This window comes from Streptosporangium saharense (assembly GCF_014203715.1).
Lineage (GTDB): Bacteria > Actinomycetota > Actinomycetes > Streptosporangiales > Streptosporangiaceae > Streptosporangium > Streptosporangium saharense.
Window position 1 is genome coordinate 1,372,831 of record NZ_JACHJP010000002.1, and the last position, 112,357, is coordinate 1,485,187.

General features: G+C 70.9%; 110 protein-coding genes, 1 pseudogene and 1 riboswitch (2 of these 112 running past the window's edge). Of the genes and pseudogenes, 53 read left to right on the plus strand and 58 right to left on the minus strand.

What is annotated here, in order from left to right:
• Positions 1 to 141 carry the 3' portion of a hypothetical protein gene (locus tag FHS44_RS15090; RefSeq protein ID WP_184714790.1) on the plus strand. The gene continues 333 nt to the left of window position 1, outside the view, so the window shows 141 of its 474 coding nt (coding positions 334-474); the start codon falls outside the window, past its left edge; the stop codon is at positions 139 to 141.
• A gap of 6 nt (positions 142 to 147) precedes the next feature.
• Here the strand turns inward: FHS44_RS15090 and FHS44_RS15095 are convergent, their stop codons facing one another.
• From FHS44_RS15095 to FHS44_RS15125, 7 genes are all read right to left on the minus strand, one after another.
• Positions 148 to 1,275: a hypothetical protein gene (locus tag FHS44_RS15095; RefSeq protein WP_184714792.1), complete on the minus strand. Its 1,128-nt coding sequence runs from the start codon at positions 1,273 to 1,275 to the stop codon at positions 148 to 150.
• 125 nt (positions 1,276 to 1,400) lie between these two features.
• Positions 1,401 to 2,069 (minus strand): endonuclease/exonuclease/phosphatase family protein, encoded by a 669-nt coding sequence (locus FHS44_RS15100; protein WP_184714794.1) that lies wholly within the window; start codon positions 2,067 to 2,069, stop codon positions 1,401 to 1,403.
• 26 nt (positions 2,070 to 2,095) lie between these two features.
• Entirely contained in the window at positions 2,096 to 3,040 is a 945-nt protein-coding gene (locus tag FHS44_RS15105) for an ROK family glucokinase (protein ID WP_184714796.1), read from the minus strand.
• A gap of 22 nt (positions 3,041 to 3,062) precedes the next feature.
• Positions 3,063 to 3,533: a DUF5304 family protein gene (locus FHS44_RS15110; RefSeq protein ID WP_184714798.1), complete on the minus strand. Its 471-nt coding sequence runs from the start codon at positions 3,531 to 3,533 to the stop codon at positions 3,063 to 3,065.
• A complete protein-coding gene (locus FHS44_RS15115; protein WP_184714800.1) occupies positions 3,526 to 4,695 on the minus strand; it encodes an ArsA family ATPase in 1,170 nt (389 codons plus the stop codon). The genes FHS44_RS15110 and FHS44_RS15115 overlap by 8 nt, the downstream gene beginning before the upstream one ends.
• A gap of 16 nt (positions 4,696 to 4,711) precedes the next feature.
• Positions 4,712 to 5,149: an SRPBCC family protein gene (locus tag FHS44_RS15120; protein ID WP_184714802.1), complete on the minus strand. Its 438-nt coding sequence runs from the start codon at positions 5,147 to 5,149 to the stop codon at positions 4,712 to 4,714.
• Positions 5,150 to 5,202: 53 nt separating this feature from the next.
• Positions 5,203 to 5,970, minus strand: coding sequence for a metallophosphoesterase family protein (locus FHS44_RS15125; protein WP_184714804.1), 768 nt, complete (start codon positions 5,968 to 5,970; stop codon positions 5,203 to 5,205).
• A 176-nt stretch (positions 5,971 to 6,146) separates the two neighbouring features.
• Between FHS44_RS15125 and FHS44_RS15130 the strand changes: the two genes are divergently transcribed.
• The 5 genes from FHS44_RS15130 (at position 6,147) to FHS44_RS15150 (ending at position 11,244) form a co-directional block, all read left to right on the plus strand.
• Positions 6,147 to 7,961, plus strand: a complete 1,815-nt coding sequence (locus tag FHS44_RS15130) for an AMP-dependent synthetase/ligase (protein WP_184714806.1) — start codon at positions 6,147 to 6,149, stop codon at positions 7,959 to 7,961.
• A gap of 159 nt (positions 7,962 to 8,120) precedes the next feature.
• Positions 8,121 to 8,531 (plus strand): TOBE domain-containing protein, encoded by a 411-nt coding sequence (locus tag FHS44_RS15135; RefSeq protein ID WP_184714808.1) that lies wholly within the window; start codon positions 8,121 to 8,123, stop codon positions 8,529 to 8,531.
• A gap of 10 nt (positions 8,532 to 8,541) precedes the next feature.
• Positions 8,542 to 9,366 (plus strand): molybdate ABC transporter substrate-binding protein, encoded by an 825-nt coding sequence (modA, locus tag FHS44_RS15140; protein ID WP_246435422.1) that lies wholly within the window; start codon positions 8,542 to 8,544, stop codon positions 9,364 to 9,366.
• 4 nt (positions 9,367 to 9,370) lie between these two features.
• Complete coding sequence (locus FHS44_RS15145) at positions 9,371 to 10,183, plus strand: ABC transporter permease (RefSeq protein ID WP_312863663.1); 813 nt, start codon at positions 9,371 to 9,373, stop codon at positions 10,181 to 10,183.
• 29 nt (positions 10,184 to 10,212) lie between these two features.
• Complete coding sequence (locus tag FHS44_RS15150; protein ID WP_184715374.1) at positions 10,213 to 11,244, plus strand: ABC transporter ATP-binding protein; 1,032 nt, start codon at positions 10,213 to 10,215, stop codon at positions 11,242 to 11,244.
• A gap of 6 nt (positions 11,245 to 11,250) precedes the next feature.
• On the opposite strand, the gene FHS44_RS15155 is transcribed toward FHS44_RS15150, so the two are convergent.
• The 8 genes from FHS44_RS15155 to FHS44_RS15190 form a co-directional block, all read right to left on the minus strand.
• Entirely contained in the window at positions 11,251 to 12,369 is a 1,119-nt protein-coding gene (locus FHS44_RS15155; protein ID WP_184714810.1) for a glycosyltransferase family 4 protein, read from the minus strand.
• Entirely contained in the window at positions 12,366 to 13,643 is a 1,278-nt protein-coding gene (locus FHS44_RS15160; RefSeq protein WP_184714812.1) for a M48 family metallopeptidase, read from the minus strand. The genes FHS44_RS15155 and FHS44_RS15160 overlap by 4 nt, the downstream gene beginning before the upstream one ends.
• Entirely contained in the window at positions 13,640 to 14,422 is a 783-nt protein-coding gene (locus tag FHS44_RS15165) for a gluzincin family metallopeptidase (RefSeq protein ID WP_184714814.1), read from the minus strand. The genes FHS44_RS15160 and FHS44_RS15165 overlap by 4 nt, the downstream gene beginning before the upstream one ends.
• A 91-nt stretch (positions 14,423 to 14,513) precedes the next feature.
• On the minus strand, positions 14,514 to 15,026 hold the full coding sequence (locus FHS44_RS15170; RefSeq protein ID WP_312863664.1) for a C40 family peptidase: 513 nt from the start codon (positions 15,024 to 15,026) through the stop codon (positions 14,514 to 14,516).
• Between the two features lie 103 nt (positions 15,027 to 15,129).
• A riboswitch (cyclic di-AMP (ydaO/yuaA leader) is annotated at positions 15,130 to 15,288 on the minus strand.
• 422 nt (positions 15,289 to 15,710) lie between these two features.
• Positions 15,711 to 16,658, minus strand: a complete 948-nt coding sequence (locus FHS44_RS15175) for a C40 family peptidase (RefSeq protein WP_246435423.1) — start codon at positions 16,656 to 16,658, stop codon at positions 15,711 to 15,713.
• Positions 16,659 to 16,798: 140 nt separating this feature from the next.
• Positions 16,799 to 18,121 carry an NYN domain-containing protein gene (locus tag FHS44_RS15180; RefSeq protein ID WP_184714818.1) on the minus strand — a complete coding sequence of 441 codons (1,323 nt, stop codon included), beginning with the start codon at positions 18,119 to 18,121 and terminating at the stop codon, positions 16,799 to 16,801.
• Between the two features lie 203 nt (positions 18,122 to 18,324).
• Positions 18,325 to 19,002 (minus strand): response regulator, encoded by a 678-nt coding sequence (locus FHS44_RS15185; RefSeq protein WP_184714820.1) that lies wholly within the window; start codon positions 19,000 to 19,002, stop codon positions 18,325 to 18,327.
• Between the two features lie 37 nt (positions 19,003 to 19,039).
• A complete protein-coding gene (locus tag FHS44_RS15190; protein WP_184714822.1) occupies positions 19,040 to 20,242 on the minus strand; it encodes a sensor histidine kinase in 1,203 nt (400 codons plus the stop codon).
• Positions 20,243 to 20,351: 109 nt separating this feature from the next.
• On the opposite strand from FHS44_RS15190, the gene FHS44_RS15195 reads away from it, so the two are divergent.
• From FHS44_RS15195 to FHS44_RS15205, 3 genes are all read left to right on the plus strand, one after another.
• Complete coding sequence (locus FHS44_RS15195) at positions 20,352 to 20,558, plus strand: hypothetical protein (protein ID WP_184714824.1); 207 nt, start codon at positions 20,352 to 20,354, stop codon at positions 20,556 to 20,558.
• A 123-nt stretch (positions 20,559 to 20,681) separates the two neighbouring features.
• The gene (locus FHS44_RS15200) at positions 20,682 to 22,406 is read left to right on the plus strand and encodes a DEDD exonuclease domain-containing protein (protein ID WP_184714826.1); all 1,725 of its coding nucleotides are present in this window, start codon (positions 20,682 to 20,684) and stop codon (positions 22,404 to 22,406) included.
• Positions 22,407 to 22,446: 40 nt separating this feature from the next.
• Entirely contained in the window at positions 22,447 to 22,734 is a 288-nt protein-coding gene (locus tag FHS44_RS15205; protein ID WP_184714828.1) for an Lrp/AsnC family transcriptional regulator, read from the plus strand.
• A gap of 1 nt (position 22,735) precedes the next feature.
• Here the strand turns inward: FHS44_RS15205 and FHS44_RS15210 are convergent, their stop codons facing one another.
• The 3 genes from FHS44_RS15210 to FHS44_RS15220 all read right to left on the minus strand — a co-directional run bounded on the left by FHS44_RS15210 (position 22,736) and on the right by FHS44_RS15220 (position 25,135).
• Positions 22,736 to 23,563 carry a sensor histidine kinase gene (locus tag FHS44_RS15210; RefSeq protein ID WP_184714830.1) on the minus strand — a complete coding sequence of 276 codons (828 nt, stop codon included), beginning with the start codon at positions 23,561 to 23,563 and terminating at the stop codon, positions 22,736 to 22,738.
• A gap of 85 nt (positions 23,564 to 23,648) precedes the next feature.
• The gene (trpD, locus tag FHS44_RS15215) at positions 23,649 to 24,695 is read right to left on the minus strand and encodes an anthranilate phosphoribosyltransferase (protein WP_184714832.1); all 1,047 of its coding nucleotides are present in this window, start codon (positions 24,693 to 24,695) and stop codon (positions 23,649 to 23,651) included.
• Between the two features lie 23 nt (positions 24,696 to 24,718).
• Positions 24,719 to 25,135, minus strand: a complete 417-nt coding sequence (locus FHS44_RS15220) for a response regulator (protein WP_184714834.1) — start codon at positions 25,133 to 25,135, stop codon at positions 24,719 to 24,721.
• A 177-nt stretch (positions 25,136 to 25,312) separates the two neighbouring features.
• Between FHS44_RS15220 and ctaE the strand changes: the two genes are divergently transcribed.
• From ctaE to qcrB, 4 genes are read left to right on the plus strand one after another with little or no spacing between them, the layout of a single operon-like run.
• A complete protein-coding gene (gene ctaE, locus FHS44_RS15225; protein ID WP_184714835.1) occupies positions 25,313 to 25,930 on the plus strand; it encodes an aa3-type cytochrome oxidase subunit III in 618 nt (205 codons plus the stop codon).
• 16 nt (positions 25,931 to 25,946) lie between these two features.
• Complete coding sequence (qcrC, locus tag FHS44_RS15230; RefSeq protein ID WP_184714838.1) at positions 25,947 to 26,759, plus strand: cytochrome bc1 complex diheme cytochrome c subunit; 813 nt, start codon at positions 25,947 to 25,949, stop codon at positions 26,757 to 26,759.
• On the plus strand, positions 26,756 to 27,865 hold the full coding sequence (gene qcrA / locus FHS44_RS15235; RefSeq protein WP_184714840.1) for a cytochrome bc1 complex Rieske iron-sulfur subunit: 1,110 nt from the start codon (positions 26,756 to 26,758) through the stop codon (positions 27,863 to 27,865). The genes qcrC and qcrA overlap by 4 nt, the downstream gene beginning before the upstream one ends.
• Positions 27,862 to 29,508 carry a cytochrome bc1 complex cytochrome b subunit gene (qcrB, locus tag FHS44_RS15240; RefSeq protein WP_184714842.1) on the plus strand — a complete coding sequence of 549 codons (1,647 nt, stop codon included), beginning with the start codon at positions 27,862 to 27,864 and terminating at the stop codon, positions 29,506 to 29,508. The genes qcrA and qcrB overlap by 4 nt, the downstream gene beginning before the upstream one ends.
• Positions 29,509 to 29,714: 206 nt before the next feature.
• On the opposite strand, the gene FHS44_RS15245 is transcribed toward qcrB, so the two are convergent.
• The 4 genes from FHS44_RS15245 to ctaC all read right to left on the minus strand — a co-directional run bounded on the left by FHS44_RS15245 (position 29,715) and on the right by ctaC (position 33,978).
• Positions 29,715 to 30,911 carry a L,D-transpeptidase gene (locus tag FHS44_RS15245; protein WP_184714844.1) on the minus strand — a complete coding sequence of 399 codons (1,197 nt, stop codon included), beginning with the start codon at positions 30,909 to 30,911 and terminating at the stop codon, positions 29,715 to 29,717.
• A gap of 168 nt (positions 30,912 to 31,079) precedes the next feature.
• Complete coding sequence (locus FHS44_RS15250) at positions 31,080 to 31,475, minus strand: cytochrome c oxidase subunit 4 (RefSeq protein WP_184714847.1); 396 nt, start codon at positions 31,473 to 31,475, stop codon at positions 31,080 to 31,082.
• Entirely contained in the window at positions 31,472 to 33,136 is a 1,665-nt protein-coding gene (gene ctaD / locus FHS44_RS15255) for an aa3-type cytochrome oxidase subunit I (RefSeq protein ID WP_184714849.1), read from the minus strand. The genes FHS44_RS15250 and ctaD overlap by 4 nt, the downstream gene beginning before the upstream one ends.
• Positions 33,133 to 33,978, minus strand: a complete 846-nt coding sequence (gene ctaC, locus FHS44_RS15260) for an aa3-type cytochrome oxidase subunit II (protein ID WP_446697301.1) — start codon at positions 33,976 to 33,978, stop codon at positions 33,133 to 33,135. The genes ctaD and ctaC overlap by 4 nt, the downstream gene beginning before the upstream one ends.
• A gap of 132 nt (positions 33,979 to 34,110) precedes the next feature.
• On the opposite strand from ctaC, the gene FHS44_RS15265 reads away from it, so the two are divergent.
• Both FHS44_RS15265 and FHS44_RS15270 read left to right on the plus strand, forming a co-directional pair.
• Positions 34,111 to 35,247: a cysteine desulfurase family protein gene (locus tag FHS44_RS15265; RefSeq protein WP_184714852.1), complete on the plus strand. Its 1,137-nt coding sequence runs from the start codon at positions 34,111 to 34,113 to the stop codon at positions 35,245 to 35,247.
• Between the two features lie 28 nt (positions 35,248 to 35,275).
• Entirely contained in the window at positions 35,276 to 35,545 is a 270-nt protein-coding gene (locus FHS44_RS15270) for a sulfurtransferase TusA family protein (protein WP_184714854.1), read from the plus strand.
• A gap of 48 nt (positions 35,546 to 35,593) precedes the next feature.
• On the opposite strand, the gene FHS44_RS15275 is transcribed toward FHS44_RS15270, so the two are convergent.
• Both FHS44_RS15275 and erpA read right to left on the minus strand, forming a co-directional pair.
• Positions 35,594 to 36,580: a carbohydrate kinase family protein gene (locus tag FHS44_RS15275; RefSeq protein ID WP_184714856.1), complete on the minus strand. Its 987-nt coding sequence runs from the start codon at positions 36,578 to 36,580 to the stop codon at positions 35,594 to 35,596.
• Positions 36,581 to 36,742: 162 nt separating this feature from the next.
• Entirely contained in the window at positions 36,743 to 37,096 is a 354-nt protein-coding gene (erpA, locus tag FHS44_RS15280) for an iron-sulfur cluster insertion protein ErpA (protein WP_184714858.1), read from the minus strand.
• A gap of 194 nt (positions 37,097 to 37,290) precedes the next feature.
• Between erpA and nadA the strand changes: the two genes are divergently transcribed.
• On the plus strand, positions 37,291 to 38,445 hold the full coding sequence (gene nadA, locus FHS44_RS15285; RefSeq protein WP_312863665.1) for a quinolinate synthase NadA: 1,155 nt from the start codon (positions 37,291 to 37,293) through the stop codon (positions 38,443 to 38,445).
• A 26-nt stretch (positions 38,446 to 38,471) separates the two neighbouring features.
• Here the strand turns inward: nadA and FHS44_RS15290 are convergent, their stop codons facing one another.
• The 7 genes from FHS44_RS15290 to FHS44_RS15320 form a co-directional block, all read right to left on the minus strand.
• Complete coding sequence (locus FHS44_RS15290) at positions 38,472 to 39,197, minus strand: SIMPL domain-containing protein (protein WP_184714862.1); 726 nt, start codon at positions 39,195 to 39,197, stop codon at positions 38,472 to 38,474.
• Positions 39,198 to 39,281: 84 nt separating this feature from the next.
• The gene (locus FHS44_RS15295; RefSeq protein ID WP_184714864.1) at positions 39,282 to 41,492 is read right to left on the minus strand and encodes a serine/threonine protein kinase; all 2,211 of its coding nucleotides are present in this window, start codon (positions 41,490 to 41,492) and stop codon (positions 39,282 to 39,284) included.
• Between the two features lie 82 nt (positions 41,493 to 41,574).
• Entirely contained in the window at positions 41,575 to 42,999 is a 1,425-nt protein-coding gene (locus tag FHS44_RS15300; protein ID WP_184714866.1) for an alpha/beta fold hydrolase, read from the minus strand.
• A gap of 21 nt (positions 43,000 to 43,020) precedes the next feature.
• Positions 43,021 to 43,590, minus strand: a complete 570-nt coding sequence (gene pspAB / locus FHS44_RS15305) for a PspA-associated protein PspAB (protein WP_184714868.1) — start codon at positions 43,588 to 43,590, stop codon at positions 43,021 to 43,023.
• 3 nt (positions 43,591 to 43,593) lie between these two features.
• Entirely contained in the window at positions 43,594 to 44,505 is a 912-nt protein-coding gene (gene htpX / locus FHS44_RS15310) for a zinc metalloprotease HtpX (protein WP_184714870.1), read from the minus strand.
• A 9-nt stretch (positions 44,506 to 44,514) separates the two neighbouring features.
• On the minus strand, positions 44,515 to 44,793 hold the full coding sequence (gene pspAA / locus FHS44_RS15315; protein WP_184714872.1) for a PspA-associated protein PspAA: 279 nt from the start codon (positions 44,791 to 44,793) through the stop codon (positions 44,515 to 44,517).
• Complete coding sequence (locus tag FHS44_RS15320) at positions 44,790 to 45,620, minus strand: PspA/IM30 family protein (RefSeq protein WP_221460702.1); 831 nt, start codon at positions 45,618 to 45,620, stop codon at positions 44,790 to 44,792. The genes pspAA and FHS44_RS15320 overlap by 4 nt, the downstream gene beginning before the upstream one ends.
• Before the next feature lie 146 nt (positions 45,621 to 45,766).
• Here FHS44_RS15320 and FHS44_RS15325 point away from each other — a divergent pair, with 146 nt between their 5' ends.
• On the plus strand, positions 45,767 to 46,375 hold the full coding sequence (locus FHS44_RS15325; protein WP_184714876.1) for a DUF3043 domain-containing protein: 609 nt from the start codon (positions 45,767 to 45,769) through the stop codon (positions 46,373 to 46,375).
• 47 nt (positions 46,376 to 46,422) lie between these two features.
• On the opposite strand, the gene FHS44_RS15330 is transcribed toward FHS44_RS15325, so the two are convergent.
• Positions 46,423 to 47,499, minus strand: a complete 1,077-nt coding sequence (locus FHS44_RS15330; RefSeq protein WP_184714878.1) for an SMI1/KNR4 family protein — start codon at positions 47,497 to 47,499, stop codon at positions 46,423 to 46,425.
• Positions 47,500 to 47,554: 55 nt separating this feature from the next.
• Between FHS44_RS15330 and FHS44_RS15335 the strand changes: the two genes are divergently transcribed.
• Positions 47,555 to 48,553: an aldo/keto reductase family protein gene (locus FHS44_RS15335; RefSeq protein ID WP_184714880.1), complete on the plus strand. Its 999-nt coding sequence runs from the start codon at positions 47,555 to 47,557 to the stop codon at positions 48,551 to 48,553.
• Between the two features lie 50 nt (positions 48,554 to 48,603).
• Here the strand turns inward: FHS44_RS15335 and FHS44_RS15340 are convergent, their stop codons facing one another.
• Positions 48,604 to 48,810: a hypothetical protein gene (locus tag FHS44_RS15340; RefSeq protein WP_184714882.1), complete on the minus strand. Its 207-nt coding sequence runs from the start codon at positions 48,808 to 48,810 to the stop codon at positions 48,604 to 48,606.
• A 112-nt stretch (positions 48,811 to 48,922) separates the two neighbouring features.
• On the opposite strand from FHS44_RS15340, the gene FHS44_RS15345 reads away from it, so the two are divergent.
• Positions 48,923 to 49,957, plus strand: a complete 1,035-nt coding sequence (locus tag FHS44_RS15345) for a bifunctional adenosylcobinamide kinase/adenosylcobinamide-phosphate guanylyltransferase (RefSeq protein WP_312863666.1) — start codon at positions 48,923 to 48,925, stop codon at positions 49,955 to 49,957.
• A gap of 18 nt (positions 49,958 to 49,975) precedes the next feature.
• Positions 49,976 to 50,755, plus strand: a complete 780-nt coding sequence (locus FHS44_RS15350; protein WP_312863667.1) for an adenosylcobinamide-GDP ribazoletransferase — start codon at positions 49,976 to 49,978, stop codon at positions 50,753 to 50,755.
• 3 nt (positions 50,756 to 50,758) lie between these two features.
• Here FHS44_RS15350 and FHS44_RS15355 read toward each other — a convergent pair whose 3' ends face one another.
• From FHS44_RS15355 to FHS44_RS15365, 3 genes are read right to left on the minus strand one after another with little or no spacing between them, the layout of a single operon-like run.
• On the minus strand, positions 50,759 to 51,682 hold the full coding sequence (locus FHS44_RS15355; protein ID WP_184714886.1) for a CPBP family intramembrane glutamic endopeptidase: 924 nt from the start codon (positions 51,680 to 51,682) through the stop codon (positions 50,759 to 50,761).
• Positions 51,683 to 51,728: 46 nt separating this feature from the next.
• Complete coding sequence (locus FHS44_RS15360) at positions 51,729 to 52,706, minus strand: DUF1648 domain-containing protein (protein WP_184714888.1); 978 nt, start codon at positions 52,704 to 52,706, stop codon at positions 51,729 to 51,731.
• Positions 52,707 to 52,747: 41 nt separating this feature from the next.
• Positions 52,748 to 53,095, minus strand: a complete 348-nt coding sequence (locus tag FHS44_RS15365; protein ID WP_184714890.1) for a GntR family transcriptional regulator — start codon at positions 53,093 to 53,095, stop codon at positions 52,748 to 52,750.
• Positions 53,096 to 53,222: 127 nt separating this feature from the next.
• Here FHS44_RS15365 and FHS44_RS15370 point away from each other — a divergent pair, with 127 nt between their 5' ends.
• The 9 genes from FHS44_RS15370 (at position 53,223) to FHS44_RS15410 (ending at position 63,095) form a co-directional block, all read left to right on the plus strand.
• Positions 53,223 to 54,716: a leucyl aminopeptidase gene (locus FHS44_RS15370; RefSeq protein ID WP_184714892.1), complete on the plus strand. Its 1,494-nt coding sequence runs from the start codon at positions 53,223 to 53,225 to the stop codon at positions 54,714 to 54,716.
• Between the two features lie 210 nt (positions 54,717 to 54,926).
• Positions 54,927 to 56,306 carry a dihydrolipoyl dehydrogenase gene (gene lpdA, locus FHS44_RS15375; RefSeq protein ID WP_184714894.1) on the plus strand — a complete coding sequence of 460 codons (1,380 nt, stop codon included), beginning with the start codon at positions 54,927 to 54,929 and terminating at the stop codon, positions 56,304 to 56,306.
• A 36-nt stretch (positions 56,307 to 56,342) separates the two neighbouring features.
• On the plus strand, positions 56,343 to 57,824 hold the full coding sequence (gene sucB / locus FHS44_RS15380) for a 2-oxoglutarate dehydrogenase, E2 component, dihydrolipoamide succinyltransferase (RefSeq protein WP_184714896.1): 1,482 nt from the start codon (positions 56,343 to 56,345) through the stop codon (positions 57,822 to 57,824).
• Positions 57,825 to 57,959: 135 nt separating this feature from the next.
• Positions 57,960 to 58,856, plus strand: a complete 897-nt coding sequence (locus FHS44_RS15385; RefSeq protein WP_184714898.1) for a TIGR01777 family oxidoreductase — start codon at positions 57,960 to 57,962, stop codon at positions 58,854 to 58,856.
• A 37-nt stretch (positions 58,857 to 58,893) separates the two neighbouring features.
• Complete coding sequence (locus FHS44_RS15390) at positions 58,894 to 59,631, plus strand: Type 1 glutamine amidotransferase-like domain-containing protein (protein ID WP_184714900.1); 738 nt, start codon at positions 58,894 to 58,896, stop codon at positions 59,629 to 59,631.
• Between the two features lie 28 nt (positions 59,632 to 59,659).
• Entirely contained in the window at positions 59,660 to 60,337 is a 678-nt protein-coding gene (gene lipB / locus FHS44_RS15395) for a lipoyl(octanoyl) transferase LipB (protein ID WP_184714902.1), read from the plus strand.
• Between the two features lie 244 nt (positions 60,338 to 60,581).
• On the plus strand, positions 60,582 to 61,511 hold the full coding sequence (gene lipA / locus FHS44_RS15400) for a lipoyl synthase (RefSeq protein WP_376771593.1): 930 nt from the start codon (positions 60,582 to 60,584) through the stop codon (positions 61,509 to 61,511).
• Positions 61,512 to 61,617: 106 nt separating this feature from the next.
• Complete coding sequence (locus FHS44_RS15405) at positions 61,618 to 62,298, plus strand: DUF4191 domain-containing protein (protein ID WP_184714904.1); 681 nt, start codon at positions 61,618 to 61,620, stop codon at positions 62,296 to 62,298.
• Positions 62,298 to 63,095 carry a class I SAM-dependent methyltransferase gene (locus FHS44_RS15410; protein WP_184714906.1) on the plus strand — a complete coding sequence of 266 codons (798 nt, stop codon included), beginning with the start codon at positions 62,298 to 62,300 and terminating at the stop codon, positions 63,093 to 63,095. The genes FHS44_RS15405 and FHS44_RS15410 overlap by 1 nt, the downstream gene beginning before the upstream one ends.
• Position 63,096: 1 nt before the next feature.
• On the opposite strand, the gene FHS44_RS15415 is transcribed toward FHS44_RS15410, so the two are convergent.
• Positions 63,097 to 63,561 carry an RDD family protein gene (locus FHS44_RS15415; protein ID WP_184714909.1) on the minus strand — a complete coding sequence of 155 codons (465 nt, stop codon included), beginning with the start codon at positions 63,559 to 63,561 and terminating at the stop codon, positions 63,097 to 63,099.
• Positions 63,562 to 63,632: 71 nt separating this feature from the next.
• On the opposite strand from FHS44_RS15415, the gene FHS44_RS15420 reads away from it, so the two are divergent.
• The 5 genes from FHS44_RS15420 to FHS44_RS15440 all read left to right on the plus strand — a co-directional run bounded on the left by FHS44_RS15420 (position 63,633) and on the right by FHS44_RS15440 (position 70,908).
• Positions 63,633 to 64,661 carry a hypothetical protein gene (locus FHS44_RS15420; RefSeq protein ID WP_184714911.1) on the plus strand — a complete coding sequence of 343 codons (1,029 nt, stop codon included), beginning with the start codon at positions 63,633 to 63,635 and terminating at the stop codon, positions 64,659 to 64,661.
• A gap of 158 nt (positions 64,662 to 64,819) precedes the next feature.
• Positions 64,820 to 66,244 carry a type I glutamate--ammonia ligase gene (glnA, locus tag FHS44_RS15425; protein ID WP_184714913.1) on the plus strand — a complete coding sequence of 475 codons (1,425 nt, stop codon included), beginning with the start codon at positions 64,820 to 64,822 and terminating at the stop codon, positions 66,242 to 66,244.
• Between the two features lie 236 nt (positions 66,245 to 66,480).
• Positions 66,481 to 66,987, plus strand: coding sequence for a Pycsar system effector family protein (locus FHS44_RS15430; RefSeq protein WP_184714915.1), 507 nt, complete (start codon positions 66,481 to 66,483; stop codon positions 66,985 to 66,987).
• A gap of 251 nt (positions 66,988 to 67,238) precedes the next feature.
• A complete protein-coding gene (locus tag FHS44_RS15435; RefSeq protein ID WP_281401402.1) occupies positions 67,239 to 70,292 on the plus strand; it encodes an AfsR/SARP family transcriptional regulator in 3,054 nt (1,017 codons plus the stop codon).
• Between the two features lie 79 nt (positions 70,293 to 70,371).
• A complete protein-coding gene (locus FHS44_RS15440) occupies positions 70,372 to 70,908 on the plus strand; it encodes a C40 family peptidase (RefSeq protein ID WP_312863668.1) in 537 nt (178 codons plus the stop codon).
• 3 nt (positions 70,909 to 70,911) lie between these two features.
• On the opposite strand, the gene FHS44_RS15445 is transcribed toward FHS44_RS15440, so the two are convergent.
• The 8 genes and pseudogenes from FHS44_RS15445 to glnA2 all read right to left on the minus strand — a co-directional run bounded on the left by FHS44_RS15445 (position 70,912) and on the right by glnA2 (position 81,003).
• Positions 70,912 to 71,796 carry a TIGR03620 family F420-dependent LLM class oxidoreductase gene (locus FHS44_RS15445; RefSeq protein WP_184714919.1) on the minus strand — a complete coding sequence of 295 codons (885 nt, stop codon included), beginning with the start codon at positions 71,794 to 71,796 and terminating at the stop codon, positions 70,912 to 70,914.
• A gap of 73 nt (positions 71,797 to 71,869) precedes the next feature.
• Positions 71,870 to 72,961 (minus strand): hypothetical protein, encoded by a 1,092-nt coding sequence (locus FHS44_RS15450; RefSeq protein ID WP_184714921.1) that lies wholly within the window; start codon positions 72,959 to 72,961, stop codon positions 71,870 to 71,872.
• A gap of 54 nt (positions 72,962 to 73,015) precedes the next feature.
• Positions 73,016 to 74,209 carry an RNA-guided endonuclease InsQ/TnpB family protein gene (locus tag FHS44_RS15455; protein WP_184714923.1) on the minus strand — a complete coding sequence of 398 codons (1,194 nt, stop codon included), beginning with the start codon at positions 74,207 to 74,209 and terminating at the stop codon, positions 73,016 to 73,018.
• Positions 74,210 to 74,587 (minus strand): annotated as a pseudogene (gene tnpA, locus FHS44_RS15460) (IS200/IS605 family transposase).
• Positions 74,588 to 74,649: 62 nt separating this feature from the next.
• A complete protein-coding gene (locus FHS44_RS15465; RefSeq protein ID WP_184714926.1) occupies positions 74,650 to 77,637 on the minus strand; it encodes a bifunctional [glutamine synthetase] adenylyltransferase/[glutamine synthetase]-adenylyl-L-tyrosine phosphorylase in 2,988 nt (995 codons plus the stop codon).
• An 82-nt stretch (positions 77,638 to 77,719) separates the two neighbouring features.
• A complete protein-coding gene (locus FHS44_RS15470) occupies positions 77,720 to 78,433 on the minus strand; it encodes a type 1 glutamine amidotransferase (RefSeq protein ID WP_184714928.1) in 714 nt (237 codons plus the stop codon).
• 78 nt (positions 78,434 to 78,511) lie between these two features.
• Positions 78,512 to 79,237 (minus strand): hotdog fold domain-containing protein, encoded by a 726-nt coding sequence (locus FHS44_RS15475; RefSeq protein WP_184714930.1) that lies wholly within the window; start codon positions 79,235 to 79,237, stop codon positions 78,512 to 78,514.
• A 404-nt stretch (positions 79,238 to 79,641) separates the two neighbouring features.
• Positions 79,642 to 81,003: a gamma-glutamylpolyamine synthetase GlnA2 gene (gene glnA2, locus FHS44_RS15480; RefSeq protein WP_184714932.1), complete on the minus strand. Its 1,362-nt coding sequence runs from the start codon at positions 81,001 to 81,003 to the stop codon at positions 79,642 to 79,644.
• A 394-nt stretch (positions 81,004 to 81,397) separates the two neighbouring features.
• On the opposite strand from glnA2, the gene FHS44_RS15485 reads away from it, so the two are divergent.
• The 3 genes from FHS44_RS15485 to FHS44_RS15495 are packed head-to-tail and all read left to right on the plus strand — an operon-like array spanning position 81,398 to position 83,900.
• A complete protein-coding gene (locus tag FHS44_RS15485) occupies positions 81,398 to 82,219 on the plus strand; it encodes an isoprenoid biosynthesis enzyme family protein (RefSeq protein WP_184714934.1) in 822 nt (273 codons plus the stop codon).
• A gap of 35 nt (positions 82,220 to 82,254) precedes the next feature.
• Entirely contained in the window at positions 82,255 to 82,785 is a 531-nt protein-coding gene (locus FHS44_RS15490; RefSeq protein ID WP_184714936.1) for an EF-hand domain-containing protein, read from the plus strand.
• Positions 82,785 to 83,900 (plus strand): terpene synthase family protein, encoded by a 1,116-nt coding sequence (locus FHS44_RS15495; protein WP_184714938.1) that lies wholly within the window; start codon positions 82,785 to 82,787, stop codon positions 83,898 to 83,900. Before FHS44_RS15490 ends, FHS44_RS15495 begins: the two co-directional genes overlap by 1 nt.
• Before the next feature lie 13 nt (positions 83,901 to 83,913).
• Here the strand turns inward: FHS44_RS15495 and FHS44_RS41760 are convergent, their stop codons facing one another.
• A complete protein-coding gene (locus tag FHS44_RS41760) occupies positions 83,914 to 84,891 on the minus strand; it encodes an ArsR/SmtB family transcription factor (protein WP_184714940.1) in 978 nt (325 codons plus the stop codon).
• Between the two features lie 47 nt (positions 84,892 to 84,938).
• On the opposite strand from FHS44_RS41760, the gene FHS44_RS15505 reads away from it, so the two are divergent.
• The 7 genes from FHS44_RS15505 (at position 84,939) to FHS44_RS15535 (ending at position 93,979) form a co-directional block, all read left to right on the plus strand.
• A complete protein-coding gene (locus FHS44_RS15505) occupies positions 84,939 to 86,180 on the plus strand; it encodes an MDR family MFS transporter (RefSeq protein WP_184714942.1) in 1,242 nt (413 codons plus the stop codon).
• A 74-nt stretch (positions 86,181 to 86,254) separates the two neighbouring features.
• Positions 86,255 to 87,718, plus strand: coding sequence for a BTAD domain-containing putative transcriptional regulator (locus tag FHS44_RS15510; RefSeq protein ID WP_184714944.1), 1,464 nt, complete (start codon positions 86,255 to 86,257; stop codon positions 87,716 to 87,718).
• Between the two features lie 68 nt (positions 87,719 to 87,786).
• On the plus strand, positions 87,787 to 89,775 hold the full coding sequence (locus tag FHS44_RS15515) for a sensor histidine kinase (protein WP_246435425.1): 1,989 nt from the start codon (positions 87,787 to 87,789) through the stop codon (positions 89,773 to 89,775).
• 66 nt (positions 89,776 to 89,841) lie between these two features.
• Positions 89,842 to 90,738 (plus strand): WD40 repeat domain-containing protein, encoded by an 897-nt coding sequence (locus tag FHS44_RS15520; protein WP_184714948.1) that lies wholly within the window; start codon positions 89,842 to 89,844, stop codon positions 90,736 to 90,738.
• A gap of 44 nt (positions 90,739 to 90,782) precedes the next feature.
• Entirely contained in the window at positions 90,783 to 92,567 is a 1,785-nt protein-coding gene (locus FHS44_RS15525) for an NAD+ synthase (RefSeq protein WP_184714950.1), read from the plus strand.
• Positions 92,568 to 92,764: 197 nt separating this feature from the next.
• Positions 92,765 to 92,980, plus strand: coding sequence for a DUF1918 domain-containing protein (locus FHS44_RS15530; protein ID WP_184714952.1), 216 nt, complete (start codon positions 92,765 to 92,767; stop codon positions 92,978 to 92,980).
• 156 nt (positions 92,981 to 93,136) lie between these two features.
• The gene (locus tag FHS44_RS15535; protein WP_184714954.1) at positions 93,137 to 93,979 is read left to right on the plus strand and encodes an alpha/beta fold hydrolase; all 843 of its coding nucleotides are present in this window, start codon (positions 93,137 to 93,139) and stop codon (positions 93,977 to 93,979) included.
• A gap of 3 nt (positions 93,980 to 93,982) precedes the next feature.
• Here FHS44_RS15535 and FHS44_RS15540 read toward each other — a convergent pair whose 3' ends face one another.
• The 3 genes from FHS44_RS15540 to FHS44_RS15550 form a co-directional block, all read right to left on the minus strand.
• The gene (locus FHS44_RS15540; RefSeq protein WP_184714956.1) at positions 93,983 to 94,597 is read right to left on the minus strand and encodes a TetR/AcrR family transcriptional regulator; all 615 of its coding nucleotides are present in this window, start codon (positions 94,595 to 94,597) and stop codon (positions 93,983 to 93,985) included.
• 16 nt (positions 94,598 to 94,613) lie between these two features.
• Complete coding sequence (locus tag FHS44_RS15545; RefSeq protein ID WP_184714958.1) at positions 94,614 to 96,176, minus strand: MFS transporter; 1,563 nt, start codon at positions 96,174 to 96,176, stop codon at positions 94,614 to 94,616.
• Between the two features lie 105 nt (positions 96,177 to 96,281).
• Entirely contained in the window at positions 96,282 to 97,496 is a 1,215-nt protein-coding gene (locus FHS44_RS15550; RefSeq protein WP_184714960.1) for an MFS transporter, read from the minus strand.
• A 210-nt stretch (positions 97,497 to 97,706) separates the two neighbouring features.
• On the opposite strand from FHS44_RS15550, the gene panB reads away from it, so the two are divergent.
• Positions 97,707 to 98,540, plus strand: a complete 834-nt coding sequence (gene panB / locus FHS44_RS15555; protein WP_376771594.1) for a 3-methyl-2-oxobutanoate hydroxymethyltransferase — start codon at positions 97,707 to 97,709, stop codon at positions 98,538 to 98,540.
• Between the two features lie 36 nt (positions 98,541 to 98,576).
• On the opposite strand, the gene FHS44_RS15560 is transcribed toward panB, so the two are convergent.
• From FHS44_RS15560 to FHS44_RS15570, 3 genes are all read right to left on the minus strand, one after another.
• The gene (locus FHS44_RS15560) at positions 98,577 to 99,434 is read right to left on the minus strand and encodes a haloalkane dehalogenase (RefSeq protein WP_221460704.1); all 858 of its coding nucleotides are present in this window, start codon (positions 99,432 to 99,434) and stop codon (positions 98,577 to 98,579) included.
• Positions 99,431 to 100,045, minus strand: coding sequence for a TetR family transcriptional regulator C-terminal domain-containing protein (locus FHS44_RS15565; protein WP_184714964.1), 615 nt, complete (start codon positions 100,043 to 100,045; stop codon positions 99,431 to 99,433). Before FHS44_RS15565 ends, FHS44_RS15560 begins: the two co-directional genes overlap by 4 nt.
• A 75-nt stretch (positions 100,046 to 100,120) precedes the next feature.
• Positions 100,121 to 101,293 (minus strand): trans-sulfuration enzyme family protein, encoded by a 1,173-nt coding sequence (locus tag FHS44_RS15570; protein WP_184714966.1) that lies wholly within the window; start codon positions 101,291 to 101,293, stop codon positions 100,121 to 100,123.
• A gap of 123 nt (positions 101,294 to 101,416) precedes the next feature.
• Here FHS44_RS15570 and FHS44_RS15575 point away from each other — a divergent pair, with 123 nt between their 5' ends.
• From FHS44_RS15575 to FHS44_RS15590, 4 genes are read left to right on the plus strand one after another with little or no spacing between them, the layout of a single operon-like run.
• Positions 101,417 to 102,337 carry an ABC transporter ATP-binding protein gene (locus tag FHS44_RS15575; RefSeq protein ID WP_184714967.1) on the plus strand — a complete coding sequence of 307 codons (921 nt, stop codon included), beginning with the start codon at positions 101,417 to 101,419 and terminating at the stop codon, positions 102,335 to 102,337.
• Positions 102,334 to 103,110: an ABC transporter permease gene (locus FHS44_RS15580; protein WP_184714969.1), complete on the plus strand. Its 777-nt coding sequence runs from the start codon at positions 102,334 to 102,336 to the stop codon at positions 103,108 to 103,110. Before FHS44_RS15575 ends, FHS44_RS15580 begins: the two co-directional genes overlap by 4 nt.
• A gap of 16 nt (positions 103,111 to 103,126) precedes the next feature.
• Positions 103,127 to 104,227 (plus strand): sensor histidine kinase, encoded by a 1,101-nt coding sequence (locus FHS44_RS15585; RefSeq protein ID WP_184714971.1) that lies wholly within the window; start codon positions 103,127 to 103,129, stop codon positions 104,225 to 104,227.
• Positions 104,224 to 104,829, plus strand: coding sequence for a response regulator transcription factor (locus tag FHS44_RS15590; RefSeq protein ID WP_184714973.1), 606 nt, complete (start codon positions 104,224 to 104,226; stop codon positions 104,827 to 104,829). The genes FHS44_RS15585 and FHS44_RS15590 overlap by 4 nt, the downstream gene beginning before the upstream one ends.
• A gap of 1 nt (position 104,830) precedes the next feature.
• On the opposite strand, the gene npdG is transcribed toward FHS44_RS15590, so the two are convergent.
• Positions 104,831 to 105,496 (minus strand): NADPH-dependent F420 reductase, encoded by a 666-nt coding sequence (npdG, locus tag FHS44_RS15595; protein ID WP_184714974.1) that lies wholly within the window; start codon positions 105,494 to 105,496, stop codon positions 104,831 to 104,833.
• 116 nt (positions 105,497 to 105,612) lie between these two features.
• On the opposite strand from npdG, the gene FHS44_RS15600 reads away from it, so the two are divergent.
• Positions 105,613 to 106,194: a hypothetical protein gene (locus tag FHS44_RS15600; RefSeq protein ID WP_184714976.1), complete on the plus strand. Its 582-nt coding sequence runs from the start codon at positions 105,613 to 105,615 to the stop codon at positions 106,192 to 106,194.
• Here the strand turns inward: FHS44_RS15600 and FHS44_RS15605 are convergent.
• A complete protein-coding gene (locus tag FHS44_RS15605) occupies positions 106,166 to 107,179 on the minus strand; it encodes a LysR family transcriptional regulator (protein ID WP_184714978.1) in 1,014 nt (337 codons plus the stop codon). The two genes, FHS44_RS15600 and FHS44_RS15605, sit on opposite strands and share 29 nt — an antisense overlap.
• A 103-nt stretch (positions 107,180 to 107,282) precedes the next feature.
• On the opposite strand from FHS44_RS15605, the gene FHS44_RS15610 reads away from it, so the two are divergent.
• Both FHS44_RS15610 and FHS44_RS15615 read left to right on the plus strand, forming a co-directional pair.
• Complete coding sequence (locus FHS44_RS15610) at positions 107,283 to 107,546, plus strand: CBU_0592 family membrane protein (RefSeq protein WP_312863669.1); 264 nt, start codon at positions 107,283 to 107,285, stop codon at positions 107,544 to 107,546.
• Positions 107,543 to 108,205, plus strand: a complete 663-nt coding sequence (locus tag FHS44_RS15615; RefSeq protein WP_184714980.1) for a cyclase family protein — start codon at positions 107,543 to 107,545, stop codon at positions 108,203 to 108,205. The genes FHS44_RS15610 and FHS44_RS15615 overlap by 4 nt, the downstream gene beginning before the upstream one ends.
• Before the next feature lie 7 nt (positions 108,206 to 108,212).
• Here the strand turns inward: FHS44_RS15615 and FHS44_RS15620 are convergent, their stop codons facing one another.
• Positions 108,213 to 108,392 carry a hypothetical protein gene (locus FHS44_RS15620; protein ID WP_184714982.1) on the minus strand — a complete coding sequence of 60 codons (180 nt, stop codon included), beginning with the start codon at positions 108,390 to 108,392 and terminating at the stop codon, positions 108,213 to 108,215.
• Positions 108,393 to 108,437: 45 nt separating this feature from the next.
• On the opposite strand from FHS44_RS15620, the gene map reads away from it, so the two are divergent.
• Entirely contained in the window at positions 108,438 to 109,286 is an 849-nt protein-coding gene (map, locus tag FHS44_RS15625; protein WP_184714984.1) for a type I methionyl aminopeptidase, read from the plus strand.
• Here the strand turns inward: map and FHS44_RS15630 are convergent.
• From FHS44_RS15630 to FHS44_RS15640, 3 genes are all read right to left on the minus strand, one after another.
• Positions 109,283 to 109,681 (minus strand): sensor histidine kinase, encoded by a 399-nt coding sequence (locus FHS44_RS15630; protein ID WP_184714986.1) that lies wholly within the window; start codon positions 109,679 to 109,681, stop codon positions 109,283 to 109,285. The two genes, map and FHS44_RS15630, sit on opposite strands and share 4 nt — an antisense overlap.
• A 229-nt stretch (positions 109,682 to 109,910) precedes the next feature.
• Positions 109,911 to 111,950: a bifunctional copper resistance protein CopD/cytochrome c oxidase assembly protein gene (locus FHS44_RS15635; RefSeq protein ID WP_312863670.1), complete on the minus strand. Its 2,040-nt coding sequence runs from the start codon at positions 111,948 to 111,950 to the stop codon at positions 109,911 to 109,913.
• A protein-coding gene (locus FHS44_RS15640) for a copper resistance CopC family protein (RefSeq protein ID WP_184714988.1) crosses the window boundary here: on the minus strand, positions 111,947 to 112,357 show its 3' portion. Its footprint extends 177 nt past the window's final position; 411 of the gene's 588 nt are visible here — the last part of the coding sequence; its start codon lies off the right edge, out of view — the gene reads right to left on this strand; the stop codon is at positions 111,947 to 111,949. The genes FHS44_RS15635 and FHS44_RS15640 overlap by 4 nt, the downstream gene beginning before the upstream one ends.

Here is a 112,357-nt window from a genome sequence, read left to right on the forward strand (position 1 = left end):
AGCGCGGCGCTGAGCTGGCGGCTCCAGGGGTGGATGCTGTTCACCGCCGTCGCGGCCTTCATCGGCGGCTTCGTGGCGCTGGTGGTGCGGATGGGTGACGGCCCGCCCACCGACGGCTGGGACGACGGCGCCGTCGTCTGAGCGCTTCTATGGTTCGGTACGGCCCGCCGCGCCGAACCGCTCGACCACGTCGGTGTAGCGGCCCGAGGCGTCGACCACGTGACCGACGGTCCACACCGTCCCGGTGGACGCCAGATAGGTCACCGACTGCAGCCTGATCGTCCTCGGGGCCGCGCTGTCGGCCCCGCGCACCGCCTTGACGGCGTGGCCGTCGTAGGTGAGCAGGAACGCCTCCCCCGGCCGTTCCATGTCCACGCCGGAGATCCAGAACCGGCCCTTCCTGTCGCCGGTCACCCCGTACAGGCGCACGTCGTCGCCGGGGGCCTTCACCCGCGACCAGCGCTTGCCGTTCCACGACAGGATCAGCGGGTTGACCTCGCCCGAGCTCTGGTAGACGCCGCCGACGGCCAGCGCCCGCTTCGGCGAGTCGAAGTAGACGTCACGCAGGTAGCCGCCGGGCACCGCGGGGACGGAGATCTGCTTCCAGCGGTTCCCGCTCAGCCGCGCGACCAGCGGCCCCGTGCCGGTGTCGCCGACCGCGAGCCCGTCGCCCTTGCCCGACAGCGCGACGCCGTACAGCGTGCCCTTGCCCTTGAGCTGGGTGAGCTTCCACTTGGCGCCGTTCTGGGTGAGGATCAGCGGCTGCTCACCCCTGCGGCCGACCGCGGCCATCCGGCCCGGCACTGCGGCGACCCCGGCCAGCCAGTCGCCCACGTGCAGCTTGTCGACAACCACCCGGTCGAAGGTGGACCCGCTGCCCACCGCGAGGTACGGCAGGCCGTCGTGCCCCTCGCCGACCGCCCACACCTGGGTGGGTGAGGCCGCGGCCACCGAGCGCAGCAGCCCGGCGCCCGTCGGGTCGTTGCGGATGCCGACCTCGGCCCAGGCGCTGCCGTTCCAGTGGGTGATCGCGCCCCGGCTCTGCCAGATGTCCCACACGCTCTCCTGGCCGACCGCCCAGATGTCGGAGGCGGAGACGCCGACCACGTCGGACAGCGATCCGTCCGTGCTCAGGCGCGCGCTCGTCGGCGCCTGCCACGCCTCCGCTGCAGAGACGGGACGGGGATCGGCGTGAGCGGCGGGCGGCAGAAAGGCCGTCAGGAGCAGTCCTCCCGCGCACAGCGCCAGCGCACGCCGCGGAAGGCGACGGGTCATGCCCAAATGGTACGGCGCGCGGCGCGGCCCGTGTGCGTGCCCGCTTCAGTTGCCCTCCCGATGGGGATCTCCGGGAAAAGCGCCTACCCCGGCCTTCCTGGCCCTTGGCATCGTTCAGCCGCATCTCAGCCGCGTCGTCCGGGGAGCGCGAGTTCGGCGACCACCGGGAGATGGTCGGTCGCCAGCCGCAGGTCATCGGGGTCGGCCCCGATCTCGCCGCAGGACAGCACCCGTGCCTCCGGCGCCGCGAAGATCGCGTCGATGCGCGCCCTCGGCCCCCGCGCGGGGAAGGTGCGGCCGTCGCCGCGCGGCGCGAGCGGATAACAGTCGCGCAGTCGTTCCGTGACGAGCCGCCAGGCCGGTTCGCCCGCCTCCTCGTTGATGTCCCCGGCCAGCACGGGCAGCGCGTCGAAGCGCTCGGCGACCTTCCCGAGCAGGGCGAGCGCCTGGCGCGCGTGGAAGAGCCTGGCGGACGGCTCCAGGTCGAGGTGGACCGAGCCGACCGCCACCCGGTGCCCGCCGTACTCGACGACGGCGATGGCGACCGCGCGCTGTTCGAGGCCGGGGAAGAACCGCAGCAGCCGCCCCCGCCCGTGCAGCGGCCGTACGGCGGGGCCCGTCAGCACCGCCACCCCGCCCAGGCGGCGGCCGGCGACGACGGACATGCCTCCCGAGGCGGCCAGCCGTACGCGCCGGTCGCGCCAGCGCCAGAACCTGGGCGCTTCCTGCACGCACAGCACGTCGGCGCGCAGGGCGGTGATCACCCGGCCGAGCGCGGCCTGGTCGTCCTTCATGGAACGGACGTTGTAGGTGGCGATCCTCAGCGGATCCTGGCCAGGTCCGCGGCTCCGACCAGTCCGGCGGAGGCGCCCAGCTCCGCCAGGCGGATCTCGGGGAGCGGGCGGTGCCCCCGGCCCGTCACGTTGGCGGCGAAGGCCGCGCGGACCTGGTCGATCCACAGGTCGGCGGCGGTCGAGACGCCCCCGCCCAGGACGAAGCAGCCGGGGTCGAGGATCGCGGTCAGGTCGCACAATCCCTGGGCGAGCCAGTCGGCCATCGAGGAGAAGGCGGCGAGCGCGGCCTCGTCGCCCCGCCTGGCCGCCTCGGTGACGGTCTTGCCCTCGATGCCCTCCGGCGTGCCGCCCGCGAGCTCCAGCAGGATGGTGGCGCGGCCCGGGTCGGCCTCGGCGATCTTTTTCGCCTCGGCGACCAGGGCGTTTCCGCTGGCGTACTGCTCCCAGCAGCCGAGGTTGCCGCAGCCGCACAGCCGCCCCTCGGGGACGACCTGCATGTGGCCCAGCTCGGCGCCCATGCCCCAGCGGCCACGGAAGAGCGCGCCGTCCAGGACGATGCCGCCGCCGATGCCGGTGCCGACCGTGACGCACACCAGGTGGCTCTCGCCGCGTCCCGCGCCGAACCTGGCCTCGCCCCACGCCATGGCGTTGGCGTCGTTCTCCACCACGACGGGCAGGCCGACCAGGGCGGAGACCTTCTTCTGCAGCGGCTCCTCCCGCCAGGCCAGGTTGGGCGAGAAGCGCACCACGGAGCATGTCTCGTCGACGAAACCGGCGGCACCAAGCCCGACGGCCTCGATCTCCCGGCCCTCGGACAGCTCGGCGACCGCCTCGGCGATGCTCTCCGCGACCCGCTCGGGGTCGGTCGCCGGAGTCGGCCGCAGAAGATGCTCGACGATGTGGCCGTCCTCGTCCACGACGCCTGCCGCGATCTTGGTGCCGCCGATGTCAACGCCGATGGTCAGCGCCATTACCCGTCCTCTCTCCCCGGACTCATCCCAGGTCGATGTGCTCCACAGGGGTCTGTCCCTGGTCCCGCTCCCGCGCCCGCTGCCCGGGGGCGGGCCGGTTAAGCCCGTCGACCGCGGACCTGAACGCGGCGAACAGCTCACTGCCCGCCTGCACGAGGTGGTCGGCGACCGCGCCGCCCGCCTCACGCTGCGCGGCCATCGCCCGGCAGACGGGGCAGGCCCGGCAGATGTACTCGTCGTGCTCGGAGACCGCCTCCCCCCACACGTCCCGGCTGCTGCTCCCGCCACCGGTGAAACTCCCGGTGAAGGCGCCGCCGAGCCCGCCCAGGCCGCCGATCGTGGTCTTGACCAGGCCTTTTCTCAGCTCCCTGGTCGCCTTCTGCTGGAGCGTGTCGAAGAGTTTGAACGCCTCCTCGGCCGCGCTGCCCAGCGGGTCCCTTCCGTCGCCCGTGGCGCCGGTGCCCGTCGTCGTGTTGTCGGTCTTCTCAGTCATCAGGCCCTCCCGTCTCGAACCGTACCCGGAGAAGGCCGTCGCGGAGCACCGCCGCCTTGACGGCCCTGCGCGCCAGGGCCGCCGGCAGCGCCAGGACCCTGCGGTGCGAGCCCGCGTCGACGATCAGTTCGTCGCCCTTGCGGGCCACGTTCACCTGGCTCCTGTCGGCGAGCGGCAGCGCGAGGATCAGCTCGCCCTCGGGGGTGATCCGCAGCGGCGGGTCCCCCTGCGGCGGGGCGAACGGGTCGGCCTGGCCGTACATGACCTCGGCGACCTTGGCCAGTGCGGCGGGGCCGACGGGTTCGGCGTCGAGGTAGGGCACCGTGTGCACGGGAAGCGGGGCGAAGGACTCGGCGACCTCGGCCAGCCGCGCCGCCTGGGCCTGGACCCACCCGCTGCGCCACGCGTCGGCGCCTTCCCCGGGGAAGACCCGATTGGCGATCACCCCGTCCACGCGGTAGCCGTACAGGCTGAGGGAGGTGAGCGTACGGCGGGCCTCGGCGAGCACGACGGCCTCGGGGGTGAGCACGAGGCGGACGCTGGCCGAAGGGCCGGTGAGCAGTTCGCGGACCTCAAGCAGGCCGCGGTGCAGGCGCTCACCCGCCCCGATCACGTGGTCGTCGGGGACGCTGACCTGGGCCACCCTGCGCACCAGCGGCGCGACCGTGCGCAGCAGCCGCCTGCCCGCGGGCAGCAGCCGGTTGACGTGCCAGTCGAGGGCCTCGGGCAGGGCGAGCAGCCTGAGCGTCTCGGCGGTCGGCGCGCAGTCGACGACGACCACGTCCCACGTCCCGGCACGGGCGTGCTCGCGCAACTGGAGCAGCGCCAGGATCTCCTCGGCGCCGGGCAGCACCGTGATCTCCTCGGCGGTGATCTCGTCGAGGCCGAGTTCGGCAAACAGTCCCCTGGCGTAGTCGCGCAGCTCGCCCCACTGGCGTTCGAGCGCCCGCTGGGTGTCCACCTGGTGCAGGTAGAGCCCGGACACGACCTCGGCAGGCTCGCCCCCGGCCTCCACGCCGAGGGCGTCGGCGAGCGAGTGGGCGGTGTCGGTCGAGACCACGATGGTCTTCAGACCCTCCCTGGCCGCCCTGACGGCGGTCGCCGCCGCCGCGGTCGTCTTGCCGACCCCGCCCTTGCCGGTGAACAGCAGGATCCTGGTCACGAACCCTCCCCCTGGGTCAGGAACCTTCGACGCGCTTCTTCAACCCTCTCAGGGCGGTGTCGATGATGACCTTCTCCGCCTTACGCCTGATCATGCCGATCATCGGAACCTTGAGATCGACAGCCAGCTCGTAGGTCACCTCGGTGCCGCCACGCGTCTCTGTCAGGCGGTAACTCCCGGTGAGCCCAGAGATCATCCTGCCCGCCTCGGAGACACTCCAATCGACGGACTCGTCCCCGTTCCAGGTGTAGGCGAGGGTGTACTCGTCACTGATCACCCCGGCGTCGAGGACGAACCTGACGGTCTCCGGCAGGCCGTCGTCCCCGGTGGTCAGGACACGTGCCGCCTTCACCTGCCCGGCCCACTCCGGATACGCGGGGAAGTCGGCGATCACCTTCAGGATGGTCGGGCGGTCTGCGGCGATGACGGTGTTCGAGGTGGTGCGGTCAGCCATGGGTTCACCGTACTCTTTCGACCGTTCCGCGACGATCTCCCACGCACCGCCCATCACCACTCAAGGGCGAAGGGCACTCCCCTGCCACGGAAGTGGCCGACGTTGAGGCACTCGGTCCTGCCGACGCGCGTGCGGGCCGCGAGCGGCTGGTGCACGTGGCCGAAGAGCGCGTAGCGCGGCTGGGTGCGCCTGATCGCCTCAAGGGTGGCCTCGCTGCCCCGCTCGAACCGCCGGGCCACCACGTCGTAGAGCAGCTCGGGGATCGCCGGGGGGATGTGGCAGCACAGCACGTCCACCTCGCCGACCGCCTCGACCTTGCGGGCGAACTCCTCGTCGTCGATCTCGTTCGGCGTCCGGTACGGCGTGCGCAGCCCCCCGCCGACGAAGCCGAAGCGCAGGCCGCCGATCTCGACGCTCTGCCCGTCGAGCACGTGGTGGCCCCGCCTGACGTAGTCGCCCCAGTAACGCGGCACGTCCACGTTGCCGTGGGTGATGTAGGCGGGGGTCGGCATCGCGGCGAAGATCTCGGCGTACTGCTGGCGCACCAGGCGCTCGATGTGGTCGGCCGGGTCTCCGTCGAGGGAGGCCCACAGCTCGGCCGCCATCAGCCTGGCCTCGTCGAAGCGGCGGGCCAGCCGCAGCCGGACGAGCCTCGTGGCCGTCTCGGCGCCGAACAGCGCGGGGAAGATGCCCTGGGAGTGGTCGGCGTAGTCGATGAACAGCAGCAGATCGCCCAGGCAGACCAGCGCGTCGGCGCCGTCCGCCGCGCGGGCCAGGGCGTCGGCCCTTCCGTGCACATCGCTGACGACATGGACCCGCATGCCGTCATCCTAGAACGCCCGTCCGGCGCCTTCCGCGACACGGACGTTCTGTCATTGGTCAGGAGGTCTCACGCGGCAGGGCTGATACCGTGAGATCGCCCCCGGGAACGCCTGGTGACCAATCCACCGCGACGACCTCCAGGCGTCCGCCGACCGCGCGTCTTCTGGAGTCACCCGTGCGTGAGTACAGCGTCCCCGTTCTCGTGGATGTCCCCGCCTCCGCCAGCCTGACCGACACGGTCTTCCTGCGTGGCGAGCGGGAGCCGGGCCGGGTCTCGCTGCGCCGCAAGTCAGGCGACGACTGGGTCGCCGTGACCGCTGGCGAGTTCCGCGACCAGGTCGTCGCGGTGGCCAAGGGGCTGATCGCCGCGGGGGTCGAGCCCGGTGACCGGGTGGCCCTGATGTCGCGGACCCGCTACGAGTGGACCGTGATCGACTACGCGATCTGGGCGGCGGGGGCCGTCGGCGTGCCGATCTACGAGAGCTCCTCGGCCGACCAGGTCGGGTGGATCCTCTCCGACAGCGGCGCTCGGGCGGTCTTCGTCGAGCTGGACGCGCACGAGGAGACGGTGCGCGAGGCCCGCGAGAACACGGCCGTGCCGGGGCTCGACCACGTGTGGAACATCGAGGCCGGCGCCCTGGACAAGCTGACCGAGACCGGCGCCGGGATCGACGACGAGACCGTCGAGGAGCGCAGGAGCGGGCGCGGCGGGAGCGACCTGGCCACCATCGTCTACACCTCGGGCACGACGGGCCGTCCGAAGGGCTGCTCGCTGACCCACGACAACCTGCTGTTCACCGCCAGGAACGTCGCGGCGGGCCCGCTGGAGCCGCTGTTCACCTCCGACAGCGCGGCGCTGCTCTTCCTGCCGCTCGCGCACGTCTTCGCCCGAATGATCCAGCTCGTGCTGCTGGAGACCGGCACGGTCCTGGCGCACACCCCCAACATGAAGAACGTCGCCCCCGACCTGCAGAGCTTCAGGCCGACGTTCCTGCTCGGCGTACCCAGGGTGTTCGAGAAGGTCTACAACGCCGCCGAGCTGAAGGCCACCGTCGAGGGCAAGGGAAAGATCTTCCACGCCGCCGCCGCGACGGCCATCGCCTGGAGCCGCGCCGAGTCGGCGGGCGGTGCCGGGCTCGGGCTCAAGCTCAGGCGCGCCCTGTTCGACAAGCTGGTGTACGGCAAGCTGCGCGCGGCGACCGGGGGCAGGCTCTCGGCGGCCGTCTCCGGCGGTTCGGCGCTGGGTGAGCGCCTGTCGCACTTCTTCAGGGGCGTCGGCATCGAGGTCTACGAGGGCTGGGGCCTGACCGAGACCTCCGCGCCCTCCTCGGTCAACCAGCCGGGCGCCAACAAGATCGGCACGGTCGGCAAGCCGTTCCCCGGCGTCACGATCGGCATCGCCGACGACGGCGAGATCCTGGTCAAAGGCCGCCACGTCTTCACCGGCTACTGGAACGACGAGAAGGCGACCGCGGAGGTCCTCGACACCGACGGCTGGTTCCACACCGGCGACGTCGGCGAGCTCGACCGGGACGGCTACCTGCGCATCACCGGGCGCAAGAAGGAGATCATCGTCACCGCGGCGGGCAAGAACGTCTCCCCGGGGCCGATGGAGGACCGCATCCGCGCCCACCCCCTGGTCAGCCAGGCCATGGTGGTCGGCGACGGCAGGCCGTTCGTCGCGGCGCTGGTGACCCTCGACCCCGAGGCGCTGGAGCGGTGGCAGAAGACCAACGGAAAGGCCGGGGCGAGCGTCGCCGACCTCAGCCGGGACCCGGCGATCCAGGCCGAGGTGCAGAAGGCCGTGAACGACGCCAACAGGACGGTCTCCAAGGCCGAGCAGATCAAGAAGTTCACCGTGCTCGACATCGACCTCACCGAGGAGAGCGGGCACATCACCCCCTCGCTGAAGGTCAAGCGCGCCCTGGTCGCCCGTGACTTCGCCGACCAGATCGAGGCCCTGTACGGCAACGCCGCGCACACCCCCTGACCGTGCCGTCCCCGCCGCGGCGACCGTCCGGGTCGCCGCGGCTTTCGTGTTTCCGCACTCTTGGTGTCGCGGATGCGACGATGCCACGGCGGGCGGTCACGCGTCTGCCATGGAACCCGGCTCTTGTGCCTGGAATATGCGAAGGTATGGTGATTGTTCGTGACGACGTTTCGGATCAGCGAAGCCGCCACGCTGCTCGGGGTCAGCCCCGACACCGTCCGCAGGTGGGTCGACGCGGGCAGGCTCATCGCCCGCCGCGACGACAACGGCCACCGGACGGTTGAAGGGGCCGACCTGGCGGCCTTCGCCCGCTCGCAGATCGAGACGGGCGGCGGCACGGGGCACTCCTCGGCGCGTAACCGCCTGCGCGGGATCGTGACCGAGGTGATCAAGGACTCGGTGATGGCCCAGGTGGAGATCGCAGCGGGGCCGTACCGGGTGGTTTCGCTGATGAGCCGCCAGGCCGCCGACGAGCTGGGCCTGGAGGCGGGGGTGGTGGCGGTCGCCGTGATCAAGTCCACCAACGTCGTCGTGGAGATCGCCGACCCCGCTCGCGCGGTGAGTCAGTAAGGAGTCCTCGTTGCCCAAGCGGTTGCCCAGACGACTGTTCACCCGCCTTTCCCGGCTGACCGTGGTCCCGCTCGTGCTCGCGGCGACCCTGTCCGGCTGCGGCTCCGGCGCCCAGGACGCCTCCCCCAGCGGGACGTCCTCGGACCCCTCCGCGGGCGGTGGGGCGACGACGCTGACCGTGTTCGCCGCGGCGTCGCTGACCGGCACGTTCACCGAGCTGGGCAAGACCTTCGAGGCCGCGAACCCGGGCACCACGGTGCGGTTCAACTTCGGTTCGAGCGCCACGCTGGCCCAGCAGATCGTCCAGGGCGCCCCCGCCGACGTCTTCGCCGCGGCCAGTCCCGCCACGATGAAGACCGTCACCGACGCCTCCCTGGCCGCGGCCCCGACCACGTTCGCGCGCAACACGCTGCAGATCGCCGTGCCCGCGGACAACCCTGCCAAGGTTGACGACCTCGCGGACCTCGCCAACCCCAAGATCAAGGTCGCCCTGTGCGCCGCCCAGGTGCCGTGCGGCGCCGCGGCCGTCAAGGCGCTCGACGCCGCGGGCCTGAAGGTCACCCCGGTCACCCTGGAGCAGGACGTCAAGGCGACCCTGACGAAGGTCGAGCTCGGCGAGGTGGACGCCGCCCTGGTCTACAGGACCGACGTGATCGCCTCCGGGGGCAAGGTCAAGGGCATCGACTTCCCCGAGGCGGGCAAGGCGATCAACGACTACCCCGTCGCGACGCTGACCAAGGCGCCCGCCCCCGACCTCGCCAGGAAGTTCGTCGACCTGGTGCTGTCGCCCCGGGGCAGGGACGTGCTGACCAAGGCGGGCTTCGACGCCCCCTGATCCCGTGATCCGCTCCCGGCGACGGCCACACAGGAGCCAGGGCCGCCCGCCCTGGCTCCTGCTGCTGCCCGCCACGCTGGGAATCGCCTTCCTGGTCCTGCCGCTGGCCGGGCTGCTGGTGCGCGCGCCCTGGCCGACCATGGCCGAGCGGCTGGCCGAGCCCCAGGTGCTGCAGGCGCTGCGCCTGTCCCTGGTGACCGCGACCCTGGCCACGCTCGCCTGCCTGCTGCTCGGCGTGCCGCTGGCCTGGCTGCTCGCCCGCGTCACCTTCCCCGGGCGGCGCCTGCTGCGCGCCCTGATCACCGTCCCCCTGGTGCTGCCGCCCGTGGTCGGCGGGGTCGCGCTGCTGCTGGTGCTGGGACGGCGCGGCCTCATCGGTCAGTGGCTCGACGAGACGCTCGGCGTCACCCTGCCCTTCACCACCGCCGGGGTCGTGGTCGCCGAGGCGTTCGTGGCAATGCCGTTCCTGGTCATCAGTGTCGAGGGGGCGCTGCGCGCCGCCGACACCCGCCTTGAGGAGGCCGCCGCCACACTCGGCGCCTCCCGCATGACCGTCTTCCGCAGGGTGACGCTGCCGCTGGTCGCCCCGGGCGTGCTGGCGGGAGCCGTACTGTGCTGGGCCCGCGCGCTCGGCGAGTTCGGAGCGACGATCACCTTCGCCGGGAACTTCCCCGGGCAGACCCAGACCATGCCGCTGGCGGTCTACCTGGCGCTGGAGACCGAACCCGAGGCGGCCGTCGTGCTCAGCCTCGTCCTGCTGGCCGTCTCCGTGGCCATCCTGGCGAGCCTGCGCGACCGGTGGACGGGCACGGCGTGAGCGCGCGTGAGCGGTGGCCGGACGGCCCCATGACCCTGCGGGCCCGCGTCGTCGTCACCAGGCCCTCCTTCCACCTCGACCTCGACCTCACCGTCGCCCCCGGCGAGGTCGTCGCGCTGCTCGGCCCCAACGGCGCGGGCAAGACGACCGCGCTGCGGGCGCTGGCCGGGCTGACCCCCGTGGACGACGGCCACATCACCCTGGACGGGCGGCCCCTGCACACGCTGGCGGCCGAGGACCGCCCGGTCGGCATGGTCTTCCAGGACTACCTGCTCTTCCCCCACCTGTCGGCGCTGGAGAACGTCGCCTTCGGGCCGCGCTGCCGGGGGGTGGGCAGGGCGCGGGCGCGCCGTACGGCACTGGAGTGGTTGCGGCGGGTCGGGCTTGAGGAGTACGCGGCGGTCAGGCCGGGACGGCTCTCCGGCGGGCAGGCCCAGCGGGTGGCGCTGGCCCGCGCCCTGGCCGCCGAGCCGCGCCTGCTGCTGCTGGACGAGCCGCTGGCCGCCCTCGACGCCCACACCCGGCTGGAGATCCGCTCCCGGCTCCGCCGTCACCTGGCCGACTTCGACGGCGCTACCGTCCTGGTCACCCACGACCCGCTGGACGCCATGGTCCTGGCCGACCGGCTTGTCGTCGTCGAGAACGGCACGGTCGTGCAGGAGGGCGCCCCGGCCGAGGTCGCCCGCCGTCCGCGCACCGACTACGTCGCCCGCCTGGTCGGCCTCAACCTCCACCGGGGTGCCGGGGCCGGGTCTCAGGTCGCCGTCGGCGAGGTGAGCTTCAGCGTGGCCGATCCCGTCGAGGGCCCGGCGTTCGTGGCGTTCTCCCCCTCGGCGGTCGCCCTGTACCGCACCCGCCCCGACGGGAGCCCGCGCAACCTGTGGCAGGCCGTGATCGAGGGCATGGAACGCCACGGCGACAACGTCCGCGTCCACCTCGAAGGGCCGCTGCCCGTCGCCGCCGACGTCACCCCCGCCGCGGTCGCCGAACTCGGCCTGACCCCCGGCCAGCCGATCTGGGTCTCGGTCAAGGCGACGGAGACCCACGCCTACCCGGCCTGAGCACCGTCACGGTTCGGCGTCGAGCAGGCGGGCGAAGCGGCCGGTGACGTGGCTCCAGTCCCACTCCCGCTCGGCCCAGGCCCGCCCACGCTCCCCCATCTCCCCGGCCCGCTCCGGATCCTCAAGCAGCCGCACCAGGGCCCCGGCGACCTCCTCGGGGCGGGTACCGTCGACGACCAGGCCCGTCTCGCCGTCGAGCACCGCGTCGGGGGCGCCGCCCGAGGAACCCGCGACCACGGGCAGCCCGGTGGCCGAGGCCTCCAGATAGACGATGCCGAGCCCCTCCACGTCAAGCCCTCCCAGTCTCGTACGGCACGGCATCGCGAAGACGTCTCCCGCGTCGAGATAGGCGGGCAGCGAGGCCCACGGCACCGGCCCCGTGAGCCTGACCGAGCCGCCGAAGGGCCTGGCCAGGCGTTCGAGGGTGCCCCGGTAGGGGCCGCCGCCGACGATCAGCAGGACGGCCCCGGGGACCACGCCGAGCACCCTGGGCCAGGCCCGCAGCAGGACGTCCTGTCCCTTGCGCGGCACCAGCCTGGACAGGCAGACCACGACGGGACGCCCCTGGAGGCCGAGTTCGGCGCGGACCTCCTCTCCCCCGGCGCCGGGGCGGAACAGGGAGGTGTCCACGCCGGGTGCGAGCCGTACCAGACGGTCGGGGGGGATCACCCGGGCCAGGCGGCGCCGGGTGTACTCGCCCAGGTAGGTGACCGCGTCGGCGTGCGCGCCGATCCTGGCCAGCAGCCCCCTGGCGAGCGGGACCCCGGCCCAGGCGGCCTCGTGGCCGTGGGTGAGCATGACGATCCGCCGCGCCCCGGCCGCGCGCATCCTGGGCGCGAGCAGGCCGAGCGGCGCCGCCGCCCCGAAGACCACGGTCTCGCACTTGAACTCGGCGACCAGCCGCGCGGCCCTGCGGCCGACCGCCCGGGTGGGCAGCATCAGGGAGGTGGGGTGGCGCACGACGGGGTACGGCTGCCGCGCGTCGAAGGCCGCCGAGCCCGGCCAGCGGGGGGCGTAGACCACCACGCTCTCCGGGGGGCGCCCGGCGGCCAGGCCGTGCACGAACGACTGGATGCCGCCCGCCCTGGGCGGGAAGTCGTTGGTGACGATCAGCGTGCGGGTCACGGTTCCCCGGCGCCGTTCAGCAGGGCCCAGGAGCGGGCCATGGCGATGCGCTGCGGTGTCGTGGGATGAGACGCATAAAGCAGATATTCGATGATATTTGGGGACAAATCAGAGATGTTGGTGACGGCGAGCCGCTTCTGCATGGCGACGAACGTCGCGGGCTGCCTTGTCAGGTCCAGCGCGTGCGCGTCGGCACGGGCCTCGATGTGCCTGCTGACCACGTTCTGCGCAGGGCCCGACAGCACGGTCGCCAGGCTCAGCAGCCCCATCAGCAGCCCGACCGCCCGGGGATCGGCCGCCGAGGAGACGCCGGTGCGGCGCCGTACCGGACCGGCTGAGGTGATCAGGTAGAGCAGGCAGGCCCCGCAGGCGGCGCCGAGCGCTCCGACGAGCGTGCCGTACAGCACGTCGCCCGCCTTGGCGTGGCCCAGCTCGTGCGCGACGACCAGCTCGACCTCGTCGGCGGGAGCGCGCAGCAGCGTGTCGTAGACCACGATCCTGCGGGTCGCGCCGAACCCCGAGACGTAGGCGTTGAGCGCGGTCGTGCGCCGGGAGGCGTCGGCCACGAGCACGTCCTCGACCGGGACGCCGTCCTTGGCCGCCATGGCGAGCAGGTCGGAGCGCAGCGCCCCCGCAGGCATGGGCTTGAAGTCGTTGAACAGGGGCTCGATCACCACCGGGTAGGCGAAGGAAGCCAGCACCGTCAGCGCGAACGCCCCGACCGCCGCGGGCAGCCACCAGCGCCGGTAACGACGGGCAAGCGCGATCACGGCGACCACCATGATGGCCGTCAGCACGGCGCCGATCGCGGTGTTCTTGATCCGGTCGGCCGACCACGACCCCCAGGTCTGGGTGGACAGGCCGTACTCGCGCAGGTAGGTCTCCGACCACATGCCCAGCGGCCAGCGCAGGGCCGCCACGACCGCCGAGATCGCCAGCACCCCGAGCAGCGCCCGCAGCCACCACGGCCCCCGCAGGCGGCCGAGCAGCCGCGCGCCGAGCGGGGTCGCGACCAGCACCCCGGCCACGACCAGCGTCAGCCCCAGCGACAGGTAGGACGGCAGGCTCACCGCCGCGTCGAACGCCTCGGCCCTGGCGATCTGCTCCGGGCTGAAGTCACGGGCCGGATCCGGCGCGACGTACGGCGCCGCCTCGGGCAGCGCCCGCCACGGCGTGGTGAACGCGACGACGGCCAGTGTGACCGCCCCGAGGACGGCCAGGGCGATCCCCGCCCCCCGCTCCCGTTTGGGCGTCTCCCGCGCACTCCGCGTCATCCGAGTTCCCTCCGGAGATGGTCGCGCCACGCGGCGGTGAACTCCGCTCGCGACAGGCCCAGCGTGCTGTCCACATCGCTACCGTAAAGCCTCACCAGTCCCTTCTCGCCGAAGCGCTCCGCGACGTACCGGCACGCGAGCCAGGCCTCCTCGTAGGCCTGCGCGAGTCTGGGTGAGCCGGGGGCGAAGTCGGCGAGGCCGGGCAGTTCCGTGGGCAGACGGCCGGCGCGCACCTCGGCGGCGAGTTCCGCGGCCACCGTCCGGGTGGGAATCCCCGCGTCCCGGTAGCCCACGTAGTCGGCGAACCCCTCGGAGAGCCACATCGGGACCCGGCCGCCCCTGGTCGCCCCCGTCGCCAGATGGGTCAGCTCGTGGGTGATCACCACGTCCCTGCCGGTCCCGCTGAGCCTGGCGTATCCCGTGGGCACCACGACCACCCGGTCCACGGTCGCCAGCGCGGCCAATCCGCCGGTCCGCCCCGCTCCCGCCAGGAGCGCGGCCTCCTCGTCGGTCGCGGGAACCACGACCACCGCCCTGACGGGCCCCCAGACCTCGGCGATCGTACGGCAGGCGCGGTCGGCCCTGGCCGCGAGATCACGGAGTTCGGCGGGCGGGACGCGGTGTCCGACGACGAGCGAGCGCTCTCCCCTGACCACCTCGGCGGCGCCCGGCCACAGGTCGCGGGCCGTCTCCGGCGTGGGCCTCGCCCCGCCGAGCCCGGCGCCCGCCAGCGCGAGCATCCCGGCGAGCACGGCGCGGCGCCCCTTCGGGACGGACATGTCAGCCGATGCTAGCCGACGTTCGGCGGTTTCCCGGGTACGCGACGGCCCCGCCCGTCCGGAGAAGGATGGGCGGGGCCGTCCGCCGCTGTCAGGCGCCGGGACGAACCGCTCCGGCGAAGGCGGACCTGTAGTACCCCTTCAGCGTCACGATCCTGACCGTCTTGCCACTGCTCGGCGAGTGGATCATCTTGCCGTGGCCGACGTACATGCCGACGTGGCCCTTGCCGTAGAAGAACATCAGGTCACCGAGGCGCAGCTTGCTCCACGGCACCTTCTTCCTGACCGCGCGGTACTGGCTGCCCGTCACCCGGGGGAGGGAGATGCCGGCCTTGCGCCACGCGTACTGGACCAGGCCCGAGCAGTCGAACGCGCCGGGACCGGAGGCACCCCACCGGTACGGATCGCCGATCTGCTTCCTGGCCGTCGTCACGGCCGTCCTGGCCTTGGTCCGCTGCCGTGCGGCCCGGCTCATCGCGACCTTCGCCGTGCGCTTGACGCGAGCCTTCTTCGCGACCTTCGCCGTGCTCTTGGCCGTGCTCTTCGCCTGGACCGCGACCGCGGTCTCCGTTGTCGCCTGCGCTGTCGCCGGACCCAGTGCCACCGCTCCGGTTGAGGCGGTCAGCGTGAGGACGAATCCGCCCAGGTAAAGGCGGAAAAAGCGCGACAAACGGGGGTTTTGCAGGGTGGTAGACAGGATTTCTCCTTGGGACTTCCACTGATGCCTACCGGGTTAGCTGACGGGTTCGGGCTGGGAAGACGCCCTACGACGAAGAACACGTCGATTCACCCCTGGCCACACGTCGAGGGCCGATGGTTCCCCGGCTCCGTGCCTCCTGGCTGCACGAACTCGGCGGGCCGCCGCGGTGTGGGACCAAGCCCTTGGGGGAGCGGCGACCAACTGGATATCTATACGGACACCGGCCTTCGGGACCGGCATTCGACGCGGCGGCATGGCTTGCTCACCGCGACCGCCAGAAGGTACCCCGATTACCAAGTCCCGGCAAAGACCCCACCAAATCCCAAGGCCCCCGGGAAAGGGTTTCACGTTTACGAAATGCCTGCTTGTGTGGCATCACGATCTTATAAATATGACCCTTGTCACATTTATAATGATCTTCGGGAAAGACGTGGCTTATGTCACATAAATCACATCACCAAACAGCTTTCCCGGTCTACGCTCCGGGGGCCGTACGGCTTGCTTCCCCCTCAGAACGCCCGGAAACGACGAACGGCCCGCACGCGGACAGCGTGCGGGCCGACAGGCCAAATGCTCTCAGAGGCCCCGTCAGGGACGGACGGCCCCAACCAGGCGGCCGCCGTACGAGGAGAGGGGAACGACCTTGACGACGTCCCCGGTCTGGGGAGCGTGGACGATCTTGCCGTCGCCCGCGTAGAGGCCGACGTGTCCCAGTCCCTGGCTGAAGAGGATGTCCCCGGGCTGCAGGTCGCTCAGCGAGACCTTGCGGTTGGAACCCCAGCTCCACTGCTCCCAGGTGGTGCGCGGCAGGCTCACGCCCCCGGTGCGCCAGGAGGCCTGCACCAGCCCCGAGCAGTCCCAGCCGTCGGGGCCCGTGCCGCCGTACCGGTACGGCTTGCCGATCTGGGCGAAGGCGAAGGACAGGGCGGCCCTGGCGTTGCCCGAGGCGGGGCCGTTGTACTGGATCCCGGCGCTGTTGGGGTCGCCGGGCCTGAAGGTGCCGAGGTCGCGCAGCGTCTTCGTCTGGATCTTGATCAGCTTCTCGACCTTCTCCTTCTCCTCGGCCAGTTCGTCACGCGTCTCGTCCGCGTCGGCCAGCGCCTGCTTGGCCTGGTCACGGTTGTCGCGCAGCGTCTTGGTGGCCTCGTCGAAGGCGTTCAGGGCCTCGGCCCTTGAGGCGGAGATCTGGTCGGCCGTGGCCAGGCCGCTCAGCACCTGGTTGGGGTTGACCTCACCGACCAGGTTCGGCCAGCCGACGACCCCGCCCTGGTAGGTGGTGACGGCCATGGTCACGAGGTCCTTGCGCAGACCCGCGACCTTCGCGGTCTGCTTCGTCAGGTCCTCGTTGAGGCCCTCGTACTTCTTGCGGGCCTTCTTCCACTTCTCGCCCGCCTGGTTGTACTTCTCGACGAGCTGGTCGGCCTGCTCGTTGAGCTTGGCCAGCTTCCGCTTGGTCTGCTCGATCGTCGGCTTCGGCGCGGCCGTCGCGCTCCCCATTGGAGCCAGGAGCAACGCCAGGGCCAGTCCCGCAGCCATCGGCACACGCACGAACCCACCCGGCATACCCGCCACGGCCACGACGCCGCCTCCCCACGCAAAGACCTGGGGCGAAATAGTACAGAATCGGTAAGGTCCAGCTCACCTTTTTGGCGGTTTTGTTCTTTACCGGGAGACGATCAGGCCCGCCCGAGCCTGCGCAGGAGAAGCACCGCGGGGACGGGCCGCGCGCCCATCCGCCGGACCGACTCGGCGACCTCGCGGTCGGAGGAGACGACCGCGACGGCCCGCCCGACGGGTTCGGCCCGCACGAGCTGGCGGATCAGGTCGTCGGCGATCTGCCCGGGGGCGCTGAACATCACCCGGACACCACGCGGCGCCGAGACCGGCACCGGGCCGTTCAGCTCGGCGCCGTCGAAGACACAGGTCAGCTCGGTGCGGGTCTGCGCGTACAGCGCGCCGAGCCCGGTCAGCAGCCGGTTGCGCTGGTCGGCCAGGGTCAGCGAGCCGTACCCCGTCTTGGTCACGTTGTAGCCGTCCACGATCAGGTGGATCTGCGGCAGCGCGAGCAGCTGGTCGAGCAGGACGGGATCGTCGTCGGCCAGGGCCCGCGCGGGCACCGCCTGCACCCCGTGCCTGCCCGGCGCGACCGAGGAGACGGAGTCGGCGGGCCGGTGGATGCTCGACGGCAGCGCCAGCTCCCTGCGCAGCCCCGCGGCGGCGTCCTGCAGGGCGTCGAGCAGCATGCGGACCTTGGTGTCCTCGACGCTGCGGCCCTCACGGGCGGCCCTGCGCGTGGCCTCAAGCTGCCGCTCGGCGTCGGCCACCCGCTCCCGCAGGCGGCGCAGCTCGCTCTCCCCCGCGCTTCCCGCGGCGGTCGCGGCGGCCTTGGCCTCCTGCGCGGCCTCCTCCATCTCGGCGGCCTGCGCCTCGGCGGCCTTGGCGCGCTCCCTGGCGTCGTGCAGCCTGCGGCGCAGGTCGGAGATCTCGGACCTGGCTCCCTTGAGCTGCTCGCGCAGCCGGTCGGCCTCCTCCTTCGCCGCGGCCTTCTGCGCGGCGAGCTGCTCACGCAGCCGGGTGAGCGCCTGCTCCTGCGCCGACCCCTCGGCCACGGCTGCCGACCGCTCCAGGTCGTCGCGGGCGGTCTCGACCATGTCCACCCAGCCGGGCGGCCTGGTCAGGTAGGCGGCGGCGGCCACCAGAACGGGCTCGGCCGCGGGCGGCACGACGCCCTCCGCGAGGCTCTCGACCAGCTCGGGCCAGCTCGCGGCCAGCGTCTCGGCGACCAGCTCGCGGAACTTCTTGTCGGTCTCCAGCTGGGCGGCGATCGGCGCGCCCCCCAGTTTGGCCCGTTTTCTCGGGTCGAACCTGGCGATTCCCCGCAGCGGCGCGGGCACCGTCGCCTGCGGCATCGACCCGAGGATCTGGGATGCCAGCTCCACGACGTGTAAGCGGACCTGCTCGGGCAGTGGACGAGACAGGCCCTCTCCGGCTGAACTCATCACGGCCCCTACTCGGATCGGTCTTCACGTCAAGGGTACGGCTACCGCACCCGGACACCGACCTGACCGACGGTCACCGCCCCCCTTCCCAGGTGAACGTGACGTCGCGAAGGGACGTCCGGCGGGAGAACGGGGGGTGTCCGGCCAGGTACCCCGGACATGCCCGCGACAGCGGCTCCCATACCCCTTCCCCGCCCGTCGGCTCAGATCAGATGGCCCGCGTCGTGGACGGTCAGCGCGATCTGGACCCGGTTGTTCAGCTCCAGCTTCGTCAGCACCCGGGAGACGTGCGCCTTGACCGTCGCCACGCTCATGTAGAGTTCGGCGGCGATCTCCGCGTTGGATCTCCCCCTGCCGACGGCGAGCGCGACGTCACGCTCCCGGTCGCTGAGTACGGCCAGCAGCGCCCGCGCCTGTTCCCCGCGCGTGCCGGCGCCACCGTCGGAGACGTGTGCGATGAGCTGGCGGGTGACGGCGGGCGACAGGATCGGCTCTCCCGCGCCGACCTTGCGGATCGCGGTGACCAGGTCGGCCGGAGGGGTGTCCTTCAGCAGGAACCCGGCCGCTCCCGCCCGCAGGGCCCGCAGCACCTGGGCGTCGGCGTGGAAGGTGGTCAGGACGACCACCTCGGGAGGGGCGCAGGTGGCGCGCAGCCGCTCGGTCGCGGTCAGTCCGTCGACCCTGGGCATGCGGATGTCCATCAGCACCACGTCCGGCCGGTGTCTGGCCACCAGCTCCGGCACCTCGAACCCGTCGCCCCCCTCGCCGACGACGAGCAGGTCGGGCGCGCCGCCGAGGATCATCGAAAGGCCGGCGCGGACCAGGGCGTCGTCGTCCACGATCAGCACGCGGATCACCGGTCCCGCGGACGAGGGAGTCATGTCCGCCACGTTAGCCACCCTTCCCATGCCGTACGGCTCACGCGGCCCACGGCAGCCACGCGTTGAGCCGGAAGCGGCCCTGGTCGTCGACCCCGTAGGCCAGGCGTCCGCCCACGAGCTCGGCCCGCTCGGTGAGCCCGATCAGGCCCGTCCCGCTGCCCGGGATGGCCTGCCCCGCGGTCGTCGGGTTGCCGATCTCGACGGTGAGCCCGTCGCCGGGCCCTCCCCTGACGGTAACGTCCACCCGGGCGGCCGTGGCGTGCTTGCGGGCGTTGGTCAGCCCCTCCTGGGTGATCCGGTAGACGTTCCTGCCGAGCGCGGCCGGTGCCCTGCCCGGTTCGGCCACCCGCATGTCGAGCGTCACCTCCATGCCCGCGGTCCTGGACTCCTCGACGAGGCCCTCCAGGTCGGCGAGGGTCGGCTGGGGCCGGTCGGGGGTGGTCTCCTCGCCGCCGAGCCGCAGCACGCCGATGACCTCCCGCAGGTCCTGCAGCGCCTGGTGCGCCCCGGTCCTGATCACCCCGGCCGTCCTGACCAGGTCGTCGCGGGGGATGTCGGGGCGGTACTCCAGGGCTCCGGCGTGCACGCTGAGCAGCGAGAGGCGGTGGGCGAGCACGTCGTGCATCTCCCTGGCGATGCGCTCGCGCTCCAGGTGCCTGGCCCGCTCGACCCGCAGCTCGGCCTCGACCTCCGCCCGTTCCGCGCGCTCGCGCAGCGAGAGCACGAGCTGGCGCCTCGCCCTGACGAACATGCCCCACATGACCAGCAGCAGGTAGGACAGCACGGAGAACGCCATGGCCCCCCAGAAGGAGACCTCGGGGTCGGGCCGCCACCACAGCTGGGGCGCGAGCACGGCGATGTGCAGCCCCGTGACCACGGCGACCGTCCTGAAGGGGCGGTGCACGGCGACCGTGAAGAGCGCCACGGCGACGGCACCGGCCGCGGTGCCCGAGGCGAGGGCCGCGGGCACCATGACGAGGGCCAGGCCGACCGGCCAGCGGCGGCGCAGCCACAGCAGCGCGCACGCCGCGGCCCCGATCACCTGGTCGGCGAGGACGACGGCGGGCGGCAGGGAGCTGACGGGATGCATGGCCAGCGCCGCGGCCAGCCCCATCAGCGCGGCCACGACGAAGACGACGATGTCCACGCCCCAGTCGCGGGCCGAGCGCCGCGTCGGCGACCGCTCACCCACGAGATCGCCGTGCAGGACCGCGGGCAGCAGCCACCGATACTCCGTCACGCTGTCCGAGGGTAGGACCCGCCGGGAACCGTCCGGTACCGACCAAAGTCGATGTCCGGGCGACTTTCGGCCGACGCGTCCCGCCCGGCTCCCCCGTCACCATCGAGGCATGAGAGCGACCCTGTGGATCCTCGGGAGCGTCTGCGTCGTCCAGGCCGTCGGCGGCGCGCTCAGCGCCCTGTGGGGCCGGGGGCGCGGGTGGTTCCTGGTGCACCACGTGGGCCCGCTGGAGGGCTACGAGATCTTCGCCTGCATCGTGCTCGGCGTGCTCGGACTGGCGCTGTGGGCGGCGGGCGCCGCCGTACGGAAAGAGTGATCTCTTCTGTTTCCCAGGGGTGAGACGGGGGTTACGTGAGGGTTGCCGGGACACCACGGGGGAACGACGGCAGGCGGACCCCGGAGCGGTAAATGTCGGTCGATGCTCCTATGGTCGTGAGCCGTGGAGTACGCCGTGCAGGGGACGCTTGACGAACTGGGCACGCCGCTCGACCAGATCACGTTCGTCGTGTTCGATCTGGAGACCACGGGGGTCTCCGCCGACGAGCACGCCATCACGGAGATAGGCGCGGTCAAGGTGCGCGGCGGCGAGGTGCTCGGCGAGTTCGGCACGCTGGTCGACCCGGGCTCACCGATCCCGCCCTTCATCTCGGTGCTCACCGGCATCACCGACGCCATGGTCACCGCGGCGCCGAGGATCGACTCGGTGCTGCCCTCCTTCCTGGAGTTCGCCCGGGGCAGCACGCTCGTCGCGCACAACGCGGGCTTCGACCTGTCGTTCGTCAGGGCGGCCTGCGCGGCCCTCGGCTACCCGGCCCCGGGAAATCCCGTGGTCGACACCGTCGTGCTGGCCCGCAGGCTGCTGACCCGCGACGAGGTCCCCAACTACAAGCTCGCCACGCTGGCCAAGGTCTTCAGCAGGACCGAGCCGTGTCACCGCGCGCTCGCCGACGCCAGGGCCACCGTGGACGTGCTGCACGCCCTGATCGAGCGGGCGGGCTCCTTCGGGGTGCACACGCTTGAGGAGCTGAAGGGCTTCGTGCGGGCGCCGACGCCCGAGCAGCGCCGCAAGCGCCACCTGGCCAACGGGGTGCCCGGCGAGCCGGGGGTCTACGTGTTCGAGGACGACCGGGGTGAGCCCCTCTACGTCGGCAAGAGCACCAACCTGCGCAACCGCGTCCGCAGTTACTTCACCGCGGCCGAGACCCGGCCCAGGATCCGCGAGATGGTCGCCATCGCCGAGCGGATCAGGACGATCGTCTGCTCCACCCCCCTTGAGGCCGAGGTCAGGGAGCTCAGGATGATCGGCTCCGCCAAGCCGCGCTACAACCGCAGGTCGCGCTTCCCCGAGCGGATGGTCTGGCTCAAGCTCACCGACGAGCCCTTCCCCCGCCTGTCCGTCGTGCGCGAGGTCAGGGACGACGGGGCCGGATACCTCGGCCCGTTCGGCAGCACCCGCGCCGCCGAGGACGCCCGCGCCGCGCTGCACGAGACGATCCCGCTGCGCCGGTGCACCGAGCGGATCACCCCGCGCACCGGCCGCCCCGCGTGCGCGCTCGCCGGGATCGGCCGCTGCGGCGCCCCCTGCGAGGGCCGCCAGAGCGTCGAGGAGTACGGCCTGCACGCCGCCGCGGCCCGCAGGGCCATGGAGCTCGACGCCTCTGAGGTCTTCTCCGCGATCGAGGCCAGGATGGAGCGCCTGTCCCGCGAGCAACGTTACGAGGAGGCCGCCGCCGACCGCGACCGTCTCGCCACCTACGTCCGGGTCTCGGCGCGCATGCAACGCCTGCGCGGGCTGACCTCGCTGCCGGAGCTGGTCGCCGCCGCCCCGCTGACGAACGGCGACTGGGAGATCCACGTGGTCAGGTACGGCAGGTTGGTCTCGGCCGGGGTGATGCCCAGGGGCGCCCACCCGACGCCGTTCGTGGACGCGCTGGTGGCCACCGCGGAGACCGTGGTGCCCGGTCCCGGCCCGGTTCCCGCCGCCAGCGCCGAGGAGACCGAGTGCGTGCTGCGCTGGCTTGAGACCCCCGGGGTGCGCCTCGTGCAGGTCGAGGGCGGCTGGAGCCTGCCGATCGGCGGCGCCGGGCGGTTCAGGGCCCGCATCGAGCTGGCCTACCGCTCCCGCGAGCGGTACGGGGACCGCGAGGGCCGTTCCCGGCGCTGATAGCGTCGAAGGAAGCAGTCCCCAACGAGGAGGAGAGTCAGTGGTCACCGCGATCGTGCACATCAACGCCGAGGTCGACCGGATCCCCGAGGTGGCCCAGACGATCGCCGAGCTCGACGGGGTCAGCGAGGTCTACTCCATAACCGGCGAGTACGACCTGCTGGCGATCGTCCGCGTCCCCGCCTACGAGCAGGTCGCCGAGGTCATCCCCGGCAAGCTGAACAAGGTGGCCGGGGTGCTGCGCACCGAGACGCACATCGCCTTCCGCACCTACTCCCGGCACGATCTTGAGGCCGCCTTCTCCATCGGCCTCGGCGAGTCCGACTAGCTCACGTCGGCAGGCGGGTCCCCGGGCGGGGCTCGCCCGTCGTCGGCAGGCGGGCCCGCACCTCGAACCCCCCGCCGGGCAGCGGCCTGGCGTCCAGGGTGCCACCGAACATCGTGGCGCGCTCGCGCATACCGAGCAGCCCCGTCCCGGTGACGGCCCCGACGGGCGCGGGTACGGCCCTGCCGTCGTCGCGGACGAGCACGTCGAGGAAGCCGGGGCGCCAGCGCAGTGTGACGTGGGCCGAGTTGGCCCCCGCGTGCTTGAGCGTGTTGCCCAGCGCCTCCTGGACGATCCGGTAGGCCGCCAGCTCCAGGGTCAGGCCGATCTCCATGGGAAGGCCGTCCTCGACCACCTCGACCCGCAGCCCTGCCGTACGGACCTGGGTGAGCAGGTCGCACAGGTCGGACAGCCGGGGCTGGGGGTGCCTGGTCGCCACGGGGGCGCCCTCGACGGTCAGCAGGCTCAGGATGCGCTGCAGCTCGACCAGCGCCTGACGGCCCGACTCCTCGGCGACACGCAGCGTCTCGCGGGCCCGCCCCGGGTCCTTCTCCATGATCATCCGGCCCGCGCCGACGCCGAGCGTCATCATGCTGACCCCGTGGGCGACCACGTCGTGCAGCTCCCCTGCGATGCGGGCGCGTTCCCGCATCGCCGCGGCGCGGCCCAGCGCCTCCCGCTGCCCGGCCAGCCGGGTGCGCTCGGCTGCCAGGCTCAGCAGCAGCAGGCGCCGCTCACGCGCGAGCCTCGCGGCGGCCAGCGAGAGGCAGACGACCGCGAGGACGAGCAGCCCGAACGCCACTCGCCAGGCCGGAAGGTCAACACGCCACATGGGCGCAATCTAGGACGGCCACGGCGGGGGGTGCATCCCCTCACGGGAGGATCTTGCGTCCGCCCGCGAGGGGAGGACGCGCGGGTCAGGAGTTCTTCAGTCCCTGGCTGATCTCGACCCAGCGGTCGAGGAGGGTCGCCGCGGCGCCGGAGTCGACGACCTGCCCGGCCCTGGCGTAGGCGGCGGCCATCGAGGCGTCCAGGTCGTCCCCGGCGGCGTCGTGGGCGACCAGCGCGGCGGCCGCGTTGAGCAGCACCGCGTCGCGGACGGGCCCGGTCTTGCCGCTGAGCAGGTCGCGTACGGCCTGCGCGTTGAAGACCACGTCCCCGCCGCGCAGCGCGTCCGGCTCCGACCTGGGGATGCCGAGCACGGCCGGGTCGAAGACGGTCTTCCTCGCGGTGCCGTCACGCACGACCCAGACGGTCGAGGTCGTCGCGGTGGTCAGCTCGTCGAGCCCGTCGTCGCCGCGGAAGACCAGGGCGGAGACGCCGCGCTCGGCGAACACGCCCGCGACCACGGGGAGCATGACCGGGTCGAAGATGCCGATGGCCTGGGCCTGCGGCCTGGCGGGGTTGGTCAGCGGACCGAGGAAGTTGAAGACCGTCGGGATGCCCAGCTCCTTGCGGGCGGGTCCGACGAAGCGCAGCGCCGGGTGGTAGTAGGGCGCGAAGCAGAAGGCGATGCCCGCCTCGACGGCGACCCTGGCGGTGTCCTCGGGGGCCAGGTCGAGCACGACCCCCAGGTGCTCCAGCACGTCGGCGGCCCCGCAGAGGGAGGAGGCGGCCCGGTTGCCGTGCTTGACCACCCTGGCGCCCGCGGCGGCGGCCACGATCGCGGCCATCGTGGAGACGTTGACGGTGTGGGCGCGGTCGCCACCGGTGCCGACGACGTCGACGACGGGCCCCTCGACCGACAGCGGGGTCGCCCGCTCCAGCATGGTGCGCGTCAGCCCGGTCAGCTCGGCGACCGTCACCCCCTTGGCCCGCAGCGCCACGGCGAAGCCCGCGATCTGCACGGGGGTCGCAGAACCGGACATGATCTCGTTCATCGCCCAGGCGGTCTCGTCCGCGGTGAGGTGCTCACCCGCGAGCAGGGCGGACAACAGCGCGGGCCAGGTGGTGCGCGCGTCCATGTGGGGTCTCCAGAGGGTTCGGTCTACCGGGAGGTCAGGCGGGTCGACAGGCGGCGGCGCATCAGGTCGGCGACGGTCTCGGCGAGCACGACCGGGTCGATCGGCTGCGGCACGACGGCCTCCGCGCGGGACCACTCGGCCAGCCACCGGTCGTCACGGCGGGCGATCAGCAGGCAGATCGGCGGGCAGTCGTACACCTCGTCCTTGGCCTGCCTGGCGACCCCCATGCCGCCTGCGGGCTGGGTCTCGGCGTCGAGCACGGCGACGTCGATCTCCCCCGAGTCGAAGTGCTGGACGACCTTCGCGTGGGTGGCGCACTCCACGATCTCCACGAGGGGCACGTCGGCGGCGGGGCGCCGGCCGATCGCCTGCCGCACCTTCTCGCGGGTGCTCGCGTCGTCGCTGTAGACGAGGACCCTCAGCTTGTCGTCGGTGCTCACGGTGGCGCTCACTATCCCTTGTCGATGTATGGTCACCTGGGATGGTACCGGGCTGCTCGCCCGGAGACCCAGGCCGGACGCGTCCATGAGTTAATTGCGTCGTAAGCCCGGTTTGAGGGGACACGGAGACCCCCTAGTGGGGGGTCGTGCGGCGACCCGACCAGGAGAGCCGCAATAATGCTGCCCGTGGCGACAGCATCCGCAATATCTACGACGACGACAGCGCACTCGTCCCGCAGGCCAGACCTGGTCAGCGTCGGGACGATCGTCTGGCTGTCCTCTGAGCTCATGTTCTTCGCGGCGCTGTTCGCGATGTACTTCACCATCCGGTCGGTCAGTCTCGGTCAGGGTCTCCCCTGGCCGGAGGCTCACCTGAACGTCCAGTTCTCGCTGGTCAACACGATCATTCTGGTCCTGTCGAGTGTGACCTGTCAGCTGGGCGTGTGGGCGGCTGAGAAGGGCCAGGTCGCCAAGCTGCGCTTCTGGTACATCGTCAGCTTCCTGATGGGTGCCGTGTTCGTCGGTGGCCAGCTGTACGAGTACAGCCAGCTGGTCCACGAGGGGCACACCCTGTCGCACTCCGCGTACGACTCGGTGTTCTACCTGACCACGGGCTTCCACGGCCTGCACGTGACCGGTGGACTGATCGCGTTCCTGTTCATGCTGGGACGTACGTACGCCGCGAAGCGCTTCACCCGTGAGCAGGCGACCAGCGCCATCGTCGTGTCCTACTACTGGCACTTTGTCGATGTGGTCTGGATTGGCCTTTTCGTGACCATCTACGGCATTCATTAAGGAATCGGGGATCTCTGTGAATAGGATCACCGCTGGGCGGCGGCATCCCCTCGCGAGATACGCCGTCCTGCTTCTTGCCCTTGGGCTGCTCGGGGGGTTCTACACCCTGGCGGCCCCGACGAGTGAGCGGGCTGACGCGGCCATCGCGTCCGGCAGGGCCGACGACGTCGCCGAGGGCAAGAAACTCTTCGAGCAGAGCTGCTCCAGCTGCCACGGCCTCAACGCCGAGGGCACCAAGAACGGCCCGACGCTCGTCGGCGTCGGCGCCGCCGCCGTGGACTTCCAGGTCAGCAGTGGCCGCATGCCCCTGGCCAACCCCGGCGCCCAGGCCCCGCGCAAGCCGACGGCCCCCTGGGTCAACGAGGACACCATCCGGCAGCTCTCCGCCTACATCCAGTCGCTGGGCGGCGGCCCGACCGTCCCCACCGACGAGCAGGTGGACCCGGCCAAGGGCGACAAGTCGAAGGGTGGCGAGCTGTTCCGCGCGAACTGCATCCAGTGCCACAACTTCGTCGGCGCCGGTGGCGCCCTGACCCAGGGCAAGTACGCCCCGCCGCTGAACGAGGCCACCCCGAAGCAGATCTACGAGGCCATGATCACCGGCCCGCAGGCGATGCCGGTGTTCAACGACAGCATCATCACCCCCGACCAGAAGCGGGACATGATCGCCTACATCGTGGGCGTGCGTGAGGAGCCCAACCCGGGCGGCGCCGGCCTCGGCCGCATCGGTCCGGTGACCGAGGGCATCGTGGCCTGGATCGTGGGCATCAGCCTGCTCGTCCTCGCCGCCATCTGGATCACCGCCAAGAAGCGACAGGCCCACCAATGACAGACAACAACCACGACATCGAACAGTCCGAGGGGCGCGTGCCACACCGCGTCATCGGCACCCCGTCGCCCGCGACGAGCACCTCGCTGCTGGGCAGGGAGGAGCACGCCGGAACCGACGTCGACGTCCCCGGCGTGAACCTGCAGAACGAGCAGACCGCCAGGAAGGGTGAGCGGGCCGCGGCCCTGTGCTTCCTCATCACCTTCCTGGCCGCGGTCGCCTTCGTCGTCTCCTACGTGGTCTTCCAGGTGGGCGACGTGGAGTCCACCCAGACCTCGACCCTGGCGCTCGGCGGCTCGCTGACCCTGGCGCTGCTGTCGCTCGCGGCGGGCGTCGTGTTCTGGGTCCGCATGGTCATGCCGAAGTACAACCTGATCCAGGAGCGCCACGAGATGGCGTCCTCTCCCGCGGTCAGGGACGAGGTCGGCAGGACCTTCCTGCAGGGCGCCGCCGAGAGCGGCGTCACCAAGCGGCCGCTGCTGCGCCGTACGCTCCTGCTGGCCGCCGCCCCGCTGGGCGTGCTGCCGCTGGTGCTGCTGCGCGACCTCGGGCCGCGCTACACCAACTTCCCGCAGAAGCTGCGGCACACCGTCTGGGGCGAGAAGACCAAGGACGGCAAGGACCGCAGGCTCGTCGTCGAGGGAACCGGCGCGCCGATCCGCGCTGCCGACTTCAACTCCCCCGGCGGCATCCTCTCGGTCGTGCCCGAGGGTTACGAGCACGACCTCAACGCCCTGGCCAAGGCGACGCTGATCCTGATCAAGTTCCGCCCGGAGGAGATCAAGTCCGGGACGAACAAGAACTGGACGCACGACGGCATCGTGGCGTACTCCAAGATCTGCACGCACGTCGGCTGCCCCGCGGCCCTCTACGAGCAGACCACGCACCACATCCTGTGCCCGTGCCACCAGTCCACCTTCGACGCCGCCGACGGCGCCAAGGTGATCTTCGGCCCGGCCGCCAGGCCGCTGCCCCAGTTGCCCATCGCGGTGGACAACGAGGGCTACCTGGTCGCCACGGCTGACTTCGCCGTCCCGCCAGGACCGAGTTTCTGGGAGCGCGGCGACGCCGAGGCCGAGGTCCGTGCGAAGGGAGGCCACGCATGAGCACCGGAACGGTTCCGAAGCCCATCGCGGGCGCGAGCGGTTTCCTCGACGACAGGCTGGGCGCGGGGAACTTCCTCAAGCGCAACCTGCGCAAGGTGTTCCCCGACCACTGGTCGTTCCTGCTGGGTGAGATCGCGCTCTACTCGTTCATCATCCTGCTGCTGACCGGTACCTTCCTGACGTTCTTCTTCAAACCCTCCATGGCGCACGTCGTCTACGACGGCTCCTACGAGCCGCTCAGGGACGTCACGATGTCGGAGGCGTACGCCTCCTCGCTGCACATCAGCTTCGACGTGCGCGGTGGTCTGCTGATGCGGCAGATGCACCACTGGGCCGCCCTGCTGTTCGTCGCCGGCATGATGGTGCACGCGCTCCGGGTGTTCTTCACCGGTGCGTACCGCAAGCCGCGCGAGCTGAACTGGCTCATCGGCGTGCTGCTGCTGACGCTGGCGCTCGCCGAGGGTCTGACCGGCTACTCCCTGCCCGACGACCTGCTCTCCGGCGCCGGTCTTCGTATCACCGAGGGTGTGGCGATCTCGCTGCCGCTGGTCGGCACCTGGATCACCTTCTTCCTCTTCGGCGGCGAGTATCCCGGCGAGGACGTGATCTCCCGGTTCTACTCGCTGCACATCCTGCTCATCCCCGGCATCCTGCTCGCGCTCATCTCCGCCCACATGGTCCTCATGTGGGTGCAGAAGCACACCCAGATGCCGGGCAAGGGCCGTACGAACGAGAACGTGGTGGGCGCGCCGTTCTACCCGGCCTTCATGGCCAAGGCGGGCGCGTACTTCATGTTCACGTTCGGGGTGATCGCACTGCTGGGCACCTTCGCCCAGATCAACCCGATCTGGCTGTTCGGTCCCTACACGCCGGCCGACATCTCGGCGGGTTCCCAGCCCGACTTCTACATGGGCTTCCTCGAAGGCGCACTGCGTCTGATGCCCTCGTGGGAGATCAACTTCCTGGGCTTCACGCTGCCGATGAGCGTGCTGATCCCGGCGCTGGTCCCGATGGGCATCATCATGACCGGCCTGGCCCTGTATCCCTTCCTGGAGCAGTGGGTCACCGGGGACCGCAGCGAGCACCACGTCGCCGACCGTCCCCGCAACAACCCGCACCGCACCTCGATCGGCATCTCGGCCATCACGTTCTACGGTGTGCTGTGGCTGCTGGGCGCCAACGACGAGATCTCCTCGGTCTTCCACGTCTCGCTGAACTGGACGACCTACATCGGCCGGGGCCTGATCTTCCTCGGTCCGCTGGTGGCCTACATCGTCACCTACCGGATCTGCCTGGGCCTGCAGCGCAGCGACGCGGCGGTGATCGGCCACGGCGTGGAGTCGGGTGTCATCAAGCGCCTGCCCCACGGTGAGTACATCGAGGTCCACGTTCCCGCCGAGGCCTCCATCGAGGCGCACATGCGGGGCAAGACCGCGGTTCCGATGATCGCCGGGACCGACACCGACAAGGACGGCATCCCGCCCAAGGGGATGCGCGGTCCGCTCGGCAGGCTCCGCGCCAAGATGAGCAAGGCCTACGGCGGCGAGAAGATCCCGCTGGACGACGGCCACGGTCACGGCGACGAGCACGACGAGCACGCGCAGGTCGGCCCGGGCGGGGACGACAGGTCCCTGACCCACTAGGCCGCCAAGGCGTCGCCACACGACGGGGCCCGGACACCGACTCGGTGTCCGGGCCCCGCTGTCTGTCTCCGGCTCTCCCACGGTGACCCCCAGGAGGCTCCTGTACGGCTCGCGGAGCCCCGGAAAACGGTCTGCCGCAATTCCCCACACCCACGGGCCCGGAAAGGCGCACAGGGCCTCTCAGCGGCCCCGAGGCGCGCGGGCCGTCACAGGGAGTCGGCGGTGAAGTACTTGACGCTGCTCCACTTCAGCCACTGCTTCCAATCCTCCTGCCAGTGGCCCCACCCGTTGGTCGGCTCCAGCTGGCGAGGACTGCCGGTGATGATGATCGGGTCACCGATGAGGGTGTTGTTGATGAACCAGGCGGCGTTGTCCGGGCTGACGTTGACGCAGCCGTGGCTGACGTTGGAGTACCCCTGGGAGCCCACCGACCACGGCGCGCTGTGCACGTACTCGCCGCTGTTGGAGATGCGGACCGTGTTGTAGACCGTCATCTGGTAGTAGCCGGGAGAGCCGGGCCCGATGCCCGGGGAGGTCATGACCGTGACGGGCTCCCTGGACATGGCCAGGTGCACACCGCTGGTCGTGTAGTACTTCCAGGCGCCGCCCTGGCCCGCGCTCATGGGGATCTGCCGGACGACCTTGCCGTTGCGCCTGACGGTCAGGTGGTGGGTGAGGGTGCTGCCCTTGGTGATCTGGGAGCGGCCGATCCGGAAACGGATGCTCTGGTTCTGCTTGCCGTACACGCCCCTGCCGCCTCTGACGCCCTCAAGATTGGCGTCCACGCGGACCGTCGTGTTGGCGGGCCAGAAGGTCTTGGGGCGGAAGTGCACGGTCTTGTCGTCGAACCAGTGCCAGGCCCCGACGACCGGCTTCGAGGCGCTGATCGCCAGGTTGCGCTCGACCTCGACGCGGTCGGTGATCGGCTGGTCGAAGGTGATCATGACGGGCATGCCGACCCCGACCGTCAGGCCGGTCAGGTCCTTGTCGGGGAGGAACTCCTTGATCGCGAAGGTCTTCTCCGCCCTGACGGTGGAGAAGGAGGTGCGGGTCTCGGTGGTCTTGCCAGCCGGGTTCACCGCGACCGCGGTGACCTCGTAGGTCGTCCCCGGCAGCGCGGTGTCCTGGCTGTGCCACTGGGACCCGTCCGCGCTCAGCACGCCCGTCAGGGTGTTCCTGGGGCCCTTCACGGTGACGCTCTTCAGCGTCCCGCCGTTGGCGGCCACCAGGACCGTCGCGTGGGTCGGCACGTTGCCCGCCTTGTCGAGCGGGACCACGCTGACCGCCGCGTCCGCGTGCGGCGCCGACCCTGCCGGCCCCAGCGCGGCGGTGGTGGAACCGTCCGAGCATGAGGTCACCAGCAGCAGGGCCAGCAGCCCGGCCCCCGGAATCGAAACACGCATCGTCTGTCCCACGTGCCCCACGTGTACTCCCCTGTTCAGGACCGGTCCGGTGATCCTGTTATTACCCGTAGTAAGCGGAGCGCCACATATGGCAGGGGGTATGGGTCCCCAATAAACACCAAAAAACGGACCACGGAAGTTCCGTGGCCCGTTTCTGGGAGCCGGGGCTCAGTGCGAGAAGTGACCCCGGTAGTACTCGAAGACGAACCCGATCATGCTCATGATGACCGCGAAGACGCCGATCAGGAACAGCCACCAGCCGATGACCAGGCCGACCGCGGTGAGCGAGACGGCCAGGCAGACGAACAGCGGCCACCAGCTGTGCGGGCTGAAGAAGCCGAGCTCCCCCGCGCCGTCGCTGATCTCGCCCTGCTTGTTGTCCTCAGGCTGCTCGCCGATGCGGCGGGCGGTGTACATGAGGTAGTAGCCGATCATGAAGGCGAAGCCGACCGAGATCGCCATCGCCGTCGTGCCGACCGGTTCCCTTGACCAGAACCAGTAGACGACGTCCACGGCGGCGAAGAAGATGCCGCAGAGGATGAACAGCCAGCCCTGGACCTTCATCGGTTCTCCTCCAGCTCAGGCGAGGCCGAGGTGATGTGCGGATACTTCAGGTCGAACGCGGGGCGCTCGGACCTGATGCGCGGCAGCGAGGTGAAGTTGTGCCGCGGCGGCGGGCACGAGGTCGCCCACTCCAGCGAGTTGCCGTAGCCCCACGGGTCGTCGACCGTGACCTTGGGAGCGGACTTGTGGGTCCGCCACACGTTGTACAGGAACGGCAGCGTCGAGGCGCCCAGCAGGAACGCGCCGACCGAGGAGATCATGTTCAGGTCGGTGAAGCCGTCGGCCGGGCTGTAGTCGGCGTAGCGGCGCGGGAAGCCCGCGGCGCCCAGCCAGTGCTGCACCAGGAAGGTGGTGTGGAAGCCGATGAACAGCGTCCAGAAGTGCACCTTGCCCAGCGTGTCGTTGAGCATCTTGCCGGTGAACTTGGGCCACCAGAAGTAGAAGCCCGCGAACATCGCGAAGACCACGGTGCCGAAGACGACGTAGTGGAAGTGGGCCACCACGAAGTAGGAGTCCGACACCTGGAAGTCCAGCGGCGGCGAGGCCAGGATGACGCCGGTCAGGCCACCGAAGAGGAAGGTCACCAGGAAGCCGATCGAGAACAGCATCGGCGACTCGAACGACAGGTGTCCCCGCCACATCGTGCCGATCCAGTTGAAGAACTTCACACCGGTCGGGACCGCGATGAGGAAGGTCATGAACGAGAAGAACGGCAGCAGCACCTGGCCGGTCGGGAACATGTGGTGCGCCCACACGGTGATCGACAGACCGGCGATGGCGATGGTCGCGCCGACCAGGCCGATGTAGCCGAACAGCGGCTTGCGGCTGAAGACCGGCAGGACCTCCGTCACGATGCCGAAGAACGGCAGCGCGATGATGTACACCTCGGGATGGCCGAAGAACCAGAACAGGTGCTGCCACAGCATGGCACCACCGGTCGCCGAGTCGAAGATGTGCGCCCCGAGCTTGCGGTCGGCCTCCAGGGCCAGCAGCGCGGCGGCCAGCACCGGGAAGGCCATCAGCACCAGGATCGAGGTGAGCAGGACGTTCCAGGTGAACATCGGCATGCGGAACATCGTCATGCCGGGCGCGCGCATGCACACGATCGTGGTGATGAAGTTCACCGAGCCGAGGATCGTGCCCAGACCGCTGATGGTCAGGCCGACGATCCACAGGTCACCGCCGATGCCGGGCGAGTGGATCGCGTCCGACAGCGGGGCGTAGGCGAACCAGCCGAAGCTTGCCGCGCCGCCCGGGGTGATGAAGCCCGACAGGGCGATGGTGCTGCCGAACAGGAACAGCCAGTAGCTCACCATGTTCAGACGCGGGAAGGCGACGTCCGGCGCGCCGATCTGCAGCGGCATGAGCTCGTTGGCGAAACCGGCGAACAACGGCGTCGCGAACATCAGCAGCATGACCGTGCCGTGCATGGTGAACAGCTGGTTGAACTGCTCGTTGCTGGTGAGCTGCAGGCCCGGCTGCGCCAGCTCGGCCCGCATGATCAGCGCCATCACGCCGCCGATCAGGAAGAACACGAACGAGGTGATGAGGTAGAGGTGCCCGATGATCTTGTGATCGGTGGACGACATCCACTTCGCGATGACCGAGCCCTTGCGGGTCGCCACCGGGGTTAGGGCGATGGGCTCGTTAAGTGCGGTCACTGGGCACCCGCCTGACTAGCGATGTACTTGTCGAACTCGTCCGGGGTGACGAGCTTCACGGAGAAGAGCATCCGGCTGTGGTCGGTACCGCACAGCTCGGCGCAACGGCCCGCGAACACACCGGACTTGTTCAGGGTCTCGACCTCGAACTTGTTCTCCACCCCGGGGATGACGTCACGCTTGAAGTGGAAGGCCGGCACCCAGAACGAGTGGATGACGTCGGGCGAGACGAGGTCGAACTCCACAGTCTTGCCCGCCGGGAGGACCAGCTGCGGTCCCTCGCGGTAGTCACCGACCGGCGTGCCGACCACCGCGGCCTTCTGGCCGTTGTAGTCGGTGGTGAAGCGCCAGCTCCACTGGAAACCCTCGACCTTGACCTTCACGTCGGCCTTGCCGGAAACCGCGTTGACGTAGTTCTGGTCCCGCGCGGTGAAGTAGAAGAAGACGCCGACCATGATGATCGGCACAACCGTGTAGAGGATCTCGATCGGGAGGTTGTAGCGCACCTGCGGCGGCAGGCTCTCCTTGGAGTTCTTCCTCTTGCGGTGGAAGGCCACGGACCACAGGATCAGGCCCCACACGACCACACCGGTGGCGAGAGCCGCGATCCAGGATCCGTTCCATAGATTCTGGATGGTGTCGGCCTGCTTGGTGATGCCCTCGGTCATACCGCCACGAGACCATTCCCCAGCGGTGTTCTCAGCACTGCACGCCGTCACGGACACCAGCAGCAGCGCCAGAGCGGCAGCGCATGGCACCCGGCGGCGGACCAACGGACGCCGTGCGGAACGGCGGGTCGGACTCACGGATCGCCTACCCCACAGATGAAGCCCAGAAGTCACTCCTGGGCGGTCGTTTGTTCATGTTCACAACTTGTTGTTCACAGCTTTACGCTGGGGGACACATTAGCGCGGACCACCCCCGCCCCCCCGCGCAGCCCCCGATTGCGCCGCACGTGGTGCGACGATTGGGGCGTGGCGTACTTCGACGCGGCCTCGACAGAGCCGCTGCACCCTCAGGCACGTGAAGCTCTGATCGCGGCGCTCGACGTCGGCTGGGCCGACCCGGCGAGACTGTACGGCCCCGCCCGCCGGGCAAGGATGTTACTGGAACAGGCGCGCACAGAGGTCGCCGAAGCTCTCGGAGCCCGTCCCGACGAGGTTTCCTTCACCTCCTCGGGGACCCAGGCCGTGCATCTGGGCGTGCTGGGAGCCCTGCACGGGCGGCGCAGGGTCGGGCGCCGCCTGGTGACCTCGGCGGTCGAGCACTCCAGCGTGCTGCACGCCGCCGGGGTCCACGAGCGTGACGGGGGAAGCGTCGAGACGGTCGGCGTCGGCCTCACGGGCGCGGTCGATCCGGCCGCCTTCCGCGCGGCCGTCCTGGCGGAGGGTACGGCGCTGGCCTGCCTGCAGAGCGCCAACCACGAGGTTGGCACGCTCCAGCCGGTCGTGGAGGCCGCGGCGGCGTGCGCGGAGGCGGGGGTGCCGCTGCTGGTCGACGCCGCGCAGACCGCGGGCAGGATGCCGCTGCCGGGCGGCTGGTCGGTGCTCACGGCCAGCGCGCACAAGTGGGGCGGCCCGGCCGGGGTCGGGGTGCTGGCGGTCCGCAAGGGCACCCGCTGGCGCAGCCCGCTGCCCGAGGACGACCGCGAGCGGCGCAGGGTCCCCGGGTTCGAGAACGTGCCCGCGATCGTGGCCTCGGCCGCCGCGCTGCGCGCCATGGTCGCCGACTCGGCCAGGGAGTCGGCACGGCTGGCCGCGCTGGTCGACCGGATCAGGAGTGAGGTGCCCCGGCTCGTCCCGGACGTCGAGGTGATCGGCGACCCGGTCTCCCGGGCACCACATATCATCACCTTTTCCTGTCTTTACGTCGAAGGTGAAGCGTTACTGACAGAATTGGACAAGGCAGGGTTCGCCGTATCGTCCGGCAGTTCCTGCACGGCCAGTACGCTTCGTCCGTCGCATGTTTTGGAGGCCATGGGCGTGCTTACGCACGGGAACGTACGGGTATCGCTGCCCCAGGGCGCGTCCGCGACGGATGTCGACCGTTTCCTCACCGTCCTGCCGGACGCGGTGAGGAAGATTCGTGAGGACGCGGGAGTCAGGTCGTGACCGAGAGATGCGGGGGGTGAGGCGCTCCATGGTGTCCACACAGGCGGCCGAGGCAGAGGCGGGTCAGCCTCCGGCACTGACCATCGACGCGCTGGGCAAGAAGTGCCCGATCCCCATCATCATGCTCGCCGAGCAGATCAACTACGTGCCGCGCAACGCCATCGTCTCGGTCCTGGCCGACGACCCCGCCGCGTTCACCGACATCCCGGCCTGGTGCAGGCTGAAGTCCCACCACCACGTGGCGAGCTACGAGCTTCCCGACGGGGGCTGGGCCATCCACGTGCGCCGCAACTACTGACGGCCGATCACCTGGCCCCTCCCGGCGCGGGAGGGGCCGGTGCGCGTCTCAGGCGTGGTGGCACCGTACGAAACGGCCCGCTTCCTCGGCGGCCTCGGTGCCGTAGGCGGCGGCGAAGCGCTCAACGAAGGCCCGCTGACCGAGCTCGTACTCCTGGCCGCCGACCCGCTCAAGGACGTGGGTGGCGGTGAGGTTGCCGAGCTGGCCGCAGCGCTCAAGCGGCAGCTCCCAGGCCAGGCCCGCCAGGAAGCCGGCCCTGAAGGCGTCGCCGACGCCGGTCGGGTCGGCCTTTCCGTTCTCCGGGGCGGGTGAGACGTGCAGGGACGGCTCGCCCCTGCGGTCGATCACGACGCCCTTGGGGCCGAGCGTGGTGACACGGACGCCGACCCGCTCCAGGATCTCCTCGCCCGACCAGCCGGTCTTCTGCTCGATCAGGCCGCGCTCGTAGTCGTTGCCGAACAGGTAGGCCGCGCCGTCCACGAGCTTCCTGATGTCCTCACCGGGCATCCGCGCGAGCTGCTGCGAGGGGTCGGCGGCGAAGGGGATGCCCCGGTCGCGGGCCTCGTCGGTGTGCCTGAGCATCGCGTCGGGGTCGTTGGGGCTGACCAGGACGAGGTCCAGGCCGCCGAGCCGCTCGGCGATCGGGCCCAGCTCGATCAGCCTGGCCTCGGCCATCGCGCCGGTGTAGAAGGAGGCGATCTGGTTGTGGTCGTCATCGGTCGTGCACAGGAACCGGGCCGTGTGGTGGACCTCGGAGGTGTGCACGGAGTCACAGTCGACGCCGTGCCGTTCGAGCCAGGAGCGGTAGTCGGCGAAGTCCGTGCCGACCGCGCCGACCAGGACGGGCCGAAGGCCAAGGCTGCCCATGCCGAAGGCGATGTTGGCCGCGCAGCCTCCGCGGCGGACCTGAAGGTCGTCCACGAGGAACGACAGGGAGACCCGGTCGAGCTGGTCGGCGATGAGCTGGTCGCCGAAACGCCCCGGGAAGGTCATCAGATGGTCGGTCGCGATTGAGCCGGTGACGGCGATGCGCACGGGGTCATTCTCCTCGTTGTCAGCATCTTCTGGATGGACGGGGTTTGGAGCCCCGCAAGAATACGTGACCATGCGGACGCACGGCGGCCCCGCGAGGTGAGAGATCTCACCCCGCGGGGCCGCCGTGCATCAGTTGTCGCGGGACCGCCCGCGTATGTCTGACTAGTTGAACGAGTCGCCGCAGGCACAGGAGCCGGTGGCGTTCGGGTTGTCGATCGTGAAGCCCTGCTTCTCGATCGTGTCGACGAAGTCGATGGTCGCCCCACCGAGGTACGGCGCGCTCATCCGGTCGGTGACAACGCTGACACCGTTGAAGTCCGAGACGACGTCGCCGTCCATGGAACGGTCGTCGAAGAAGAGCTGGTAGCGCAGGCCCGAGCAGCCACCGGGCTGCACGGCGACGCGCAGCTTGAGCCCTTCCTCACCCTGCTGCTCCAGCAGGTTCTTGACCTTGGCCGCCGCCGCGTCACTCAGGACCAGGCCCTGCGTCGTGGTCTCGCTGCTCTCAACCGACATGTGGTGACTCCCGCGTCTGCGTCAGCCGCCCGGCCGGGTCGGCTGTCTGTGTGTGACGTCCTTCTTAGACGCTACCAACACGTGCCGACCGCTACACATTCCTGGGCCGACCGCCCCCGCCCCCACCCCGGAATAAAACCCCGGGGAGCGTGTGTCATCATTAGTCGTCAGTTCGACGATAAGGGGGTGTGGTCGTGACGACCACCGAGACCGGCCTTCCGCTTTTCGTCCTCGGCAGGGGGACAGACCCGCACAGCGAGCGCGGTGTCGACTGTCCCGGGGAGCTGCCGACCGCCTCGGACCCGGCGCTCGTCGAGCGCGCCAGACGGGCGAAGGCGGCGCTCGGGGAGCGGGTCTTCGTCCTCGGCCACCACTACCAGCGTGACGAGGTCATCCAGTTCGCCGACGTGACCGGCGACTCCTTCAAGCTCGCCCGCGACGCCGCGGCCAGGCCGGAGGCGGAGTACATCGTCTTCTGCGGCGTGCACTTCATGGCCGAGTCCGCCGACATCCTCACCAACGACGACCAGAAGGTCGTGCTGCCCGACCTGGCCGCCGGGTGCTCGATGGCGGACATGGCGACCTTCGACCAGGTCGAGGAGTGCTGGGAGGCACTGGAGGACGCCGGGATCGCCGAGACGACGGTCCCGGTCACCTACATGAACTCCAGCGCCGACATCAAGGCCTTCTGCGGGCGCAACGGCGGCGTCGTGTGCACCTCCTCCAACGCCAGGCGCGCCCTCGAATGGGCGTTCTCCCGGGGGGAGAAGGTCCTGTTCCTGCCCGACCAGCACCTGGGGCGCAACACCGCGGTGCTGGAGATGGGCCTGTCCCTCGACGACTGCGTCGTCTACAACCCGCACCGGCCCAACGGCGGCCTGACCGTCCAGCAGCTCCGCGACGCCAAGATGATCCTGTGGAAGGGGCACTGCTCGGTCCACGGCCGCTTCACCGCCGAGTGCGTCGACGAGGTGCGCGAGCGCGTCCCCGGCGTCAACGTGCTGGTCCACCCCGAGTGCAGGCACGAGGTGGTCACCAAGGCCGACTACGTCGGTTCGACCGAGTACATCATCAACAGGCTCAGGGAGGCCCCCGCCGGGTCGTCCTGGGCGGTCGGCACCGAGCTGAACCTGGTCAAGCGGCTGGGGCACATGTTCCCCGACAAGGACGTGACGTTCCTCGACAAGACCGTCTGCTACTGCTCGACGATGAACCGGATCGACCTGCCGCACCTGGTGTGGGCCCTGGAGTCGCTGGCCGCGGGCCAGGTGGTCAACCAGATCACCGTGGACCCGGAGACCACCCGCTGGGCCAAGGTCGCCCTGGACCGCATGCTCGCCCTGCCCTGAGCCCCGCTCGGGCGTCGCTCGTAAAATCAGCCGAGCCCGTAGACCACCCTGACGCTGACGGAGACGGTCTGCTGGCCGGGGCTGACGGAGGCCTTCTCCGCCGCGAACCCCGCCCCGTAGGCGACCGGCCTGGGCGGGGTGACGCTCTCCTCGGAGATCGTCACGACCCGGCCGAGCTCGCGGCCCGCCAGGCTCGCGTACTGCTCGGCGCGGGTCCTGGCGTCGGCGAAGGCCAGGTCGCGTGCCGCCGTGAGTGCGCCACGGCTGTCGGAGACCTCGAAGGACAGGCCGTTCAGGCGCACCTCCTCGCCGACGGCGACCGCCGCCTCGATGACCCGGTCCGCGCTCTCCAGGTCGCGCACCACGGCCTCGACGCCCTGGGCCGCCCGGTAGCCGGAGACCTTGGGGTAGTTCTCGTACTCGGGCCCCAGGGACAGCTCGCTCGTGCGCAGGTCCTCGGTGGCGACCCCCGCCTGACGCAGCGCCGAGGTCAGCTTGGCTGCGGCCACCCTGGCGGCGGCGAAGGCCTGGCTCGCGCTCGCGTGGCGCACCTCGACGCCGGTGTTCAGGCGCATGATGTCGGGGGCCGAGGAGACGCTGCCCTCCCCCACGACCGTCACCTGGGATCGGTTCTCTTCCACGATCACCCTCGCAGTATCGGAAACGGTGCCGGAGTCCGCGGACGCGACTCCGCCGAGCGTCCCGGCGGTGAGGAACGCCGCCGTGGCCACGATGTGAGACAGCTTGATCATAGGCTCATGGCACCACGGAAGGGCAGTCGCGCCGGGGAGGCACCCCTGCCCCCTGCCGTGTTTTGAACACCGATTACGGCTCTCTCAGTCCTCGTGGGTGAAGCGCATGTACTGCTTCTTGTACTCCTCGGCGTTGGTCGTGGTGGCCAGGAGCCGCTTGACCTTCCCCTCGAAGTCGATCACCACGGCCTCGTAGCCGCTCCCCTTGGGCCGCCAGCCCGCGATGTGCCGGTCGTCGTACCAGCCGATGAGCTTGTCGGTCTCGAACGGCACCTGGAACAGGGCGTCCGCGTCGGTGGCGGTGGACCAGATGCAGATCTTCTTCTTGTCCTGCTTGCAGTAGGTCATGATCATCGTGCCCGACGGGGAGACGTCGTCGCCCTCGACGGTGACCGGGGTGCCCACGTCGAGCAGGGTCTGCAGCACCGTGCCCTGCAGGTCGTAGAAGCGGATGCGCTGGGTCTTGCCGGTGAGCGCCCAGGTGCCGACCGCCCTGCTGTCACCCCGCCAGAAGTAGCTCCACTTCCCGGCGTCCTTCTCCCTGACCTTGACGGTCCTGACCTTCTTCGTCGCGATGTCGATGATCGCGTAGCCGTACTCCTTGCTGGTCTTGCCCGCCGACTCGTACAACGTCACCAGGCCCTTGCTGCCGTCGGGGGACCACTGCGGGATGGTCGGGTAGACCGGCGCCTTGGCGATCCTGAGCGTCGTCGCGGAGTTGGTCCTGCGGTCCACGAGGGAGACGACGGCGTAGTTCTCCGAGTCGTAGACCTTGTCGACCGCCAGCGCCTGGGTGCCCGTGGGGTTGACCACGTACTGGAAGTACTTGTCGTTCTTGCTGAAGGCACCGGCCCGGGAGCGCGTGTAGAGGATCTTGTCCCAGTCGAGGCTGTAGGAGGTGAGCTTGACCGGGTCGTCCGGGTTCTCGTGGAGCGTGATCGAGCTGCCCGGCAGCTTGATCGCGTTCGTCTCCTGGGGCGGGTCGGAGACCGTGGGGCTCGGCGTCGGCGGGGCGTCGCTCCGGTCGGGCTCCCAGGGGCCGCCGGTGTCCGCCGTGTCGATCGTGCCGGTCTCCGTGCCCTGCTCGCCCTCCCTGTTCGTCAGCAGCGCGAGGGCGCCCCCGCCCAGCAGGACGACCACGATCCCGGCCACGACCGCGATCCAGACCCCCGTCCGCCTCTTCTTCCCGTACGGCGCCGCCCCCTGGGGCGGGTAGCCCTGCACGGGCCCCTGCGGGTAGCCGGGGCCGGGGAAGGGCTGGCGTCCCGCCGGGACCGTCCCCACCGCGCCGGGTCCCGTCTGGTCGGGACGGGGGTAGTGCACGGTCGGCGGGTAGCCGCCCTGGGTCGGCTGCTGGAAGTGCTGCTGGCCGTACCCCCCGGGCGACCCACCGGGGCCCGTCCGCTGGGCGGCGGCGGCCGATCCCTCGGCGAGGATGCCTCCCGGCGCGGCCGGTGCCGCGGCGCCCGGCATGACGCCGGGAACGCCTCCCGGGACGGTGCCCGCGTGCCCGAGCAGCCTCAGCAGGGCGTCGCCCGCGCTCGGCCGTACTGCGGGATCCTTGGCCAGGCACTGGCCGACCAGTTCGCGCAGCGCCGGGTCGGCGATGGCCCGCAGGTCGGGCTCCAGGTTCATGATCCGGTTGAAGATCGCGGGCAGGCTGTCCGTCCCGAAGGGAGGGCTGCCGGTGGCCGCGAAGACCATCGTGCAGCCCCAGGCGAACATGTCGGCGGGCGAGCCAGCCTGCTCCCCCGCAAGCTGCTCCGGCGTCATGTAGGAGGGGGTGCCGATCGCCGTGGCGGTCAGCGTCGAGGTCCTGTCCAACGCCTTGGCGATGCCGAAGTCGATCACCCGGGGACCGTCGGGGGCCAGCAGCACGTTGGACGGCTTGAAGTCCCGGTGCACGATCCCGGCCTGGTGGATCGCGACGAGCGCGGTCACCGTGCCGATCGCCAGGCGGTGCAGCGCCGAGCCCTCGCGCGGTCCTTCGGCGGCCACGACCTCGGCGAGCGTCGGGCCGTCGATGTACTCGCTGACGATGTAGGGACGGTTGCCGTCCACCCCGGTGTCGATGACCGCGGCGGTGCAGAACGGCGCGACCCGTCTGGCGGTGCTGACCTCGCGGACGAAACGTTCCATGGCCTCGGCGTCCTGCGCGAGGTCGGCACGGAGCAGTTTGACCGCGACCCGGGCACCCGTCGGGGAGACGCCGAGGTAGACCGTGCCCTGCCCGCCCTCGCCGAGCCGCGCGGTGAGCCGGTACTCCCGGACCCGCTCGGGATCCCCAGACCGCAAGGACGCAAGGTCCGGCATACCTACCCTCCCTTTAGGGGCCTTTTAGGCTCCATTGTGACGGCAAATAGTCACGGTCAGTGCATCAGTGCCCCGCGACGCCGAGCGTCCTGACCGCCTCGGCGATCGCCTCGGGCCGGTCGAGCTGAACCTCGTGCCCGCTGGCGGGCAGCGGGACCAGCCGGGCGCCGAGCAGCCGGGCCAGGTCACGGTGGCACGGGTCGTCGTCCCCCGCGCTGAGCACGACGACCGGGACCGGGGGCAGGGGGTGGGTCCGGCGCAGCTCCCCGAGTTCGGCGGCCATGTCCGGATAGGCGAGCCACTCGGCCAGCGCCGCGGCCAGCACCCTGCCCCTGCCGTACACCGCCCCTGCTCTCTCGTGCGCCCCCATGAGGAGGCGGTGCGCCGGAGGCAGGAGCAGGCGGGCGAGCGCGGTCGCGCCGAACGTCCCGCCAAGCGCGGGCAGCACTCCCTGTACGGCCCGCACCGCCGCCGCCCGCGTCCCGCTCCCGCGCCCCAGGTTCGGCTCGCAGCTCGGATCGACCAGGACCAGGCCCGCCACCCGGCCGGGGTTGAGCCGGGCGAAGGCCTCGGCGTGGAAGGCCGCGACGGAGTGGCCGACCACGACCGGCCTGCGCGCGAGCGCGGCGATCCGCTCCGCCTCCTCCGTCAGGGACGGCGGCCCCGGGTGGCCGGAGCTGAGCCCGAGCCCAGGACGGTCGAAGCGGATCACCAGGTGGTCGGCTCCCAGGTCCTCGGCGACCCGGTCCCAGTGGAACCACGCCCCCGCCATCCCCGCGCAGACCACAACCGGCGTGCCCGCCCCCTGGAGCAGGACGTGTGACTTCTGCGGGACTGCGCGGGTCCTGTCGCGCCACAGCGCGGCCCCGACCAGCAGCAGCCAGAGCGCGACGATCCCCACCTGGAACCGCTGGGCGAGGCCGACGGGGACGGCGCTCCCGCCCGCCTCGGCGACCAGGGTGAGGGTCCACACCGTCGCCACAGCCATCAGGACGGCCAGTACGGCTCCGCCGTACACCAGAGAGGGCCAGCGGCGGCGTCGCAGCGCGCTCACCGGCAGCGCGACGAGACTGAGCCCCGCCCCCGCCAGGGCCAGGGAGCTGACCGCCGCGTGGAGCGTGTGGGAGGCGGACAGGCGCCCCGCCGCCTCGGCTGCCGCGCACGCGGGCTCGCTCAGCACCGCGCAGTCCAGCGGGAAGACACCCGCGTCCAGCACCGTCATCGCGCCGAACAGCGCGAGACCGAGCCACCCGGCCGCGCCCGCCCTGCCGGGACGCTCATCAGGCGCCAGGGCGACCCCTGCCAGGCAGGCGGTTCCGGCCAGCACGTCGGCCAGGCGTACCAGCCACGACCACGGCTGGTCGGCCGCGGCCAGCTCACTGAGGTAGGCGAGGGAGCTGTCGACGCCGGGGTTGAGGAACTGCAGCGGCACCCAGGCCGCGTAGCACAGTCCCGCCAGGAGGAACGCCAGGGCCGCGACCCGCGTCACGTCTCGCCTTGAGCGCACGGCTCACAGTCCGGGGGCGCCCCAGAGGGGGAACCAGCGGCCGAGGTCGGGCTCGATCCTCAGCTCCCCGTCGAGCGCGCCGCGCACCTGAAGCTCAAGGGAGTTGTCCCTGCGCTGACCGGACAGCGGCGCGAACGGGTAGAAGGCGCCCCGCTTGTAGAGGTAGACCAGCGCGAGCCGCCCCTGCGGGGAGGTGAAGGTGACCAGTGAGCAGAGCAGGGAGGGGCCGAAGCCCGCGGCCTCCAGCGAGGAGTTGACCGCGTGCAGGTCGGTGACCAGGTCGCCGAGCGCGGCGGGGTCGCGGCGCACCACCAGCCAGGTGTAGCCGTAGGAGTCCTTCACCTCCTCGACCGGCGGCCCTCCCCCCGCGGCGAGCAGTTCGACGACGTCGCGCTCAAGCGCGCTGAACGCCCCACCCTCGGCGGGACGGAAGCAGACGGAGCCGATCCCGTTGGGTTCGAGCCCGGTCGCGGCCTGCAGGGTCACCGCGGCCGACGGCAGCGCGAACAGCGCGTCCAGGTCGGGCTTGACGGGTTCGGTACGGCCCAGCAGCGCGTCCCACCACCTGGCCACCGCTCACACTCCCTGTCCGAGCTGGCCGGAGATCCTGCGGAGCTGGTCGAGACGCCGGTCGAGCGGAGGGTGGGTGGCCAGCAGCGAGGCCAGGGAGGCTCCGGCACGGCCACCGGCGAGCGCGGGGGCGAAGAAGAAGGCGTTGAACGGCTCGGCCTCGCGCAGGTCCCTGGTCGGGATGCGGGCCATGTCACCGGAGACCTTGACCAGCGCGCTGGCCAGGGCGGAGGGCCGCTGGGTCAGCAGCGCCCCCGCGCGGTCGGCGGCCAGCTCGCGGTAGCGCGACAGCGCCCGGGTGAGCAGGAAGCTGATCGCGTACACCAGGACGGAGACCAGCATCACGATCAGCCCGATCGGCGGCCCGTTCTGGTTGTCCCTGCGCCCGCCGAGACCGCTGTAGAGCGCGACCCTGGTCATCAGCCCCGCCACGATGCCGAGGAAGGACGCGATCGTCATCACCGCGACGTCACGGTGGGCGACGTGGGACATCTCGTGGGCGAGCACGCCCTCAAGCTCGGCGCGGTCAAGGCGCCGCAGCAGGCCCGTGGTCGCGCAGACCACGGCGTTCTTCTGGTTGCGGCCGGTGGCGAACGCGTTCGGAACATCCGAGTCGGCGATCGCCACCCGCGGCTTCGGCATGTCGGCCATGGCGCAGAGCCGGTCGATCACACCGTGCAGCTCGGGCGCCTCCTGGGGGCTGACGACCCGTCCGTGCATCGCGAACAGGGCGATGCGGTCGGACATGAAGTACTGGACCAGGAGCATGGCGCCCGCGATGACCAACACCGTGACGGCGTGGACGCCCAGTGAGATCAGCACGCCGACGAACACGACATAGAGCAACCCCAGCAGGAACATGGTCAGAACCATGCGGCTGGTCAGGCCCCGGTCCGGGGCGAACCGGGTGTGTGCCATATGCCCAAACTATCCGGGAATCAGACCCTCATTGCCGAGCATCTCCCGCACTTCGTCCATGGAAGCGTCAGCCGGAGGCAAAATCAGCTCCGACGGCTCAAGGCTGTCGTCGGGCAGCGCCTTGCCGACGTGACGGACCTTGTCGAGCAGGTCGTGCAGCCTGCTTCTGAAGGACTCCTCGTCACCGGCGGCGATGGCCGCCTCAAGCTCGCTGTCGAGGGCGTTGAGGACGTCGAGATCGGCCTCGGCGATGTCGATCTGACCCTCGCCCATGATGCGTACGATCACAGCCCCTCCCCCGGCTGGCGGAACTGCTGGGTCTGCTGGTTCTGCGGCTGCTGCTGCGGTTGCTGCTGGGGCTGCTGGTAGCCCGGCTGGGCCGGACCCTGCTCGATCGCGCTCTTCGGCGCGGGACCCTGGCCGAGCTCAGCCTTCATGCGGGCGATCTCCAGCTCCACGTCGTGCCCGCCGCCCATGCGGTCGAGCTCGGCCTGGATGTCGTCGCCGCGCTGGCCGCTGAAGTCGTCGAGCGCGCCGCTGGCGAGCAGCTCGTCGATGGCACCCGCGCGGGCCTGCATCGAGGCGGTCTTGTCCTCGGCCCGCTGGATCGCCAGACCGACGTCGCCCATCTCCTCGGAGATGCCGGAGAAGGCCTCGTTGATACGGGTCTGCGCCTCGGCGGCGGTGTAGGTCGCCTTGATCGTCTCCTTGCGCGTGCGGAAGGAGTCGACCTTGGCCTGCAGGCGGTGCGAGGCCGTGGTGAGCTTCTCCTCCTCACCCTGAAGGTTGTCGTGCTGCACCCGGAGGTCGGCGATCTGGGTCTGCAGACTCGACCGGCGGGTCAGCGCCTCACGGGCCAGGTCCTCACGGCCGACCCCCAGCGCCTTGCGGCCCTGCTCCTCAAGCTTGCGGGACTGAGCCTCGATCTGGTTGATCTGCAGTTCCACCCGCTTGCGCGAGGTGGCGACGTCGGCCACGCCACGGCGCACCTTCTGCAACAACTCCAGCTGACGCTGATAGGAGTAGTCGAGGGTCTCGCGCGGATCCTCCATCTTGTCCAAGGCGTTGTTCGCCTTGGACTTGAAGATCATTGAAAGTCTCTTCATCACGCTCATGCGCGTCGGCCGTCCCCTTCTTCAAATGCGCTTCGGGTCACCCCAGTGATTCCAGCCCCCCAAGCAAAGCACCGGAGCCACCTAGGTTCACCCTACGCATAACGCACGAGGGCGTCACTAAGTTGCACTCCCGGTAGGCTGACGATGTGTTCCGACGTACCCAGACCACCGCGGACGACTCCCCCGTCTCCGTCAACGATCCTAAGCCTGCGGGCAAGGGGCGTCCCACACCCAAGCGCCGCGACGCCGAGGGGCGCCGCCGTCAGCCGGTGAACGCCCCCCAGAACCGCAAGGAGGCCTACCGGCAGCTCCGTGAGCGCCAGGCCAACGAGCGCGTCAAGGCCCGCGAGGGCATGCTGCGTGGTGACGAGCGCTACTTCCCGGCCCGCGACCGGGGCCCGGCCCGCAAGTTCGCCCGTGACTGGGTCGACTCCCGGCGCCTGCCCAGTCAGTACTTCCTGCCTTTCTCCCTGTTCATCCTGCTGGTGACCTGGGTGCCCTTCCCCGAGCAGATCCGCGGTCAGGTCTACGTCGCGGTCATCACGGTCGGCTGGCCGCTCATGATGATCGGCGTCGTGCTGACCTCGGTCTGGGTGGCCTGGAAGATCAAGAAGCTGACCGCGGAGAAGTTCCCCTCGGAGAACCTCAAGGGTGTCGGCTTCTACGCCGCGATGCGCGCGCTGCAGATCCGCAAGCTGCGCTTCCCGCCGCCGGCCGTCCTGCCCGGCGGCAGGCCGGTCCCGCCGAAGAAGTAAGAACGCGCGCCACGGCCCCCGTCCGCACGGACCGGGGCCCGGCGGCGTCACGGGCTGCCGACGACGTCCCAGTCGAGCACGCCCTCGACCACCCTGGGCCGCCAGTAGCCGATGCGCCCACCGGTCTCCAGGGCGTCGGCGGTCGCCTTCAGCAGCGCGTAGTAGGACTTCACCCGCACCCCGCCCGGCGCGAAGCCGATCGGCGAGTCCTCGCAGCTCCTTCCCACGTCACGCACGACCGAGTCGACGAGCAGGTAGCAGCCGGTGCCGTCCGCGGTGAACGGGATCATCCGCCCGTCCCACCACTCCGACCTCTCGTCCGTCTCATCGGCCAGATGGTCGTCGGTGCCGTCGACCTCGCACAGCATCCGCCAGGAATCGCGGATCCTCCTGACATCCAGCGGGTCCTCCCCCAGGAGAGAGACTCCCCCACCGTTGTGCCGCAGCAGGGAGGCGCGCAGGTCCTCGGGCAGGCGTAGGCCCATCTGCGCCTCGGCCACGGCGATGGTCCCGGGCCTCGCGGGGGCGGCGAGTGTGCCGTAGGTCCGGGGGGCGTTGACCCGCAGCCATCTCTCGATCCTGACCCACTGCCGGTTTACGGCCCTGGTCACCTTCGGGTTACGTGCCCTCAGGTGCGGCCTCCGCGCCGCCGGATGACAGTCGGCGTCCAGGACAACGGGCGCGGGCGTCTCCTGGACCTCCGGCACGCGTCCGACAACCGGTTTCCCCGCGTGCCCCCGCCCGGAGAAGACCGTGCTCTCCAGGAACTGGGCGCCCACGGCCAGCAGGCACAGCGCGCACGCGACGGCTCCCCAGCGGGTGAGAAAACGCCGGGTCGCGCGGTCAAGCGGCGGGCGCGGCGCGGGGCGCCGGGTGAGGAAGCCGGGCAGCCGGGCAGGTGTCGCGTACCCCCTGAGAATCTTGGTGTCCGGCGTGCCCAGGATCGGAGCCGGTGGCCACGCCTCCACCTTTGAGGCGACCTCGGCGCGGGTCGGTTCGGGGACGGCCACCGGGCGCCGGGCCGAGGAGGGGCGGCGCAGGCGCAGGACCGCCACGACGACCGCCGTCACCACGGCCGCCGCCAGCGCCAGCCGTACCCATCGAGAAGTGATCAACCGCGACACGCCGGGCAGAGTATCCCGAATCCCTCCCTTCTATGGCGCCCACTAGGGTCGGGGCATGGAATTCCGTCACCTCGGCCGTAGCGGCCTCAAGGTCAGTGAGATCAGCTACGGCAACTGGATCACCCATGGCTCCCAGGTCGAGGAGGACGCCGCGAAGGAGTGTGTGCGGGCGGCTCTCGACGAGGGGATCACCACCTTCGACACCGCGGACGTCTACGCGGGCACCAGGGCCGAGGAGGTGCTCGGCCGGGCGCTGAAGGGGGTGCGCCGCGAGTCCCTGGAGATCTTCACCAAGGTCTACTGGCCGACCGGGAGCGGCCCCAACGACCGTGGCCTGTCGCGCAAGCACATCACCGAGTCGATCAACGGCTCACTGCGCCGCCTGCAGACCGACTACGTGGACCTCTACCAGGCCCACCGCTACGACCACGAGACCCCGCTTGAGGAGACCCTCAAGACCTTCGACGATCTCGTACGGCAGGGCAAGGTCCTCTACGTCGGCGTCAGCGAGTGGACCGCGGACCAGATCTCCAGGGCGCTGCGGATCGCCGACGAGATGGGCTTCGACCGCCTGGTGTCCAACCAGCCGCAGTACTCGATGCTGTGGCGGGTCATCGAGGCCGAGGTCGTCCCGCTGTGCGAGAAGGAGGGCCTCGGACAGATCGTCTGGTCCCCGATCGCCCAGGGCGTGCTCACCGGCAAGTATCTCCCGGGTCAGCCCCCGCCCGCCGGGTCCAGGGCGACCGACCCGACCGGGGGCGGCTTCATCTCCCGGATGATGGACGACGACCTGCTCACCAGGGTGCAGCAGCTCAAGCCTGTCGCCGCCGACCTCGGCCTGACCATGGCCCAGCTCGCGGTCGCGTGGGTGCTGCAGAACCAGAACGTGTCCTCGGCGATCATCGGCGCGACCAGGCCCGAGCAGGTCCGCGACAACGTCGGGGCCTCCGGGGTGAAGCTGGGCGAGGACGTGCTCGCCAGGATCGACGAGATCATCGGCGCCGTGGCGGAGAAGGACCCCGCCAAGACCGTCAGCCCGGAGAGGCGTCCCTAGTCTCCTCCCCTCCCGTGGCCCCGGTCGACGGGGCCACGGGAGGGGGTGGCTCACTCGGGGCGCAGCGGCATGTTCGCGTACTCGACCCGGCCGTCCTCAAGCAGCGTGACGCTCTCGACACCCGCGTCGAACAGCTCGCGCCAGCTCTCACCGAGCCACGACTCCGCGTCCGCCTGGCTGGGGAACGCGTCGGACGGCGTGACTCCCTCGGTCACCTCGCCGCCGTTCGCGTCTTCGTAACGCCAGTGCCACGTCATGCCATGCGCTCCTTCTCACGAGTTCTCACGAGTCCGGCGATCTTTTTCTGACGGTTCAGCGAACCCTACATCGCCCGAGGCCGCCCCGGGGGTCGGCCGTACGCTGGGGGCCGTGAAGGTCCTGTTCTCCGGTACGGCGGGCACCGAGGGATGGCCGGTTCCCGGCTGCGGATGCGCCTCCTGCTCGCGTCTCTCCCCCGGCCACCGGCGCCCCGCCGAGATCGTCCTGGATGGGACGGTACGGCTCCCGCACGACCTGTCCGGCTCCCTCCCCCCGGGGCTCCAGGTCGCGGCGGACCCCGGCGGCCTGCTGCTCACCTCCCCCGGCGGCCACCGTGTCCTGTACGCCGTCCGGCCCCACGTCCGCTCCGTCGAGGGGCCGAGGGGGCGGGCATGTGACCTGGTGCTGGTGGACGTGCTCGACCGGCCCGAGTTGCTCGGCGGGCTGCGGCGCCGGGGCCTGGTCACGGAGGGGACCCACGTGGTCGCGGCGCATCTCGACCACCGGGTGTCCTCGGAGACGGAGCTGGCCAGGCGGGCGCTGCTGTGGGGGGTGCGGGCCGTACCCGACGGGACCGTCCTCGACCTGGACGGGCCCGCGCCCGCTCCCGGGCCGCCTCCCCGGCGGACACTGCTGCTCGGCGGGTCCCGCTCGGGCAAGTCGGCCGAGGCGGAGCTGAGGCTAGCGGCCGAGCCGGAGGTCCGTTACGTGGCGACCGGCCCCCGGGGTGACGGGGACGACGAGTGGGCACGCAGGGTCAGGACGCACCGGGAGCGCAGGCCCGCCCACTGGGAGACGGTCGAGAGCACCGACCTGGCCGGGTTGCTGCGCGGTTCGCGGGCGCCGCTGCTGGTCGACGGGCTCGGCACCTGGGTCGCGGCGGTCTTCGACGAGTGCGACGCCTGGTCCGGCGACGGGGGCGGGGAGGCGGTCGAGGCGCGGTTCGCGGAGGTGGTCGAGGCCTGGCGGCAGGTCGGCTGCCGGGTGGTCGCGGTCTCCGACGAGGTCGGGCTCGGCGTGGTGCCCGCGACGGCGAGCGGCAGGATGTTCCGCGACGCCCTCGGTTCGCTGAACCGGCGTCTGGCCGCCGAGTCCGAGGACGTCACCCTGGTCGTCGCGGGCCGTCCGATGTCCCTTCCCCTGTAGGACCCCGTAGGAGAGACCGTGTCCGCTGATCCACCGCCCGGGGAGCGGCGTTCGACGTTCGCCGACGGCCTGCGTCTGGCGGCCGGGACGCTGAGCGTGTTCCCCGTCAGGCCCGGGGTCGTCGATCGCCGGACCGGAGGGATCGCGATGACGGTAGCGCCCCTGGCCGGGGCGCTGCTCGGCGGTGCCTGCGCGGCCGTGCTCGCGGTTGCGCTGTGGCTCGGCCTGGCTCCCCCGCTCGCGGCGGCGCTGGCCGTGGCGGCCCTGGCGCTGTTCACCAGGGGGCTGCACCTGGACGGGCTGGCCGACCTGGCCGACGGTCTTGGCAGCGCCAAACCCGCCGAACAGGCCCTCGAAATCATGAAAAAGTCGGATATCGGGCCGTTCGGGGTGGTGACGCTGATCCTCACCCTGCTGGTCCAGGTGACGGCGCTGGCGCAGGTCACCGCCTCGGGGACGGGCCCCGCCGCGCTGGTGGTCGCGTGCGCGACGGGCAGGCTCGCCCTCACCTGGGCCTGCCGTGCCGGGGTGCCCGCCGCCCGCCCCGGCGGTCTCGGCAGCCTGGTCGCGGGCACCGTACGGCCCGGCCCCGCGCTCGCCGTGACGGCGCTGACGCTCCTGGGGGCCGCCCTGGCCGGGCCACGGGCCGTGCTGGCCGTCCCGGTGGGCCTGCTGGCGGCCTGGGCGCTGCGGCGGCGGGCCGTACGGCGGCTCGGTGGCGTCACCGGGGACGTGCTCGGCGCGCTCGTCGAGACCGCGACCGCCGTGGCCCTCGTGGTGTGCGCGACGGGCGGCTGACGTTCAGCCCTCCGCGGGTACGGCGGGCCGTACCGGGGCGCGGGTGAACAGCAGGAGGGAGAGCACGGCCAGCAGTGCCGAGCCGACCAGGCCGGTGGCCCCGGCGACCACCAGGCTCGGCGGGTGCGCGGCGTCGGCGACGAGCAGGATCAGCCCTCCCGAGGCGTTCAGGGCGCCGTGGCCCACGACGGCGGGCCAGACGCTTCCCGAGCGCAGGCGCAGCCAGCCGAGCAGGGCGCCGAAGGCGACGCAGAACACCACGAAGAAGGGGGCCGCCCAGGCGCCCAGCTCGGGGTAGTTGTAGCCGCGCAGGGTGAGCGGGGCATGCCAGGCCCCCCAGATCACCCCGGAGACCAGGACCGCCCGCCAGGTGCCGAGCGGCATCAGCCTCGGCAGCAGCCATCCCCGCCAGCCCCACTCCTCGCCGAAGGCCGGGATGGAGTTGACCAGCGGCGCGACGAGAACCGCCAGGGCGAGCTGGACCACGACCACCGGCCCGAGCGACGACGGCACGGGCCGTCCCTGGGACGTCTGCTCCAGGGTCTGCCGGAACAGGCTGAACCCGTCGAGGTCGAGGCCGAACAGCCCGAGGGCCGCGCTGAGCGCGATCGCCGCGGCCACGAACAGCGGCACGCCGAACCACGCGAGCGCGAAGAGGGCGACCGTACGGCCCGGCCGCTCCCCCAGCGTCAGGCCCGTGCGCCCGGCCCACTCACGCCAGGTGGTACCCGGCTCGCCGCGGCGCCTGCCGTACAGCCAGACGGCCAGGACGCCGAGCGCGGGGGTGAACATCATCACGGCGGCGGTCACCACCACCGGCGCGGAGCCGAGGGGGGAACCGTTCAGCCAGATCGGCAGGGCGAACAGCCAGGACAGGCCGAACGCGACGATCAGGAACAACCACAGGTCCGTGGAACGACGGGACATGACACCACCTTCTTGGAGGACTTCGCGGGAGGACGGGTCCCGGGGGTCAGTGGGCGGCCTCGGCGACGTAGGCGTTCAGCAGGGCGGCGCCGTTGCCCGCGTCGTCCACGGAGACCGCGAACTCGCCCCCGGTGACGCGCCGGATGACCAGGCACTCGCCGCCGCGCAGCATGAACGTGACCCGGCCCGCGCCGGGCACGCCCCGGACACCCCAGCCGCCGACCTCGGTCGGGCTGCGCGTCTCGACCCAGGCGGACTCGATCCTGTCGATCGGCGTACGGCGCGCGAGCCCGCCGAACAGGCCGAAGCCGACGCGCAGGCCGTTCTCGTCGACGCGGACCCGGGTCGAGCAGGTGGCCAGCCCGACCAGCGTCGCCAGGGCCAGCGCGCCGAGGAGGGTCAGGGCGGAGCCCTCCAGGACGCCCGTCACGGCGAGCACCGCGCAGACCAGGGCGCCCGCCAGGGACGCCAGGGACAGCCCGAGCAGCCAGCCGTTGCTCGCGCGGCTCACCCAGACCGCGCGCCGCCCCGCGCGCAGCCGTACGGTCGGCAGGGCGGCCGGGTCACGGTGCGGGTCGGGGGCTCCCCTGCCGAGGAACCCCGCCAGCACACCGACCGCGAGCGCGGCGAGGGACACCGCGATCGCCTGCCAGACGGGCAGCCCGGCCTGCCGCCAGTCGGCGGCGTCGAGGTTGGCCGCGACGGTCGTGCCCTGCATCCCGACGGCCAGTACGGCCCAGCCGAACAGGAAGCCGGTCCAGCTCGCGCGTCCGAGCCGGGTGGCGAGCGCGGGTCCCCGCAGGGCGAGGACGGTCAGGACGATCCAGGCCACCCCCCACAGGGCCAGACCGGCCCACAGGGCGGTGGTGAAGGACATGTGCCCGTTGGGGGTGCCCGCGCCGTTCCAGTGGGTGGCGAGCGGGTCGGGCAGGCGGTCCCGCAGGGCGAGCGGAATGCCGGCGACGGCGGCGGTGACGAGGACGCCTCCGCCGAGGGCGAGGACGGCACGACCCTTGGAGGTCATCGCGCCTCCTTCCGTTGAGGGGGAGCCGTGGAGCGGGGAGGTCACGTCAGCTCCCTGATGATGTGGATCACTTCTTCCGGGCCGTAGCCGTACCGGTCGGCCTCGGCGAGCAGTTCGCGCGCCGCCTCCGCCAGCACGGCCCTGGCGTCGGGTCTGCTGAGCACGCTGACCCCGCGTCCCCTGCGGAACTCGAGCAGCCCCTCGTCCCGCAGCTCGCGCAGCGCGCGCAGCACGGTGTTGGCGTTGATGCCCAGCGCGTCGGCCAGGTCCCGCGCGGGCGGCAGCCGGTCGCCAGGGCGGTAGGAGCCGTCCGCGATGGCGCGGCGGATCGCTCCCGCGACCTGGTCGTGCAACGGCCGCGGATCGTTCAGGTCCAGAGAGAGCAACATAGTGATAGTGACACTAGCACCATCACTCAGATGGTGCTAGTTCAAGTAGCTTCATCGTGGGTTCGGCCAATTCATAGGACGAACCCTCGTTTATGCGTACGGCCCAAGCACGGCTAGCATCGGGCGCGTGACCACTGTGCGGGTGAATTCAACTGACAACGTCGTCTCGTTCGAAACCGATGCGCTGGTCGTCGGCGTCCATCCCGGCGAGGACGGTCCCCGTCTCGCTCCCGGCGCCGAAGGACTGGACGATGCACTGAACGGCAAGCTGGCCGCGACCCTCGGCGCCGTAGGCGTCAAGGGCAGACCGGGCGAGATCGCCAAGGTCCCCACCTTCGGCGCGCTCGCCGCCCCGCTCCTGGTGGTCGTCGGTCTCGGTGACGCCCCCGGCTCCGGCGCGGACTACGACCCCGAGACCCTGCGCCGCGCGGCGGGCTCCGCCGTACGCGCGCTCGCGGGCACGGCCCGGGTCGCGCTCGCCCTGCCCTCCGCCGACGCCTCGCGGGTGGGCGCCCTCGCCCTAGGCGGCCTGCTCGGCGCCTACTCCTTCACCAAGTACCGCACCAACGGCGAGCAGCCCGCCCCGGTCGACGAGCTGACCCTGCTGAGCGGCGCCGAGGGCGCCCAGGCCGCGGTCGAGCGCGCCGTCACCGTCTCGGAGTCGGTCTCCCTCGTGCGCGACCTGGTCAACACCCCGCCCTCCGACCTGTGGCCCGCCCGCTTCGCCGAGATCGCCGAGGAGACCGGCACCGCGGCCGGTCTCTCCGTCGAGGTGCTGGACGAGACGGCCCTCAAGGAGGGCGGCTACGGCGGCATCGTGGCCGTCGGCCAGGGCTCGGCCAACCCGCCGCGCCTCGTCCGCCTCGCCTACAGCCACCCCGAGGCCGCCAAGACTGTCGCGTTCGTCGGCAAGGGCATCACCTTCGACTCCGGCGGCCTCTCGCTCAAGCCGTCGGCCTCGATGGACTGGATGAAGTCGGACATGGGCGGCGCGGGCGCGGTCTTCGGCGCGCTCGTCGCCATCGCCAAGCTGGGTCTGAAGGTCAACGCGGTCGGCTACCTCTGCCTCGCGGAGAACATGCCGAGCGGCACCGCCCAGCGTCCCTCCGACGTGTTCACCAGCTTCGCGGGCAAGACCGTCGAGGTGCTCGACACCGACGCCGAGGGCCGCCTGGTCCTGATCGACGGCATCGCCAGGGCCGCGCAGGACTCCCCCGACGTGATCGTGGACATCGCCACCCTCACCGGCGCGCAGATCGTCGCGCTCGGCTGGCGCACCGCCGGGGTCATGTCCAACGACGACGCACTGCGCGCCGAGGTCGTCGAGGTCGCCGGTGAGCAGGGCGAGGGCGCCTGGGGCATGCCCCTGCCCGAGGAGCTCCGCAAGGGCCTCGACTCCCCCGTCGCCGACATCGCCAACCTGCACCCCGAGCGCTGGGGCGGCATGCTGACCGCGGCGATCTTCCTCCGGGAGTTCGTGCCTGACGGCGTCCGCTGGGCCCACATCGACATGGCGGGCCCGGCCTTCAACAAGGGCGAGGCGCACGGTTACACCCCCAGGGGTGGCACCGGCGCGATCACCCGCACCCTGCTCGGTCTCGCGGAGCGCTACGCGGGCTAGCCCGTGCGGGACACGAGCGGCACAGACAGATGAAAAGATGCGGTTGCCGAGGTCAGGCCACGGGCGAGAGAGCCGACGGCGGGCATCGGCACGGCGGCGAACCGAGGGCCCAGGGACACGGCCGCGGACACGAACGGGTGTCCGCGGCCCCCTGGGCACGGAGCGGGCGCGACCGCGACACGGTACTTCGATCCGACAAGGAGCTTTCCTGTGGCTGATGGCAGCGGCCCGTACGACCTCGTCGTCCTGGGGGGCGGTAGCGGTGGGTACGCCTGCGCTCTGCGGGCGGCCGAGCTGGGCAAGACGGTTGTCCTCATCGAGAAGGACAAGATCGGCGGCACGTGCCTGCACCGGGGGTGCATCCCCACCAAGGCCCTCCTGCACTCGGCCGAGGTGGCCGACGAGACGCGGGAGAGCGAGACCTACGGCGTCAAGGCCCGCTTCGAGGGCATCGACGTGCCCGCGGTCCACGCCTTCAAGGACAAGATCGTCACGCGCGCCTGGAAGGGTGTGCAGGGCCTGCTGAAGAGCAAGGGCATCACGATCGTCGAGGGTGAGGGCCGCCTGGTCGGCCAGAACCGGATCGCCGTCGGCTCCGACGTCTACGAGGGCCGCAACATCGTGCTGGCGACGGGCTCCGCGCCCAGGTCGCTGCCCGGCCTAGAGATCGACGGCGAGCGCATCATCACCAGCGAGCACGCGCTCAAGCTCGACCGGGTGCCCGCCTCGGTGATCGTCCTGGGCGGCGGCGTCATCGGCGTCGAGTTCGCCAGCGTCTGGCGCTCCTTCGGCGCCGAGGTGACGGTCGTCGAGGGCCTGCCGCACCTGCTTCCCCTTGAGGAGGAGTCCAGCTCCAAGCTGCTGGAGCGTGCCTTCCGCCGCAGGGGCATCAAGCAGGAGCTCGGGGTCTTCTTCGAGGGCGTCAAGACCACCGACACCGGTGTCGTCGTCACCCTCGCCAACGGCAAGACCCTTGAGGCCGAGCTGCTGCTCGTCGCCGTCGGCCGTGGCGCCGTCGTGGCGGGCATGGGCTTCGAGGAGGCGGGCATCGCCGTCGAGCGGGGCGCCGTCGTGGTGAACGAGTACTGCCAGACCAGCGTCCCCGGCGTGTACGCCGTCGGCGACCTGATCCCCACCCTGCAGCTGGCCCACGCGGGCTTCGCCGAGGGCATCCTGGTCGCCGAGCACATCGCGGGGCTCAACCCGGTGCCGATCGACTACGCCGGTGTCCCCAGGATCACCTACTCCGACCCCGAGGTCGCCTCGGTCGGTCTCACCTCCGCGCAGGCCAGGGAGAAGGGCCACGAGATCGTCGAGCTCACCTACGACCTCGCGGGCAACCCCAAGAGCCAGATCCTGCAGACGCAGGGCGCCATCAAGATCATCTCGGAGAAGGACGGGCCCGTTCTCGGCGTGCACATGGTCGGCCGCCGTATCGGAGAGCTCGTGACCGAGGGTCAGCTGATCTACAACTGGGAGGCGCTGCCCGCCGAGGTGGCCCAGCTCATCCACGCGCACCCGACCCAGTCCGAAGCCGTCGGCGAGGCGATGCTGGCCCTGGCCGGCAAGCCTCTGCACGTCCACAGCTAGTTCGAAGCCCTCACTCGGAACACGAGAGAAGACATCATGCCGAAGTCCGTACAGATGCCCCAGCTCGGCGAGAGCGTAACCGAGGGCACCGTCACCCGCTGGCTGAAGAAGGAGGGCGAGCGCGTCGAGGCCGACGAGCCGCTTCTCGAGGTCTCGACCGACAAGGTCGACACCGAGATCCCCTCCCCCGCCGCGGGTGTCATCACCAAGATCATTGTTGGTGAGGACGAGACCGTCGAGGTCGGCGCCGAACTGGCGATCATCGACGAGAACGCGACCGAGGGTGCCACGCAGACCGAGGCTCCGGCCCCGGCGCCCGAGCCCGAGCAGGCTCCCGCCCCGGCCCAGCCGATCTCCTCGATCCCGCAGCCCGCTCCGCCGGCTCCGCCCGCTCCGGCTCCGGCCCCCGCGCCCGCGCCCGCCCCGGCTCCTCCCGCTCCGGCCCCGGCTCCGGCCGCCGCCCCCGCTCCGGCTCCCGCCCCGCAGGCCGCCCCGGCGCCGCAGGCTCCCGCCCCGGCCCCGGCCGCGGAGCAGTCCTCCGGCGAGAGCCCGTACGTCACCCCGCTGGTCCGCAAGCTCGCCAGCGAGCACAACGTCGACCTGGAGACGCTGACCGGCACCGGTGTCGGTGGCCGTATCCGCAAGCAGGACGTGCTTGAGGCGGCCCGCAGCCAGCGTGAGCGCGCCGCGACCGCCCAGGCGCCCGCGCAGGCTCCCGCCCCGCAGGCCGCCGCCCCCGCGCAGGCGCCCGCCGCCGCCCAGGCCCCCGAGCCGGTCGCGGTGGACACCACGCTGCGTGGCCGTACCGAGAAGATGTCGCGCCTGCGGCAGACCATCGCCAAGCGCATGGTCGAGTCGCTGCAGGTCTCGGCCCAGCTCACCACGGTGGTCGAGGTCGACGTCACCAAGATCGCGAAGCTGCGCGACCGCGCCAAGGCGGAGTTCCAGCGTCGCGAGGGCGTCAAGCTCTCGTTCATGCCGTTCTTCGCGCTGGCCACGATCGAGGCGCTCAAGCAGCACCCCAAGCTCAACGCCACGATCAACAGCGAGACCAACGAGGTCACCTACTTCGACGCCGAGCACCTGGCCTTCGCGACGGACACCGAGCGCGGCCTGATCGTCCCGGTGATCAAGGACGCGGGCGACCTCAACATCGCCGGTCTCGCCCGTAAGATCGCCGACCTCGCCGAGCGCACCCGCACCAACAAGGTGAGCCCCGACGAGCTCGGCGGCGGCACGTTCACGCTGACCAACACCGGCAGCCGTGGCGCGCTGTTCGACACGCCGATCCTCAACCAGCCGCAGGTCGGCATGCTGGGCACCGGCGCGGTCGTCAAGCGGCCCGTCGTCCTGGACACCGCCGAGGGCGAGGTCATCGCCGTCCGCTCGATGGTCTACCTCGCGCTCAGCTACGACCACCGCCTGGTCGACGGCGCCGACGCCGCCCGCTTCCTGACGACGATCAAGCGTCGTCTTGAGGAGGGCCGCTTCGAGAACCAGCTGGGCCTCAACGTCTAGTCTCCGTTCCGCGTCTCCGGGCCGGTCCGCGTTCCCCGCGGGCCGGCCCGCTCGTTTTCCCTCCTCCGGGACACGTGCGTCCGCGGGCCGTCCGGCTCTCGAAGACCTTGGGGGAGGTCGTTTAGATTGAACGGTATGACGATCATCGTGACCGGTGCCTCCGGCCTGCTCGGCTCGGCCCTGACCGCGGCCCTGCGGGCCGAGGACGCACGGGTGGTCCGCCTGGTACGGCGCGAGCCCCGGGGGGCCGACGAGGCGTTCTGGAACCCGGCGGAGGGTGTCCTCGACCCGGCCGCCGTCGAGGGCGCCCAGGCGGTGGTGCACCTGGCCGGGGCGGGCATCGGCGACCGGCGGTGGAACGCGGACGTCAAGCGCGAGATCGCCCGCAGCCGCATCGAGGGCACCAGGACCCTGGTCAGGGCGCTGACCGAGGCCGATGCCCGGCCAGAGGCGCTGCTCTCCGGCTCGGCGATCGGCTTCTACGGCGACACCGGCGACCGGGAGGTGGACGAAACCGCCCCGCCCGGCGAGGGGTTCCTGGCCCAGGAGGTGGTCGTGCCCTGGGAGGCGGAGACCGAGCCCGCACGCGAGGCGGGCATCCGGGTCGCGCTGCTGCGCACCGGCCTGGTGCTGAGCCGCGAGGGCGGCATGCTGCCCAAGATTCTGCCGATCTTCAAGCTGGGGCTGGGCGCGCCGCTCGGCTCAGGCCGCCAGTACTGGTCGTGGATCACGGTCGACGACTGGGTCGGGGCCGTGCTGCGCGTCCTGCGTGATCCAGGCCTCTCGGGGCCGGTGAACCTGACCGCGCCGCACCCGGTCACCAACGCGGAGTTCACCAAGACCCTCGCCCATGCCGTACGGCGGCCCGCCATGCCGCTGGCCGTACCGGGATTCGCCCTGAAAACGGCCATCGGGGGGTTCGCCGATGAGGGGGTGCTCACGGGGCAGCGGGTGCTCCCCGGACGCCTGACCGAAGCGGGGCACACGTTCCGGCATATCCGTCTCGGTGACGCACTGACCGCCGTACTCTAGGGTCCCTGTTTCCGCCACATCAGCTGGGAGATCACCTATGGGTAGGTCCGGGCAGTCGCACATCCTCGCCATCGGGGGCGGCTCCTTCCGCGCCTCGCGACGGCAGGGGGTCATCGAGGCGAGCGCGCTGCTGCGGTACGCCCTCGACCTGACCGGCCAGGACCGGCCGAGGCTCGGCCTGCTCGCCACGGCGACGGGCGACGACGCCCAGTGGCTGCTGAGCATGTACGGCGCGTTCGGCGCCTGGGACGTCGAGATCAGCCACCTGACCGTCTTCCCGATGCCCAACGTCGACGACCCCCGTGAGTGGATGCTGAGCCAGGACGTCATCTACGTCAGCGGCGGCAGCGTGGCCAACCTCACGGCGCTGTGGCGGCTGCACGGCCTCGACGAGGCCTTCGAGGAGGCGTGGCGGTCGGGTGTGGTGCTGTGCGGGCAGAGCGCGGGGGCGCTGTGCTGGCACGTGGGCGGCAACACCGACTCCTTCGGTCCCGAGCTGCGGGTGTGGGCCGACGGCCTCGGACTGCTGCCGTACTCGTGCGGGGTGCACTACAACTCGGAGCCGCAGCGCCGTGAGCTGCTGCACAGGGCGGTGGCCTCCGGCGAGCTGCCCGGCGGTTACGCCGCGGACGAGGGGGTGGCGCTGCACTACGTTGGCACCGAGTTCATCCAGGCCGTGAGCGTCGACCCGAAGGGGTACGCCTACCGGATCGAGCACGACGGGCAGGACGGGGTCAAGGAGTTCCGCATCGAGCCTCGCCTTCTCACGACTTGAGCATGAGCGGGTCAACTACTCTTTAGGCGTGACTGAGCTGGCGATCGTTCGTCTTGGCGTTGACTTCCCCTACGAGCAGGCTTGGGATCTTCAGCGGCGCATTCACGCCCGCCGCGCGGCCGACGAGATTCCCGACACCTGTCTGCTGCTCGAACACGCGCCGGTCTACACGGCCGGCAAACGCACCGCCGCGCACGAGCGGCCAACGGACGGCACCCCGGTCATCGACGTCGACCGGGGAGGCCGCATCACCTGGCACGGTCCAGGCCAGCTCGTCGGCTACCCGATCATCAAGCTCGGTGACCGGCTGAGCGTCACCGCCTACATGGGACTGCTTGAGGAGACCCTCATCCGGGTCTGCGCCGACTTCGGGGTGCAGGCGGGCCGGGTCGAGGGCCGCAGCGGCGTCTGGGTCCCCGGGGACCCCTCCCACGGCCTCCCCGACCGCCAGGTCGGCGCGATCGGCATCCGGGTCACCCGGGGGGTGACGATGCACGGCTTCGCGCTCAACTGCTCCAACGACCCGAGCTGGTACAACCGGATCGTCCCGTGCGGCATCAGCGACGCCGGGGTCTCGTCACTGTCGGCGGAGACAGGCCGCAGGATCGTGGTCGACGAGGTCACGCCGTACACCGAGAAACGCCTCGTAGAAGCCCTCGACGCCCAAGCCTTCGACCTCCCAGAAGAAGACCTCTTCCGCCGCTGACCCCCTCCCTCGCTTTTCGGGACTCTCCCGGTGCTGGGAGGGGTTTTGGGGTACCGGCGCCAAGTGTGAAGAGTGTCCGGCTTGGGCGCGTCGGTGATCTGGACTGAGGAGCGACGGAGCGAAGCGGAGGAGCGACGAGGGAAGACACCGACCTCAGGCGCCCAAGCCCGCAGCGCCGTTAGGCGCTGCAAAGAGGCGCAACCCCAAGTACAGCCGTCTCCCCACGGGACATAAGCTGAATGATGTGACCGTTGCTCCTGAAGGCCGAAAGCTCCTCCGCCTGGAGGTGCGCAACAGCCAGACCCCCATCGAGCGCAAACCCCCGTGGATCAAGACCCGGTTGAAGACCGGGCCCGAGTACACCGAGCTCAAGTCACTGGTGAGACGCGAGGGTCTGCACACGGTTTGTGAGGAGGCAGGCTGTCCCAACATCTACGAGTGTTGGGAGGACCGGGAGGCCACCTTCCTCATCGGTGGTGACCAGTGCACCCGGCGCTGTGACTTCTGTCAGATCGACACCGGCAAACCCGCCGAGTACGACACCGACGAGCCGCGCAGGGTGGCCGAGTCGGTCCAGCAGATGGGGCTGCGCTACGCCACGGTGACCGGCGTCGCCCGTGACGACCTGCCGGACGGCGGTGCCTGGCTGTACGCCGAGACCGCGCGGCAGATCCACGCGCTGCTGCCGGGGTGTGGCGTCGAGCTGCTGGTGCCGGACTTCAACGGCGACCAGGGGCAGCTGGAGGAGGTCTTCTCCGCCAAGCCCGAGGTCTTCGCGCACAACATCGAGACCGTGCCGCGGATCTTCAAGCGGATCCGTCCCGCGTTCCGTTACGAGCGTTCCCTGGAAGTGATCACCAAGGGCCGCGAGGCCGGTCTGGTGACCAAGTCCAACCTGATCCTCGGCATGGGCGAGGAGCGGGAGGAGGTCGTGCAGGCCATGCGTGACCTGCACGAGGCCGGTTGCGACCTGCTGACCATCACCCAGTATCTCCGTCCGACCCCCCGCCACCATCCGGTGGACCGCTGGGTCAAGCCCCAGGAGTTCGTCGAGCTCCAGAAGGAGGCCGAGGAGATCGGCTTCGCCGGGGTGCTGTCGGGTCCGCTCGTCCGCTCCTCCTACCGGGCGGGCCGTCTGTACCAGCAGGCCATCGAGGCCCGCAAGTACGCCTGACCGTCGTCGCCTGAGGGGCCCGGTGATCCTTTCCGGTCACCGGGGTCCTCGCGGGACGGCAGGTCACGTTTTCATTTCTTGACCCCAGGATTTGTATCCTCAAGACATGGCGAAGAAGCCCGAAGACCCAGAGCGCCCGGGGCGCATCAAGCAGCTCCGCATGATCGCGCAGATCATCAAGCAGGCAAACCCCAAGGGGATGCCGATCGTCTACGCGTCAGCGCTCGGCACGCTCGCCCTGTGCGTCGTGATCGGCCTGGTCACGGGCTTGATCTGGTATCTGCTGTTCATCGGGGTCATGCTGTCGCTGACCGTCGGGCTGGTGGTCTTCGGCCAGCTCGCCCAGCGCGCGCAGTACTCCATGTTGCACGGCCAGCCCGGCGCGGCCGCCGCGATCCTGCAGGGCATGCGTGGCACGTGGGAGGTCACCCCGGCCGTCGCGGTCAACCGTGACCAGGACATCGTGCACCGCGTGATCGGCTTTCCCGGTGTGATTCTCGTCTCCGAGGGACCGGCTTCCCGGGTGCAGAAGATGCTGGTGGCCGAGAAGAAGCGTGTCCAGCGGGTCGCCCTTGACGTTCCCGTCTACGACGTCCAGTCGGGTGACGGCGAGGGGCAGATCCCCATCGCCAAGCTGCAGCGGCACCTGATGAAGCTGCCGAGGAACCTCAAGAAGCCCGCGGTCTACGAGGTCAACAACCGGCTCAAGGCCCTGCCGCAGACGCTGCCGATGCCCAAGGGCCCGCTGCCGCGTGGCGCGAGGATGCCCCGTCCCAAGATGCGCTGATGGACGTGGCGGGGATCGACCGGCGCCGGGTGGGCGCCGAGGAAACCTCGCGGGCCAACCGCGGCTGGTGGGACGGCGCGGCGGACGAGTACCAGGCGGAGCACGGGGACTTCCTGCGTGACAGCGGGTTCGTCTGGTGCCCGGAGGGTCTGGACGAGGCCGACGCCCGCCTGCTGGGTGACGTGGCGGGCAGGGACGTGCTGGAGATCGGCTGCGGCGCGGGCCAGTGCGGGCGGTGGCTGGTGGGTCAGGGGGCGCGGGTCGTCGCCTTCGACCTGTCGTTCCGGCAGCTCCAGCACTCTCACAGGATCGACCTGGGCGGCGCCTCCCGGCTGCCCGTGGTCCAGGCCGACGCCGAGGTGCTGCCGTTCGCCGACGGGTCGTTCGACCTGGCCTGTTCCGCCTTCGGCGCCCTGCCGTTCGTGGCCGATCCCGGTGCCGTCCTGTCGGAGGTTCGCCGGGTGCTGCGTCCCGGCGGCCGTCTGGTCTTCTCGGTGAGTCATCCGATCCGCTGGGCCTTCCCCGACGACCCGGGTCCCGCGGGGCTTACCTCGGACCGGTCCTACTTCGACCGCTCGCCGTACGTGGAGATCGGTGCGGACGGCGAGGCGTCCTACGTCGAGCACCACCGCACGATGGCCGACTGGGTGGGACACATCGTCGGCTCCGGGCTGGTGCTGCGCGGGCTGACCGAGCCGGAGTGGCCGCGGGGCCACGAGCGCGAGTGGGGCGGCTGGAGTCCGCTGCGTGGCCGCCTGTTGCCGGGGACGGCCATCTTCACCTGCGTCAGGGCGTAGCTCACATGCGCACGACCACGGTGCCGGCCGCGCGGTCGTGCAGGCCCCGCTGGTCGCGGTCCCAGACCAGCGCGGGTACGGCCAGGCACAGCAGCACGGTCCGCACGAGGATCGAGGGGAACGGGGCGCGTCCGCCGTTGAGCGAGGCGATCCTGATGCCGGTCAGACGCATGCCGAAGGTCATGCCCATGGCGCCCGCGAGCAGGAGGTATTCGGCGGCGAGCACCACGACCGGGACCCAGCTCTGGTGGGCGGGGTTGATCCGCAGGAGCCCCTGGGTGATGGCCCAGGTGCAGATCAGCCAGTCGATCACCAGGGCACCGATCCTGCGGCCGAACCCGGCCACCGAGCCGCTGCCCTCCTGGGGCAGCCCGAGCCGTTCCCCCGGGTAGCCCAGGTCGACCCCGGCGGATCTGACACCGCCGAGCCAGGTCTGGGTCCAACGGGGCTGCTGCCTGCTGTTCATGGCTCAACGGTATCCGCCCCCGAGGTCGCTCTCGAACTCCCCCAAACCCCCCATCTCCGGAGCACCCCCCAATGGCTGACATGGACGACCTCGACAAGCGCTTCGCCGAGCTGGTCTCGCAGATCGAGCGCAAGGAGCAGCGGCAGATCAAGAAGGAGGCCGCCAAGGAGTGGTCGCACCTGCCCCGTTACCGGCGTCAACGCCGACGGCGGATAGTCCTGGCCGTGGCGTCCATCCTCGTCGTGGCGGCGGGAGCGGTCGTCGTCTACCGGCCCGGGTGGGTCGCTCCGGTCGGCAAGGCCCTCTCCTCCCGTTTCGTCGAGACGCGGGAGAACCATCGTGGCCCGGTCCCCGAGGAGACCGCGCCGGTCGCCGTCACCCCGGAGCCGGTCTCCCCCTTCGAGGGCTCCCCCGCCAAGGACTACGCCGAGGGGGTCAAGGGGATCACGCTGCCGAAGGCGCGGGCGACGGGCGGGCTGAGCCGCGAGGACGTCGCCACGGCCCTGCGGCACGCCAGGAAGCTGCTCGTGGCCGCCCACCTCGACCGTAAGACCCTCGCGGGCGGCAGGCCGACGGCGCTGGTGAAGCTTCTCCCCTTGGAGCAACGTGAGTGGTTCCTAAAGAATCTGGACAATAGGAAGCCGAAGAAGGGCCACTTCAACACCAGATACTGGGTCACCAGCCTGGCCCCCAAGGCCGCCGAGCTGGCCACCGGCGTGATCAAGGTCAACGGGCGGACGAAGTACGTCCGGTTCCACGAGGGGGGCCGTACGGGAGTGAAGGTCACGACGAACTACCTGTTCGTCTATGCCGTACGGCGCCCCGGACAGACCGGGCAGGGCGAGCGGATCATCGTGCACAGCATCGGCGAGCTGATCGCCTACCGCGAGGACGGCCGGCTGGTGCTCTGGCCGGTCAGCTGGAACGACGGGGGCGTCACGGGCGCCCGCTGTGACGTCGAGGACGGCTTCGTCCACCCGTACTACGACGACTCCGTCCCCGACAAGGAGCTCGCCAAGGCCACCGGCGCCCCGGTCGATCCCTACACGCTCGACCCCGAGTCCCAGGACGAAGATTGCACACTCGCCTCCCGGGTGTGAAAAATCCGGCAAAGGTGGCGTTCGCCTGCCTGGTACGGCCCTGTTCCAGGGCTAACGTGGGGCGATTCTCCTTAACACGGGTGAAACAAACGAGACACGGGGCGGTAACGGCTCGGCCGTACGTTCGAGCTGAAAGCTCGTCCCCTTGGGAGGTTCGCGTGTTCAACTCCGCCGACGACGTCCTCAAGTTCATCAAGGACGAGGGGGTGCAGTTCGTCGATGTCAGGTTCACGGACCTGCCCGGGACGACGCACCACTTCACCTTCCCCTCGGAGAACTTCGGGGCAAACGTCTTCACCGACGGCCTCATGTTCGACGGCTCCTCGATCCGCGGCTTCCAGGCCATCCACGAGTCGGACATGCTGCTGCTGCCCGACCCCTCGACGGCCGTGCTCGACCCCTTCCGCAAGCACAAGACGCTCAACATCAACTTCTTCGTGCACGACCCGCTGACGGGTGAGGCCTACAGCCGCGACCCGCGCAACGTCGCCCGCAAGGCCGAGGAGTACCTCAAGGGCACCGGCATCGCCGACACGATCTACTTCGGCCCCGAGGCCGAGTTCTACATCTTCGACGACGTGCGCTTCGAGACCAGCGCGCACGCCAGCTACTACCACATCGACTCCATCGAGGGCGCCTGGAACACCGGCAAGGCCCAGGAGGGTGGCAACCTCGGCTACAAGCCGCGCTACAAGGGCGGTTACTTCCCGGTCCCGCCGATGGACCACTTCACCGACCTGCGTTCGGAGATGGTGCGCCGTCTCATCGAGGCGGGCATCGAGGTGGAGATGCAGCACCACGAGGTCGGCACCGCCGGACAGGCCGAGATCGACTTCCGGTTCAACACGCTGCTCAAGGCCGCCGACACGATGATGCTCTACAAGTACATCGTCAAGAGCACGGCCCTGGAGCACGGCCACACCGTCACCTTCATGCCCAAGCCGATCTTCGGTGACAACGGCTCCGGCATGCACTGCCACCAGTCGCTCTGGAAGGACGGCGCGCCGCTGTTCTACGACGAGGTCGGCTACGCGGGCCTGTCGGACACCGCCCGCTACTACATCGGCGGCCTGCTCAAGCACGCCCCCTCGCTGCTGGCCTTCACCAACCCGACGGTGAACTCCTACCACCGCCTGGTCCCCGGTTACGAGGCGCCGGTCAACCTGGTCTACTCCCAGCGCAACCGCTCGGCGTGCATCCGCATCCCGATCACGGGCTCCAACCCGAAGGCCAAGCGCATCGAGTTCCGGGTGCCCGACCCGTCCTGCAACCCGTACTTCGCCTTCGCCGCGCAGCTCATGGCCGGGATCGACGGCATCCGCAACAAGATCGAGCCGGTCGAGCCGGTGGACAAGGATCTCTACGAGCTTCCCCCGGAGGAGGCCCGCAACATCCCGCAGGTCCCCGGCTCGCTCAGCGAGGTGCTCGACGCACTTGAGGCCGACCACGACTACCTCCTTGAGGGCGGCGTGTTCACCCCGGACCTGATCGAGACCTGGATCGCCTACAAGCGCGAAAACGAGATCGACCCCATCCGCCTACGCCCCCACCCCCACGAGTTCGAGCTTTATTACGATGTGTAGTCACTGAGTTACGAAAGAGACCGCGGGCGTTGTCCCGCGGTCTCTTTCGTTGTCTCACCGTACGGCGGGCGGGGTGGTGAAGATCACGTCGAAGTCGATGGTGGTTCCGGCTGCCGCGTGCCCCCGGCCCTCGCTAGAGTGCGATCTTGTCGTGCGGCATTTCGTCGTCCTTGCGGCGGTTCACTCACCTACTAGGGGGATCGGTGTTCCGGTGGATGACCAGGGCGGCCACGCCGGTGCCATCGGATTCCGAGAGCCGAGCGCACGCGCACGGCACCCGGATGTTCGCCGAGGCCCGTGAGGAGCTCAACCGGGCCGACGCCAAGGCCCAGGTGCTGCTGGGCGTCGCGGGGGTGGGCATCGGCGCGGTCGCCGGTGGCCTGCTCGCGGGGAACTGGTCGCCGCTGAAACTGCACACGGCCCTGCAGTGGCTGTGGTGGGTGGGGGCCGGGTGCGCGCTGGGCGCCCTGTTCTGCCTGGCGAGCGCGGTGTATCCACGCATCACCAAACGGCCCCTCGGCATCACCTACTTCGGAGACATCCGGCGCTACCGCTCCACGGGGGAGATCGCCGAGGCGTTGCGTGGCCGTACCGACGGCGACCTGACCGAGTTGGCCGAGCAGATCAGGGCGGTCAGCGTGATCGTCATGAGGAAGTATCTGCTCATCCGGTGGGGCTTCTGGCTGCTGCTCGCCTCCATCGGAGCGACCGTCGGCTCCGCAGTGCTCCAGCTCGCCTTCTGACCCCGTCGCCGGGGCCCCAGAAGATCTCACGAGGCCCGGAGAAAAGCCCGAACGGTTGTCGCAGGTCAGGTTTTCCGAACAGCGCGGTTCGCATTCTCGCCTGTCTCCGTTTACCCCGGAGACGGGAAACGGAGTCGTTCCGGTGCGGAAAGTGAAGATGCGAAACGCCAGAAGGATAATCCTTACTCTTCTCAACCTTACCCGTTAGAATAACACGCCCAACTTGGGGTCGTCATCGTTCACCACGTGCGATGAAAACTCATCGAAATTCACACAGCACGTCGGGGGGTAAGGTGGAAATCCGCATTCTTGGCCCTGTCGGAATATGGCGCGGCGAACAAGCCATCGCGGTCGTGGGGCCGAAACAACGAACTCTGCTGGCTCTTCTCGTGTTGCGGGCCAATCAGGTGGTCTCCCACGATCGCCTGGTGTCGGCGCTGTGGGGAACGAAGATTCCCCCCACGGGAAGGCGGCTCCTGCACAACCACCTCTGGTCGGTGCGCCGCCTGCTCTCGGACGGTGAGGCGCTGGTGGGCACGCCGACGGGTTACACGCTGCGGCTGCCTCCTGGCGCCTCGGACCTCGACGTCTTCACCACCGAGACCGCCGCCGCGCGCAGGGCGCTGTCCGGCGAGAACTTCGTCGAGGCCGCCGAACGGTTCAGAACGGCGCTGGCGCTGTGGCGCGGTCCCGCGCTTGGCGGCACGGATCCGGAGCTGCAGGCGACGGAGGGTGTCGCCCTGACGGAGCTTCGAACGGCCGCGCTCATCGGCCGGATCGAGGCGGACCTCGCGTGCGGGCGCCACTCCGAGCTGGTCGGCGAGCTGCGGCTGCTGATCGCCGAGCATTCCCTGAACGAGGAACTGCGCGGCCAGCTGATGCGCGCGCTGCATCGTGTCGGCCGTACGGCGGAGGCGTTGGAGGAGTTCCAGAAGGCCCGGCGGCACTTCCACGAGGAACTGGGACTGGACCTGGGCAGGGAGCTCACCGAGATCCACCGGACGATCCTCACCCGCGAGGACGCCACCGCTTCCACGCCTGCCCCCGCCGTACCGGATCGTCGTGTTCCCCGTCAGCTGCCTCCCGCGATCACCCGGTTCACCGGCCGGTCGCAGGCACTGCGTGAGCTGGACGGCCTCCTGCCCGCCCAGGGCGGAACGGCGATGCTGGTCTCGGCGGTCTCGGGTGCCGCCGGAATCGGCAAGACCGCCCTGGTGACCCACTGGGGACACAACGTGTCCGACCGCTTCCCGGACGGTCAGCTCTACGTCGACCTGCACGGCTACTCGTCGGAGAGGATGATCGGCGCGTCACAGGCGCTGAACAGGCTCCTGCGAGGGCTGGGAGCAGACGAGGAGGAGATCCCGCACAGCCTCGACGAGCGCGCGGCGCTCTACCGATCGTTGCTGGCGGACAGGCGCATGCTCGTCGTGCTGGACAACGCCGCGACGGCGGAGCAGGTCAGGCCGTTGCTACCCGGCGCGTCCCCGTCCCGGGTCGTCATCACGAGCCGCGACGCCCTGCGGAGTCTGTCGGTCACCCACGACATCCGCTGCGTCATGCTGGACGTGCTGTCGACCGAGGAGGCGGTCGCCCTGCTCAACGATCTCCTCGGAACGGACGGGACGGTCCACGACGCGGACGTCATCACCGAACTGGCCCACCTCTGCGGACGCCTGCCCCTGGCGCTGCGGCTGGCGGGCGCGCAGCTCGGCGGCGGTTCCGCCTCCCGGGTCCGGGACTTCGTGGCCAGGCTCCGCAGGGAGAACCGGCTGACCGTCCTGGAACTGGCCGAGGATCCGAGCGTCGGGGTCCGCTCCGCGCTCGAACTGTCCTACCGCGCGCTGCCGGAACCGGCCCGGCGGATGTTCCGGCTGATCGGCATCCACCCGGGACCGTCCCTGGGCACGGACGCGGCGGCGGTGCTCGCCGACATGTCCGTCGAGGAGGCCTCCGACGCGATCGAGACCCTGGTCAACGCGCATCTCCTGCAGCGGAACACCGAGCGACGGCTGTCGATGCACGATCTCGTGCGCGTGTACGCGGAGGAACGCGCTGCCAGTGACGAGACGCCGGAGGAACACGACGCCGCTCTGACGAGAACGCTCGACTGGTACCGGTACACGGCGTCCCAGGCGATGAAGCACGTGTACCCCAGGGACAGCCCGACGTTCTCCGTCCTCCCCGTCGAAAGAACACCCGACCTTCCCGGCCTCGACGAGGCGAGGGCCTGGCTGGAGAGTGAGCAGCCGACCCTTACCGCCCTGATCATCCACGCGGCCGCCGTGGGACGGCATGTTCACGCGTGGCAGATATTCAAGCGGCTGTCGTGGTTCTTCTACTCACGCAACTGTCTGGACGACCTTCTCCTGACGGGCGAGATCGCCCTGTCCTCCGCACGTCTGGCCGGTGCCCGTGACGGCGAGGCGGGAATCATCAGCGACCTGGGGTACGCGAAGATGTTCCTCGGGCGGTACGCCGAGCACCTCGCCTGTCAGCAGGAGGCGCTGGAGATCTGGCGGGCCTTGAACAACCGTGACGGGGAGACCGAGGCACTCAAACACATGAGCTACGCCCTGCAGGTGACTGGGCAGCCTCTCAGAGCGATCGAGGTCGGTGAGCAAGCCCTGGCGCTCCACCGCGAACTCGGAAACCGTGTCGGCGAGATCTCGATCATGAGTCACCTGGCCGTGAGCTATTTCGCCCTCGACAGGTTCGACGAGAACGTGAAGCTTCTGGTGGAGTGCCGGGAATACTGGCGGGAGGTCGGCCGAGAGTACGATGAGTTGTATTGTCTGATTCAGCTTGGCGCGACCCACACGGAGCTGGGGAAAATGGACGCCGCCCTGGAGTTTTTCCAGCAGGCGTTGCTGCTGAATCGCAAGCAGGGAAGCCACCACGCGGAAATCGACGCGCACACCTGCATCGCCTTCGCCCTGTGCCGTCAGGAACGGTACGAGGAAGCCTTCGACCACCACGAGAAAGCGCTCGCCCTTGCGCGGAGCATAAGAAGCGGACCGAAGGAGGCGGAGGCGCTCATCGGTCTGGCGAACACCTGTCTCGCCTCGGGCGACCCCCAGACCGCGCTGCTCCACTACCAGGGGGTTCTGAACGCCTTCGGCGACGTGAACGACATCTATTACCAGGCGCTCACCCACGAGGGGGTGGGCGACGCGCTTCACGCACTGGGACGCTCGGAGGAGGCCGCGAAGCCGTGGAAGGCCGCCTTCGACATCTGGGAGCGGATGGGTGCTCCCAAAAGCGCGAAGCTCCGGGAACGGATGCACGAGGCCGGTCTGAACTGACAGGGACAGCGCTACATTCGAGAAGTAAGCAGGAAGAACGACCGGGGTGGGGCGTTTGCGGCGGTGGGTGGGGTTCTCCGTGGTGGTGGCAGGGACCCTGCTGGTGTGCGGGGGTTCGGTGCCGATTCTGCCCGCTCTGCTGAACCGGGTCACCACCATCGCCTACGCGATCAAGGCCGGGCAGCATCAGCCCGGTTGGCAGGGTGGGCGGATTCCCTATTCCTGGGGTGGCGGCCACGATGAGGTTCCCGGGCCCTCCCTCGGCACCTGCGTGGGATACCGGGGCGCGATCAAGCCGTGTCCGGCGACGACCACGCGGGGGCTCGACTGCTCCGGGCTCGCCAGGTGGGTCTACTCGCTCGCCTACGGCGGGGACGTGCTCGGGCCCGGCAACACCGACGACCACCTGCGGCGGCTGAGCAGGATCCCGGCGTCCGTGGCACGCCCCGGTGACCTGGTGTTCTACGGCAGGCTCACCGGTCGCGCGAAGACCCACCACGTGGGCATCTACGTCGGCGACGGCAAGATGATCAACGCGTTGCGGACGGGAACGCGGGTCAGGCTCGACCCGATCACCACCGTCAAGGACTTCGCCGGATACTTCCGCTACCTGTAGACGTCAGAGTTCCAGCAGGGCTGGGGCCAGTTCGCGCCACTGCCGGAGGGGCAGGCCCTCCTCCGCCGACAGGACCTGGACACACACGTGGTCGGCCCCCGCGTCGAGCTGCTCACGCACCCGCCTGACGACGTCCTCGACGTCTCCGTACGCCACCAGCGCGTCGACCAGCCGGTCGCTGCCGCCCTCGGCCAGGTCGTCGTCGCCGAAGCCGAGCCGCCTGAGGTTCTCGACCTGGTGGCGTGCCTGGCCGTACCCGGAGACGAAGCCGCGGGCGACCTCGCGGGCGCGCTCGGGCCGGTCGAGGACGACAGTCTGCTCGACCGCGAGCAGCGCGTCGGAGCCCAGGGCCTGCCTGGCCCTGGCGGTGTGCTCGACCGGCACGAAGTAGGGGTGCGCGCCCCGGGTGCGCTCGGCGGCGAGTTTGAGCATCCCCGGGCCAAGGGCGGCCAGGAGGCGCGGCGAGGGTTCGGCCGGTGCCGGGCCCTGCAGGGGCGCCTGGTCCATCGCGTCCAGATAGGCCCGCATGGTGGGCACGGGACGGCCGTGGTGCGGCAGGAGGCCCGGGGGCTGGTCGGTGGTGCGGTGGCCGCCGAGGCCGAGCAGGAAGCGGCCGGGGAAGGCCTCGGCGAGGGTGCGCTCCCCCGCGGCCATGGCGATCGGGTCCCGCAGGAAGATGTTGGCGATGCCGGTGGCGACGGTGAGCCGCCCGGTCGCCCCGAGCAGCAGTGCCGCCTGGGTGAACGCCTCCCTGCCGAACGCCTCACCGAACCAGATGGCGCCGTAGCCGAGCTCGTCCAGCTCGGCGGCCGCCTCCCGCACCTCGGTGGCGGGCCTGCCGTCGAAGGCGAAGGTCCACACACCGACACGTCCGAGATCCACACTCATGGGTCACGCCCCCGAAGGAATTACCGGAGGCTATCTCCGGTTGCGCCAACCATACGGAGGCGGACTCCATTTATCAACCCGAGCGGCTCCCGCGGAAGCCCGTGAGCCTGCGCAGGATGTCCCACCAGAAGGAGGCGCCGAACAGCAGGGCGAATATGGTGATCAGGTAGCCGGGCCAGTGGCCGACCGTCGTCAGGCGGTCCCACCAGGCCCCGACGTTGAAGGTGAAGGACGGGCCACCCGACTCCTCGGCGGGGATCGTCACGCTCATCACGGCGTGGTCGAAGATCTTGACCAGCGCCGGGGAGCTGAAGACCTCGGTCACGCAGGAGTACGGCTCGACGGACCCCGCGACGGCGCACCTGTCCTTCAGGGAGTCCTTCAGCTCGGCCGTGCTCTCCCCTCCACCCGCGATGGCCGTGACAGCGGCCCGGTAGGCGTTGTCCCGCAGCAGGGTCTTGCCGTACTCCAGCGAGTCCATGCTGAACAGCAGGGTCAGCGCCACGGCCAGGGTGAAGACCACCCACTTGACGTAGCGGCGGTAGAGCAGGGACAGCCGCTGCATCTCCCCGTCGAACCAGTCCTCGACGCCCTTGCGGAACCTGCCCATGTCGCGCTGGGCGGCCTCCCACACGCCTCTCAGGTGTCCGGCGAGCGGGCTGCGTACGGCCTCCAGCTTGGCGATCAGCCCCTCGACGCCACCTTCCTCGGCGGCGACCAGTTCGAGCAGCGCCCAGGAGAACCGCTCCGGCGGGATGTCGGAGATGCTGGTCCTGGCGCCCTCGGGACGGTCGATCTCCTGCAGACGCTCGTAGAGCCGCCTGGTCATGTCGACAGTCGGCGCGGGCGCCTCCGCCGCGAGCACCACCTCGGGATCGACCGGCACCGGCTCGACCACCGACGGCGCCGGGTCGGGATCGTGCACGGGCCGTGGATCGTGTTTGGAGAAGGGCAGCCGCGCGAAGACGTCGCGGACCCGCGACGGGATCCACGACAGGCCCTTGCCCCGGCCGCCGTCCAGCGTGTCACGGAGATAGGCCCACAGGAACTTGCTGCGGATGGCGAGCAGCCTGACGATGGCCTCGTTGAGACCGCTCACCAGGAGCGACAGCAGCAGGAAAGCCAGTACCAGGCCGATGGCCAGGTCAACGTATACGGATATCACAGTAGTTGACTTCCTCCCCACCTGAAGCCGGGGGGTCTCGTGGCTGAGGCGTGTTCACGCTGCCTTCACCTCGGGTGGTTGACGCTTCACAGACCGCCCATCGGCGAGGTCTCCACGTCCTGTCACCGCCAGCCCGGCGGCGAGGATGTTCTTTGCGGCGTTCACGTCAGCGTTGCCGGTATGAGCGCAGGAGGTGCAGGCGAAGACCGCTTGGCTCTCGCGGGACTTCGCATCCACCGCCCCGCACGCCGAACAGCGCTGGGAGGTGTACGCGGGTGGCACCCGCACGACACGGGAACCGTTGTAACGAGCCTTGTGTTCCAGGCCGGTCAGCAGGCCGCCCCAGCCTTTGGAGAGGATGGCCCGGTTCAGTCCGGCCTTCCGCCGGACGCCTCTTCCGGGGGCGTCGCCGGTGCCTTGCGCGCTGGCCGTCATGCTCTTTACTTTCAGGTCCTCCACCACGACCAGCCCATGGTCACGGGTGAGCCGGTCAGCGGTCCACGCCAGAAAGTCGCTACGCCGGTTGCGGACACGCGCGTTCAGCCTGGCGAGCTTCGCTCGTGTGGCGGCGCGCCGGTTCGAGCCCTTGCGTTGGCGCGCGAGCTGCTGCTGAAGCCGCCTCATTCGGGCCGCCTCGCCAGGGGTGACGAACCATCGGTCGCGCATCGTTCCATCCGACGTGGCGACCGCGACCTTCACACCACGGTCCACACCCACGGCGGGTTTGCCGTTCGGCGTGGTCTCGGCTATGCCGTCTTCTACGCAGAACGAGATATGCCAACGTCCACCGTCCTTCAGCACGGTCGCGTTGCGGAGTTGCCCGCCGAGCGGCCTCGTCCAGCGGAAGCGGACCCATCCCAGTTTGGGCAGTTTCACCCGGCCCCACCGGCGCGAGATGCGCTCCACACTGATGTGCCTGGGGTCGGGGAAACGGAACGTCGGCGCGTTCATGCGCCTCGAACGCCACTTCACCCTCCACGTGCCGTGCGTCTTGCATGCCCGTTCCAGGTCGCGCAGCGTCTGCTGAAGCGTGTGCGAAGGGGCCTCGGCCAACCACGTGAAGTCCTTCTTTGCCTCAGCCATCTGCCGGGCCTGCTCCACGTAGCTGACAAACGCCCCGCGACGGCGGTAGGCGCGCCGCTGCTCCAGGCCGGTGTTCCACACCATACGACAGGCGTCACCGATACGTTCGGCGAAGGTCTCCTGCTCGGGAGTGAATGCCAGCAGGTAGCGACGGCCGGTCAACATCTACCGGCTTTTCTGCTGCTCGGCGTAGCGCTTCACCACGGTGCAGGAGTTCGTCCACAAGGTCGGAAGCCGTGACTTCAGATGCGGGAAGTCATCGCACCGCGCCCTGGAGAAACGGCCTTTGACGGCTTTGACCAGCCGGTGAACGCCGTACTGCGGATCGACCTCCACCAGCAGGTGGACGTGGTCGGGCATGACCTCCATTTCCACCAGTCACGCCCTCTTCTCGTCCACCACCTCGCGGATGAGGTCCTTCAGCCGTGTTCCGATCCGGCTGTCAAGCACGTGTCTTCGGTACTTCGGACACCGCGCAACATGGAACACGCACCGGAAGACAACGTTCCGCGCAGTATAGCTATCTAGTGATCGACAGTTCAGAGAGATGGGCTGAATGCACGAATAGACCCAAGGTTTCCGATCACCGGAAACCGGTAAAACACTCATTCGCCATAGAAGACGCGTTCCATGACCAGGCGGGCGCGGCGGGTGACTCGGCGGTAGTCCTCGACGAGGTCCCCGCTGTCGTCCGGCGGGTAGCCGAGGGTGCGGGAGATGAGCGCGCGCTCGCGGACGTCCACCGGGATGGAGTCCGCGGCCCTGCCCCTGACCAGCATGATCGCGTCCCGGACGCGGGAGGCGAGCCGCCAGGCCGCGGCGAGCGCGGTCTCGTCCGTCTCGGAGAGCAGGCCCTCGGCGACCGCGGCGCGCAGTGTCTCCAGGGTGCGGGTGGTCCGCAGCGACGGCAGCGGTCCCGCGTGGCGCAGTTGGAGCAGCTGCGCCACCCACTCCACGTCCGACAGGCCTCCCCTGCCCAGTTTGGTGTGTAGAGCGGGATCGGCGCCCCTGGGCAGCCGTTCGGCCTCCATCCTGGCCTTCAGTTTGCGGATCTGCAGCACCGCATCGTCGGGGATGCCCTTCGCCGGGTAGCGCAGCGGGTCGGCCACGGCGAGGAACTCCGCGCCGAGGTCGGCGTCCCCCGCCGAGAAGCGGGCACGCAGCAGCGCCTGGGACTCCCAGGGGGACGACCAGCGCCCGTAGTAGGCGGCGTAGGAGGCCAGCGTGCGGACCAGCGGTCCCTGTCGGCCCTCGGGACGCAGGTCGGGGTCGATGAGCAGCGGCGGGTCAGGGGCGGGCAGGGCCAGCAGGCGGCGCAGCTCGTTGGCGACCGCGAAGGCAGCCTCCGTCGCCTCCCTCTCCACGACCCCTTCAAGGGGCGAGTGCACGAACATCACGTCGGCGTCGCTGCCGTAGGAGCATTCGAGGCCGCCGAGACGGCCCATCGCGATCACCGCGAACCTGGTGGGAAGCGGGGTGCGCCGCTCCATCTCGACCTTGCCGATGGCGGCGTCGAGCGCGGCCTGGAGGGTCACGTCGTTCAGCGCCGACAATGCCTGTCCGACCCGCTCCACGTCGAGGAGCCCCGACAGGTCGGCGGCGGCCGTACGGACGAGTTCCCTGCGCCGCAGTCCACGGGCGGCGGCGACCGCGCTCTCCGCCTCGCCCGGGTAGCGTCCGACGGTCGCCCGCGCCTCGGCCAGCAGCGCCTCTGGGGGCCGGGGGGCCAGGTCGGTGTCGGAGCCGAACATCGCGACCGCCTCCGGGGCGTGCAGCAGCAGCCCCGTCACGTAGCGGCTGGTCCCCAGCAGCCTGGCCAGGCGGGAGGCGACGGCCGTCTCGTCGCGCAGCAGCCGCAGGTACCACGGGGTCGAACCGAGCTTGTCCGAGACCTGACGGAAGCCGAGCAGGCCCGCGTCCGGGTCTGGGGCGTCGGCGAACCAGCCGAGCATGACCGGAAGCAGGGTCCGCTGGATGGCGGCGCGCCGGGAGACCCCGCTGGTCAGCGCGCTGATGTGGCGCAGGGCTCCGGCCGGGTCCGCGTAGCCGAGCGCCTCAAGGCGGGCCTGCGCGGCGGAGGTCGAGAGGCGGTCCTCCGACTCGGGCAGCCGGGCGACGGCCTGCAGCAGCGGCCGGTAGAACAGTTTCTCGTGCAGGCGTCTGGCCTCCATGGCGTGCCGCCGCCACCGGGTGGTGAACTCGCCGACCGGATCGACGGTCATGCCGAGCCCGCGTCCGAGCCGCCGCAGGTCGCCCTCCCCCTCGGGCACCACGTGGGTACGGCGCAGCCGGTGGAGCTGGATCAGGTGCTCGACCCGGCGCAGGAAGGTGTAGGCCTCGGCCAGGGCCTTGGCGTCGTCCCTGCCGACGTAGCCGCCCCTGGAGAGCGCGGCCAGCGCGGGAAGGGTGGCGCGGCGGCGCAGCAGCGGGTCGAGGCGGCCGTGGACGAGCTGCAGCAGTTGCACGGCGAACTCGATGTCGCGCAGTCCCCCTGGGCCGAGTTTGAGCTGGCGTTCTGCCTCGTCGCCGCGCACGTGGGCCTCGACCCTGCGGCGCATCGCCTGCACGTCCTCGACGAACCGTTCCCGGGTGGCGGCCTGCCAGACCATCTCGTTGGTCATCGAGACGTACTGCTCGCCCAGTTCGAGGTCTCCCGCGATGGGCCGGGCCTTCAGCAGCGCCTGGAACTCCCAGGTCTTGGCCCAACGGTGGTAGTAGGCGCGGTGGCTGGCGAGGGTGCGTACCAGTGGCCCCGACCTGCCCTCGGGGCGCAGCGCGGCGTCCACCTCCCACAGCGCGCCCTCGGGGGTGTTCGCCGAGCAGACCCGCATCATGCCCTGGGCCAGGCGGGTGGCCAGCCGGATGGCGTCGGACTCCTCCGTGCCCTCCCCGGGTTCGGCCACGAAGACGACGTCCACGTCGCTGATGTAGTTGAGCTCCCGCGCCCCGCACTTGCCCATCCCGATGACGGCGAGCCGTACGGCACCGGCACCGGGGTGTTCGGCCCTGGCCACGGCGAGGGCCGCCTCCAGGGCGGCGCCCGCGAGGTCGGACAGCTCGGAGGTGACCTCCGCGAGCGAGGCCTGACCGAGGACGTCGCGGGCGGCCAGGCGCAGCAGGCGGGCCCGGTAGGCGACGCGCAGCGCGACCAGGGTCTCGGTGCCGGTGGCCGCCGCCCTGGGCTCGGGATCCCCGGGATCGGCGCCGACCGCCCGCAGCAGCTCTTCCCGCAGTTCGGGAGCGGTCGGCCGTCTCAGCTCCCGGGTGCCGTCCAGCAGGTGCCGGTGTTCCGGGTGCCTGACCACGTGGTCGCCGAGCGCGGCGCTGACCCCGAAGACGCCCAGCAGCCTCGCCCCCAGGACGGGGTCGGCGACGAGTGCCCCGACGGCCTCCCCGTCCCGCTCGGCGAGCCGGTTGAGCGAGGTCAGCGCCAGGTCGGGATCGGCGGTCGCCACGAGGAGGTCGAGCAGACCGCCCTCGCGCTCCGCGGGGGTGCCCAGCTCGCCGAACAGCCGTCCCGCCCTGGCCGCGTCGGCGAACCCGAGCCTGGCCATCCGGCCCTCGGTCGTCTCCATCCGGGGCACGGCGCTCATCCTCCCTCGTCCGCGGTCACCGGGCACGTGTGGCCTTCCCCGATCACCGCCCCGCCACCCCCGTCCTGTACGGCCAGGCCGCTCAGCCGGACGCGGCGGTGGACGCGACGACGGCGGCGAAGCGCTGGGCGAACGTCCGCCAGGTCCGGATCAGCCTCTCCTCGGCGGCCTTGACCCCCGCGTTGAGCTCCTCGACCGAGTGGCCGAGCCCGGTGAGGTGGTCGGCGGAGTGGCCGGTCCAGTCGGTGAAGACCTCGACGTCCGCCTCCGGGTGGAACTGCACCCCCCAGGCCCGCTCCCCCAGCCGGTATGCCTGGTTGGGGTAGAGGTGTCCGGTGGCCAGCGGCACGGCCCCCTCGGGGAGCCTGGTCATCGCGTCGCCGTGGTACTGGACGGCGGGCACCGGGCCGAACCCGGTGAACAGGATGTCGTCGTCGGCGTCAGGAAGGGGGACGATCTCGGTGGCGCCGATCTCAAGGCCGTGCTCACCGCGTTCGACAGTGCCGCCGCAGGCGAGCGTCAGCAGTTGGGCGCCGAGGCAGACACCGAGGGTCGGCACGCCGTCCTCGACCGAGGTCCTGAGCAGGTCGCGGGTCTCGGGCAGCCAGGGGAAGCGGTCGTCCTCCCAGGCCGCCGCCGTCCCGCCGAGCACGATCAGGCCGTTCCCGGCCCGTCGTGGGATCGGCACTCCGGCGTACGGCCTGATGACCTCGCACTCGGCGCCGCTGTCGGCCAGCCATCCGGCGAAGGCGCCCAGGCCCGCTTCGGCTTCGTTCTCGACGACGGTGATTCTCATGCCGTAATTATCAGCGAAAGCCGTACAAGACCCCATACCAGGTGATTCGGGGGGTGCGGCCCCCGATCCCGTACGGCCTCAGGCGGAGGCGATCCAGACGGCCTTGGCTGTGGCGACCAGGGTGCCGTCCACCTCGTAGACGGCGCTCTCGCCGAAGAGCTTGCGGCCCTCGCGGCCGGTGGCGCGGGCGACGACGGAGTAGGTGCCGCCGGGGTAGACGCGCCGCTCGACCTGGGCGGTCAGCCTGCCGAGCAGGGCCGACTCACCGGGCGTGAAGTGGGCCCAGCCGGTCGCGCAGTCGAGGGCGGCCCACAGGACCGCCTCGGGGACGACGCCGTCCTCGTCGGTGACGGTCATCGGCACCCGCCAGCCCGCGGCGACCAGGTCGGTGCCGGGCACGGAGCCGGGGAAGATCCGCAGGCCGTCCCCCGGGTCGCGCAGGCCGCAGACGAAGCAGCCGGGGAAGGGGTGCCCGGCGACCCCCGCGAAACCGCTCTCCGCGCGGGCCGCCTCGTTGAACGGCACGAACTCGGGGGCGGTGAGCCGCTCGGTGACCGGGATGGCCTCGACGAGCAGGGTCTCACCGCTGGTCAGGGTCGCGCTGTTGGCCAGGTGGCGCAGGGACAGCTCGGTCTCAAGGGGTGTGGGCGCGTGCAGTGTGACCTCGACGGCCGAGTCGTGCCGGGCGCCGTGTGACGCCTGTGAGACCGTGCCCGCTATCCATCCGCCGTTCGCCGAGCCCTCGGGCCCTCGGAAACGCGCCGGGACGGTCACCACGGTCTGCAGCTCGGCAGCCGTTGTCATACGGCACCTCCTAATCGCCCAATACGGCGATTTATCCTCGAAAAATCCCTATAAATGGACCGACCGATTTTACCGGAGCCGCCACGCGGCCAGCGAACCAGGTGACGGTGACGTGCGGGTCAACGGCGCCTTGCCACCCGCCGTCCTGAGAGGAACCGCGGGGGGCGCGTCCTGGCCGGTGAGTCCCCGGTGACGGCCCGCCGACCGTCTCCTCGGAGTCTCGTACGGCCCACGCTCCGTGCCCCGCGGACCGGCCGGCCCACGGGCACGCCGAAGCAGCCCGCATGATCGGGGGTCACAGGGTACGGGCGCCGGAACCGCCCGCGTGGCTGAACCCTACCGCGCCCGGGAAGCGTCCGCGCGAGCCAGGTGGGGGTACGGCCCTCGGCCGCACCCCGGGACCGTCACAGCACCGGCAGGTAGCGGCCGAGCTCGAACTCGGTGACCTGGCGGCGGTACTCGCTCCACTCGGCGCGCTTGTTGCGCAGGAAGTAGTCGAAGACGTGCTCGCCCAGGGTCTCGGCGACCAGTTCGCTGCGCTCCATCACGGCGATGGCCTCGTCGAGCGACTGCGGCAGCGGCTGGATGCCCAGGGCACGGCGCTCGGCCGAGGTCAGCGCCCAGACGTCGTCCTCGGCGCCGGGAGGCATCTCGTAGCCCTGCTCGATGCCCTTCAGGCCCGCCGCGAGGATCACCGCGAAGGCCAGGTAGGGGTTGCAGGCCGAGTCGAGCGAACGGAACTCGATGCGGGTCGAACCGCTCTTGTGGGGCTTGTACATCGGCACCCTGACCAGGGCGGAGCGGTTGTTGTGCCCCCAGGAGATGTAGCTCGGCGCCTCACCGCCGGCCCCGGCGATCGCCTCGGCGCCGCCCCACAGCCGCTTGTAGGAGTTGACCCACTGGTTGCAGACGGCGGTGATCTCGGCGGCGTGCGCGAGCAGCCCCCCGATGAAGGACCTGCCGACCTTGGAGAGCTGGTAGTCGGCCCCCGGCTCGTAGAAGGCGTTGCGGTCTCCCTCGAACAGCGACATGTGGGTGTGCATGCCGGAGCCGGGGTGCTCGGTGAACGGCTTGGGCATGAAGCTCGCCCAGATGCCCTGTTCGAGCGCGACCTCCTTCATGACCAGCCGGAAGGTCATGATGTTGTCGGCCGTGGTGAGCGCGTCGGCGTAGCGCAGGTCGATCTCCTGCTGGCCGGGGGCGCCCTCGTGGTGGCTGTACTCGACCGAGATGCCCATCGACTCCAGCATCATGATCGCGCTGCGCCGGAAGTCGTGCCCCGAGCTGTGCGGGGTGTGGTCGAAGTAGCCGCCGTCGTCGATCGGCTCGGGGCGCTTACCCGCCTCCGGCCTGTCCTTCAGCAGGAAGAACTCGACCTCGGGGTGGGTGTAGAAGCTGAAGCCCATGTCGGAGGCCTTGGCCAGGGTGCGCTTGAGCACCCAGCGCGGGTCGGCGTGCGAGGGCGAGCCGTCCGGCATGAGGATGTCGCAGAACATCCTGGCGGCGCCGGGTGTCTCGCTGCGCCAGGGCAGGATCTGGAAGGTCGAGGGGTCGGGCTTGGCGAGCATGTCCGACTCGTAGACGCGGGCGAAGCCCTGGATGGCCGAGCCGTCGAAGCCGATGCCCTCCGCGAAGGCCCCCTCAAGCTCGGCGGGGGCGATGGCGACCGACTTCAGGAACCCGAGCACGTCGGTGAACCACAACCGGATGAACCGGATGTCGCGCTCCTCAAGGGTACGGAGAACAAACTCCTGCTGGCGGTCCAAAGCCTCTCCTCCACTGCCGAGGCCGGCACGGCGCACATCTGCGGGCACACGTTCGGCCTCCTACCAGTCTGCCCGCCCAGTGTTTCGGACACGTTACGAAGAAGGTGGCCAGACGCCGTTTCGCCCCTTTCCTGCCCCTCCGGTGTCTCCCGTTGTGTCCCCTCACACGCCGCGACAGCCGTACAACCCCGCAGGTGGGGTCAAAAGCATCGGGACACGCCCGGAGTGACGGTGCTGGTACGCAGGGTGACCGGGCGAAACAATGCGGGCCACCGGCCCGCGCGCCGATCACCCGGGCGGTAGGCCGCATGGCGCCCACGGCGAACCGGGACACCCCGGGCCGCGCGCACCCACGTCCACCACGTCCTTCTGACGTCCTTTCTGGGGGAAGACGATGCGTACCCGGCCCAACGCGACCTCGCGGGAGATCCCACTCAGAGAACGGCTGGCGGCACTGTCGGCGCCCTGCCCCATGCATCCGTCCGCGCACCGGATCGAGGCCGCGGTCATCGACTGGGCGCGCAGGACCGGCCTGGACGCCGACCCGGCGCAGGGCGTCCACCGGCTGGCCGGGCGGGCCTTCGCCCGGCACGACACCGGTACGGCCACGCTGTTCGCCCGCTGGCTGACCCTGCTGACCCGGCTGCGCCGCGAGCCCGCCGCGCTCCCCGGGGTGCTCGCGGTCGCCGGGGGCGGTGAGCCGGGGCCCGCGCCGGTCGAGCGGGCCTTCGCCGACCTGTGGGGGACCTGCGCGCCCGCGATGGGCGACGGGTGGCGCGAGCGGTTCGTCGCCGGGCTCGCCGTACCGGACGCGGCGGGGTTCGGGCGGCGCCTGCTCGACCTGGCCGAGCCGTGCCTCGGGGTCGAGGTGCCCGCGCCGCTGCAGGAGAGCCGCCGGTGGCGCGCGACGACCGAGGCCGGTGGCGACGTGGTGACCTGGTGCGACGCCCTGCTGACCGGCCACCTCCCGGTCCCCACTGCCAGGACCGCGGAGACCTCGGGCAGGGCGGCGCACGCCCTGGTGATCGACCGGGTGGTCGAGCGGATGGAGGAACTCTGGAGCGCCGCCCGCGCCCTTCCCCCGCTCGTCGGGCGCCACGATCTCGGTCTCGACGCCTCCCGCGAGGTGATCCAGGTGGCCTGTGCCTTCTTGACGATTCCGAGGGCTTACCTGGAGGGACTTCTGGAATCCCGTCGCTATCGTCACCTAGAGTAACCGCCTGTGTCCCACAAGTAACGTGGAGGTGTAGGATGAGCACAGAGCTTCTCAAGCGCAGGTTGGATCATGCCTTCGGGCAACTGGACGCCGACGGCAACGGGCGGGTCGAACGCGATGACCTGCTTGGCCTGGGCGCCCTGATCCTGGTCGGCTTCGGCGAGTCGCCGACCTCGGCGGCGGGCAGCAAGCTGGTCGATGGGTTCGAGTCGGTCTGGCAGGCTCTGTCCGGTGAGGTCGGCGACGGTGCCATCTCCCCGGAGGAGTTCAGGACCGGCATGTCCTCGGTCCTTTCCGAGGACGAGCGGTTCGACGCGGTGCTGCGACCGGCGGCCGAGGCCGTCGCGGAGATGTGCGACACCGACGGCGACGGTGTCGTCGAGGCCGCCGAGTTGCGGCTTCTGCTGAGCGCGTTCGGCACCCCGCACGGTGAGGCGGAGACCGCCTTCGAGCGCCTTGAGCGCGACCGCGGGGTCTCGGTCGACGAACTGGTCGAGGCGACCAGGGCCTACTACACGAGCGTCGTCCCGGGTGTCGCCCTCGCCCGGTCGGCCGGTTCGCTGTAGTGCCCGTCATCGACGCGGCGACCAGGACCGTCGAGCGGGCCTCCCCGGTCGCCGCCGCTCTGCTGCTGCCCCTCGTCGACCGGGTTCCGGTCATGGCCGCCCCGTGCCGCATGCACGCCTCGATCGACCGGATCACGGCCGCGCTCGCGGACTGGACCCGCGAGGTCGGCCTGGAGACGCCCGTGCTCGCGCGCTTCGACCGGATGGCGGGCCGCGCCTTCGCCGGGTTCGGCACCGACTCGACGCTCCTGTTCGCCAAGTGGCTGACCTGGCTGTTCCACTTCGACGACGAGTGGGACGAGAAACCGGCGGGACGCGCGGCCGGGATCGTCGAGGCCACCTTCTCCCGGCTCGTCCGCCACACCGCGGAGGCCGCCGTCCACGAGACGCAGGCGGTCAAGACGGCCATGACGCTCACCGCGACGAAGCCGAGGCCCGCGGCGCCGGTCATGACGTGGATCCCCTCCCCGCTGCCGGTCAGGACGCCCAGGCCCGAGGGGGTCTCCCCCGTCGAGGCGGCCTTCCGTGACCTGTGGGGGGCCACCGCCCCCCGGATGAGCCGCCGCTGGCGGGAGCGCTTCGCCGACGGGCTCGCGGCCCAGGGGGCGGCGTGCCGTACCGAGGCGGAGAACCGGTGCGCGGGGCGGGTGCCCTCGGTGGCCGAGTACCCCGCGCTGCGCAGGGGGACGGTCGGTCCCTACCTGTTCGACCTGGTCGAGCCGTGCCTGGGGGTCGAGGTCCCGGCCGAGTTGCGGGAGAGCCCGACCTGGCGGACGCTGGTCGACGCCTGCAACGACGTCACCGCCTGGTGCAACGACGTCGCCTCGCACCACAAGGAACGGGCCAACGGTGACGTGCACAACTACGTGACGGTCGCCGCGCACGCCTTCGGCCTGTCCGACGCCGAGGCCGTGGCCTGGGTGAACGACCGGATCGCCGAGCGCGCGGAGGACCTGCGGGCCGCGGCGCGGCGGCTGCCCGGCCTGTTCGACGCGTTCGGGCTCACGCCCGTCGAGGCCAGGAACGCCAGCAAGGTCGCCTGTGCCTTCCTCACCGCGCCGAGGGCACAGCTCGAATGGCTTCTGGAGTCGCGGAGATACGACGTCACGTCCTGAGCCCCACCCCCGCTCAGGACGCGCAGGCCAGGGAGTCCCCCATCGGAGTGCGGCGGTAGACGACCTCGCGGCCGAGACGGCGGCGGGTCACCAGCCCTCCGTCGGTCAGGACCGTCAGGTGCTGGCTCACCGCGCCGGGCGTCAGGGCCATCCTGCGGGCGAGCGCCGAGGTGGTGGCGGGGTCGGCCAGGGCGGTCAGGATCTGCGCCCTGGTCCGGCCGATCAGCGCGGCCAGCGCTCCCGGGGCGGGCGGCGGGCCCGCGGTCCACAGCGTGCCCGCCCCCGTCACCGGATAGATCAGCATCGGCCGGTACGGCATGACCATCACGGTCACGTCGGGCCAGGAGAAGGAGGTCGGCACGAGGACCAGGCCGTCGCCGCCGAGCGGCGCGTGGTGGCTCCAGTGCCTGGCCACCACGAGGCGGTCGCCGAGCCAGCGCACGTTGGGGTGCAGGTCGGCGAACAGCTCCCTGGCGCCGCCCGCGGCCAGGTGACGGGAGCGCCGCAGGACGTCGGCCTCAAGCAGGCCGTGGATCCTGGGCCAGAACTCGGCGAAGGCCGTCTCCCAGTAACGCTCAAGGGCGTCGGAGAACCGGGCGACGCCCGCCTCCGGGTCGTCGAGGAAACGCTCGACGGCCCGTGGGTCGGTCCCCGCGACACGGGCCGCCTCCCTGGCCGCGCGTTCGGGGGGCGTGCGCCGTACGAGATCGAGTTCGGCGGCGAAGTCGGGCAGCGGGGTCAGCGGGGTCGGGGTCGCGAAGTCGACGATGTAGCCGTGCAGCGGCACGAGCGCGAACAGCTCGGCCAGGTCGGCCCCCGAGAGGCGGGACCGTACGGCGCGCAGCCACGGCAGGTGGAAGGAGTGCCTGGCCGGGTCGCGCAGGACGCGCAGGCTGGCGATCAGCTCCCAGATGGGGGAGAACGCGAACCGGATCCTGGCCACGTCGTCAGGAGCGAAGATCCACTCGACCTGATTCGACCTTTTAGGCACGCCTAAAACAGTGGGGCATAACACTGCCCTTGTCCAACCCTGTGGACATGAAGAGTGACTTGACCGGTTTCCTGCGGTCGAAGGTCGGCGGCCTGCCCAGGGCGTTCTGGGCGCTGTGGACCGGGACGCTGGTCAACCGGGTGGGCATGATGGTCCAGCCGTTCATCGGGGTGTTCCTGACGCAGGAGCGCGGCATGTCGTACGCCGCGGCCGGGGCGGTGATGACGGTCTTCGGCGTCGGCTCGCTGCTGTCGCAGGTCCTCGCCGGGTGGCTGACCGACCGGTTCGGCAGGCGGATCACCCTGACCGGGGGCATGGTCGCCACGGCCCTCACCATGGGGGCGCTGGGGTACGGGACCTCGCTGACCGCCGTCGTGGTCACCATGTTCGTGCTGGGGGTCGCCGTCGACGTCTACCGTCCGGCGTCGAACGCCCTGGTGGCCGACCTGGTCCCGCCACAGGACCGGCCCCGCGCCTACGGCCTGATCTTCTGGGCGATGAACCTCGGCTTCGCGGTCGCGATGGTCGCGGGCGGCTGGCTCGCGCGGGCCGGGTACGGCTGGATGTTCGCGATCAACGCCGCCGCGGCGCTGGGTTTCGGCCTGCTGGTGTGGCGGGCGGTGCCGGAGACGCTCCCGGCGCGCGGCACGGCGGAGCCGCGCGGGGGTGGCTTCGCCGTCGTGCTCACCGACCGGCTGATGGTCGCCTTCTGCCTGGTCACGCTGCTGTCCACGCTCGCCTACGCGCAGGTGTTCACGACCCTGCCGCTGGCGATGACGGCCCAGGGCCTGTCCACCACCGACTACGGCCTGGTCGCCGCGGTCAACGGCGTCCTGATCGTGATCCTGCAGCCGCTGACCGGTGACTGGCTCGGCAGGCGCGACCACGCCGTCGTGCTCGCCACGGGCCTGGCGATCATCGGCGTGGGCTTCGCGCTGACGGCCCTGGTCTCCGACGTGCTGGGATACGCGGCGACCGTGGTCCTGTGGACGATCGGGGAGATCGTCACCGCGGGCATCGCGGGCGCCATGGTGGCCGCCCTCGCCCCACCCGCGCTGCGCGGACGTTACGCGGGCCTGTACGGCCTGGCCTGGTCGGGCGGTTCCATGGTCGCCCCGCTGCTGGGCACCCGGCTGCTCGAACTGGGGCCCTGGGCGCTCTGGCCGGTCATCGGGGCCGTCGACCTGGTGGCAGCGGTGGGGGTGCTCGCCCTCGGGCCCGCGCTGCGGCGCCGTACGACACGCGCGGGGGTGGCGGATTCGGCGGCCGCGGCCGTGAATGCCCGGTGATTTCTCACAGGATGCGAACGATGGTGGGTATTACCGTATGACGTCAGACCAGCTAGCCCTACGCTTACCCTGCGATGCTGATATTTCGTGCTCTCGGACCGTTCCAGGCTCGCCACGGCGACACGGTGATCGATCTCGGCGGCCAGCGCCAGATGGCCGTCCTGGCCCGCCTCCTCGTCGCGGGCGGTCGCGCCGTGCCCGTAAGCATGCTCATCGACGAGCTCTGGCCGGGCGAACCCCCCGCTCAGGCGCTGTCGACCGTACAGGGATACGTCTCACGCCTGCGGCGCGCCCTCGAACCGGGCCGCGCTCCCCGGGAGGAGGCGGAGGTGCTGGTCTCGGCGCCGCCGGGGTACGCGCTGCGCGCCGAGGCCCGGCAGGTGGACGCCTGGAGGTTCGAGGACGCCGTCAAGACGGAGGGCGATCCCGCGACCGTGTGGCAGCGGCTCGGGGAGGCCCTGTCGCTGTGGCGGGGACCGGCGCTCGCCGAGTTCTCCGACCTGCCGTGGGCGGTGACCGAGGCGGGCAGGCTTGAGGAGCTGCGGCTGATCGCGCTGGAGCGCCGCGCGGACGCGGGGCTGGCGCTGGGCCGGTCCGGCGCGCTGGTCGCCGACCTGGAGGCGCACGTCTCGGCCCATCCGCTGCGTGAGGAGGCCTGGCGGCTGCTGGCCCTGGCGCTCTACCGGGGCGGCAGGCAGGGTGACGCGCTGGGAGCGCTCCGACGGGCCAGGGCGACGCTCCGCGAGGAGCTGGGGCTCGACCTTGGCGCGACCCTGCAGCGTCTTGAGTCGGACATACTCTCGCAGGCCGCCCACCTGGACCCGCGCGGGAGCACGCCGCCCGTGCAGGAGAGCGTTGTCGTACGGCCCGCCGCCCCGGCGCTGCGCGTGGTGGTGGCCGACGACCAGGCGCTGGTCCGCACGGGCCTGCGCGTCGTGCTCGACAGCGAGCCCGGCTTCCAGCTCGTCGGCGAGGCGGAGAACGGCGAACACGCCATCGCGGTCGTCCGCGAGACCCGTCCCGACCTGGTGCTGATGGACATCCAGATGCCCCGGCTCGACGGCCTGACCGCCGCCCGGCGCATCCTGGCCGACGAGGCCCCGCCGAAGGTGATCATGATGACCACGTTCGGCACGGACGACAACCTCTACGCGGCGCTGCGGGCCGGGGTGAGCGGGTTCGTGCTCAAGACCTCCGCCCCCGAGCAGCTCATCAGCGCGATGCGCGCCGCGCAGGCCGGTGACGCGCTGATCGACCCCGCGGTCACGACCCGTCTGATCGCGGGCTTCGCCGGGCGGGCCAACCCCTCGGCTCCGCCCGGTCTCGCGGGGCTCGGCGACGCCGACCTCGACCTGATGAAGCTGATCGCCAGGGGGCTCACCAACCGGCAGATCGCGGTGACCCTGGCGATCTCCGAGCGGGCGGTCGGCCAGGCGGTGAGCAAGCTCCTCGACCACCTGGGGCTGTTCGACCGCGCCCAGCTCGTCGTCGCCGCCTACGAGTCGGGCCTGGTCAACCCGGGTGACGTAGGCAGGTGACGATGCCGGTCGTGACCCCGTCCGGCCGTCCCCCCGACGGAACGGACGTCGTGCCTACCGTGCCCGCCATGCCCGCGCGACGGGCGATCTCCCGGCCCAGGCTCGCGGTCATCGCGCTCTCGACCGCCGCGTCCGCGCTGACGGTGGTCGCGCTGGCGCTCGCCTGGGACCTGCCGTCCGGGTGGGACGTCGGGCTGCTCGTCTCCCCCGACCTGTCGTGCGCGCTGACCTTCCCGCTGGTCGGCGCCTTCCTGCTGGCCCATCGCTCCCGACCGCCCGCGGCGTGGCTGATGTGCGTCGGCGGGATCGCCTGCGCGGTCAACGTCCTGGGCACCGCCCTGATGCTGCGCTCAGGGGCCCAGGGCGACCTGGCCGCGGCCGGGATCCACCGTTACGCCGCCGGGATCGGCTGGGCCGTCGGCGGGGTGACGCTGGCGGTCCTGCTGCCGCTCTACTCCCCCGACGGCAGGCTTCCCTCCCGGCGCTGGCGTCCCGTCGTGGTGCTGTCGGCCGTGGTGATGGCCGTCGAGGCGTTCCGCCTGGTCGTACGGCCCTCGCCTCCCCTGGACGACTACCCGCTGCCCAGGGTGCTGCCCAACCCGCTGGCGATCGAGGCGCTGACGCCGTACGGCGCGGTGCTGCAGAGCGGCATGCTGACCCTGATCATGGGGCTCGCGGTGCTGGCGATGCTCTCGCTGGCGCTGCGCCTGCGCCGGGCGGACCCGGTGATGCGCCGCCAGATCGCCTGGCCGCTGGGCGCGTTCGCCGTCTACATCGTCTGCATGCTCGGCGGGAACGACTGGGTGCTCGCGGCCACCGTGTGGACCGGGCTGATCCCGGTCGCCATCACCTTCTCCGTGCTGCGCCACCGCCTGTACGGCATCGACACCGTGATCAGCCGCGCCTTCGTGGCGGCCGGGCTGATCGCCGCGGTCAGCGTCGTCTACTTCGGGGCCGGAGCGGTCGCCGGGTTCGCCCTGTCCGGCTACGACCGGGTGGGCGGCCTGGCCGCCGCACTGCTCGCCGGGGTGTTCTTCCACCCGCTGCGCACGATGCTCAGGCGCTGGGCCGACCGTCTCATGTACGGCACGCACGGCGATCCCGCCGCCCTGGCGGCCCGGCTGACCAGGGAGGTCCGCCAGGCCGAGCCCGCGAACGCGCTGGCCGCCGTCGCCTCGGTGGTCAAGGACGGCCTGAGCGTGACCGGGGTGGCGGTCGAGGCGCGCTCCCCGGGAACGAGGCGGGTCGAGATCGGCCTGCTCGGGCCCACTCCCCGCGTGGTGCCGCTGGTCTGGCACGGCGAGCCCGTCGGGCGGCTGATCCTGGGCTCCCCCGGCCCCCGCAGGTTCGCCGCCGCCCACAACGACCGGCTGATCGCCGTGGTCACGCCGTACGTCGCGGACGTGGTGCACGCCGTGGCGATGACCGCGGACCTGCGGCGCTCCCGCGAGCGGATCCTCACCGCCCGCGAGGAGGAGCGCAGGCGCCTGCGGCGGGACCTGCACGACGGGCTCGGCCACGCGCTGACCGACATGGCGATGTCGATCAACATGGCCAGGATCAGCCTGCGTTCCGCCCCGGCCTCCGCGGACCGGCTGCTGGCCGAGCTGCGCGAGGGGATGGACACGGTCGGCCAGGAGATCAGGGAGCTGGTGTACGGCCTGCGCCCGCCGACCCTGGACGAGTTGGGGCTCGCGGGAGCCGTACGGGCGCTGGCCGCGGATGGTGAGCCCGAGGTGGCCGTGGAGACCGAGGGCGATCTGTCCGACCTGCCGGCGGCCACCGAGGTCGCCGCCTACCGGATCGCGCAGGAGGGACTCACCAACGTCCGCAAGCACGCCGGGGCCCGCTCCGCGGTGGTCTCGCTGCGCCGGGGCGAGTCGCTGGTCGTCCGCGTCCAGGACGACGGGAACGGGCTGCCCGAGGGGCCCCGCGCGGGCGTCGGACTGATCTCGATGCGCGAGCGCGCCGCGGAACTCGGCGGGACGTGCGTGATCGGCTCGGCGCCGGGAGGCGGCACGGTCGTGGAGGCCGTGCTGCCGATTTCCACAGCCTGAGTGTGAACCTTTCGCCGCTTCCGCGGGTCAGACAAGGCGTTGCTGAACTTATCCGAGGAGTTTCGCGTGAAGCACCTGGCTCTGGCCGTCGGCGCCGCACTCGCCGTGTCGGCCGTCGCGTCCACAGCGGCCGTCGCCTCCCCCACCCGGGCGACCACCCCGGGGGCCGTCTACTTCGGCTACAAGGGATCGGGGGTCGAGGTGACCACCCACCAGGGCGGCCTGAGCAAGCTGTCCGTCGGCGGGGGCGGCTTCATCGCGCAGTTCGCCGCGGCGCCCGGGGGCGGGAAGGTCGCCTGGATCGACGGCAAGGGGCGCCTGCACGTCAAGACCGCCACCGGCGACAGGGTGGTCGCCGCGAACGCCGCCTACGGCGGGCCGTGCCTGACCCCCACCTGGAGCGCGGACGGCAAGCGGATCGCCTACGTGACGAAGGGCAACGCGACCAGGGCGACCGTCGCGCTGGTCGGCGAGAACGGCGGCAGGCCGGTGGTCGCGGGCAGGACCGCGGGCGTCTGCCACCTGGCCTGGTCCGCCGACGGCAGGACGCTCGCCGGGTACGCCGGGGACACCCGGGGCGTCTACCTGCTGAACACCGCCTCGCACGTCTCCACCAAGGTCCCGGGGATCCGCCTCGCCAACCACGTCGACAGCGTCTCCCCCAAGGGTGACCGGGTCGTGGTGCACGCGATCGGCGCGAACGACCCGGGTGGGGACGGTTCCTGGCCGCTGTCCTACACGCCGTCGCTGTACGACACCAGGACCGGCAAGAAGATCACCATCCCGGTGCGGGGCACGCTGATCGGCGCCAGGTTCCTGAGCGACGGCACCCTCGTGGTCCGGGTCAAGGGCAGGAGCGCCAACACGTGGGTCGTGCTCGACCCCGACACCTACAAGGTGAGCCAGCGCGTGCCCGAGATCGGCCAGGCGAAGAACCTCGGGCTGCTCAGCGTCATCGGCTGAGCCCCGCCCGCGCCGGAGGGGGTGGCCGCAATAGGGTAGGGCTCGTGGCCCAACTGCGCATCGCCCTTGCCCAGACCAACCCCGCGGTGGGCGACCTGGCGGCCAACGCCGCCAGGATCGTCGAGTGGACCGGGCGCGCCGCCGAGCGCGGCGCGCACCTGACGGTCTTCACCGAGATGTCCCTGACCGGCTACCCGGTCGAGGACCTGGTGCTGCGGACCTCCTTCGTCGAGGCCTCGCTCGCCGCCCTTGAGGCCCTGGCGACGCGCCTCGCCGAGGAGGGGCTCGGCGAGATGCCGGTCGTGGTCGGCTACGTGGACCGGGCGAACCTCGCCCCGCGCGTCGGCCAGCCGAAGGGCGCCCCGCTGGACGGCGCGGCCCTCATCCACCGGGGTCAGGTCGTGGTCAGGAGCGCCAAGCACCACCTGCCCAACTACGGGGTCTTCGACGAGTACCGCTACTTCGTGCGCGGTGACCGGCTGCCGATCTTCCGGCTGCACGGGGTGGACGTGGCCATCGCCGTCTGCGAGGACCTGTGGCAGGAGGGCGGTCCCGTCGCCGTGGCCGCGGACGCGGGGGCCGGGCTGCTGGTCACGCCGAACGCCTCGCCGTACGAGCGGGAGAAGGACGACGTGCGGCTCGCGCTCGTCTCGCGGCGGGCCAGGGAGTCGGGCTGCGCCATCCTCTACGTCAACCAGGTCGGCGGCCAGGACGAGCTGGTCTTCGACGGCGACTCGCTGGTCGTCTCGGCCTCCGGTGAGCTCGTCGCGCGGGCGGCGCAGTTCGCCGAGGAGCTGCTGGTCGTCGATCTCGACCTGCCAGAGGCCCGGTTCGGCGGGCTGGGGACCTTCGAGACCGAGGCGGGCGACGGGACGGTCATCACGGTCGAGCGGGTCGAACTGTCCGCCCGGCCGCTTGAGCCGTACGAGCCGCTGACGCCCACGGTCGCCGAGCATCTGGAGGACACCGCGGAGGTCTACTCGGCGCTGGTCCTCGCGGTGCGCGACTACGTGCGCAAGAACGGCTTCCAGTCGGTCATCCTCGGCCTGTCCGGCGGGATCGACTCGGCGCTGACCGCCACGATCGCCTCGGACGCGATCGGCCCGGAGCGGGTGCACGCGGTGCTGATGCCCTCGCGCTACTCCTCCGAGCACTCGCTGGGCGACGCCAGGGAGCTGGTCGAGCGGCAGGGGATCAACTCCAGGCTCGTCCCGATCTCCGGGGTGGTCGACGCCTTCGAGAAGGAGATCGAGCTGTCCGGGCTGGCCGCGGAGAACCTCCAGGCCCGGGTGCGCGGCACGATCCTGATGGGGCTGTCCAACCAGCACGGTCACCTGGTGCTGACGACCGGCAACAAGAGTGAGCTGGCCGTTGGATACTCCACCCTCTACGGCGACTCGGCGGGCGGTTTCGCGCCCATCAAGGACGTGCTCAAGACCCTGGTCTGGGAGCTCTCACGCTGGCGCAACGCCCAGGCGGGCAGGTCGGGCGAGTTCCTGTACGGCTTCGCGCGCCCGCCGATCCCGGAGAACTCCATCGAGAAGGAGCCGAGCGCGGAGCTGCGTCCCGGTCAGCGGGACACCGACTCCCTGCCGGAGTACGACGTGCTCGACCCCCTGCTGCACGACTACGTGGAGAAGGACATGGGCTCGGCCGAGCTGGTCGCGGCGGGCCACGACCCGGCCCTGGTCGCCAGGATCATCCGCCTGGTGGACCTGGCCGAGTACAAGCGCCGCCAGTATCCCCCGGGTCCCAAGATCACTCCCAAGAACTTCGGCCGTGACCGCCGTCTGCCGATCACCAACCGCTGGCGCGAAACGACCCTCTGACCCCCTCTGACCTGTTTTGTGCCGTGCATGAGCGCTCGGGGTGGGTATCACCGCTGGTAGGAGCACCGACGGCCGGGGAGGGGGCTGAGTTCGGCCGCGGTGGTCCGGCGTGCGGCGAGCGGGCGCCGTCACCTCCCCTCCACAGGTCCGCCCGCGTTCCGCGGCTCGCCGGAGTCCAGGAAAGAGGGGGAGATCAGATGAAGGCAGCGGTAGGCGACAGGCTCGTCGTCGAGGGCACCCGGCACGGGGAGACCCGGCGCATCGGCGTGATCGTGGGGCTGGTCCACGAGGACGGTTCCCCGCCCTACATGGTGCACTGGGAGCACGACGAGCACGAGACCATGGTGTTCCCCGGCCCTGACGCGCACGTGGTCACCGAGGAGCGCAAGGACACCCCGCTCACCACCTCGTGACGTGAGGTGATCCGCTCGCCGTCGTCCCTGTTCAGGGGCGGCGGCGAACGCGTTTCCGCCCCCCGGCAGCAACTCTTTACGACATAAGCTATTCTTGCGCCCATGAACTCCTTACGATGTACGGAGTTACCTCACGCCACACGAGAGAGGACGCCGATGTCCACGGTGACCCTGCACGACGCGAGCACCATCGAGGTCGAGATCCACGGGGAGGGACCCGTCCTGCTGCTGCCCGTCAACCCCCGGCCCGTCGAGGGACCTCAGGCCGACGCGATGCGTGCCTGGGGTATGGATCCCGCGCTCGGCCGCTCCCTCGTCGAGGGCCTGCGCGACGCCTTCACGGTGGTCGCCTTCGACTACGAGGGCCACGTCCTGGCCAACCCGAAGCCCGAAACCCTGACCCCCGCGAACATCACCCGCGACCTGCTCGCCGTCGCCGACGCCGCGGGGGCCGACCGGTTCGCCTACTACGGCTACTCCTGGCTCGCGCTGAGCGGCCTCCAGCTCGCCCTCAGGACCGACCGGCTGTCCGCCCTGGTCATGGGCGGATTCCCACCGGTCGGCGGGCCGTACAAGGAGATGCTGCGGGTGACCGGGGCGACCCACGCGATGGCGCTCGCCGGACCCTCGGGCAAGGCGTCCCAGACGTCGGAGGCGGGCGACTGGTCGTCGGTCGAGGTGACGATGTCGCCGGACCAGACCGGGCAGTTCGTCACGCTGTACGAGGAACTGCAGACGTTCGACGACCTGGCCGCCCAGGCGCGGGTCACCTGCCCCAGGCTCTGCTTCGTCGGGTCGGCCGACGACATCGAGTACGGCGAGCGCTGGGGTGACGTGCGCGTGGGCATCGCGAGCGCGGTCGTCGAACGGCGGGCGGAGATCGAGTCACTCGGCTGGGACGTGACGGTCCTCGACGGGCTCGACCACACGGGGGCCATGCAGCCGCCCGCGGTCCTGCCCGTGCTGCGGCCGTGGCTTGAGGCGAAGATCAGCCGGTAGGGGTCAGCGAGGGACCAGGCCGACGAGCAGGTGATCGACGACCTGCTCGGCGGCCCCCTCGGGAAGATCCTCGTGGCCCGGCTCGAAGCCCCTGACGTACCAGACCATGGTCCCGATCAGCGAGGCGAGGGCGATCGGCACGTTGAGGTCGGCCCTCAGCTCGCCGGTCGCGACGCCGCGCTCCAGCAACGCGGTCAGCACCGCCCTGCGCGGCGCGATGGTCGCCTGGTGGATGCGCTGCACGAGGCGGGGATGCCGTTCGGCCTCGTTCATCGCGATGTTCATCACGCACCGCGACCGCGCGTTGCGCGTCTCGCGGAGGAAGACCTCGGCGCAGGCGACCAGATCCTCGCGCAGCGACCTGCCCGCCAGCGTGGGCAGCGGCGCCTTGAGGGCGGCGAGGGCGTCGACGAGCAGGTCTTCCTTGTTGGACCACCGGCGGTAGATCGTCGTCTTGCCGACGCCCGCGCGGGCGGCGATCGCCTCGATCGACAGCTCACCGAGACCGCTGCTCTCGCTGATCAGGTCAAGGGTCGCGTCGATGATCGCCTTCTCCGCCCGGGCGCTGCGGGGGCGGCCCGCGGGGCGGGTCGCCTGAGTCTCGTCCGTCGTGGTCATCGTCTTTCCACACTACCTATACGCTGGCCGGTTCCCTGTCGGGATCGTGCTGTTCCGCGGCCTGTGCCGGGGCGTTCCTGCCCGGCAGCCACCTGAGCACCACCAGCGCGCCGAGGAGCGCGAAGGCGGCGGAGACCAGGGCGGTGACGTGCATGCCGTCGAGGAAGGCGTGCTTGGCCGGTTCGATCAGCGCGACGCCGCGCTCGCCGAGGGCCTTGGCCACGCCGAGCGTACCGGTCAGGGACTCGCCTCCCAGGTGCTGCAGGTCGGCGGGCAGGCCGGCCAGGCTGGGGGCGATCTCGTCGCGGTAGGTCGCCGAGAGCAGCGAGCCGAGCAGCGCGACGCCGAGCGCGCCCGCGACCTGGCGGACGGTGTTGCTCATGGCCGAGCCGACGCCCGCCTTCTCCCTGGGCAGCGACTCCATGATCGTGGTGGTCGCGGGCGGCATGATGTTGGCCATCGCCGCGCCCTGGACGAAGAAGACGATCTCGATCACCAGGATCGGGGTGTGCTGGTCCATCAGCGCGTACGAGCCGAGGGCCGCGGCCACGACGACCATGCTGACGGTCGCGCTCACCTTGCTGCCGAAGCGCCTGACCATCTGCTGGCTGAGCGGGGCGAAGATGATCTGCGCCGCGGCGAACGGGATCATCAGCGCGCCCGACTCCATCGGGGTGAAGCCGAGGACGATCTGCAGGTAGAAGATCAGGAAGAACATCGCGCCCATCATCGCGAAGAACACGATGCCGATCATGCCAACCGCGGTGGAGAAACGGGCGTTGGAGAAGTAGCGGACGTCGAAGGCCGGGTGGTCGATGCGGCGCTCGTACCAGATGAAGGCCGCGAGCACGGCCAGACCGAGAATCGTCGGGACCAGCACCTCGGCGCTGGCGACCGTGGCCAGCTCACCGCCCCTGATGATGCCGTAGGTGATCGCGACGAGACCGATGATGGACAGCAGCACGCCGACCGGGTCGAGCCTGGAGGGCTTGGGGTCACGCGACTCGGGCACGACGAGCGCGATGAGCACCATGCTGATCAGCACGATCGGCAGGTTGATCAGGAAGACCGAGCCCCACCAGAAGTGCTCGATGAGCAGGCCACCGGTGATCGGGCCGATCGCCACGGCGATGCCGACGCCTCCCGCCCAGACGCCGATCGCCTTGCCGCGCTCCTGCGGCGGGAAGACGTTGGAGATGATCGCAAGGGTGGCCGGCATGATCGCCGCACCGCCGACGCCCATGAACGCCCGCGCGACGATCAGTTGGGTCGGGTCCTGGGCGTACGCGGAGGCCAGCGACGCCAGGCCGAAGAGCACCATGCCGATGAACAGCATGCGCTTGCGGCCGGTGCGGTCGCCGATCACCCCGAAGGTGAACAGCAGTCCGGCGAAGACGAGGGTGTAGGAGTTGATCGCCCATTCGAGCTGGCTCTGCGTCGCCCCCAGGCCCTCCTGGGGGTCGGCGATCGTCTTCAGCGCGACGTTGAGGATCGTGTTGTCCAACACGACCGCCAGGAGGCTGAAGACCAGCACCCCCAGGATCTGCCACCGTCTCGGGTGGCCGGTTTGGTGTTCCATGGATGCCCCGTTTCGATACACAAAAGTTTCGAAACAGTACCGTATCGGTAGATCTTACGATACGCAACCGTTGCGTTTCGTATTTGCCGGATATTTCCGGCAAATTCAGACGGAAACCGGTACGGATCCCTCAGCGGGGACACCTGTTCGTCGCCAGAACGGCAGGGCGAGCAGCACCATGGCCACCCCCACCAGGCCCGCGACCGCGAAGGCCCAGCCCGGTCCCCAGGAGTCGATGAGCGCCCCGGCCATCGGCGCCGACGCGGCACCGCCGATCAGCAGCGCCGTACCGTGCAGGCCCATCGCCTCGCCGCGCGCCCCCGCGGGGACCCAGCGGCTCAGGGTGTCGACCGTGGCCGACAGCCCCGGCGCGCACAGCACCCCGGCGGGCAGGAGCGCGATCATCAGCCAGCGCCAGTCGTCGCCGACCAGCCCCACGGGGACGGTGAGCACGCCCATGGCGCCGATCAGCAGCAGCGGGGAGAAACCCCGCGACAGGCCACCGTACACGAGGCCGCCGACCAACGAGTACGCGCACCAGACGCCGATGGCCAGGCCCGTCCACGCGGTGTCGCCCGACTGCTTCATGGTCGCGACCAGGGCGAGTTCGGTCGTGGTGAGCACGAAGGTCGCCGCGCACACGGTGCCGAGCAGGCCCGCGACCGCCGGGGTCAGCCAGCGGCGCCTGGACACCTTCTCCCCCGCCTGTGCCATCTCCTCGGCCTCCTCGGCCTCCTCGTCCGAGCGGACAGGCGGGTTCATGAAGAACAGCGCCGCGCCCGCGCCGACGAGACCGACCCCGACCACGCACATCGTCCACGTGCTGCCGATCAGGGTGACGCCGAGGACGCCGAGCGCGGGGCCCGTCATGTAGGACAGCTCGATGAGGATCGAGTCGAGCGAGTAGCCGAGCCTGCGCTGTTCGAGCGGGACCATCGCCGCGACGCACTGCTTGAGCACGCTGAACAGCGGCAGGCTGAGCAGCCCGGCCAGCGCCGTGGCGGCCAGCAGCGCGGGGAACGGCAGCGCCCAGGCCGTCGCCCAGAAGGCCAGCTGCGCCAGGGAGGTCACCAGGACCACGGGCCGCAGCCCGCGACGGTCGACGAACCGTCCCGCGAGCGGCGAGCCGACGGCCGTGCCGATCGCGCTCGCCATCGCGGCCAGCCCCGCCTGGGCGAAGCCGAGCCCGAGGCCGTTGACCACGTGCAGGGTCAGGGTGATCCCGGTCGCGGTCGCCGGTATCCGGGCGACCGTCCCCACCAGCAGCAACGACCGCACACCGGGCACGGACAGCAGACGACGGTAAGGCTCCAATGCCATTTGATTACTTACCTCCCCGCGTATTGTGTCGTATGGCACCGACACGCTCCGCACCGGATTACGGACGGGACCGGGGGTGTTTATCAAGACGTCCGCGTGCAATCATCGGAAGCAGTCCGGGGACGTCACAGGGACGCCTCGAGACTCCGCTGGAGGCTTTTCATGCCCTCTTCTGTGTCTTCATCCATGTCCTCTTCCGTGCCCTCTTCCATGACCGGCCAGCCGACCGCTCTGTACGGCGGCAAGGCCGGGCGAAGGGTCACCGTCAGGGACATCGCCGCCGCCAAGGAGCGGGGCGAGAGGTGGCCGATGGTCACCGCCTACGACGCGATGACGGCGAGGGTCTTCGACGAGGCAGGCATCCCGGTGCTGCTCGTCGGCGACTCGGCCGCCATGGTCGTCTACGGCTACGACTCGACGCTGCCGGTCTCGGTCGACGACCTCATCCCGCTCACCTCGGCCGTGGTGCGCGGCTCCTCCCGGGCGATGGTGGTCGCGGACCTGCCGTTCGGCTCCTACCAGGCCTCTCCCCAGCAGGCGCTGGAGACGGCCGCCCGCTTCATGAAGGAGGCGGGCGCCCACGCGATCAAGCTGGAGGGCGGCCGCAGGGTCATGCCCCAGGTCGAGACCCTGGTCTCGGCGGGCATCCCGGTGATGGCCCACCTGGGCCTGACCCCGCAGTCGGTCAACGCCTTCGGCGGCTACCGGGTGCAGGGACGCGGCCAGTCGGGTGACGAGCTGATGGCCGACGCCAAGGACCTGGAGTACGCCGGGGCCTTCGCGGTGGTCCTGGAGTGCGTCCCCGCCGACCTCGCCGAGCGGGTCACCGCCTCCCTGTCGATCCCGACCATCGGCATCGGCGCCGGGCCCTCGACCGACGCCCAGGTCCTGGTCTGGCAGGACCTGATGGGCCTGACCCCCAACCCGCCGAAGTTCGTCAAGAGGTACGCCGACCTCGCGGGCGAGATGGACCGGGCGGTGCGCGCCTTCGCCGACGAGGTGACCGGCGGTTCCTTCCCCACCGTCGAGCACAGCTACCGCTGACCCTCTCTGAGCCGGTGGTCCCCGGGGGCCACCGGCTCAGAGAGCCAGCACGAACTTCCGCACGGCCTCGCCGATCTCGTGCGGGGAGTCCTCCTGCACGTAGTGGACGCCACGGACCGTGACCTCCCGCTGGTTGGGCCACGTCCTGGCGAACTCCAGGGCCCGGCCGACCAGGATCGCCCCCGGCTCGGCCGAGATCAGCAGCTTGGGGACCTGGCTGCCCGCGAGCCAGTGGCCGTACGCCTCGACCGTCTCGGCCACGTCGGCGGGCGTCCCGTCGATGGGCAGCTCACGCGGGAAGACCAGGGTCGGCAGGCGTGACTCCCTGGTGCGGAACGGCGCGCGGTAGGCCTCCATCTCGGCCTCGTCGAGCGTCCTGAGCACGCTCTTCGGCAGCACGGTCTCGACGAAGAAGTTCTCGTCCAGGATCAGGCGCTCCCCCTCGGGGCCGCGCATGGCGCGGAACAGCGTGTCGCGTCCCTCGGGGAAGTCGGCCCAGAGCCGGGGCTGCACGATCGCCTCCATGTAGGCGATGGCGCGCACCCGCTCCGGGTGCCGGTGCGCCCAGTGGAAGCCGAGCGCCGAGCCCCAGTCGTGCAGCACCAGCGTGACCTGCCCCTCCGGCAGCACCGCGTCGAACCAGGCGTCGAGATGGCGGGCGTGGTCGGCGAAGCGGTAGGCCCCGTCGGGCGCGGGCCCCGAGGCGCCCATCCCGACCAGGTCGGGGGCCAGGCAGCGGTTGACGTCCGCCAGGTGCGGGATCACGTTCCGCCACAGGTAGGACGACGTCGGGTTGCCGTGCAGGAACACCACCGGCTCACCGTCTCCGGTGTCCACGTGGCTCATGTACGTGCCCGGCACCTCGACCCGCGTCCTGGGATAAGTCATAATCATCGGTTCCTCTCATTCGTGGGGGTACGGCCCGGCGCGAGCAGGGCGTCGAACACGACCGTCTTGAACCGTTCGAGCGGTTCCGGGGAGCGTTCGACCTTCATCCTGAGCATCGCCCCCTGCCAGGAGGCCATCAGGAAGTCCGCGAAGCTCAGGGCGGGCAGCGGGAGCGTGACCTCCCCGGCTCTCTCCGCCTCCAGCAGGCAGCGGGCGAACGGCTCGTGCCACTCGGCGAACACCTCCGAAAGCCGGACGCGGATCGCCTCGCTGGTCTCCGTCGAGTCCAGGCTCGTGTTGCCGATCAGGCACCCGTCGTGCCAGCCGCGCCGTTCGAGCCGGTCGGTGATCTCGTCGAAGTAGGCCCGCAGCCGGGCCAGCGGCGGCCGGGAGGTGTCGTCGAGCGTCGCGGCGACGATCTCGCGGACCCCGGCGAAGTAGTGGTCGATCACCGCGAGCCCGAACGCCTCCTTCGAGGCGAAGTGGTTGCCGAACGATCCCAGCGGCACCTCCGCCGCCGCCGTGATGTCGCGGACGCTCGACCCGACCAGGCCCGTCCTGCGCACGGCCCGCATCCCCTGGTCGAGGATCTGGTCCTTCTTGGAAGCTCTCGCCATGCATCCAATATGAACGTTCGTATTGGAAAAGTCAAACGGCCCGGCGCCACCGGCGCCGAGCCGTCGCTCACCGGCTCAGGACAGTGCCTGGGAGAAGTCGTCCCACAGGTCCTCGATGTGCTCGATGCCGACCGCGACCCTGACCGTGCCCTCGCGGATCCCGTGCCGCGCCAGTTCCTCGGGCGTCAGCGAGCGGTGCGAGGTGGTCGCCGGGTGCAGGACGAGTGTCTCGACGCCGCCGAGTGAGGGGGCCAGCAGCGCCAGCCGTACCGAACTCATGAACTTCTCGCCCGCCGCGCGCCCGCCGACCAGGTCGAAGGAGAAGACACCCCCGAAGTCGGGCAGCAGCTTCCTGGCCAGGGCGTGCGAGGGGTGCGAGGGCAGGCCGGGCCAGTGCACCGCGGCGACCGCGGGGTGGTTGTCCAGGCGCAGCGCCAGCTCCCGGGTGTTGGCGCAGTGGCGTTCCATCCGCAGCGGCAGCGTCTGGATGCCGCGCAGGGTCAGCCAGGCCGCGAACGGGTCGGCGGTCGCGCCGAGCTCGACAGCGAAGTGCCACACCCTGCGGTAGAGGTCGTCCGAGGCGAAGACCGCGATGCCGCCGAGCACGTCGGTGTGCCCGCTCAGATACTTGGTCGTCGAGTGGACCACGATGTCGGCCCCGTGCTCGATCGGACGGCACAGCACCGGCGAGGCGAAGGTGTTGTCCACCACGGACACCAGCCCCGCCTCACGGGCGGCCGCGCACATCCCCGGCAGGTCGGCGACCTGGGTCACCGGGTTGGCGATGGTCTCCAGATAGACCAGCCTGCTCTCGGGGCGTACGGCGGCGCGCAACGCCTCGGGGTCGTCCTCCGGCACGTAGGAGACCTCGATGCCGAAGCGCGAGGACAGGTCGTTGAGCATCGCCGCGGTGCCACCGTAGAGGGGCTTCTGCGCGATCAGGTGGTCACCGGGCTTGAGCAGGCCGAGCAGCACCGAGTTGATCGCCCCCATGCCCGAGGCGGTCGCCACCGCCCCGACGCCGCCTTCGAGCCCGGCGATGGCCTCCTCAAGGGAGCGGACTGTCGGGTTGGACAGCCTGCCGTACACGAAGGCGCCGTCGGGACGGCCCATCCCCTCGGCGAAGACGGCCGGGTCCTCGAAGACGAAGCCCGAGGTCTGGTAGATCGGCACGGCGATGGGGCGGCTGCCGTTCAGCGAAGGGCGGGGCAGGTGGACGGTGCGTGTCTCCGGGCGAAGTTCAGTCATGTGTCAAGGATGTCCACCCACCGCGGACCTAGTCGGGGCGGGTCCGGGGACTTTGCCCTGATGCGCCAGACATGTGAATTCCTCACTGCCGAAGCGAGGCGCCGATCCGCATGCTCTTGAGGTGTGACAGCGATTCAGGTGGACGGGCTCAGGAAGAGCTACGGGGACTTCACGGCCGTCAGGGACGTCTCCTTCGAGGTGGCGCAGGGAGAGATCTTCGCCCTGCTCGGGCGTAACGGCGCTGGGAAGACCACCACGGTCGAGGTGCTGGCGGGCTTCCAGGCACCCGACGAGGGAACGGTCAGGGTGCTCGGTCTCGACCCGGTCAGGGACAGGGCCGCGGTGCGCCGCAGCAGCGGGATCATGCTCCAGGAGGCGGGGTTCTTCCCCGACCTGACCGTGGCGCAGACGGTTGACGCCTGGCGGGACTTCGTCGCCGCGCCGAGGCCGAGGGACGAGGCGCTCGGGCTGGCCGGGCTCGACGCGAAGGCGGGCACCAGGGTACGCCAGCTCTCCGGCGGGGAGAAACGCCGTCTCGACCTGGCCCTGGCCATCCTGAGCAGGCCGGACGTGCTCTTCCTCGACGAACCGACCACCGGGATGGACCCGCGGGCCCGCAGGGACACCTGGGAGGTCATCCTGGACCTGGCGCGGCAGGGCACCACCATCCTGCTCACCACGCACTACCTGGAGGAGGCGCAGCACCTGGCCTCCAGCATGGTGATCATGGACCGTGGGACTGTCGTCGCGGGCGGCGGGATGGCCGAGACCCTGGCCGCCCAGACGGGCCGGGTCGCCTTCGAGCTTCCCCCCTCGGTCGGCCTGCGGGACCTGCCCCTGCCCGGCGCGACCCCGGAGGGCGACCTCGCCGTCTACCGCGTCCCCGACCCCGACCTCGCCGCCCACACCCTGCTGGACTGGGCCGCCGGACGCGGCCTGCGCCTGCGCGACCTTGAGGTCCGTACGGCGACGCTCGAAGACCTGTTCCTCGACCTCGCGACCGACGAGCGGTCCGAGACGGACTCCGAGAAGGAGGTGGTGTGACCGTGTCCGCACGTGACCTGGCGGTCGTCACCCGGTTCAACGGCCGCCTGTTCTGGCGGGACCGTACGGCGCTGAGCACGTCCGTGGCTCTGTTCCTGCTGCTCGGCACCGGCATGCCGCTGATGATGGACCGGCTGCAGCCGGGCAGTCCGGAGTTCCTGCTGAACATGCACCTGGGGGTGCTGGCGACGGTCCTCGTCGTCGCGACGTTCCAGCAGACCGCGGTCACCCTGTCCGCCCGGCGCGACCAGCTCCTGCTCAAGCGGATGCGGGCGACCGGCCTCGGCGACCGCGACATCCTCGGCGGGGAGGTCGCCAACCTCGTCCTGCAGAGCACGGCGCTGACGGCGGTGGTCTCGGTCGCGCTGTACGCGCTGACGAGCCTGCCGGTGCCGCGCGACCCGCTGCTGTACCTGTTCGCCGTGGTCGCGGGCGCCCTCGTGCTGTGCCTGCTCGGCGCGGCCTTCACCGTGGTCGTGCCGCGCAGCGAGCTGGCCGCCCCGATGGCGATGCCGTTCTTCCTGCTGGCCGGGCTCGGCGCGGGCGGCTTCGGCCCCGTCACCCAGATGCTGCCCGGCTGGGTCGGCACGGTCCTCGGGGTGCTGCCGACCGCGGCCGTCACGGACATGGCCCGCGTGGCCTACGCGGCACGGGGCGGTCTGGTTGACGACCTGGGGGCGGCCGCCGTACCGACGCTGAAGCTGGCGCTGTGGGCGGCGGCCGCGCTGCTCGTCATCGCGCGCCGGTTCCGCTGGGAGAGCAGGAAATCGTAGGTTGTAGGTTCCTGACATGCGGATTACCCCCCAGCACATGGCCGTGGGTGTCGTCTACGTCATCGCCGTCGGCTTCACCCTGGTCCTGTTCTTCATCACCGGGTCCGCCCTGGAGCTCGCGGCGCTGACGGCCGCCGCCCTGGCCTTCCTGGTCCCGCACCACCTGGTGGTACGGCGGGCGCTGCGGGGGCGGGAGCAACGCGGCGTTCCCGTCGCCCTGATCGTCGAGACCGCCGTCACCTACGGCGCCATCCCGGTGCTGTACTCGCTGTCGCCGGTCCTCGGCTACAACTGGGCGTCGAGCACTCAGACGATCCTGGCCTCCGCGGTGCTCCTCAGGCTGCGGGAGCGGGTCGCGATCCCTCTGGTGGCCCTGATCGGGGTGCTCGACCTGTCCATGGGACTCGCCGTCTCCGGCGGCAACCTGCCGCTCGCCGTCTACAACCTGACCACGGTCGTGGTGACGAGCGGGGTGACCTACGGGGCGGTACGGCTGGTCGTCGTCAGCAGGCAGCTCGCCGAGGCCAGGATGGAGCTGGCCGAGGCGGCGGTGCTGCGGGAGCGGCTGCGGATCTCCCGCGACCTGCACGACGGCCTGGGCAGCAGCCTGACCGCCATCGCGCTCAAGGGCGACCTGGCCCGCAGGCTCGTCGACGGCGACCCCGAGGCCGCCAAGTCGGAGCTGGCCGAGCTGGCGGCCGTGGCCAGGGACGCCGCGCAGGAGGTGCGTCAGGTGGCCAGGGGATACCGGGAGATGTCGCTGGCCCAGGAGGTCCACCGGGCGGTGGCGCTGCTTGAGGCCTCCGGCGTGAGCTGCAGGACCGAGCTGGCCGACCTGACGGTGCCCCGCCCGGTCGACGAGGCGCTCGCGTGGGCCGTGCGCGAGGGCGTCACCAACGTCGTACGGCACAGCCAGGCCACGACCTGCTCGATCAGCACCCTGGCGCACGAGGGTACGGTGCGCCTGGAGCTGGTCAACGACCGCGCCCGCAGGGGGGCCGGGCGCGGCAACGGGCTGACCGGGCTGCGGGAGCGGGCGGCGGGGCTCGGCGGCTCCGTCAGCGCCGAACGGACCGAGGGCGGCGGGTTCCTGCTCGCGATGGAGGTGCCCGCGTGATCAGGGTGCTGCTGGCCGAGGACATGCACATGATCAGGGCGGCGCTGGTCGCGCTGCTGCGGCTCGAACCCGACATCGAGGTGGTCGCCGAGGTCACCGGGGGCGACGAGATCGTCCCCGCGGCGCTGCGGACCCGCCCGGATGTCGCGGTGCTGGACATCGAGCTGCCCGTCGTGGACGGCATCACCGCCTCCGTCGAGCTGCGGAAACGGCTGCCCGGCTGCCGGGTGCTCGTGCTCACCGCCATGGGCCAGCCGGGCCAGGTGCGCAGGGCGCTGGCCGAGGGCATCGAGGCCTTCCTGGTCAAGGACGCCCCCGGCGACCGGCTGGCGGACGCGATCCGCCGCACCGCCCAGGGCCTGCGGGTGCTCGACCCCGAGCTGGTCGCCACCGCCCTCGCCTACGGCGCCAGCCCGCTGACCCCCAGGGAGGCGACCGTGCTCAGGGAGGCGGCGCGCGGCGCCCCCGCCGAGGAGATCGCGGCGCGGCTGCACCTGTCGGCGGGGACGGTCCGCAACTATCTGACCGGGGCGATCGCCAAGACCGGCGCGAGGAACAAGGTCGAGGCCATCAGGATCGCCCAGGACGTCGGCTGGATCTAGCTCAGACGTCGGTGACGCGCAGTCCGGCGTGGGCCTTGTAGCGGCGGTTGATCGAGATGAGGTTGGCGGTCAGCGCCTCGATCTGGTGCGCGTTGCGCAGGCGCCCGCCGTACACGCCGCGCACCCCGTTGATCCGGGCGGCCAGCGCCTGCACGGTGTCGGTCGCCTCGCGGTCGTCACCGAGGACGAGCACGTCCAGGTCGATCTCCTCGACCTCGGGGTCGAGCAGCAGGACGGCGGAGACGTGGTGGAAGGCGGCGACGACCCGGCTGTCGGGCAGCACGGCGGCGGCCTGCTGGGCGGCACTGCCCTCCTCGACGGGCAGCGCGTAGGCGCCCTGCTTGTCGAAGCCGAGCGGGTTGACACAGTCGATGACGATCTTCCCGGCCAGCTCGGCGCGCAGGGACTCAAGGGTCGAGCGGTGGCCGTCCCAGGGGATGGCCACGATCACCACGTCGGCCTCGGCCGCCACGGTCGCGTTGTCCGCGCCGCTCACCTGCCCGCCGAGACCGGCCGCGGCCTCCTGGGCGCGCTCGGCGCTGCGCGAGCCGATCAGCACGGGGTTGCCCGCCAGGGCGAACCGCCTGGCCAGACCCTTGCCCTGGTCTCCCGTGCCACCAAGGATCCCGATGGAGATGCCGCTCACGTCTGGAAGATCGGTGCTCACTGATCGCTCCCCGTTCACTGTCTGCCCCGCGGGCAGCCCCGGCCGTTGTCTGTCCAGATCATGCCAGGATCGTGTTCCTCCGGTCACACCGGGGCGAGCCGGGGCACGATGAAGGGATGGACTCTCGGTCAGTGGAAATCCTTCGCGAGATTCTCGGCCCGTCCGGCTGGGTGGAGCGCACCCGCGAGTTCGGGCTCGCGCTGCGCGCGACCCGCTCCCCCGGCGGCCTCATGGTCGTCGGCACACCCCACGAGGAACCCTGGCACCTGACCGCGCACCTGGGCGACGAGGCCAGGCTCGCCGGGCTCCCCCAGCTCGCCCCGACCCTGGTGCGCTGGACGCCCGCCCCCGACGCCCCCGCTCACCTGCGCGTCGGACTCGACCGCATCGAGCAGGCGCGGCGGGGCGAGACGCTGTTCGTCGTGACCGAGGAGCAGGCCCCGGCGCCGTTGCTCGAACGGGTCAGCGACGCCCGCAGGGTCGGGGCGACCATCCTCGCGCTCGACGGCGGCGACCCCGAGCTTGAGGGCCTGGCCCACGACGCGCTGGCCGTCACCGAGCGGGCGCCGCTGTCCTTCGACGGCGCCCAGCACCTGATCAGCCTGGCCGCGGGCGAGACCGGGCGGCGGCCGGGGCTGCGTGACAGGCTGGCCAGGCTGCTTGACAGGGTCAGCGGCCCCCGGGTCCCATCCTACTGACCGTTCCAGGTGAAGCCTGACCGTTCCAAGTGAAGCGCCGCCGTCTCGGTGCCCCGTAGCGTTTGCCGACCCGGGCGCCGAGCGCCTGCGCCGCCTCCCTGAGCGCGGCGATGACCACCGCCTGCACCGGGCCCGGCTCCCCCGAGCGGGCGCGGCTGACCCGGGTCACGACGCCGAGGCTGCGGGCGCCCACGTTGGAGATGCCGGTCACCACGACCTCGCCCGCGGAGACCTCCAGCAGGGCCAGTGAGGGGACGATCGCCACCCCGTGCCCGGCCGCGACCAGGGCGAGGGTCGGCGGGAACTCCTCGATGAGGTGCGCCCTGCGGGGCGTGAACCCGTGCAGGGCCGCCAGCCGTTCGAGCGCCTGCCCGCAGGCCTGGTCCGGCGGCCCGGCGATCCACGGCACCCCGCCCAGGTCGGCGACGGTCCTGGGGATCTCCGCCCAGCCGGGAGGCGCCACGATGCGGTACTCGTCCACGTAGAGAGGGTGGGAGACGAGCGCGGCCTGGGCGGGGACGGACTCGTCGGCGTCGTGCTCGGTGATGGCCAGGTCGACGCCGCCGAGCCTGAGCTCCCGCAGCGCGGGCGCGCCGTACAGCTCGTGGACGCGCGGGACGACCTGGGGGTGGCGTTCGGCGAGCGTCTCCAGCGCGGGCAGCACCAGGTGCCTGATGACCGTGGGGAAGGCGGCGATCGAGACGGGACCGGCGAGCAGCTCGGTGAAGCGGGTCAGCTCCCGCCTGGCCTCGCTGAGCTCCTCCTCGATCCGCTCGGCGTATCCGGCGAGCACCCGCCCCACCGGGGTGAGGGCGACCCTGCGCTGGGAGCGGTCGATGAGCGCGAGCCCGACCTCGCGTTCGAGCTGGGCGAGCTGCTGGGAGACGGCGGAGGCGGTCAGGTGCAGCGCCTCGGCTGCCCGCATGACGCCACCGCGGCTCGCGACCTCGTGGAGCACGAGCAGCCGCCGTGGATCAATTTCCATGCAGCTCAGCTTACGCGCCTGTTTAGAAGACTTTATTTGCACTTCATCAAGGGGGGCCGAGACCATGGAGGCATGAGCGCCTTCCCCACCGGGACGTGATCCGGTGCCCCTGTTCGCCGATCTCCTCGGCTGGATCAGCGCGGCCGTCATGCTGTACGGCTACGCCATGGTCTCCTCGTCCCGGATGGCCGGGGACGGCCTGCCGTACCAGGTGATCAATCTTGCCGGTTCGGTCGCCCTGATGGTCAGCGCGGCCTCGCACTCCGCGTGGCCCTCGGCGATCCTCAACGTCGCCTGGGCCATGATCGGTCTGGCGGCCGTGATCAGAAACGCCCGCAGCGACAGAAGGACGGTAGGTCTCCGATGACACGGCTGATCGAGCTGAGCCACCGCATCACCGAGGGCATGCTCACCTACCCGGGCGTTCCCGGCCCCCGGCTCGGCGTGCACCTGAGCCGGGAGGCCTCACGCGAGGTCTACGCCCCCGGCACCGAGTTCCACATCGGCACCGTCGAACTGGCCGCCAACACCGGCACCTACCTCGACACCCCCTACCACCGCTATCCGGAGGAGCCCGACCTGTCGGGGGTGCCGCTCGACGCGGTCGCCGACCTTCCCGGCCTGGTCGTCAGGGCCGAGGGAGCGCGGTCGGTGGGGGCCGACCGGTTCGCCGGTCTGGAGGTGCGCGGCAGGGCCGTACTCGTCCAGACCGGCTGGGACCGGCACTTCGGCACCGAGGCCTACTTCCACGGCCACCCCTACCTCGAACCCGAGGCGGCGCGGTGGCTGAAGGAGCAGGGGGTGGCCCTGGTGGGGATCGACTCGCTGAACATCGACGACACCCCGCCGAGGGGCGAGCGTCCGGCGCACACGCTGCTGCTCGGCGCGGGCATCCCGATCGTCGAGCACCTGACCGGTCTGTCCGCGCTTCCCGACAGCGGGTTCCGCCTGCACGCCGCTCCCCCGATGATCACGGGTCTCGGCACCTTCCCGGTCCGCGCCTACGCGGTCGTGGACGGGCGGTAGCGCCCGCTCAGTCGTCGTCCCAGGCCTTGTCCTGCTCGCGCCAGGCCTCGTTGCGCTCGGCCGCGGTCTTCAGTGCGTTGGCCGCGGCCTCACGCGTCGGGTACGGCCCCAGCCTGTCCTTGTTCGGGCAGCCCTCGTCGGGTTCGACCGCCATGTGCGTGAGGCAGAACCACCATCTATCGCTCATACGATCAATCCTGCCCAGTGAGAACCACAACTAGACTGGGGGACCATGACGACACTGCTCCAGCCCGGGCGGATCTCGCCCACGCGCAAGGTCCCCGCCCACATCCAACGGCCGGAGTACGTGGGGAAGAAAACCCCGAAGACCGGGGAGCCCGACGTCAAGACCCCCGAGATCATCGAGCGGATGCGCGTCGCGGGCAGGATCGCCGCCCAGGCGCTTGAGGAGGTCGGCAGACACGTGGCGCCCGGCGTCACGACCGACGAGCTCGACCGGATCGGCCACGAGTTCCTCTGCGACCACGGCGCCTACCCCAGCACGCTCGGCTACCGCGGCTATCCCAAGTCGCTGTGCACCTCGATCAACGAGGTGATCTGCCACGGCATCCCCGACGACACCGTGCTCCGTGACGGCGACATCGTCAACGTCGACATCACCGCGTTCATCGGCGGCGTGCACGGCGACACCGACGCGACCTTCCTGGTCGGCGAGGTTGACGAGGAGTCACGGCTGCTGGTCGAGCGCACCCGCGAGGCGACCAACCGGGCCATCAAGACCGTGGCCCCCGGGCGTCAGCTCAACGTGGCGGGCCGGGTTATCGAGGCCTACGCCAAGCGGTTCGGCTACGGCGTGGTGCGCGACTTCACCGGCCACGGCATCGGCACCACCTTCCACTCCGGGCTGATCGTCCCGCACTACGACGACCCGTCGCTGGCGGTCACGCTTGAGCCCGGCATGACGTTCACCATCGAGCCCATGCTGACGCTCGGCACGATCGACTACGAGATCTGGCCCGACGGGTGGACCGCGGTGACGAAGGACCGCAGGCGGACCGCCCAGTTCGAGCACACGATCCTGGTCACCGAGACCGGGCACGAGATCCTGACGCTTCCCTAGAGGCTCAGACGGCTGTGGGGGACGGTGCCGGTGACGGTGGTCCCCCCTCCGAGGACGCCCTTGACGCTGAGTGCCCCGCCGATCCCGGCGAAGTGCCCGCGCATGGCGGCTATGCCCCGGCCCGAGGGCGAGCCGTAGATGCCCACCCCGTTGTCGCTGACCGTCATGCGCAGGCCCGTTGGCCCCACGGTCACCGCGACGGAGACGACGTCGGCCCCGCTGTGCAGCAGGACGTTGGACAGGGCCTCCCGCAGGGTGGCCAGGACGGCGCCGGTGACCTCGTCCGGCACGTCCTGGGTGGGCAGCGCCCAGATCTCGACGGTGACACCGTTGTCGCGCGCCCACCCGGTCAGAAGCTCGTCAAGGGTCTGGGCGAGGGTTTGGTCCGCGCACATGCTCAATTCCTTGGCCACTGCTCACCCCTTCCGCCGCCTGCGGCGGTCACCGGCTCCCCGACCGTACACGTGACCCCGTACGCGTTGGGCGTGGCGCGCGGTGCGAACGCCGCCGCGATGGCGCTGATCCCCGTTTCCTCCAGATTACCGGCAGGACGCGCCAATGGCCTCCGGGGAAAGAATCGCCTGACGTCCAGGCGAGGGGACTCAGCCTTGTGCGGGATCGCGGTTACTGGGAGTTGTCGCGCTGGTTGAGCTTGGTCAGATAGTCGTTGTAGGCGTCGAGCTGGGCGTCGCCGCTGCCCCCGGTGCGGGCCGCGAGCGCGTCGGCCCTGCGGTCGGCCCTGCGCGCCTTGCGGTCGTCGTCGCGCCACCACTGGAAGGCCAGCGCGATCAGCACGATCAGCGTCGGGATCTCCCCGAAGCCCCAGGCGATGGCGCCACCGGTCTGCTGGTCGGACAGCGCCGAGGCCCCCCACGTACGGCCGAGCTGGTCGTACCACTCGGCGGCCATGACCGTCCCCATGCTCATCAGCGCGATGCCGAAGAACGCGTGGAACGGCATCGTGACGAACAGGACGATCAGCCGGGCCACGTGGGGCAGCGTGTGGGGCGAGGGGTCGATCCCGATGATCACCCAGAAGAACAGGCAGCCGCTCAGCAGGAAGTGCGCCGTCATGGCCATGTGGCCGAGGTGCTCCTCCATGGCGGAGGTGAACAGCGGGGTGAAGTACAGCGCGTAGGTCGAGACCACGAAGATCGCGGTGGCGATCGCGGGGTGGGTGACGAACCGGACGAACCTACTGTGCAGGATCGTGGTCAGCCACTCGCGCGGGCCTCGGTCCCCCCGGCGCGCGGCGGGCTTGAGCGCGCGCAGCGCCAGGGTGACGGGGGCCCCGAGGACGAGGAAGATCGGCACCAGCATGGCCAGCGTCATGTGCTCGGCCATGTGCGCGCTGAAGAGCACCTTGGCGTAGCGGGCGACCCCGGTCTGGGTGGCGAGCAGCAGGATCAGCAGGCCGACGAACCACGCGACCGTACGGCCGGCGGGCCAGTGGTCGCCGCGTCTGGCCAGCCGTACGACCCCGGCAAGGTAGAAGCCGCCGAGCAGGGCGATGAGGGTGCCGGAGAAGAGGTCGAACCACCACAGCGACGCGAGGTTCGCCAGCGAGATCTCCGGCGGCAGGGGGTAGCCGAGCAGGTCGACGACCGGGTCGGTCTGCAGGATCTCCTGGGGCGGGGCGGTGCGGGCCAGCACGACGGCGACGCCGACGGTCGCGAACATGATGAGCAGCTCGACCGAGGCGAACCTGGCGAACGCGCCGGGCACCCCGGTGGCCAGCCGCGGCAGCGTGTGTTTCCTGTGCCACCAGCCGAACACGCCGAGCACCGCGAACGCCGCCGTCTTGGCCAGCAGCATCAGGCCGTAGGCGGAGGTGAACAGCTCGGAGAGGGAGGTGAGCCTGGCCACCGTGCTGAACAGGCCGGACAGGCCGACGGCGACGAAGCACCACAGCGCCAGCGAGGAGAAGCGGGTGGCGGCGATCTCCAGGGAGGGTCGCCGCCGCAGCGCGTGGACGCACAGGATCGCCAGGCCGCCGACCCACAGGGCCAGGGCGAGCAGGTGCGCGGCGACGCCGGTGGTCGCGAGGTCGTGGTTGGGCGCCGAGGAGGAGTGACCGGTCAGCGCCGGGGGCAGCAGCGTGGCCATGGCCAGCACCAGCAGCCCTCCGCTTGCCCCCACGGTGATCGTCCCCCGGGCGAACAGCGCGATCGCGACCGAGAACAGCACCACGAGCGTGAGCGCGATGCCCTGGGAGATCTGGCTGGCGAAGCTCGTCAGCTCGTCGCCGCCGAGCACGTCGGCGACGGGCACCCTGAGCGCCTCGGAGAGGCTGAAGATCATCGTCGCCGCCGCGGCGGCGGCCCAGGCGAGCGCGAGCCACGAGGCCGCCTTGACGTAGGCGAGCGCGGGCTTGCCGAGCAGTCCCTTGTCACTGGGCAGGAAGACCGTGGCGGCCAGCAGTGCGCCGACGGTGAGCACCCCGGAGGCGTCCATCAGCAGCTTCGACAGCGGCAGGCCCCAGCGGGTGAACGGCCCCTCGTCCGGCAGGCCGGGGATGACGCGCGGGGTGGCGGCGCCTCCGGCGATCATGGCGATCGCCAGGGCGACGACGGCGACGACCGCGCTGGCGAGGGCGATCCTGACGACCCTCTTGTTGTCCGGCGTCGTCTCCGCCGCAGGCACGGCCCGCTCCCGCTTGTTCACGACCGCCCCTTCTTCTTGCCTCGGAGGCTGAACACCAGCCCGATGCCGATGCCGGCGAGGCCGCCGACGACGATCCACACCCACCCGGGGATGCCACGGGAGGGCTCGCTCACCGTCTCCGCGACCGGGCTGGCCGCCGGGGAGGCCGTGGCGGAAGGCGTCGCCGGGACGGCGGACTCCGTGGCGGCCGGGGTGCTCTCGGAGGGCGTCGGTTCGGCGGGGGCGCTCAGTTTGAAGGGGATCTCCCCGTCGATCGGGTGCCCGTCCGAGGAGACCACCTGGTAGGCGATGACGTAGGAGCCCGGCGGCAGGTCCGCCTTGAGCCGCTGGGTGACGACCGTGCCGTCCACGGCCGGCTTGCCCTCCTGGTAGGCGGCGCCGTCCTTGGTGTGCACCACGACGATCGG

Excerpts from the sequence above, each read along its gene's own strand:
- FHS44_RS15585 (WP_184714971.1), top strand. The coding sequence starts at position 103,127 with ATGCGGATTACCCCCCAGCACATGGCCGTGGGTGTCGTCTACGTCATC.
- FHS44_RS15490 (WP_184714936.1), top strand. The coding sequence starts at position 82,255 with ATGAGCACAGAGCTTCTCAAGCGCAGGTTGGATCATGCCTTCGGGCAA.
- FHS44_RS15435 (WP_281401402.1), top strand. The coding sequence starts at position 67,239 with ATGAAAACTCATCGAAATTCACACAGCACGTCGGGGGGTAAGGTGGAA.
- FHS44_RS15245 (WP_184714844.1), bottom strand. The coding sequence starts at position 30,911 with ATGCGTGTTTCGATTCCGGGGGCCGGGCTGCTGGCCCTGCTGCTGGTG.
- FHS44_RS15570 (WP_184714966.1), bottom strand. The coding sequence starts at position 101,293 with ATGACTGAACTTCGCCCGGAGACACGCACCGTCCACCTGCCCCGCCCT.
- FHS44_RS15535 (WP_184714954.1), top strand. The coding sequence starts at position 93,137 with ATGTCCACGGTGACCCTGCACGACGCGAGCACCATCGAGGTCGAGATC.
- FHS44_RS15420 (WP_184714911.1), top strand. The coding sequence starts at position 63,633 with ATGGCTGACATGGACGACCTCGACAAGCGCTTCGCCGAGCTGGTCTCG.
- FHS44_RS15505 (WP_184714942.1), top strand. The coding sequence starts at position 84,939 with ATGAAGAGTGACTTGACCGGTTTCCTGCGGTCGAAGGTCGGCGGCCTG.
- FHS44_RS15620 (WP_184714982.1), bottom strand. The coding sequence starts at position 108,392 with ATGAGCGATAGATGGTGGTTCTGCCTCACGCACATGGCGGTCGAACCC.
- sucB (WP_184714896.1), top strand. The coding sequence starts at position 56,343 with ATGCCGAAGTCCGTACAGATGCCCCAGCTCGGCGAGAGCGTAACCGAG.
- FHS44_RS15470 (WP_184714928.1), bottom strand. The coding sequence starts at position 78,433 with ATGAGAATCACCGTCGTCGAGAACGAAGCCGAAGCGGGCCTGGGCGCC.
- FHS44_RS15335 (WP_184714880.1), top strand. The coding sequence starts at position 47,555 with ATGGAATTCCGTCACCTCGGCCGTAGCGGCCTCAAGGTCAGTGAGATC.
- erpA (WP_184714858.1), bottom strand. The coding sequence starts at position 37,096 with ATGTCGGTTGAGAGCAGCGAGACCACGACGCAGGGCCTGGTCCTGAGT.
- trpD (WP_184714832.1), bottom strand. The coding sequence starts at position 24,695 with ATGGACGCGCGCACCACCTGGCCCGCGCTGTTGTCCGCCCTGCTCGCG.
- FHS44_RS15355 (WP_184714886.1), bottom strand. The coding sequence starts at position 51,682 with ATGTCCCGTCGTTCCACGGACCTGTGGTTGTTCCTGATCGTCGCGTTC.
- FHS44_RS15195 (WP_184714824.1), top strand. The coding sequence starts at position 20,352 with ATGAGAGCGACCCTGTGGATCCTCGGGAGCGTCTGCGTCGTCCAGGCC.
- FHS44_RS15105 (WP_184714796.1), bottom strand. The coding sequence starts at position 3,040 with ATGGCGCTGACCATCGGCGTTGACATCGGCGGCACCAAGATCGCGGCA.
- FHS44_RS15485 (WP_184714934.1), top strand. The coding sequence starts at position 81,398 with ATGCGTACCCGGCCCAACGCGACCTCGCGGGAGATCCCACTCAGAGAA.
- FHS44_RS15385 (WP_184714898.1), top strand. The coding sequence starts at position 57,960 with ATGACGATCATCGTGACCGGTGCCTCCGGCCTGCTCGGCTCGGCCCTG.
- FHS44_RS15180 (WP_184714818.1), bottom strand. The coding sequence starts at position 18,121 with ATGAGTTCAGCCGGAGAGGGCCTGTCTCGTCCACTGCCCGAGCAGGTC.
- FHS44_RS15600 (WP_184714976.1), top strand. The coding sequence starts at position 105,613 with ATGGACTCTCGGTCAGTGGAAATCCTTCGCGAGATTCTCGGCCCGTCC.
- FHS44_RS15100 (WP_184714794.1), bottom strand. The coding sequence starts at position 2,069 with ATGAAGGACGACCAGGCCGCGCTCGGCCGGGTGATCACCGCCCTGCGC.
- FHS44_RS15560 (WP_221460704.1), bottom strand. The coding sequence starts at position 99,434 with ATGATTATGACTTATCCCAGGACGCGGGTCGAGGTGCCGGGCACGTAC.
- qcrB (WP_184714842.1), top strand. The coding sequence starts at position 27,862 with ATGAGCACCGGAACGGTTCCGAAGCCCATCGCGGGCGCGAGCGGTTTC.
- FHS44_RS15605 (WP_184714978.1), bottom strand. The coding sequence starts at position 107,179 with ATGGAAATTGATCCACGGCGGCTGCTCGTGCTCCACGAGGTCGCGAGC.
- FHS44_RS15630 (WP_184714986.1), bottom strand. The coding sequence starts at position 109,681 with ATGTGCGCGGACCAAACCCTCGCCCAGACCCTTGACGAGCTTCTGACC.
- FHS44_RS15320 (WP_221460702.1), bottom strand. The coding sequence starts at position 45,620 with ATGAGCGTGATGAAGAGACTTTCAATGATCTTCAAGTCCAAGGCGAAC.
- FHS44_RS15565 (WP_184714964.1), bottom strand. The coding sequence starts at position 100,045 with ATGGCGAGAGCTTCCAAGAAGGACCAGATCCTCGACCAGGGGATGCGG.
- FHS44_RS15510 (WP_184714944.1), top strand. The coding sequence starts at position 86,255 with ATGCTGATATTTCGTGCTCTCGGACCGTTCCAGGCTCGCCACGGCGAC.
- FHS44_RS15365 (WP_184714890.1), bottom strand. The coding sequence starts at position 53,095 with ATGTTGCTCTCTCTGGACCTGAACGATCCGCGGCCGTTGCACGACCAG.
- FHS44_RS15270 (WP_184714854.1), top strand. The coding sequence starts at position 35,276 with ATGGTGTCCACACAGGCGGCCGAGGCAGAGGCGGGTCAGCCTCCGGCA.
- FHS44_RS15340 (WP_184714882.1), bottom strand. The coding sequence starts at position 48,810 with ATGACGTGGCACTGGCGTTACGAAGACGCGAACGGCGGCGAGGTGACC.
- FHS44_RS15360 (WP_184714888.1), bottom strand. The coding sequence starts at position 52,706 with ATGACCTCCAAGGGTCGTGCCGTCCTCGCCCTCGGCGGAGGCGTCCTC.
- panB (WP_376771594.1), top strand. The coding sequence starts at position 97,707 with ATGACCGGCCAGCCGACCGCTCTGTACGGCGGCAAGGCCGGGCGAAGG.
- FHS44_RS15545 (WP_184714958.1), bottom strand. The coding sequence starts at position 96,176 with ATGGAACACCAAACCGGCCACCCGAGACGGTGGCAGATCCTGGGGGTG.
- FHS44_RS15095 (WP_184714792.1), bottom strand. The coding sequence starts at position 1,275 with ATGACCCGTCGCCTTCCGCGGCGTGCGCTGGCGCTGTGCGCGGGAGGA.
- FHS44_RS15475 (WP_184714930.1), bottom strand. The coding sequence starts at position 79,237 with ATGACAACGGCTGCCGAGCTGCAGACCGTGGTGACCGTCCCGGCGCGT.
- FHS44_RS15410 (WP_184714906.1), top strand. The coding sequence starts at position 62,298 with ATGGACGTGGCGGGGATCGACCGGCGCCGGGTGGGCGCCGAGGAAACC.
- FHS44_RS15415 (WP_184714909.1), bottom strand. The coding sequence starts at position 63,561 with ATGAACAGCAGGCAGCAGCCCCGTTGGACCCAGACCTGGCTCGGCGGT.
- FHS44_RS15210 (WP_184714830.1), bottom strand. The coding sequence starts at position 23,563 with ATGTGGCGTGTTGACCTTCCGGCCTGGCGAGTGGCGTTCGGGCTGCTC.
- FHS44_RS15110 (WP_184714798.1), bottom strand. The coding sequence starts at position 3,533 with ATGACTGAGAAGACCGACAACACGACGACGGGCACCGGCGCCACGGGC.
- FHS44_RS15120 (WP_184714802.1), bottom strand. The coding sequence starts at position 5,149 with ATGGCTGACCGCACCACCTCGAACACCGTCATCGCCGCAGACCGCCCG.
- FHS44_RS15390 (WP_184714900.1), top strand. The coding sequence starts at position 58,894 with ATGGGTAGGTCCGGGCAGTCGCACATCCTCGCCATCGGGGGCGGCTCC.
- FHS44_RS15540 (WP_184714956.1), bottom strand. The coding sequence starts at position 94,597 with ATGACCACGACGGACGAGACTCAGGCGACCCGCCCCGCGGGCCGCCCC.
- FHS44_RS15150 (WP_184715374.1), top strand. The coding sequence starts at position 10,213 with ATGACCCTGCGGGCCCGCGTCGTCGTCACCAGGCCCTCCTTCCACCTC.
- FHS44_RS15515 (WP_246435425.1), top strand. The coding sequence starts at position 87,787 with ATGCCCGCGCGACGGGCGATCTCCCGGCCCAGGCTCGCGGTCATCGCG.
- map (WP_184714984.1), top strand. The coding sequence starts at position 108,438 with ATGACGACACTGCTCCAGCCCGGGCGGATCTCGCCCACGCGCAAGGTC.
- htpX (WP_184714870.1), bottom strand. The coding sequence starts at position 44,505 with ATGGCACACACCCGGTTCGCCCCGGACCGGGGCCTGACCAGCCGCATG.
- FHS44_RS15455 (WP_184714923.1), bottom strand. The coding sequence starts at position 74,209 with ATGTTGACCGGCCGTCGCTACCTGCTGGCATTCACTCCCGAGCAGGAG.
- FHS44_RS15250 (WP_184714847.1), bottom strand. The coding sequence starts at position 31,475 with ATGAAGGTCCAGGGCTGGCTGTTCATCCTCTGCGGCATCTTCTTCGCC.
- FHS44_RS15550 (WP_184714960.1), bottom strand. The coding sequence starts at position 97,496 with ATGGCATTGGAGCCTTACCGTCGTCTGCTGTCCGTGCCCGGTGTGCGG.
- FHS44_RS15175 (WP_246435423.1), bottom strand. The coding sequence starts at position 16,658 with ATGGCTGCGGGACTGGCCCTGGCGTTGCTCCTGGCTCCAATGGGGAGC.
- FHS44_RS15445 (WP_184714919.1), bottom strand. The coding sequence starts at position 71,796 with ATGAGTGTGGATCTCGGACGTGTCGGTGTGTGGACCTTCGCCTTCGAC.
- qcrA (WP_184714840.1), top strand. The coding sequence starts at position 26,756 with ATGACAGACAACAACCACGACATCGAACAGTCCGAGGGGCGCGTGCCA.
- FHS44_RS15125 (WP_184714804.1), bottom strand. The coding sequence starts at position 5,970 with ATGCGGGTCCATGTCGTCAGCGATGTGCACGGAAGGGCCGACGCCCTG.
- FHS44_RS15530 (WP_184714952.1), top strand. The coding sequence starts at position 92,765 with ATGAAGGCAGCGGTAGGCGACAGGCTCGTCGTCGAGGGCACCCGGCAC.
- FHS44_RS15405 (WP_184714904.1), top strand. The coding sequence starts at position 61,618 with ATGGCGAAGAAGCCCGAAGACCCAGAGCGCCCGGGGCGCATCAAGCAG.
- FHS44_RS15465 (WP_184714926.1), bottom strand. The coding sequence starts at position 77,637 with ATGAGCGCCGTGCCCCGGATGGAGACGACCGAGGGCCGGATGGCCAGG.
- FHS44_RS15615 (WP_184714980.1), top strand. The coding sequence starts at position 107,543 with ATGACACGGCTGATCGAGCTGAGCCACCGCATCACCGAGGGCATGCTC.
- FHS44_RS15290 (WP_184714862.1), bottom strand. The coding sequence starts at position 39,197 with ATGATCAAGCTGTCTCACATCGTGGCCACGGCGGCGTTCCTCACCGCC.
- FHS44_RS15185 (WP_184714820.1), bottom strand. The coding sequence starts at position 19,002 with ATGACTCCCTCGTCCGCGGGACCGGTGATCCGCGTGCTGATCGTGGAC.
- ctaE (WP_184714835.1), top strand. The coding sequence starts at position 25,313 with ATGCTGCCCGTGGCGACAGCATCCGCAATATCTACGACGACGACAGCG.
- FHS44_RS15160 (WP_184714812.1), bottom strand. The coding sequence starts at position 13,643 with ATGACGCGGAGTGCGCGGGAGACGCCCAAACGGGAGCGGGGGGCGGGG.
- FHS44_RS15165 (WP_184714814.1), bottom strand. The coding sequence starts at position 14,422 with ATGTCCGTCCCGAAGGGGCGCCGCGCCGTGCTCGCCGGGATGCTCGCG.